This window comes from Shewanella sp. BJSY2023SW005, from assembly GCF_047314585.1.
GTDB lineage: Bacteria > Pseudomonadota > Gammaproteobacteria > Enterobacterales > Shewanellaceae > Shewanella > Shewanella algae.
Genome location: NZ_JBKORJ010000023.1, coordinates 1 through 101,986, shown reverse-complemented (window position 1 = coordinate 101,986; position 101,986 = coordinate 1). Strand labels below are relative to the sequence as shown.

Annotated in this window: 96 protein-coding genes and 1 pseudogene; 45 read left to right on the top strand and 52 right to left on the bottom strand. The window is 54.0% G+C overall.

All coding sequences use genetic code 11. The features are described from left to right. Positions 1–125: 125 nt before the first annotated feature. From ACMHXI_RS06630 to ACMHXI_RS06585, 10 genes are all read right to left on the bottom strand, one after another. On the bottom strand, positions 126–2,915 hold the full coding sequence (locus tag ACMHXI_RS06630; protein WP_208140861.1) for a M16 family metallopeptidase: 2,790 nt from the start codon (positions 2,913–2,915) through the stop codon (positions 126–128). A 68-nt stretch (positions 2,916–2,983) separates the two neighbouring features. Next, complete coding sequence (locus tag ACMHXI_RS06625) at positions 2,984–5,344, bottom strand: TonB-dependent receptor plug domain-containing protein (protein WP_413734444.1); 2,361 nt, start codon at positions 5,342–5,344, stop codon at positions 2,984–2,986. 352 nt (positions 5,345–5,696) lie between these two features. Further along, on the bottom strand, positions 5,697–6,554 hold the full coding sequence (locus ACMHXI_RS06620) for a pirin family protein (protein ID WP_028779480.1): 858 nt from the start codon (positions 6,552–6,554) through the stop codon (positions 5,697–5,699). Positions 6,555–6,653: 99 nt separating this feature from the next. After that, positions 6,654–7,577 (bottom strand): phosphatidate cytidylyltransferase, encoded by a 924-nt coding sequence (locus ACMHXI_RS06615; RefSeq protein ID WP_304714899.1) that lies wholly within the window; start codon positions 7,575–7,577, stop codon positions 6,654–6,656. Beyond that, on the bottom strand, positions 7,574–8,212 hold the full coding sequence (locus tag ACMHXI_RS06610) for a lysophospholipid acyltransferase family protein (protein ID WP_025889733.1): 639 nt from the start codon (positions 8,210–8,212) through the stop codon (positions 7,574–7,576). The genes ACMHXI_RS06615 and ACMHXI_RS06610 overlap by 4 nt, the downstream gene beginning before the upstream one ends. 19 nt (positions 8,213–8,231) lie before the next feature. Next, a complete protein-coding gene (locus ACMHXI_RS06605) occupies positions 8,232–8,660 on the bottom strand; it encodes a hypothetical protein (RefSeq protein WP_221052316.1) in 429 nt (142 codons plus the stop codon). After that, the gene (locus ACMHXI_RS06600) at positions 8,653–10,038 is read right to left on the bottom strand and encodes a phosphatase PAP2/dual specificity phosphatase family protein (RefSeq protein ID WP_115389781.1); all 1,386 of its coding nucleotides are present in this window, start codon (positions 10,036–10,038) and stop codon (positions 8,653–8,655) included. Before ACMHXI_RS06600 ends, ACMHXI_RS06605 begins: the two co-directional genes overlap by 8 nt. Beyond that, a complete protein-coding gene (locus ACMHXI_RS06595) occupies positions 10,038–11,807 on the bottom strand; it encodes a bifunctional alpha/beta hydrolase/class I SAM-dependent methyltransferase (protein WP_335899881.1) in 1,770 nt (589 codons plus the stop codon). The genes ACMHXI_RS06600 and ACMHXI_RS06595 overlap by 1 nt, the downstream gene beginning before the upstream one ends. Before the next feature lie 25 nt (positions 11,808–11,832). After that, positions 11,833–12,447 carry a CDP-alcohol phosphatidyltransferase family protein gene (locus ACMHXI_RS06590; RefSeq protein WP_071238429.1) on the bottom strand — a complete coding sequence of 205 codons (615 nt, stop codon included), beginning with the start codon at positions 12,445–12,447 and terminating at the stop codon, positions 11,833–11,835. Between the two features lie 195 nt (positions 12,448–12,642). Further along, positions 12,643–15,654 carry an ImpA family metalloprotease gene (locus ACMHXI_RS06585; protein WP_413734449.1) on the bottom strand — a complete coding sequence of 1,004 codons (3,012 nt, stop codon included), beginning with the start codon at positions 15,652–15,654 and terminating at the stop codon, positions 12,643–12,645. A gap of 247 nt (positions 15,655–15,901) precedes the next feature. Between ACMHXI_RS06585 and ACMHXI_RS06580 the strand changes: the two genes are divergently transcribed. Both ACMHXI_RS06580 and ACMHXI_RS06575 read left to right on the top strand, forming a co-directional pair. Then, positions 15,902–17,500 carry a TerC family protein gene (locus tag ACMHXI_RS06580; protein ID WP_208123760.1) on the top strand — a complete coding sequence of 533 codons (1,599 nt, stop codon included), beginning with the start codon at positions 15,902–15,904 and terminating at the stop codon, positions 17,498–17,500. A 370-nt stretch (positions 17,501–17,870) separates the two neighbouring features. Continuing rightward, a complete protein-coding gene (locus ACMHXI_RS06575; protein WP_107353069.1) occupies positions 17,871–19,850 on the top strand; it encodes a GGDEF domain-containing protein in 1,980 nt (659 codons plus the stop codon). Between the two features lie 2 nt (positions 19,851–19,852). On the opposite strand, the gene ACMHXI_RS06570 is transcribed toward ACMHXI_RS06575, so the two are convergent. Continuing rightward, on the bottom strand, positions 19,853–20,581 hold the full coding sequence (locus ACMHXI_RS06570) for a DUF3581 domain-containing protein (RefSeq protein WP_123116914.1): 729 nt from the start codon (positions 20,579–20,581) through the stop codon (positions 19,853–19,855). Between the two features lie 401 nt (positions 20,582–20,982). Here ACMHXI_RS06570 and ACMHXI_RS06565 point away from each other — a divergent pair, with 401 nt between their 5' ends. From ACMHXI_RS06565 to ACMHXI_RS06555, 3 genes are read left to right on the top strand one after another with little or no spacing between them, the layout of a single operon-like run. Then, entirely contained in the window at positions 20,983–22,182 is a 1,200-nt protein-coding gene (locus ACMHXI_RS06565; protein ID WP_208150009.1) for a porin, read from the top strand. Between the two features lie 42 nt (positions 22,183–22,224). Next, positions 22,225–22,782, top strand: a complete 558-nt coding sequence (locus ACMHXI_RS06560; RefSeq protein ID WP_261753014.1) for an FMN-binding protein — start codon at positions 22,225–22,227, stop codon at positions 22,780–22,782. Then, positions 22,779–23,528: a PepSY-associated TM helix domain-containing protein gene (locus ACMHXI_RS06555; RefSeq protein ID WP_129979169.1), complete on the top strand. Its 750-nt coding sequence runs from the start codon at positions 22,779–22,781 to the stop codon at positions 23,526–23,528. Before ACMHXI_RS06560 ends, ACMHXI_RS06555 begins: the two co-directional genes overlap by 4 nt. 2 nt (positions 23,529–23,530) lie before the next feature. On the opposite strand, the gene ACMHXI_RS06550 is transcribed toward ACMHXI_RS06555, so the two are convergent. The 4 genes from ACMHXI_RS06550 to ACMHXI_RS06535 all read right to left on the bottom strand — a co-directional run bounded on the left by ACMHXI_RS06550 (position 23,531) and on the right by ACMHXI_RS06535 (position 28,537). Next, positions 23,531–25,333, bottom strand: a complete 1,803-nt coding sequence (locus ACMHXI_RS06550) for an ABC transporter transmembrane domain-containing protein (protein ID WP_413734438.1) — start codon at positions 25,331–25,333, stop codon at positions 23,531–23,533. 62 nt (positions 25,334–25,395) lie between these two features. After that, positions 25,396–25,929, bottom strand: a complete 534-nt coding sequence (hutZ, locus tag ACMHXI_RS06545) for a heme utilization protein HutZ (protein ID WP_096141003.1) — start codon at positions 25,927–25,929, stop codon at positions 25,396–25,398. Next, positions 25,926–26,474 (bottom strand): heme utilization cystosolic carrier protein HutX, encoded by a 549-nt coding sequence (hutX, locus tag ACMHXI_RS06540; RefSeq protein ID WP_371873327.1) that lies wholly within the window; start codon positions 26,472–26,474, stop codon positions 25,926–25,928. Before hutX ends, hutZ begins: the two co-directional genes overlap by 4 nt. A gap of 11 nt (positions 26,475–26,485) precedes the next feature. Beyond that, entirely contained in the window at positions 26,486–28,537 is a 2,052-nt protein-coding gene (locus ACMHXI_RS06535; RefSeq protein ID WP_025008890.1) for a TonB-dependent hemoglobin/transferrin/lactoferrin family receptor, read from the bottom strand. A 427-nt stretch (positions 28,538–28,964) separates the two neighbouring features. On the opposite strand from ACMHXI_RS06535, the gene ACMHXI_RS06530 reads away from it, so the two are divergent. The 8 genes from ACMHXI_RS06530 (at position 28,965) to ACMHXI_RS06495 (ending at position 35,430) form a co-directional block, all read left to right on the top strand. Beyond that, positions 28,965–29,738, top strand: a complete 774-nt coding sequence (locus tag ACMHXI_RS06530; RefSeq protein WP_208181952.1) for an energy transducer TonB — start codon at positions 28,965–28,967, stop codon at positions 29,736–29,738. A gap of 14 nt (positions 29,739–29,752) precedes the next feature. Next, entirely contained in the window at positions 29,753–30,469 is a 717-nt protein-coding gene (locus ACMHXI_RS06525; protein WP_109248359.1) for a MotA/TolQ/ExbB proton channel family protein, read from the top strand. Further along, positions 30,466–30,873 (top strand): ExbD/TolR family protein, encoded by a 408-nt coding sequence (locus ACMHXI_RS06520; protein WP_025008886.1) that lies wholly within the window; start codon positions 30,466–30,468, stop codon positions 30,871–30,873. Before ACMHXI_RS06525 ends, ACMHXI_RS06520 begins: the two co-directional genes overlap by 4 nt. A 64-nt stretch (positions 30,874–30,937) precedes the next feature. Then, positions 30,938–31,777 carry a heme/hemin ABC transporter substrate-binding protein gene (locus ACMHXI_RS06515; protein ID WP_413734434.1) on the top strand — a complete coding sequence of 280 codons (840 nt, stop codon included), beginning with the start codon at positions 30,938–30,940 and terminating at the stop codon, positions 31,775–31,777. A 2-nt stretch (positions 31,778–31,779) separates the two neighbouring features. Then, positions 31,780–32,799: a FecCD family ABC transporter permease gene (locus ACMHXI_RS06510; RefSeq protein WP_037467582.1), complete on the top strand. Its 1,020-nt coding sequence runs from the start codon at positions 31,780–31,782 to the stop codon at positions 32,797–32,799. A gap of 8 nt (positions 32,800–32,807) precedes the next feature. Beyond that, positions 32,808–33,653 carry a heme ABC transporter ATP-binding protein gene (locus ACMHXI_RS06505; RefSeq protein WP_083390322.1) on the top strand — a complete coding sequence of 282 codons (846 nt, stop codon included), beginning with the start codon at positions 32,808–32,810 and terminating at the stop codon, positions 33,651–33,653. A gap of 170 nt (positions 33,654–33,823) precedes the next feature. Then, positions 33,824–34,165, top strand: coding sequence for a DUF2956 domain-containing protein (locus ACMHXI_RS06500; RefSeq protein ID WP_025888641.1), 342 nt, complete (start codon positions 33,824–33,826; stop codon positions 34,163–34,165). Between the two features lie 206 nt (positions 34,166–34,371). Then, a complete protein-coding gene (locus ACMHXI_RS06495; RefSeq protein WP_071238415.1) occupies positions 34,372–35,430 on the top strand; it encodes a hypothetical protein in 1,059 nt (352 codons plus the stop codon). Here ACMHXI_RS06495 and ACMHXI_RS06490 read toward each other — a convergent pair. Next, positions 35,332–35,637: a winged helix-turn-helix domain-containing protein gene (locus ACMHXI_RS06490; protein WP_025008880.1), complete on the bottom strand. Its 306-nt coding sequence runs from the start codon at positions 35,635–35,637 to the stop codon at positions 35,332–35,334. The genes ACMHXI_RS06495 and ACMHXI_RS06490 overlap by 99 nt on opposite strands. Before the next feature lie 225 nt (positions 35,638–35,862). On the opposite strand from ACMHXI_RS06490, the gene ACMHXI_RS06485 reads away from it, so the two are divergent. From ACMHXI_RS06485 to ACMHXI_RS06475, 3 genes are read left to right on the top strand one after another with little or no spacing between them, the layout of a single operon-like run. Further along, a complete protein-coding gene (locus tag ACMHXI_RS06485) occupies positions 35,863–36,411 on the top strand; it encodes a PH domain-containing protein (protein ID WP_071238414.1) in 549 nt (182 codons plus the stop codon). A 5-nt stretch (positions 36,412–36,416) separates the two neighbouring features. Further along, the gene (locus tag ACMHXI_RS06480; RefSeq protein WP_071238502.1) at positions 36,417–37,895 is read left to right on the top strand and encodes a PH domain-containing protein; all 1,479 of its coding nucleotides are present in this window, start codon (positions 36,417–36,419) and stop codon (positions 37,893–37,895) included. 25 nt (positions 37,896–37,920) lie between these two features. Beyond that, positions 37,921–38,484, top strand: a complete 564-nt coding sequence (locus tag ACMHXI_RS06475) for a DUF924 family protein (RefSeq protein WP_071238413.1) — start codon at positions 37,921–37,923, stop codon at positions 38,482–38,484. A 25-nt stretch (positions 38,485–38,509) separates the two neighbouring features. On the opposite strand, the gene ACMHXI_RS06470 is transcribed toward ACMHXI_RS06475, so the two are convergent. After that, positions 38,510–38,941 carry a universal stress protein gene (locus ACMHXI_RS06470; protein WP_025008878.1) on the bottom strand — a complete coding sequence of 144 codons (432 nt, stop codon included), beginning with the start codon at positions 38,939–38,941 and terminating at the stop codon, positions 38,510–38,512. An 89-nt stretch (positions 38,942–39,030) separates the two neighbouring features. Between ACMHXI_RS06470 and ACMHXI_RS06465 the strand changes: the two genes are divergently transcribed. Then, positions 39,031–40,275 carry a lysozyme inhibitor LprI family protein gene (locus ACMHXI_RS06465; protein WP_413734430.1) on the top strand — a complete coding sequence of 415 codons (1,245 nt, stop codon included), beginning with the start codon at positions 39,031–39,033 and terminating at the stop codon, positions 40,273–40,275. A 51-nt stretch (positions 40,276–40,326) separates the two neighbouring features. On the opposite strand, the gene ACMHXI_RS06460 is transcribed toward ACMHXI_RS06465, so the two are convergent. After that, a complete protein-coding gene (locus ACMHXI_RS06460) occupies positions 40,327–40,710 on the bottom strand; it encodes an STAS/SEC14 domain-containing protein (protein WP_028779496.1) in 384 nt (127 codons plus the stop codon). Positions 40,711–40,909: 199 nt separating this feature from the next. On the opposite strand from ACMHXI_RS06460, the gene ACMHXI_RS06455 reads away from it, so the two are divergent. Further along, a complete protein-coding gene (locus ACMHXI_RS06455) occupies positions 40,910–42,358 on the top strand; it encodes a coniferyl aldehyde dehydrogenase (RefSeq protein WP_413734427.1) in 1,449 nt (482 codons plus the stop codon). After that, a complete protein-coding gene (locus ACMHXI_RS06450; protein WP_413734425.1) occupies positions 42,355–42,969 on the top strand; it encodes a TetR/AcrR family transcriptional regulator in 615 nt (204 codons plus the stop codon). The genes ACMHXI_RS06455 and ACMHXI_RS06450 overlap by 4 nt, the downstream gene beginning before the upstream one ends. Positions 42,970–43,174: 205 nt before the next feature. On the opposite strand, the gene ACMHXI_RS06445 is transcribed toward ACMHXI_RS06450, so the two are convergent. The 11 genes from ACMHXI_RS06445 to ACMHXI_RS06395 all read right to left on the bottom strand — a co-directional run bounded on the left by ACMHXI_RS06445 (position 43,175) and on the right by ACMHXI_RS06395 (position 53,675). Continuing rightward, the gene (locus ACMHXI_RS06445) at positions 43,175–43,960 is read right to left on the bottom strand and encodes a CsgG/HfaB family protein (protein WP_025008874.1); all 786 of its coding nucleotides are present in this window, start codon (positions 43,958–43,960) and stop codon (positions 43,175–43,177) included. Further along, the gene (locus tag ACMHXI_RS06440) at positions 43,957–44,349 is read right to left on the bottom strand and encodes a curli assembly protein CsgF (protein WP_025888631.1); all 393 of its coding nucleotides are present in this window, start codon (positions 44,347–44,349) and stop codon (positions 43,957–43,959) included. Before ACMHXI_RS06440 ends, ACMHXI_RS06445 begins: the two co-directional genes overlap by 4 nt. Before the next feature lie 12 nt (positions 44,350–44,361). Then, positions 44,362–44,784 carry a curli production assembly/transport protein CsgE gene (locus tag ACMHXI_RS06435; protein ID WP_037474129.1) on the bottom strand — a complete coding sequence of 141 codons (423 nt, stop codon included), beginning with the start codon at positions 44,782–44,784 and terminating at the stop codon, positions 44,362–44,364. A 164-nt stretch (positions 44,785–44,948) separates the two neighbouring features. Continuing rightward, positions 44,949–46,283 carry a sensor histidine kinase gene (locus tag ACMHXI_RS06430; RefSeq protein ID WP_093983682.1) on the bottom strand — a complete coding sequence of 445 codons (1,335 nt, stop codon included), beginning with the start codon at positions 46,281–46,283 and terminating at the stop codon, positions 44,949–44,951. Further along, positions 46,280–47,704, bottom strand: coding sequence for a sigma-54-dependent transcriptional regulator (locus tag ACMHXI_RS06425; RefSeq protein ID WP_208143101.1), 1,425 nt, complete (start codon positions 47,702–47,704; stop codon positions 46,280–46,282). Before ACMHXI_RS06425 ends, ACMHXI_RS06430 begins: the two co-directional genes overlap by 4 nt. Before the next feature lie 126 nt (positions 47,705–47,830). Continuing rightward, the gene (locus ACMHXI_RS06420; RefSeq protein WP_208143102.1) at positions 47,831–49,030 is read right to left on the bottom strand and encodes an ABC transporter permease; all 1,200 of its coding nucleotides are present in this window, start codon (positions 49,028–49,030) and stop codon (positions 47,831–47,833) included. 10 nt (positions 49,031–49,040) lie between these two features. Continuing rightward, positions 49,041–50,351 (bottom strand): ABC transporter permease, encoded by a 1,311-nt coding sequence (locus ACMHXI_RS06415; RefSeq protein WP_096141017.1) that lies wholly within the window; start codon positions 50,349–50,351, stop codon positions 49,041–49,043. A gap of 11 nt (positions 50,352–50,362) precedes the next feature. After that, entirely contained in the window at positions 50,363–51,085 is a 723-nt protein-coding gene (locus ACMHXI_RS06410) for an ABC transporter ATP-binding protein (RefSeq protein ID WP_028779504.1), read from the bottom strand. Positions 51,086–51,120: 35 nt separating this feature from the next. After that, the gene (locus tag ACMHXI_RS06405) at positions 51,121–51,369 is read right to left on the bottom strand and encodes a hypothetical protein (protein ID WP_345881537.1); all 249 of its coding nucleotides are present in this window, start codon (positions 51,367–51,369) and stop codon (positions 51,121–51,123) included. Between the two features lie 10 nt (positions 51,370–51,379). After that, positions 51,380–52,642 (bottom strand): efflux RND transporter periplasmic adaptor subunit, encoded by a 1,263-nt coding sequence (locus tag ACMHXI_RS06400; protein ID WP_025008866.1) that lies wholly within the window; start codon positions 52,640–52,642, stop codon positions 51,380–51,382. A 268-nt stretch (positions 52,643–52,910) separates the two neighbouring features. After that, positions 52,911–53,675, bottom strand: a complete 765-nt coding sequence (locus ACMHXI_RS06395) for a cobalamin-binding protein (protein ID WP_208143116.1) — start codon at positions 53,673–53,675, stop codon at positions 52,911–52,913. 456 nt (positions 53,676–54,131) lie between these two features. On the opposite strand from ACMHXI_RS06395, the gene ACMHXI_RS06390 reads away from it, so the two are divergent. From ACMHXI_RS06390 to ACMHXI_RS06375, 4 genes are all read left to right on the top strand, one after another. After that, complete coding sequence (locus tag ACMHXI_RS06390; RefSeq protein ID WP_254774470.1) at positions 54,132–55,457, top strand: glycerophosphodiester phosphodiesterase; 1,326 nt, start codon at positions 54,132–54,134, stop codon at positions 55,455–55,457. 10 nt (positions 55,458–55,467) lie between these two features. Further along, entirely contained in the window at positions 55,468–57,819 is a 2,352-nt protein-coding gene (locus tag ACMHXI_RS06385; RefSeq protein WP_071237370.1) for a PEGA domain-containing protein, read from the top strand. Between the two features lie 12 nt (positions 57,820–57,831). Then, positions 57,832–59,505, top strand: coding sequence for a hypothetical protein (locus ACMHXI_RS06380; protein WP_071237371.1), 1,674 nt, complete (start codon positions 57,832–57,834; stop codon positions 59,503–59,505). A gap of 73 nt (positions 59,506–59,578) precedes the next feature. Beyond that, entirely contained in the window at positions 59,579–60,142 is a 564-nt protein-coding gene (locus ACMHXI_RS06375) for an imm11 family protein (RefSeq protein ID WP_139190674.1), read from the top strand. Between the two features lie 364 nt (positions 60,143–60,506). On the opposite strand, the gene murA is transcribed toward ACMHXI_RS06375, so the two are convergent. From murA to mlaF, 7 genes are read right to left on the bottom strand one after another with little or no spacing between them, the layout of a single operon-like run. After that, complete coding sequence (gene murA, locus ACMHXI_RS06370) at positions 60,507–61,766, bottom strand: UDP-N-acetylglucosamine 1-carboxyvinyltransferase (RefSeq protein ID WP_028779511.1); 1,260 nt, start codon at positions 61,764–61,766, stop codon at positions 60,507–60,509. 9 nt (positions 61,767–61,775) lie between these two features. Further along, complete coding sequence (locus tag ACMHXI_RS06365; protein ID WP_025012084.1) at positions 61,776–62,033, bottom strand: BolA family protein; 258 nt, start codon at positions 62,031–62,033, stop codon at positions 61,776–61,778. 7 nt (positions 62,034–62,040) lie between these two features. After that, positions 62,041–62,328, bottom strand: coding sequence for a lipid asymmetry maintenance protein MlaB (locus tag ACMHXI_RS06360; RefSeq protein ID WP_028779512.1), 288 nt, complete (start codon positions 62,326–62,328; stop codon positions 62,041–62,043). Next, complete coding sequence (locus ACMHXI_RS06355) at positions 62,325–62,981, bottom strand: phospholipid-binding protein MlaC (RefSeq protein ID WP_025888616.1); 657 nt, start codon at positions 62,979–62,981, stop codon at positions 62,325–62,327. The genes ACMHXI_RS06360 and ACMHXI_RS06355 overlap by 4 nt, the downstream gene beginning before the upstream one ends. A gap of 10 nt (positions 62,982–62,991) precedes the next feature. Then, a complete protein-coding gene (gene mlaD, locus ACMHXI_RS06350) occupies positions 62,992–63,465 on the bottom strand; it encodes an outer membrane lipid asymmetry maintenance protein MlaD (RefSeq protein WP_025011770.1) in 474 nt (157 codons plus the stop codon). A gap of 43 nt (positions 63,466–63,508) precedes the next feature. Next, entirely contained in the window at positions 63,509–64,294 is a 786-nt protein-coding gene (gene mlaE / locus ACMHXI_RS06345) for a lipid asymmetry maintenance ABC transporter permease subunit MlaE (RefSeq protein WP_028779514.1), read from the bottom strand. Further along, positions 64,281–65,108 (bottom strand): phospholipid ABC transporter ATP-binding protein MlaF, encoded by an 828-nt coding sequence (gene mlaF, locus ACMHXI_RS06340; RefSeq protein WP_413734417.1) that lies wholly within the window; start codon positions 65,106–65,108, stop codon positions 64,281–64,283. The genes mlaE and mlaF overlap by 14 nt, the downstream gene beginning before the upstream one ends. A gap of 284 nt (positions 65,109–65,392) precedes the next feature. On the opposite strand from mlaF, the gene ACMHXI_RS06335 reads away from it, so the two are divergent. The 12 genes from ACMHXI_RS06335 to mgtE all read left to right on the top strand — a co-directional run bounded on the left by ACMHXI_RS06335 (position 65,393) and on the right by mgtE (position 74,601). Further along, positions 65,393–66,355 carry a calcium/sodium antiporter gene (locus ACMHXI_RS06335; protein ID WP_413734446.1) on the top strand — a complete coding sequence of 321 codons (963 nt, stop codon included), beginning with the start codon at positions 65,393–65,395 and terminating at the stop codon, positions 66,353–66,355. A gap of 30 nt (positions 66,356–66,385) precedes the next feature. Then, positions 66,386–67,363 (top strand): KpsF/GutQ family sugar-phosphate isomerase, encoded by a 978-nt coding sequence (locus ACMHXI_RS06330; protein ID WP_028779517.1) that lies wholly within the window; start codon positions 66,386–66,388, stop codon positions 67,361–67,363. Next, positions 67,363–67,914, top strand: a complete 552-nt coding sequence (kdsC, locus tag ACMHXI_RS06325) for a 3-deoxy-manno-octulosonate-8-phosphatase KdsC (protein WP_144220442.1) — start codon at positions 67,363–67,365, stop codon at positions 67,912–67,914. The genes ACMHXI_RS06330 and kdsC overlap by 1 nt, the downstream gene beginning before the upstream one ends. Further along, the gene (gene lptC / locus ACMHXI_RS06320) at positions 67,911–68,471 is read left to right on the top strand and encodes an LPS export ABC transporter periplasmic protein LptC (protein WP_025011766.1); all 561 of its coding nucleotides are present in this window, start codon (positions 67,911–67,913) and stop codon (positions 68,469–68,471) included. Before kdsC ends, lptC begins: the two co-directional genes overlap by 4 nt. After that, entirely contained in the window at positions 68,458–68,991 is a 534-nt protein-coding gene (lptA, locus tag ACMHXI_RS06315) for a lipopolysaccharide transport periplasmic protein LptA (protein WP_028779518.1), read from the top strand. The genes lptC and lptA overlap by 14 nt, the downstream gene beginning before the upstream one ends. Further along, on the top strand, positions 68,988–69,716 hold the full coding sequence (lptB, locus tag ACMHXI_RS06310) for an LPS export ABC transporter ATP-binding protein (protein WP_025011764.1): 729 nt from the start codon (positions 68,988–68,990) through the stop codon (positions 69,714–69,716). Before lptA ends, lptB begins: the two co-directional genes overlap by 4 nt. Before the next feature lie 95 nt (positions 69,717–69,811). After that, positions 69,812–71,275, top strand: a complete 1,464-nt coding sequence (locus ACMHXI_RS06305; protein WP_186264980.1) for an RNA polymerase factor sigma-54 — start codon at positions 69,812–69,814, stop codon at positions 71,273–71,275. A 31-nt stretch (positions 71,276–71,306) separates the two neighbouring features. Continuing rightward, a complete protein-coding gene (gene hpf / locus ACMHXI_RS06300) occupies positions 71,307–71,594 on the top strand; it encodes a ribosome hibernation promoting factor (protein ID WP_025011763.1) in 288 nt (95 codons plus the stop codon). A 2-nt stretch (positions 71,595–71,596) separates the two neighbouring features. Then, complete coding sequence (gene ptsN, locus ACMHXI_RS06295) at positions 71,597–72,040, top strand: PTS IIA-like nitrogen regulatory protein PtsN (protein WP_025011762.1); 444 nt, start codon at positions 71,597–71,599, stop codon at positions 72,038–72,040. After that, a complete protein-coding gene (rapZ, locus tag ACMHXI_RS06290) occupies positions 72,037–72,891 on the top strand; it encodes an RNase adapter RapZ (protein ID WP_045283471.1) in 855 nt (284 codons plus the stop codon). Before ptsN ends, rapZ begins: the two co-directional genes overlap by 4 nt. Next, positions 72,878–73,153, top strand: coding sequence for an HPr family phosphocarrier protein (locus ACMHXI_RS06285; protein WP_025011760.1), 276 nt, complete (start codon positions 72,878–72,880; stop codon positions 73,151–73,153). The genes rapZ and ACMHXI_RS06285 overlap by 14 nt, the downstream gene beginning before the upstream one ends. A gap of 83 nt (positions 73,154–73,236) precedes the next feature. Further along, entirely contained in the window at positions 73,237–74,601 is a 1,365-nt protein-coding gene (gene mgtE, locus ACMHXI_RS06280) for a magnesium transporter (protein ID WP_025888608.1), read from the top strand. Between the two features lie 118 nt (positions 74,602–74,719). Here the strand turns inward: mgtE and ACMHXI_RS06275 are convergent, their stop codons facing one another. From ACMHXI_RS06275 to ACMHXI_RS06265, 3 genes are all read right to left on the bottom strand, one after another. Further along, the gene (locus ACMHXI_RS06275; protein WP_413734412.1) at positions 74,720–75,103 is read right to left on the bottom strand and encodes a hypothetical protein; all 384 of its coding nucleotides are present in this window, start codon (positions 75,101–75,103) and stop codon (positions 74,720–74,722) included. 167 nt (positions 75,104–75,270) lie between these two features. Then, positions 75,271–76,062: a molybdate ABC transporter substrate-binding protein gene (locus tag ACMHXI_RS06270; RefSeq protein WP_025011757.1), complete on the bottom strand. Its 792-nt coding sequence runs from the start codon at positions 76,060–76,062 to the stop codon at positions 75,271–75,273. Positions 76,063–76,251: 189 nt separating this feature from the next. Further along, a complete protein-coding gene (locus tag ACMHXI_RS06265; protein WP_335901149.1) occupies positions 76,252–76,923 on the bottom strand; it encodes an OmpA family protein in 672 nt (223 codons plus the stop codon). Positions 76,924–77,431: 508 nt separating this feature from the next. Between ACMHXI_RS06265 and ACMHXI_RS06260 the strand changes: the two genes are divergently transcribed. Further along, positions 77,432–77,665: a transposase gene (locus ACMHXI_RS06260; RefSeq protein ID WP_025011755.1), complete on the top strand. Its 234-nt coding sequence runs from the start codon at positions 77,432–77,434 to the stop codon at positions 77,663–77,665. A 115-nt stretch (positions 77,666–77,780) separates the two neighbouring features. Here ACMHXI_RS06260 and ACMHXI_RS06255 read toward each other — a convergent pair whose 3' ends face one another. Beyond that, on the bottom strand, positions 77,781–78,761 hold the full coding sequence (locus ACMHXI_RS06255; RefSeq protein ID WP_413734409.1) for a catalase family peroxidase: 981 nt from the start codon (positions 78,759–78,761) through the stop codon (positions 77,781–77,783). Between the two features lie 139 nt (positions 78,762–78,900). Between ACMHXI_RS06255 and fumC the strand changes: the two genes are divergently transcribed. The 4 genes from fumC to rarD all read left to right on the top strand — a co-directional run bounded on the left by fumC (position 78,901) and on the right by rarD (position 83,373). Then, entirely contained in the window at positions 78,901–80,292 is a 1,392-nt protein-coding gene (fumC, locus tag ACMHXI_RS06250; RefSeq protein WP_413734407.1) for a class II fumarate hydratase, read from the top strand. Positions 80,293–80,392: 100 nt separating this feature from the next. Then, complete coding sequence (locus ACMHXI_RS06245; RefSeq protein WP_025011753.1) at positions 80,393–80,941, top strand: DUF2799 domain-containing protein; 549 nt, start codon at positions 80,393–80,395, stop codon at positions 80,939–80,941. An 892-nt stretch (positions 80,942–81,833) separates the two neighbouring features. Next, positions 81,834–82,394 (top strand): GNAT family N-acetyltransferase, encoded by a 561-nt coding sequence (locus ACMHXI_RS06240; protein ID WP_413734405.1) that lies wholly within the window; start codon positions 81,834–81,836, stop codon positions 82,392–82,394. Positions 82,395–82,479: 85 nt separating this feature from the next. Further along, positions 82,480–83,373 carry an EamA family transporter RarD gene (gene rarD, locus ACMHXI_RS06235; RefSeq protein ID WP_413734403.1) on the top strand — a complete coding sequence of 298 codons (894 nt, stop codon included), beginning with the start codon at positions 82,480–82,482 and terminating at the stop codon, positions 83,371–83,373. Here rarD and mnmD read toward each other — a convergent pair. The 5 genes from mnmD to ACMHXI_RS06210 all read right to left on the bottom strand — a co-directional run bounded on the left by mnmD (position 83,359) and on the right by ACMHXI_RS06210 (position 87,989). Then, a complete protein-coding gene (gene mnmD / locus ACMHXI_RS06230) occupies positions 83,359–84,069 on the bottom strand; it encodes a tRNA (5-methylaminomethyl-2-thiouridine)(34)-methyltransferase MnmD (protein WP_413734401.1) in 711 nt (236 codons plus the stop codon). The genes rarD and mnmD overlap by 15 nt on opposite strands. Before the next feature lie 92 nt (positions 84,070–84,161). Continuing rightward, entirely contained in the window at positions 84,162–84,899 is a 738-nt protein-coding gene (locus tag ACMHXI_RS06225) for a DsbA family protein (RefSeq protein WP_413734399.1), read from the bottom strand. Between the two features lie 11 nt (positions 84,900–84,910). Further along, the gene (locus tag ACMHXI_RS06220) at positions 84,911–85,438 is read right to left on the bottom strand and encodes a protein disulfide oxidoreductase (protein WP_123116938.1); all 528 of its coding nucleotides are present in this window, start codon (positions 85,436–85,438) and stop codon (positions 84,911–84,913) included. Beyond that, complete coding sequence (locus ACMHXI_RS06215; RefSeq protein ID WP_413734396.1) at positions 85,435–87,480, bottom strand: protein-disulfide reductase DsbD family protein; 2,046 nt, start codon at positions 87,478–87,480, stop codon at positions 85,435–85,437. Before ACMHXI_RS06215 ends, ACMHXI_RS06220 begins: the two co-directional genes overlap by 4 nt. A 104-nt stretch (positions 87,481–87,584) precedes the next feature. Beyond that, positions 87,585–87,989 carry a hypothetical protein gene (locus tag ACMHXI_RS06210; protein ID WP_025890074.1) on the bottom strand — a complete coding sequence of 135 codons (405 nt, stop codon included), beginning with the start codon at positions 87,987–87,989 and terminating at the stop codon, positions 87,585–87,587. Positions 87,990–88,146: 157 nt separating this feature from the next. Here ACMHXI_RS06210 and ACMHXI_RS06205 point away from each other — a divergent pair, with 157 nt between their 5' ends. Beyond that, positions 88,147–88,830 (top strand): Crp/Fnr family transcriptional regulator, encoded by a 684-nt coding sequence (locus ACMHXI_RS06205; protein ID WP_345842120.1) that lies wholly within the window; start codon positions 88,147–88,149, stop codon positions 88,828–88,830. 29 nt (positions 88,831–88,859) lie between these two features. Here ACMHXI_RS06205 and tsgA read toward each other — a convergent pair whose 3' ends face one another. The 3 genes from tsgA to ACMHXI_RS06190 form a co-directional block, all read right to left on the bottom strand. After that, positions 88,860–90,032 (bottom strand): MFS transporter TsgA, encoded by a 1,173-nt coding sequence (gene tsgA / locus ACMHXI_RS06200; protein WP_413734394.1) that lies wholly within the window; start codon positions 90,030–90,032, stop codon positions 88,860–88,862. A 196-nt stretch (positions 90,033–90,228) separates the two neighbouring features. Continuing rightward, positions 90,229–90,927, bottom strand: coding sequence for a purine-nucleoside phosphorylase (gene deoD / locus ACMHXI_RS06195; RefSeq protein WP_100143135.1), 699 nt, complete (start codon positions 90,925–90,927; stop codon positions 90,229–90,231). 158 nt (positions 90,928–91,085) lie between these two features. Continuing rightward, on the bottom strand, positions 91,086–91,754 hold the full coding sequence (locus ACMHXI_RS06190; protein WP_413734392.1) for a DNA glycosylase AlkZ-like family protein: 669 nt from the start codon (positions 91,752–91,754) through the stop codon (positions 91,086–91,088). 354 nt (positions 91,755–92,108) lie between these two features. On the opposite strand from ACMHXI_RS06190, the gene ACMHXI_RS06185 reads away from it, so the two are divergent. The 3 genes from ACMHXI_RS06185 to ACMHXI_RS06175 all read left to right on the top strand — a co-directional run bounded on the left by ACMHXI_RS06185 (position 92,109) and on the right by ACMHXI_RS06175 (position 94,747). Next, entirely contained in the window at positions 92,109–92,324 is a 216-nt protein-coding gene (locus tag ACMHXI_RS06185) for a hypothetical protein (protein ID WP_413734390.1), read from the top strand. A 69-nt stretch (positions 92,325–92,393) separates the two neighbouring features. After that, positions 92,394–93,568, top strand: a protein-coding gene (locus tag ACMHXI_RS06180; RefSeq protein ID WP_413734388.1) for an IS3 family transposase whose coding sequence is annotated in 2 segments (ribosomal slippage) — positions 92,394–92,652 and positions 92,652–93,568 — 1,176 coding nt in all. Because the reading frame shifts where the segments join, the coding sequence is not laid out codon by codon here. A 75-nt stretch (positions 93,569–93,643) separates the two neighbouring features. Beyond that, positions 93,644–94,747 (top strand): hypothetical protein, encoded by a 1,104-nt coding sequence (locus ACMHXI_RS06175; RefSeq protein ID WP_413734386.1) that lies wholly within the window; start codon positions 93,644–93,646, stop codon positions 94,745–94,747. A gap of 34 nt (positions 94,748–94,781) precedes the next feature. On the opposite strand, the gene ACMHXI_RS06170 is transcribed toward ACMHXI_RS06175, so the two are convergent. The 4 genes and pseudogenes from ACMHXI_RS06170 to ACMHXI_RS06155 form a co-directional block, all read right to left on the bottom strand. Then, entirely contained in the window at positions 94,782–95,852 is a 1,071-nt protein-coding gene (locus ACMHXI_RS06170) for a DNA adenine methylase (protein ID WP_069507731.1), read from the bottom strand. Continuing rightward, the gene (locus ACMHXI_RS06165; RefSeq protein ID WP_413734384.1) at positions 95,852–97,693 is read right to left on the bottom strand and encodes an Eco57I restriction-modification methylase domain-containing protein; all 1,842 of its coding nucleotides are present in this window, start codon (positions 97,691–97,693) and stop codon (positions 95,852–95,854) included. Before ACMHXI_RS06165 ends, ACMHXI_RS06170 begins: the two co-directional genes overlap by 1 nt. Before the next feature lie 327 nt (positions 97,694–98,020). Further along, positions 98,021–98,305: a hypothetical protein gene (locus tag ACMHXI_RS06160; protein ID WP_413734382.1), complete on the bottom strand. Its 285-nt coding sequence runs from the start codon at positions 98,303–98,305 to the stop codon at positions 98,021–98,023. Between the two features lie 587 nt (positions 98,306–98,892). Further along, positions 98,893–99,405 (bottom strand): annotated as a pseudogene (locus ACMHXI_RS06155) (DNA glycosylase AlkZ-like family protein); the annotation flags it as partial. 237 nt (positions 99,406–99,642) lie between these two features. Here ACMHXI_RS06155 and ACMHXI_RS06150 point away from each other — a divergent pair. Then, positions 99,643–101,202: an oligopeptide:H+ symporter gene (locus ACMHXI_RS06150; RefSeq protein WP_093983215.1), complete on the top strand. Its 1,560-nt coding sequence runs from the start codon at positions 99,643–99,645 to the stop codon at positions 101,200–101,202. Positions 101,203–101,986 lie beyond the last annotated feature (784 nt).

Genomic DNA, 101,986 nt, shown 5'->3' with positions numbered 1-101,986 from the left:
ACGCCCTAAGCCAAATCGGCCTAGGGCGGTAAAAATATCAAAGACCCGATATCCTGTTAATCACAAGGCAGCTCCGCTTAAGTGAACTACGTTGCACCCGGGGGGGGCGCTTTTTTGCCTGAGTTTTACTCGCTTGCCGGCAGCATCACGGCCTCAAAGACCTGGCTTTGCAGGATAAACTGCTTAAGCAGGCTATTCAGCTCAGCGGCAGTGACCTCCTCATTGAAGCGAATGTTTTGTTCTATCTGCTGCGGCCCACCCACTGTCATATAGCTTTGGCTGACCGCCTCCAACCAACCGAGATTGGATTTAAGCTCCCGCTGCAGCCTGTCCTGACGCTGACGGCGCTTATTTTCCAGCGAATGGGGCGATACGCCCTCATCAGTCATCCGCTTGAGTACCAGATGCAGTTGCTGGATCAGTTCATCGACCCGCTCCGGATCGCTGCTGAAGCTGATACGGCCCGAGCTGAAATCTTCCCCCGGCTCCTGCCAGAACCAAGCGGTTACCCCATAAACGCCGCTGGCCTCCTCCCTGAGTTTGAGCCTCAGCTGCTCCTGAATAAGCTCCCCCATGAGCGACAACTGATAAGCTTGCTTTGCTGACCAAGGCTGCGGATAGGAGGTTAGATAGACCTCTGTTTCGGCTCTGGGCTCACCGGAGACAGGCATCTGCAGACGCTCCTTTGGGGTCGCCGGCCGAATTTGGTATTGCTTGCGCGCCTCCCTTTTTACCTCAATCCCGGCCAGATACTGCTCGGCCAAGTGAATGAGGCGCGCCTCGTCGATATCGCCGACAAAGAACAGAATAAAGTCGGTATTACCCAGCATGTGACGGCGATAATCGGCCAGCAGCTCATCCTCGCTCAGGGTCGTCAGCAACTCGGGATCCGGGTTGTAAACCGTCGGCACTCCGGGATAGCGCCTGGCATCTATGGTGCGGGCAAACTGCTCCCCAGGGTCATTGGCATATTGTGCCCGGGTCGCCTGATACTCTTCGCGCCAGTGCTTCAAGGCATTCGATGCAAACTGTACCTGCTGCAACTTGAAGCGAAACAGCTGCAACAACGCCGCCAGATCATCCCTGTGGGCCCAGCCGGAAAAGCCTTGCGTCTGGCCGTCCAGCAAACTGGAAAGCACCAGAGGATAATCGCTGTCATAGTTGATGATCGCCTGCTGCGGCACCTCGCCGGCGCCGAACTCATCTGCCAGGTTCACCGCCAAACGCAGCTTTTGCGCCTCCGAAGGCGTCAGACTGCCCATCCCCCCGACAGTCAAGGCCTTGAAGTGCACTTCACCCGGGTTGAGATCAGATTGGCTGAATACCAGACGCAACCCGTTGCTGAGTCGATACTCCTTCAGGCGGCCTTCGGCGGCTTCACCGATAAAGCGACTGCTGCCGGACTCGGCCTTGAACTCGGGCATCTCAGAGGTCTGTTGCCCGGCTTCAAAGTCGCCGTGCTGCATGCTCATGCTCTGCTGCCACAATGCATTGGCTTCAGCACTCGTCAGTACCGACATCTCCCCCGCCCCAAGAGTCTGCAGCAATAAGCGGGAACTTGGCGCCGTTAAACGCGCCAGCGCCTGATTGATATCCTCGGTCGTCAGCGAGCCAATCAGCTCCAGGTTGAGCCGGGCTCTGTCTTTATAGCTCAACCAGGGGTCGAGATTGGCAGCGGTAGTGACCAGGTCACCGGCAATATCTATGCTGAAAACCGCCTTGTCGGCGCGGCGCTGTTCCAATTTCAGTTGGCGTTTCAGCTGGGAAGCCACGGCCTTATCGCTGAAACCATGCTGCTTGAGGGTGGCCAGAAGATCAAACAGTGCACTGGCGGCGCTATGGTACTCACCCTTCTTGAGCTGCAAGGTGAAAATGCTCTGCCTAGTCTCGCGGCCGATGGCCGAGGAGAAGAAAGCGCCCGACAGCAGCCAGTCTTGATGTTGCTTCTCCCACTGCTGCAGACGCAGATTCAGCATGCGCCCGGCTATCTGCTCGGCCAGCTCGCGGCGATAACCGGCCCGCGAATAATCCGGCTCAAGCGGCGAGAAAAAGCTCAGCTCCAGCGCCGGCTCTTCGGCGCCGACTTCATGCACCTTGGCGGCTCTCAGACCGTCTTGCAGCGGTATGCCAAAGTCCACGGTTTCCAGTGGTGTTGTGGCCGCAGGCATGGCTCCCAGATATTGCTCGACCATGACCTTGAACTTGGCGACATCTAGATCACCACTCGCCACCAGCGCCATATTATCCGGCCGATACCAGCGGCGATAAAAGTCGGCCACCCGCTTGCCGGATACCTGGCGTATGGTTTCGGGATCGCCTATGGGATCGCGGGTCGCATAACGGGAACCGGCCATTTCGATGGCAGACTTTTTGTCCCCCAAACGCAACATAGGCCCAAGCCTTGCCCGCCACTCCTCCAACACTATGCCACGCTCGGCATCGAGATCGTCGCGGGCAATGCTCACCTCTGCCGCCCAGTCGGCAATAATTCTAAGCGCCAGCTCCAGAGTCTGCGGCCGGTTATCCGGCAGATTGAGCAGATAGACGGTATTTTCAAAGTCAGTGAAGGCATTGACATCTATGCCAAACTTCAGCCCGGCATCCTCCAGCGCGCTGATGACGCTGTTGCCCTTAAAGTGCTTGCTGCCGTTAAAGGCCATATGCTCGACCATATGGGCCACGCCCCTTTGGTCGTCATCTTCATGCATGGAACCGGCGTTGACCACCAAACGCAGATACACGCGTTTGGCCGGGGCATCGTTGGGGGCCAGATAATAGCGAAAGCCATTGTCCAACCGCCCCTGAACCAAGTCAGGATCGCTGTTCAGAGGCAGCATCTCGCTGGTTTGACAGGCCGCCAGCAGGCAAGCCATCGCCGCCATCATCAGGCGGCCGAATCGTGTTTTAACAATCATCTCAGGATTTCCAGAACTCAACAAAAAAGCAGCTTCCGGTGAAGCTGCCCATCACTACCACTCAGGGTTTAGAAGCGATAACCCACTTCCAGCCAGAACTGACGCCCTGGGGTATAGAGGCCGTATTCGCCGTTCTGGTTGGCCTTGAGGCTATACTGGCGTACCTGGTTGAGCACATTGTTGATATCCAGCTGCAGATAGACCTCACCGCCCAGCGCCTGCGGCTCCCAGCGAATACGGCTATCCCACTGGGTGTGACTGCCGAAGTCATAGCTGCGGTACATCTCCAGCGCCGCCTGGCTGTTTACCGACTCATATCCCCGTACCGGCGCCTTTACATAAAGCTTGTTGCCCCAGGTGATATTCCAGGCCGGTAACTCCATATCCAACCCAAGACGCACCATCCACTCTTCCTGGGATGAGTTGACCTTCTGCTCCATCTGGCGACGGCTCATCATGGCGCCATCGAGCATCACGGCCTCATCCGGGTTCATCGCCTTATCCAGATCGTTGCGATCTGTCTCCAGCCAATCGGCCGCCAGCGACCACTCCCATTGACTGGCACCTAAGGTCAGCGGCGCTATGTTATTCAGTTGCAGGGTGTAGACATGAACCTTGTAGTCTTCGCCATTGCGATAGTCGTCCACCTTGACGCTGCCTACCTGACTTCTATGGGTCACCAGCCGATCGCGATAGTCCCTCAGGGTATAGCGACCACTCAGGCTTAAATTGCCCAGATTCTGGTGCAGCGCCAGGGTCAATTCATCGGAGAAGGGGGTTTTCAGATCCTTGATGCTTTCGTATCTGCGGGTGTGATCCTGGCTGAGTTTAAGTATTTCATCCGCCAGCTTCATCGAAGCGAAAGAGCGGCCATAGTAACGGTTAAGCCCGATATCCACCCGGGTGCCCTCGACGACATCCCAGTTGAGTGCCAGCCGCGGCGCCAGGTTGAGATTATTCAGGTAGTCATCATGCTCAAGCCTCAACCCGGGGCGGAATTGCCAGGCGCCGAATTTGATGGTGTCCTGCAGATAAGCCGCCGAGTTGCGGTGGCGGGTGTCTATGCTGCCGGCCAATACGGTTTGTTCATCGAGCGGCATCTCCATGCCCGACATTATCAAGCGGATCTCCTGATTGACCTCCCTTGGGCGATAGAAATCATAGTCGGTCTGCTGGAAACTCAAGCCGGTTTCCAGGCTGTGACTGACATCGCCCCAATAGAGGCGTTTGAAGCTGACATCGGCCAGCAGTTGCAGATTTCGCTGCTTGAGACGACTGTCCCCATAGCCCCCCTTCTGGTAATCCAGCCCGGTATCGGCATCACTGATCACCAGCACGGTATCACTCTGGGAGTGACGCTCATCCTCAAAGCTGTCGTAGGCCGCCTTGAGGGACAAAGTTCCCAGGCTGAACTCCCGCTCCAGACTCAGGGTCGACCCCAGTGCCGAGTGGCTGTCTTCAAAGTCATTGTCTATGTTCTCGCCCATAAACAGGCCTTCACGGTAGGCCGAATAACGCCAGTCCCAGTCGATTCGGGTCAGGGGATCCGGCGTCCAGGCCAGATTCAACAACAGGTTGTCCGATCTGCGGCTCTGATCCTGAGAATCAACCGTACCTTCTGCATCCATGATCCGGCTCTGGCGAATGCTGGAGCGGCGTTGACCAAAGGCCAGCACCATGCCCAGCTCGTCGTTAATCCCCTGCTGCCACTGCCCCGAATAACTGTGTTTAACAAAATCGGGCTGATAGATGGCCTTGCCCCCGTCGGGCCTGGCCTGCTGCAAAAACTCGTTGATGTTGGGATCGACCTTCTGGCTGGTCCAACTGCTGCGGCTGGTACGGTAACGCAGCTGGCCGCCGTTGACGCCGTTGTAGCTTAGGGTATCGGCCACTACGGCACCGCCGGTAAAGCCCCCCAGGCTGGCCGGCACATTGTTGTCATAAACGGTGATCCCGGCCAGCATGGCGGCATCGAAAAAATAGGCCTGCTCTGAGCTCATCCCCGGCAAGACCCCGACACTGCCGTCAAACAGGCCTGAGCTGGGATCCAGATCGTTGTTGATATTGATGCCATCAATAAGAAACGCTGTCTGTTCAGACTCGGCGCCATAGATGGAGATCTTCGACGGTTTGATTTCACCGCCACTAAACCCTTCATCCAGACCCTCCAGGCGCACCGCAGGGTTGGATTTGACCAAGTCGCTCAAGTTGCCATCGGCCGAAGGGGTACGGCGGATCATCTGCTCATCCAGAGTGCTTTTGCCATCCAAACCGTTATCGGCTCTGTCTTTGACTGTCACAACCGCGCTGGTTTCGGGCGACTCATTCGAAGAGGGCGCTTGTTTATTTAGCGTTTCGGCGCCGGATGCGGCGCAAAAGAGTACGGCTGCCACAGCCAAAGCCACGGCAGAAGGTGCGGGGTATTGCATATAAAACCTGACCAATGAGAATGATTCTCATAATTGTTACAGGCAAAATATTTCCCGACAAGATAGCCAAAATTCAGCCAAGGTAATAAGAATGTTTTGTAAAAAGCGCCACAAGTTTAACTTTTGGTAACTTTTTGAGAAAGGAGCAAACAATCAGGCCCAGGCTAACCTTTAAAATCAATCAAAGGTGGGGTTGGGCAAAACCTATCACAGGTTAACCGCACCGTATTCCAGATGACTTTTTAACGAAAAAATCTTAAAAATTTACATTTGTGTCAGCACTGATGTGCTGTTTAGGCGGAAAAAAGCAAGAGGCGGCCACAGCAAAGCAACCGTCTGTTGCCTATGTCAGTTAAACGGAACCGGATGGGATCTCACCAAAATCACCGTTTTGGTAGTCACGAATGGCCTGCAGGATCTCCGCCTGGGTATTCATCACAAAAGGCCCCATCTGCACCACGGCCTCACCAATGGGGTTACCGGCCAGAATGAGCAGGCCCGCGCCCTTGAAACCGGCTTGCAGCTCGAGAGGATAACGACTGTCGAGCAGCAACATATTACCGGCGGCCAGTTGCTTTCCATCCGGCAGTTGCAATTCACCACTGTGCAGATAGAGCGCCAGTCGCCCCAGATGACTGAGATCCAACTCGGCTTGGGCATCAGGCGCCAGCGTCAAATCGGCAATCGCCGCATCGCCGGCCAACCCGGTCAAGGGAGCACTGGCTTCAATACCGGCGAAACGCCAGTCACCGGCCAGCAGTCTCAGGCTGGCGCCGTCAGTTTCAAGCTGTTGGTGTTCATCGGCAGCGCTATCCTGATACCTGGGCGGCCGCATCTTGTCCTTGGCCGGCATATTGAGCCAGATCTGAAAGCCATGCAGCCCCTCTTTGGCATCGGCCAGCGGCATTTCGGAGTGGACCACACCGCGGCCGGTACTCATCCACTGCACCTTGCCTTCGCGGATGGCGCGGACATTGCCCAGTTGATCCCTGTGCTCAAAGCCGCCCTTGCGGATATAAGTAAAAGTTTCCATACCGCGGTGGGGATGCGGCGGAAAACCGCCGAGATAATCGCGTTCATCGTCGGAGCGGATCTCATCCAGCATCAGATAGGGATCCAACGCCAGAGCCTGAAAATCGGCGACCCGGCTGATATTGACCCCATCGCCGTCAGAGGTGGGTTGCGCCGGCAGTATTTGCAATATTTTCATCATTGGGCTCCTTCACTTTGGAATAACCCCAGCTTACTGCCGACAAATAACAACAAAAAGCGCATTTATCCGCTATGAGTCTTCGACTTTATAGAAAGGTCACACCCACCAATAGCGCACCACATGGAAGAAAACCGGCGCGGCAAAACAGACAGAATCCATGCGATCCAGCATGCCGCCGTGGCCCTCTATCATATGGCCCCAATCCTTGACGCCGCGGTCACGCTTGATGGCCGACATCACCAGTCCCCCGGCAAAGCCGAGCAGGTTCACCAGTAAAGCTATGATTGCCGCCTGCCAGGGGGTGAATGGGGTGATCCAGAACAGCGAGGTACCCACCAGCGTCGCCAGCAATACCCCACCTACCAGGCCTTCCAGGGTCTTGGAGGGCGACAGCTTGGGTGCCACCTTGCGTCTGCCAAACAGCTTGCCACAGCAATACTGCAGCACGTCGGAGAGTTGCACCACCAAAATAAGCCAGGCGATCAGCAGCAAGTTACGCCCTTCATAGCCCTCTATCTTCAAGGTCATCAGCGCCGGCACCGACGAGACACAATAAACGGCTATCATCAGCCCCCACTGCACCTTGGCGGTACGCTCAAGGTAACGTGTAGTATCGCCGCCAAGTGCTGCCAGAATCGGCATCAGCAGGAACAGATACACGGGAATAAAGATACTGAACATGCCGTACCAATGGATGGCAATAAGCAGATACTGCACCGGCAAGGCAAAATAGAAGGCGGCGACCAGGGCAGGATAATCGCTGGCCCGGGTCGGTGTCAGGGTTAAAAACTCCCTGAGCGCATAGAAAGATACCAGGGCAAACAGCAATATCACCCCATAGAGCCCGAACAGGAAAGCTATGCCTATGGCCAACACCATCATCCACCAAGCATCGATTCTGGCATTGAGATTGGCAATAACGGCGTTATTGCCCTTACGCCAGGCCAGCAAACGACCTATCAGGGTCGCTACCACCAGCAGTAGGCCTATGCCGGCAAACAACCACAGAGTCTGGTTCATACTTCCTCCCGTGACATCGCCAATAGTGCCAAACGCAAACGCTCGAGAAAGGCCACCTTGGTTTCCTGCGGCTGCAGCTTGATAGGCGTGCCGAAACTCAAAGTGCAGAGCAGCGGCAACGGCAGATAACGCCCCTTGGGCATGGCGCGATTGAGGTTGGCAATCCACACGGGGATCAGTTCCAGATCCGGGCGCGAGTGCGCCAGATGATAGATTCCACTCTTGAACGGCAACAATGGCGCCTCGCTCAGATTACGGGTCCCTTCCGGGAAGAAGATCAGCGAGTCACCCTCTGCCAGCGCCTTTTCCACCGGCGCCAGGGGATTGCCCTCACCATGGCTCTCTCTTGGAATAAGCACGGCATTGAATACCCGCTGAATAATAAAGCGCCTCAGCGCCGTCTTTTGCCAATACTCGGCGCCGGCAACCGGACGTGTCTTGCGTCTCAGCAAGGCAGGCAGTGATGCCCACAGCAACACAAAGTCACCGTGACTGCTGTGATTGGCAAAGTAGAGCCGCTGATTGTGATTGGCGCGGCAACCAAGCCACAGGGCGCGGGCACCGGTGACCAACCTGGCCGCCGAGGTGATCCCAAAGGCAGTCAATCCCGCGAGCCAGCCGATTAGGGTATCCATAGATAAGGGTAAACTCCTCTTACAGGAAAAAGCGCCAGACGAGTAACAACACCAGCGCCGCGGCCTGCCCGGCAAAGCAAAGGAACAGACGCTTTAGCAGCGCCTGCGCCCCTTGGGCGCGCTGCAGCATACTGCGACCGGCCTGTTCTTCTTTAAGCCAGCCGAGCTGCTGCATGCTGTGATCCAGACGTTCGCAGGAATGCTCCCCTGCCAGGGCGGCAAACAGCTTGGCATCCAGCGCCACTCTGAGGCCAAAATACTGTCCGGCCAGTCCGAAAAGCACCATCAACAGGGCACTGAGCAGTTCCGGCCATCCCTGAAGCTTGCCGCCCCAGATAAGCAGCAAAGGTGCCAACATCAAAACCGCACTGAACCAGCGCAGCGGCGCGGCATTGCCCAATAAAGTGGCCACCAATTTTGCCAGATCCCGCTGCTGCGACTCAGGCATGTTGCACCTCTGGCGGGCAAAAACCTGACTTGAGCCGCTCCAGGTAAGCCAGAGTCTCTGGCTTGAAAACCACCTTGGGCCTAACGGCGGCAATCATCTTTGCGGCATCCAGGGCACTGCCGGCCCGACCGCTCAGCAGCAACCAGGCTGCCAATACCAAGGCGCTACGGCCATAACCCAAGGCGCAACATACCAGTAGAGTACCTGAGGTGCGCAAACACTCGAGCCGCCTGACCGCTTCCAGGCAGTCCTGTTCATCCGGCAAGCATAAATCCAGCATGGGCATGGGCTGATACCATTTGAGCTTGCCTTCGGTCATCCCCCGAGCGGGTGTCAGCAAGGCCTTGCCCGAATAGGGAAAGGGCAACTCGGCGCAGAGATCCAATATGGCATCATATTGCTGCGCTTCACTCATGGTGGGCATGCGCCCGAGCCAAACCCCGGGCAGCACCTCTTGCGCCGCCACCTGGCCACCGGTCCAGAAACGGATATTGAGCCAGGCAAACAAACGATAAGGTAACAACAGCCAGCGACTGGCGAAGCTGGGATGGCCCAGCTCACTCTTTTGAAAACCCGCGGCGGCAAACAGGAGATAATTGAGCGCCACCATGGCCAGTGCCAAGGCCAGCCAAAACAGCAGCATGCCAAGCAGACTCATGGGCCAGAGCATGGCCGCGAGCAGCAGCAAGACGGCGCCCACGCCATAAGCCGCTGCCAGCTTGAGCCTGCGGGGTTCTCTCGCCAAACTCAAGCGGCTGAACGAATTTCGTGGCCACAGCCAGAGGCAGAACAGACCGGCCGCCAGCCCTGTGGGCAGGTCGATAAAATGATGTTGCCAGGTCGTCAGCACAGACAGGCCAATCAAGGCAAACCAGCCGTGGAGCAGATAACGCCAGGCGCCCTTGGCCCGCTGACTGTATTCACTCCAGAGCACCACCAAGAGGGCGATGTGCAAAGAGGGCGCCTGATTGAAAGGCTTATCAAACCCCATCAGGAGATCGAACAAACCACCAAAAACGCCGTCGAGCGGCGGGCGCTCAAAACTGAATTTAAGTGGCCAGATGAGAAAACAGCCGATACACAGAAGCTGTACGCTCAGCAGCCTGAGCCCCAGTCTGTCTATCCCTTTGCGGCTGAGGGGGAGCAGAAACGCCAGGCCGTAGAGAAGATCTATCGACCAGTAAGGCACTATGGTCCAGGGCCAGAGCGGAATGGCATGCTCCCAGGAAAACACCAGACTGGGAACCTCACTTTGCTGCGAGGCATACCAATTGGCAAAACCATAGCTGGCAAAGAAAAACGGCGCCAACAAGGCCAGCCAAAGCAGGCCACGGCGAATGGTGCCGACCTCGCGTCGACGGGCGGGCAGCTCAGGCATCAGTCGGCCTTACGCGCCATGGACACGGTAAATATGCCCCACTCATCCACTCTTTGAGTCAACTTGTGAAAACCGTTGGCTTTGGTCAGTTGATCCATCTCCTGCTGACTGCGGCGACGCATCACCCAAGGCTGACCGTCTCTGTGGCTGGTCAGGGCCCGGCCGATGAATTCCAGCTGCGGATGCCAGGGCTGACCCGTGTAGATAAGCAGGCCTCCGGGCGCCAGCGCCGCGGCAATACCCGCCAGGGAGCGGGACACCATCTCATTGTCACCAAACAGCTCGTAGAGGCCGGAGACAATCGCCAGGGTAGGCTTGGGCTCGACCGCCGCCAGCGAATCAAAGTCGAAGGCATCGCCCTTTTCAAAGCGTACTATGTCACTGAGGCCAAGCTCATCAATGAGGGCGCGGCCGTCGCGGATATTGATATCACTGTAATCACGCAGCAGCACAGAATCGGGCTTGATATCGCTATTTGCCAGGCTCTCCAGCAGATAGCGGCCATGTCCGGCGGCCACATCCATCAAATGCAGCGGCTTTTCTTCCTTTCTCAGCGTCGACAGCGCCTGCGCCAGCAACTCTTCGATATGGCGTTTACGCTGGCGTATGCCGCGCCAGCCAATGGCATTGAGATATTGTTTGTCGACAAAGCGGCCAAACTCCCCCTTGCCGGAGGGTGTGTTGCGATAGACATAGTCCAAGGTACTGCCCGAATCGAAGCCGCGCTCGAAACCCAGGGCAATGCCCTCTGAGTATTTCTCCCCCAGCTTCATCACTGCGCGGGTGGCTTGCCAGTATTTGGCCTGCCAGGAAGCCTCGGGCAGAGGGGCGGCGAGCGATTCGCTCTCGGCGCAGCTCGGGCCAAATTTATCTTGCTGCAACAAATTCACTTCCGCCTGCGGCGAGGCGATATTGGCCCGCAGGAAGCGTCTGATCCTGGCTATCGGGTCGGCCCGGTCCAGCTCTCCCAGGGTGTCATGGTAAAAACCGGGCAGCAGGTGCAATTCTTTACGCTGGGAACCCAAACGCTCAAAAAACTGCTGCTGCGGCTTGCGCCGAACCACATAGTCGGCGCCCGAGATCAGTACCTGAGTCGGTACAGTAATCGCCTGGGCATTGGCCACCACCCTTTCAGCGGCATCATAAAGTCCCAACAACACATTGACCGAGATCGGTCTGGCGATCAGTGGATCTGTCTCAAAGCTGTATTGTCTGGCTGGGTCATGGGTCAACAGCTTGGCCTTAACATAGCTGTTGACGAAAAAGTTGCCCTTGAGGCTCCTCAGCAGCTTTAGCCCAGGGATAGCAAAAGGCACATAGAGTTTGACGCTGAAGGCCGGCGACGCCAGCACCAGCGCACGAATAGAAGGCGCATAGTCATGCACCCAGGTGCTGGCCAGCACGGCGCCGACACTTTGGGCCACCACACACAGCTGCTCTTGGCTGAAACCATGTTTGCCCTCTATGTGTTCCACAAAGGTCTGAATGTCGCGGACACTGGTACCGAAGGAGGGACTGTCGCCTCTGGCGCCCGGTGATTGCCCATGACCACGGGCATCCCAGGCGAAAAAAGCCTGCTCAGGCAGCGCCAGTTCATCCACCAGGTGCGCCATTCGGCCACCGTGTTCATGGCCACGGTGAAACAGCAACACGGCCCCGGGATCCTCTTGTTCATTGGTTTCCAGCGCCGGCCAGAAACGATAAAACAGCTGGAATCCATCATGGGTAGTAAAAAAGTGTTCCTCGGGTACCCTTGCGGCATTATCCATATATTTCATTCCTTTGATAAACAACTTAACTTGCGCTCTCGCCCTGCTTCAAACCGGATTTTACCCGGTTGAATATGGTCAGGCAGAGTAACAGGAGAACCAATGACAGGATCAAATTGAGCCAGAATGGCGTCAACCAACCCAAGGCGACGGCCAGCCCCAGAATACCGAAGACAAACGCGCGATCGCTCTTGCCCATGGGGCCATCATAGCGGCGCTCTGCCCCCACCATCAGGCCTAGCACCCCGGCATATTCACTGGCTATGGCCAGTAAGGTCAGGGCGATCACCAGTGCAGGTTCCACACCACCTAGCAAGGCAAAAGGCAGATAGAGTATCGCATCCGAAACAATATCGGCGAGCTCATTGAGATAGGCGCCGAGACGGGATTGCTGCCCAAACTCGCGGGCCAACATGCCATCTATGGCATTGAGCGCCATTCTTTTCAGCATCCAAATCGGGATGAGGGCAAAGAGCCAAGGATGAGGCCAGATAAGCAACAGGGTTCCCAGCAGTATAGAACCCAGCGCCGCCAATACCGTGACTTGATTGGCGCTGACGCCGCGCCGATACAGACGGGTAACCAGTGGCCTCAGTAGGCCCTGAAAGCGGGATTTCAACTGATAAACAGACAAACTCATTGGCTACAACATCCTAATCGAGAAAGGAAAGTTCTCACAGTCATCCTTGAGTATCGAGCAAATGACCAGAGTGCACTATGCCTGATTTTTAGTGTGCTTCAAAGTGCTTGAGGGAAAAAGCCGCGGCTGAATCACGCCTCAATTACAGTGCTGTCGGCAATGGGGAAAGAGCGCCGAAGCGCCCTTTCCTCTCAGTTACCAGTTGGCATCCAGAGTGAGCTTGGGCACCGCCAGCTCAGCACATTGGCTCGAAAGACGATAGAACACTGCTTCAGCGGCCGGGTAACCATAGGCAGCTACCTGGTTGGCGGCCTGGGCCTGATAGCGCACACCCCAGAGATCGAACCAGGGACGCATATCCAGTTGCAGCAACTTCGACAGGCTGAGCAGCATGAAGTCGTTGCCATCCAGGTTCGGGGCATCGATATAACTGCTCATGCCCAATGCATCCCTCATCTCGCCCCAGCGAGCAGCGTCGGCAATCGCATGGCTGAACAGACGCTCATGCAGATAGAGCAAGGTGAAAATCTGCCAGCCGTTGTCCAAACCTGCATGCTCTTCGGCCAATGCCGCCAGCTGCAGATAGAAATCCAGTCTGGGCCCGGCGTTGTCATAGGTGCCGGTCTGACTCCAGAGCTTGTCGTAGACAGAGGTCACAGGATCGCTGCTGCTTTGCGCCTGTTTCAGCCACTCGAAAGTGGTTTGAGGCGACTGGCGATCGCAGCTGGCGATCCGCTCACCACTATCTTTAAAGCGTTGCCAGCCCTTGTACAGAGGGAAAATATTATTGGAGACTTCACCGGAGCGGCCACCATAGATTTTCAGCCGGTTACGCTGCAGATTGTGACCTATCTCGTGACTCTCGCCCCAGCCGAAGGGGCTCAATACCCAGGCTTGATCATAGGGGTTACCCGAGCAGCCGCCACCGCAGTGTGCCGCCTCATCGACATTGATGTGCTGCACCTTGGGTTTGGCATGGATCTGTTCATTTTGGCAATCCCACCCCAGCAGGGCGCAGCGGGCGGCCACGCTGGGAGCCAGCGCCAGTCCTTCGCCACTGAAGCCGGCCAGATCATAGGTCCCCTTGATCATATAGCGCCAAACATCATTCAGGGCCTGCTCCACATCGCCGCGGTAAGGCTCGGCATAAATGAACTGTTTCATCATATGCTTGCGGGAGTTAATTTCGACAAAGTCGGTGCGCAGCCCGGCCCAGCTCAGCGGGCTGGTTTCAAGCGCCGTAAAATAGCCACTCGCTTGGTGGAAATCCTTGAGGTAGGGATAGGCCAGTACATTTTGTGCTTCAACACTCACCACGCCCTCACCGGCCGGCAGTTGCAGCATCAAAGTCCCACCATAAGGGCTGCTCAGGGTCAGAGGTTGCCCGGGTTTCAGGGTCAACTCGACCGAGCGCAAAAATTTGGGGCGCTGGTATCCCTGGTTATTGAATTCCCGGGTTGAGCCGGTTCTCTGGGTATTGATAAAGGCCTTGACCGTCAGCGGCAGTGTGTCTTTACGCTCGAGACGCACACTCTGGCCGGGCAACAAGTAAAAACCGCTGCCGCGATAACCACTCTCTTTGCCCAGTGCCATTTCCAGGCTGACGTTCTCAAGAGTCAGCGTTTGCGGCAAAGGATCGCTGAAATTGCCCAAATCCGGCTGCGCTGGATTATTCCCCCTCAAATACAGCGCCAAATGGTCGGCCAGGTAGGCCGCCAGAAAACGCCCTTGCGGCGTGGTGTCCTTATCCATGGGATATGCTATGTCGGCACGGTAAAGATCGCCAAGCAACACAAAGAGTTTCAGCAGCCTGCGCCCCTCGTTGCCGAACAACACCTGACCACGACTATCCAGTTGATTGAGTGAGTTTTTAAGCGCTCTGGCACCGGCAAGGAACTCAGACTCAAAGCCGTTGACCTTGTCACAGCTCACTTTACCCACATAGGTTTCACAGCCGGACCAGTCAAAGTTGAAGTCATCATCAATAAGGTGCTGTGTCAGGCGCTGCTCACCGCCAAGCAGCGGGAAAGCGGCCGCCATGGCCGTGGCCGAGGACCAATCGGCAGCGGCGTTGGCCCAAAAGTTACCGCCATAGGGCAAACTGACCCCCATGGTTCCGGCAATGGCGTCGGCCACAGCATTGGTCGCTTCATACCAGTTGTGCTGATAATAGAGTGCCTTGCCCGATGCCAGCGCCCGGGAATAGACGCCGGCTATCTGCCCGGCATCGGTATCGGCCGCGCGCCAGCCACTGATTAACAACTGGGCATCGGTGATACAGGCTTCCAAAGTAGCAACCTGATTACAACTCTTGATGGTCCAATTGGGAAACCGCCCTTGCAACCAACTGCGACTGGCACTCTCCTGGCCACCAAGAAAGCTCAAGGACACGGTCAATGGTTGCTGCAGTTCTGCCGCTTGCGCTCTGTTCAGCAACCAAGCCAGCAGATTGTCATTGGCTGGCTCCATGGCGGTGAGTTCACCGGCATGGAAACGGGCAAACAGATGGGTACCAAAGGCCGCAAAGCGCCCGGTATGCTGCTCGCCGGCGACGGCCAATACCTGACCCGTGTTGGCACGCAGCAGAGGTATGGCCATTTCCGGCTCGATGATATTGAACAATTGAGTTCGGTTGCCTGGTGCATAGGCCAGCGCCGTATCGGCAAATACCCTTTGCCGCAGGGCTTGCTCATTCGAGCGCAGCTGCGTTATCTGCGCAGCAATCGCCTCAAGCAGAGTATCCGGGTCCAGCCCCCTTGCATCACCGCTTGCCAGCGCCCGCTCCAGAGGGCTTTGACCGTCCACGCCAAAAACTGCCAACTTGAGGCTGACGCTGCCACCACGGCCATCACTAACCTGCAATAGCCCTTGATCGCTGCCCTTGGCATCTTTATCTGCTTTGTAGCTCAGCATATCACCATCGAGACTGAACTGCCCCAGCTTGCCCTGCTCGGCAATGATGGCCTGCAAGGGATCGCCATCGGGATCTGACACATAACCTTGCCAGTTGACCGCAATACTCTGCAGCGAGCTGTCATAAGCCAGCTGAATATCGTCACCCTTAGGCGCTTGGTTGACGCCGGCAGGCGGCTGCAGATTATCGTCGCTTGACCCGGCACCACTTTCATCATCACCACCGCCGCAAGCGCCAAGCAGTAAACTACCCAGTAATATCGAGTGCAGCAACAGGGGCTTTTTTCTTGCCATCACAGATGTTTCCCATTTGTTATTTTGGGTTAATTCTAAAGTCTGATATGGAAAGATAAAACCTTTATAATCAAGTTTTTAAATAATACACAATACGTAAATTTTATGACTCCAAGGCAGTTTTTTGACACTCGTTCAAGCACTGCTGCGCCAGCAAAGGATTAACCATAATTAATTCAGCATTCCGCCCAAGTTATGCTGCAATAGGCCCAAGTTAAACCCACTTTGAGGCCCTTGGTTCACCACTATGGAACTTTTGCTCGACCCACACATATGGATCGGACTCTTTACTCTTATCATCCTCGAGATAGTTCTCGGCATAGACAACCTGGTATTTATTGCCATTCTGGTCAAAAAACTCCCTCAACATCAAAGAGACAAAGCCCGGGTCATAGGCCTGTCGCTGGCCCTGTTGATGCGCCTTGGCCTGTTGGCCGTGGTGTCCTGGCTGGTCACCCTCAACCAACCTCTGTTCAGCCTTGCCAATTTCAGTTTTTCCGGACGGGATCTGATCCTGATATCCGGTGGTCTGTTCCTGCTGTTCAAGGCCACCAGTGAACTGCATGAACGGCTGGAGTCCAAAGAGCCGGAAATTGGCCAGAAAGTCGCCTACGCAAGTTTTGGCATAGTTGTTACCCAAATACTGGTGCTGGATGCGGTATTCTCCATCGACTCCATTATTACCGCGGTCGGCATGGTGGATGAACTCTGGGTGATGATGACAGCAGTAGTGGTGGCCATGACAGTGATGTTACTGGCCTCCAAACCGCTGACCCGCTTTGTCAACGCGCACCCAACCGTGGTGGTGCTCTGTCTCAGTTTCCTGCTGATGATAGGTTTCAGCCTGGTAGCCGAAGGCTTTGGTTTCCATATTCCCAAAGGTTATCTATATGCCGCCATAGGTTTCTCCATCATGATCGAGTTCTTCAACCAGTTGGGGCAACGCAGGTTCGAACAACGTGAGGCCCGTAAACCCTTGAGGGACAGGACGGCCAACGCCATCTTCAAGCTGATGGGCGGCAAGAAACAGTTTGAGGAAATTGAAGAAGATGAAGAGGTGCCCGAAACTGAGCGCGCCTTGAGCAAGTGCTTTGCCGAAGATGAACGCAACATGGTCGGCGAGGTGCTGACTCTGGCCGAGCGCAGCATCAAGAGCATTATGACGCCGCGGGCCGAAATAAGCTGGATTAACCTCAGCCACAGCCCCGAGCAGATAAAACAGCAATTGCATGGCGACAGTTTCAGCCAGTATCCCCTGTGTGACGGCGACATAGACAAGGTCGTGGCACTGGTCAGTGCCAAGGAGTTGCTGGCAGCCATAGAACAACAACAGCCGCTGCAGAGTCTGCGCCCCGGCCACAAGCCGGTAATAGTGCCGAAAAGCATTAGCGTATTCCGTTTGTTGGAAGAGCTGAAACGCGCCAAGGCCGACATGGCACTGGTGACAGACGAATTCGGTGCCCTATTGGGACTGGTCACCGGCCACGACATTCTCGAAGCCATAGTCGGCGAACTGCCCCAGGAAGACGAGGTCGAAGAGATCCGCATCAATGGCGATGGTTGGTGCGCTCGCGGCAGCATAAATCTGCATCAGTTGGAGAAGCTACTGGGCTGCGACGAACTCGAGAGCCATAATCACGAGTACGTCACCCTGGCGGGCATGCTGCTGGCACGCTTTGGCCGGATCCCGGAAGCAGGTAGCGTACTGACTCTGATGCCCTGGCGCTTTGAGGTAACGGCGATGAATCAGCATCAGATAGCCGAAGTCAAAATAAGCCGTCTTGATCAGCAAACTGACAACAGCCCAGCCAGCGACGGCCCCTATCAAACGCTGGCAGAAAACTGATCAACAAGCGCCGATAGCAGCCAGCATTGCTTGGCTATCGGCGCAGCTTTTGCTTTACCCGGATTTCATTTCAACCATCATCCTACTGAAGTTTCAGCTTCTTTCTCTTGATTAACGTCTTTCTTTACTCACTTCTTTTTCGAAGCACTTTCAAGGCAACTCACAATGAACTCCTCACCTTGGATTTCAACCAGGGTTAGCTTCAGGCTCGGCCATGATGTAGCTTTTTTGACCACTCCACCTCTATCAGACAATTCCCAAATCCGGGTAGTTAGTAGCGAATAATTAGACAAACCCCGGCAGCGAACGCGATAATCTCTCCAAAATATGACTTTTATCAGACATTTTCGGTTCAAAGAGCACTAAGAGTATGAAGAAACGCTTCTGCCCCCCCTTGATCGCAATCTTTATGGTTCTGGCGAGCCCGACCTTGTTGGCGGCCAATGCAGAGCAATTCTCCCGCTTGCTTAAAGGGGCCGAAAGCCAACTCTATTCCCTGCCGCAACGGGCACAGGCGCAGCTGTACGAGATGGAAGGCGATCAGCTCAAGGACCTGCCCAAGCCCTTAGTGACCCGTTTTTATCTGACCAAGGCGACAGTGTCTCTGCTGCTGCATGAGGTCCCCGCCGCCGAGCAAGCCGCCAAAGAGGGCCTTAAGCTGGCGGATGCCGGAACCAGCGAACATACCCTGCTGGAGCTGAGACTGGTACAGGTAATGCTGCAAACCGGCAAGGTCAAACAGGCCATCAGCGAACTGCAAAAAATAATAGATCGCAACCAGAACTCTGCCGATAAGGCGGTTCAGGCCGAAGCCCTGCTACTGAAGAGCAAAGCATTTGAGCAGCAAGGTAAACTGGATGCATCCTACGCCAGCCTGATGCTGTCATTGGACGCTGCCGATCAGAGCCAGGACAAGGAGTTGCTTGAACGGATCTCCTTTGGTATGGGCCACCTCCTGGTGCGCCTCAACGGCTTTGAGCGCTCTGAAAAACTGCTCAAGAAGGCGTTTAATTTCTTCAAGGACAGAAGGATGTCCTACAACCAGATGCTGGTGCAATTGGATCTGGCGCAGTTGGCTGAACGTCAAGGCAAGGCTGAAGTCGCCGTTGACAGATATCAAGCGGCGCTGGAGCTGGCCAGAGTGCTGGGTTACGGCCTGTATCGCTTTCGCATCAATGTGGAATTGGCGCTGAAGTACCGGGAGCTGGAAGATGTGTCATCCATGTCCAGGCACCTGCAACTGGCCGACAACCTGCAGTATCGCGAGACTTCAACCCTCTACACCAGTCGCTTTCAACTGCTCAAGGCCCAGGACTTGCTCAATAAGCATCAGTATGCCGAGATGGCTGTCTATGTCGACCCTCTGCTTATCGGCTTTGCCAAGGAAAAAACCTTGTTGCGCTCTCAGATAGAGCTGTTAAAGGTCAGCGCCGAAGGCTTTGCCGGGTTAGGCAATTTCAAGCGCGCCTACGAGGTGCTGGAGCAGTATCAGCAGCGCTTCGCCGCATACAGCTCCAAAGAGTTGGTCAGTAACCTGGATCGCCAACAGTTGCTGTTTAACTTAGAGCGCCTCGAGTTTGAGAACCAGGATCTCAACTGGAACAACGTACTGCAAAAGCTGGAGCTGGAAACCAACCGCACTACCCTGAATCAGCTCAATATCATCAGCAGCATAATCCTGTTGCTGCTGTTGCTGGCCACCGCTGTTATTCTCTGGCTCAATCGCTCACGCTTGAAGTGGGGCCTGCTGGCCAAGACTGACAGCCTCACTGGCCTCTATAACCGTCGCTATCTGGCTGGCTGGTTGCTGTACCATCAAGCCACAGAGGAGCAAAACCTGGAAGCGCAGCCCAAGTGGCGCATGTGGCTTGACCGGCTGAAAGAAGTGTTACTGCCGACCAAGGCCCAGAGCAGCCATGGCCCGTTGGCACTGATTACTCTCGACATTGACCATTTTAAAAAGGTCAATGACACCCATGGTCACAATAACGGCGACAGAGTGTTGACCGAACTGGCCAAGGTCATGAAAACCTCGCTGCGGGAAGATGATCTGCTGGCTCGGGTTGGCGGTGAAGAGTTTATGTTATTGCTGCCCAATACCGGCTTGAATGACGCTGTGGCTGTCGCCGAAACCCTGAGGCAGAGTGTGGCCGAACACATATTCACCCTGGAAAGTGGTGAGCCGCTTAGGCTCACCGTCAGTCAGGGGGTAGCTTTGGACGCCGACGGCAGCCAGAGCTTCAGCCAACTCACTGATACTGCGGATAAACTCCTGTATCAGGCTAAGCAGCTGGGGCGTAACCGGGTCGAAAGCAGGCTGGCGCCGGGCTCAGAAGCCGCCGCAGTTTGAATTCAGGCGTTTGTCTGTGAGCCGCTATTCCAGCTGCCATCGCGGCGCGCCTGATACTCGCTGACCATAGCCTCGACAGCCGCCTCATCGAAGGGGCGCAAGCCGCTGAGTACCAAGGTCTTGCGCCCGGTCCCCACCTGCTTGTCATCGCTGATAAGCGCGAAATCCAGCGTCACATCACCGCGCTTGCCATCGACTTTGAGACTGCTGTTAACCAGTTCCAGTTTAACCTGCTCAAACTCCAGGGTGTCCAGCTCAAAGCCCATACTTTCATAGATAACCAATGGCCGCGCCGGATTGATGGTTACCTGATGCTCACGCATCAAAGGCACCAAAACATGGATAAAGTTGAGGCCGGAAAAAGCCACATAACTACGGATAAAGGACTCCAACTGCCGTTCGCAGTGGCGCATTTCACCATCGCGATGGACATTCAGGTAGCGTTTGCCGCGCTCATCTTCTATCGCCAGCTCGGCCCCCTGGTCACTGGGAAAATGCAGACATACGCCGTCTCCTACCATGCCTTCAAACTTGAACTGCATCCGGCGGCTGAGGCCATAATCGTTCAACACCAGGGCAAAAAGGAGATCGCCGGGAACACAAAAACGTTTGGCATCCTCATCATGGATGGGATTGAAATCCCCTGCTACACCCTTGGCAAAATCACTGGCCTGTTTGCGGCCTATGGTTATTTGGTTATTTTCTCTTTTAAAATAATCAACTAGAAACATCTTGTTTGAACACTCACAAAGCCAAGGCTAACCGGAATAAAAAGGCCGATCAGTTTAACCGCCTTTTGACAAATAACTCACCCGATCTGTTGGCCCAGGTCTCCGGCCAAGGTTGAAAGTTCAAAAATTCAGCAATCGCACTTCAGCGGGTTTATCCGGGAATGGCGTCAGGCTCTCCCCTTGCGACTAAAACATAGTCTTAATACTTTAATAAAAAGATCAAAAACTTACATTGTAAGCATCCGTTTTCAGACAAAACATTAACAATAACAAGTAAGTTTACAGATACTGACATTTGTTAATTTTTATCACATTAATAAATGCAAATCGTTTGCATTTATTAAATCAATTGCTAGAATTCGCCCGATTTCAACAACAGTAACATCACAACGGGAAGCAAGATGATCAAGAAAACTCTCATTGCCAGTGCGCTACTGACAGCCCTGTGCGGCCCGCAGGCATTCGCCTCGGACGAGACTCAGGAGCTGCGCAAAATCATCGAACAGCAGCAAAAGGTCCTCAAGGATCTGGAGCGCCGTCTGGCAGAAACCGAAAAGCGTCAGCAACAAACTGCCGAGCGGGTTGAACAGACCGCCGAGGTGGTAGATGCCACGCCGCAAAAAACCGCCACCACTATCGGCGGCTATGGTGAGCTGCACTACAACAACATAGACAACAAGCTGGGCGAGGATAAGAAAGAGTTCGACTTCCACCGTTTCGTGCTCTTCTTCGGCCATGAGTTTACCGAAAACACCCGTTTCTTCTCCGAGCTGGAAGTGGAACACTCCATCTCAGGCGATGGCCAAAATGGCGAAGTCGAGCTGGAGCAGGCCTACATAGAGCACGACTTCAACCAAGCCCTGACTGCCAAGGCGGGTCTGTTCCTGATGCCGGTTGGCATCATCAATGAAACCCACGAGCCACCGGCATTTTATGGTGTCGAGCGCAACCCGGTTGAGAAAGACATACTCCCGGCTACCTGGTGGGAAGCGGGTCTGGCAATGAATATCCAGGCGGCTCCCGGACTGGCCTTCGATGCGGCCGTGACCTCGGGCCTGAATGTACCTACCACAGGAAAAAATGCCTATAAGCCAAGAAGCGGTCGCCAAAAGGTTTCCGAGGCCAAGGCTGACGATCTGGCCTATACCGGCCGGGTGAAATACACAGCCGTTCCCGGTCTGGAGCTGGCCGCCACGGTGCAGTACCAATCGGATCTGACTCAAGGCGAAGCCACTGTAGACACAGCCTCGGCTCTGATGTGGTCGGCGCACGCCATCTACCACATAGAAAACTTCAGCATCAGAGCCCTCTATGCCGAGTGGGACATAGATGGATTTGAAGCCGAAGCCCTGGGCCGCGACAAACAAAATGGCTGGTATATAGAGCCGTCCTACCGCTTTAACGAGCAGTTCGGCATCTTCGCCCGCTACAACGAATGGGACAACAATGCCGGTGACAATCAAGACACCAAAGAAACTCAAACCAATGTGGGTATCAACTACTGGTTGCACGAGAATGTGGTGTTCAAGGCCGACTACGAAAAACGTGGCGGAAAGTCTGACTCAGATGGTTTCAATCTGGGTGTAGGTTATCAGTTCTGATGATCTTTGGGTGCCCTCTGGGGCGCCCTCATTGAGGCACTTATGAAGACCCTTATTGCACTACTCTCACTGTTTTTGCTGCCACTCACTCAAACCCAGGCGGCGCAAAGCGTTTATCAAAGCCCGGCGGACTTTGTCACCCAGGCCTTGGGAGACCAAAGTAAAAGTCAAGCAAAAGCCAAAGTCTTTTGGTTCAACGCCGAGCAACGCCAGGTCATAGAAGAGATACTGGCCCACGATTTTCGGCCGCTGCGTACCCGCTATTGGCAGCAGGGAGACGACACAGTCTGGATCCTGGAGGAAATTGGCAAAGAAGCGCCAATCACGGTTGGCATTCAGGTGCGCCATGGGCAGATTTATCGCACCAAGGTGCTTATCTACCGCGAGAGCCGCGGCGATGAGGTCAGGCACGACTTCTTTACCGACCAATTTAAATCGGCGACACTCACAAAAGATAAACAGCTGGACAAACATATAGATGGTATTACCGGAGCGACACTTTCCGTCAGAGCCCTGACCAAACTGGCCCGCATCGCCCTCTATCTTGACCGGCAACTCAGCCTGCAACACGGTCTGCAACAACACAGCGAGCCCAGATGACACGTAAACATCCGGACTTTCGAGTCCGTCTCTTGCGCACCCTGCGCCCCTGGCACAGACGTATTGGCATCATCAGCAGTGTGCTTGTGTTGCTGCTGACACTGACCGGCCTGGCCTTGAATCACAGCCGTGAGCTGAGTCTATCCCAAGGCGTGCACTGGCAATGGTTGCAAGACTATTACGGCATTGGCGCCCCGGAAGATGTCAAAGTATGGCAAGCCCAGCCGCTGGTGGGCAGCAGTCAGGGGCAGGCCTGGATAGCCGGCACGCCGCTAGCCGAGCAAACAGATGAAATACTGGCCATGGCCCCCTTTGAAGACAAGTGGCTGCTGCTGACCCGAAACAGTTTGACGATTTTGAGCCAGGATTTTGCTGTGCTGGAAACCCAAACCGAGCTGACAGGTTTGCCGCCGCAGATAAACGCCATGGCGGTCGAGCCCGGCAGTGTCTGGCTGAAAACACCCCGGGGCCAGTATCGCAGCGACAGCGAACTGTTGGACTGGCAAGCGGCCACCAGCCTGGTCGCCCTCCCCTGGATAAAACCACTCGAAGGGGCAAAGATACAAACGCAGCAGTTGATCGGAGATATTCGCGCCAGTCGCCTGTCCTGGCACAGGGTTCTTCAGGATCTGCACAGCGGCCGAATCTTCGGCGCTGCCGGCAGTTATCTGATGGATCTGGCGGCGATCGCCTTATTATTGCTGGCCGTGACTGGACTGATTATATATTTAAAACAGAAGCGCTAAGATCAAGCCAGCGATGATGCCTGCCCGGGCTCGTGTGAGCTCCCGGCCAGACTATCGGGCGCGAGCAACTGCAGACTGGCAAACTCACGGTACAGCGGGCTGGTTTGCATCAACTCGCTGTGGCTGCCACTGGCCAATAATCGCCCCCGCTCCAGCACCAGAATACGGTCGGCATTGAGCACTGTCGCCAACCTGTGGGCTATGATGAGCGTGGTTCGTCCCGCCATCAACTCATCCAAAGCCTGCTTGACCTTGACTTCACTGACCGCATCCAGGGCACTGGTGGCTTCATCGAGCAGCAGTAAAGGCCTGCGGGCCAAGATGGCGCGGGCAATGGCAATTCGCTGCTTTTGACCTCCGGAAAGGCGCACGCCACGCTCACCTAAATAGGTATCATACCCCTGGGCAAACTCACTGATAAATTCATGAGCTCTGGCGCCCTTACAGGCGGCAACCACCTCTTCCAGGCTGGCCTCCGGGCGGCCATAACGCACATTTTCCAGCACACTGGTGGCGAAGATCACCGACTCCTGGGGCACCAGGGCAAACTGTGCCCTCAGGCTCGCCAATGATACAGAAGCGATATCGACGCCGTCGAGCAGAATGCGGCCGAAACTCGGCTGATAGAAACGCTGCAGCAGCTGAAACAACGTACTCTTGCCGGCGCCGCTGGGCCCAACCAGAGCCACCCGTTCACCGGGTTGAATATGGATATTGAGATCCTCAAGCACTGCTGCGCCCTCATCATAGGCAAAACTCAGCTGCTCTATCCTGAGTTCTCCCTTGAGCGGACTGGGCAGCGCCAGCGGCTTGGCCGGCTCGGCAATATTTGCCTTGGACTCGGCCAGCTCCATCAAGCGTTCACTGGCACCGGCAGCCCGCTGAATATCCCCTATCACTTCGCTTATGGTGGCCACGGCGCCGGCCACCATCATGGCGTAAAACATGAATGCCGACAGCTCACCGGCGCTGACTACACCGGCCATTACGTCTCTGGCCCCCACCCAGGTCACAGCCACTATGGCACCGATAGTCAGCAACATGACAGAGGAGATCAACGCCGAGCGATAGCGGATGCGGCCACTGGCAGCACGCATCACCGCCGCCAGGTAGCCGTCAAAATTGTCGCGATCGCGAGCCTCGTGACCATAGGATTGTACCGTGTGGATCTCATGCAAGGTTTCATCCACATAGGCACCGAGATCGGCGACACTGTCCTGACTGGTGCGCGCAAGCTTGCGTACCCGCCGCCCGAGCAAACCTACAGGCACCAACACCAGCGGTACGGCCAGCAGCACCAAGGCCGTGAGCTTGATGCTGGTAAAAGCCATCATCACCAAGCCACCTATAGTGGTCACTGAAGATCGCAGTGCCATCGACAGGCTAGAACCGATAACTGTCTGCAACAGAGTGCTGTCGGCGGTAAAACGGGAGATGATTTCCCCGGTGCGCAAGCGGGCGAAAAACACCGGGCTTTGTTCCAGTAACCTGTGATACACCAAGCGGCGAATATCGTTGCTGACTTTCTCACCGAGCCAGGTCATCAGATAAAAGCGGCAGAACACGGCCACGGCACTGACCAGCGTAATCCCCAGAATAAACAACACAATTTCGTTGAGGCGGCCCGAGTTGTCGGCCATAAAGCCCTCATCCACTATCAAGCGAACCCCTTGCCCCAGGGCCAGCCAGGCCAGAGACCCCAGCAGCAGAAACAGCAGCGCCAGGGCGACCCGTAGACGATAAGGTTTAAGAAAGCTCAGGATCCAGGGCAGGATCCGAGCCGAAGCGATTTGAGGAGCAGACAAGCGAAAATCCAGACAGTGACTATTAATCAGGATTGTGGCGCCAAAGCGCCGATGAGTCCAGCTCAGGCAGGCACGGCCTTGGGCGTTCCATGGTGGCCATCACGCATCCAGTTGACATCCAACAACTCGGTACCACTGAGACTGAACGCCTGGCCAAAGCCTTTGACATAGAGACCGCGCTCGGGCACCAGCTTAAACAGGTTAAAATCGGTCAATGTCGCCAGGTTATCTATCATCTCACCGAAGCGTCCGGACAGCACCTGTACCCCTTTGGCAAAGCCCTGGCTGTCTCTTGCTATCAGTTCGGCGGCGGCATCAAAGGTCAGGCGGCGGCGGGCAAACACACTGCGCGCCTCGGCTTCGTCTTCCACCAGCATCACAGATACCCGCGGTGACTGTTTGAGGTTAATACCGTGACGCGCCAGATCGCTTACCAGAATATAGAAGCCATCATCGGCCAGCGCGAACGGCGCATAACTGGCGTTGGGGATCCCGTTGGCATCCTGGGTCGCCAACTGCAAGGTGGTACGCCCCTGTTTGAAATCTTCGATTTCCGGCAGCAGTTTTTCCTGCAGGCGTTGGTTTTCACTGGTCATATTTCCCCCTTTTTGGCAGCCACTTCACCACGGTGACGCCAGTCGGCAAACAGTGCCAACTGTGGCGGCAGCAGCTTGCGTTGTTGATCCCGGCCCAGATAGACCTTAAAAACGATGGCGCCATCAGGGCCAAAGAAGTTAATCGAATGGCTTTCAGTGCCCCGAAATGGACGACTGATCAAGGCGATGGCACTGAAATTCTCCAATTTCAGATGGCCATGCAGGCCATCTCCCTTGCTGTAGAGGTTAAAGTAGCCATGAGCCGTCTTTCCCTTGGGGAAATCACCTTTGAATTCAAATATCTGCCCGGCAACTGTGACTATGGTGGTCAATTTGCCCCACTCAGGCAGTGCCTGCAGCAGGGCTTCCAGCCATTCCGGCGGCAAGAATTGCTGCTGCTCGGCCGGTAATGCCTGCACCACCTCAAGCTCAGAAATCCCCAGATTGGCGGCGGCATCGGCTGGCAACCACTCGGGGTGTTCCAGCATGGCGGCAGCTATCTGCAGGCGGCCAGCGGCCGCCCTTGTTGTATCGCTTATCTGCATCTGTTGCTCCATCAGAAACGGTAACGGGCCGAGAGCTTGAAGTTGCGCCCTTGATCCATCAGGGTTTGCCAGGCTTGGATGTATTCTTCATCGCCAATGTTTTCAATGGCAAAGTCGACCCGCAGCCCTTCGAAGGTTCCCATGGCAGGCTCCCAGGCCAGATACACATCCCATAGTGTGTAGTCCTGGTAGCGGTTAACCGGGTTATCCTCGGGCACCCTGTCTTGACTGGCGTTATAGCTGACCCGGGTTCCCAGCTTCATATCGCCCGCCATGATCCCCTGCGACAAGTCGAGCACCAGCTTGTTGGCCGGAATATTGGCCAGATAGCCCCCATCATGTCTGTCTTTGCCTTCAGTCTGGCCGTAGCTGAGCGATAAGCGGGTCTGATTGATGCGATACTTTCCTGTCAGCTCGAAGCCGGTCAGTCTGGCCTTGTCGACGTTATCCCAGCGGGTGTTCTGCTCGAGCCCGGGGATGCCGTGCAGTGGATTGGTCACCCGCTGCTCGATAAAGTCGTCGACATCGTTTCTGAATACACTCAGGCTCAGCGCCAGTTCATCGTTGCCCGCCAGCTCGGCAAAGCGCATATCGGCCTTCAGTTCCTTGTTCTTGGCCTTTTCAGCCTTGAGGTTTTCATTGACCTCAAAGGTATTGCACAGGCCGTTGGGCAAGAAATTGGGGATGGGAGGAATACAGTAGTGAGTGCCACTGGAGTACATCTCCTCCACTGATGGCGCGCGGAAGGCTTCATCGTAACGGGCGCTGAGTGTCAGCCATGGCGCTGTCTTCCACACCAGTGCCAACGAGGGAGACAAGGCATCGTCATCACTGGAATGGCCCAGGTTATTGCTTTCGTTTTCAAAGCTGTCGTAACGCAGCGCCGGATCCAATGACCAGTTTTCCCCCAGAGCGATATTGGCGGCCACGAAAGCGCCCCACACCCGAGACTCACCATCTATGTTGCCGGGACGCTGACCGCTCTGGCCGCTGTCATCACGGAAGGTTTCTATCTGGTCGCGGTAGCCGTCCAGACCATAGGTTAATTTGAGCCCCTGCCATTGACTGCGATTGGCAATACTAAACCCCAGGGTTTCATATTCTGTGGTGTCGAACTGGCCCTTGGTCAGGCGATTCTCATCATAATCTGTCTTGTTCCAGTAGAACTTGGCATCCAGATCCAGCAGGGCGTTGCTGCTTGGTGCCAGGCTGTAGTCCAGGGTCAGGTTGGAATCTTTGCTGTCACGGCGCACCAGAGGCACACTGTTGCTGACATCTGTGGCCGGGTTGCTGGGCACGGCTTCGGAGATCTCGTTGATCCTGCCGGAAAGTTGCAGCCTTTGCGCTTCATCCAACTGCCAACCGAACTTGGCCAAGCCACTGCGACTGCGGCTGGCACTGTTTTCCAGGGTATTGTCATTACCTGCCTTGATGTTGTCGCCGTCGCTGTAGCTGCCGTTCAACAACCAGTCGATACTGCCCTTGGCGCCATAAATGGCACCACTGCTCTTGCTGCGCTGGCCATTGGTTTCATAGCCCTGCTTTAGATAACCACCAAAGCTCTGGCCTTCGTCGAGCATCTCCCTGGCCGACTTGGTGTTTTGTGATACCACACCGCCTATGGCGCCACTGCCCCAAAGGCTGGAAGCCGGGCCGCGTACCACCTCAACAGAACTGAGCAGCTCAGGGTCCATAAAGAAGGTACCTCTGTGGCCGGCGCTGGTGTTTTGCCTGGCGCCATCTATGGTCTGCAATACCCTCTGGCCACTGAGACCACGAATTTCCACCTGCTGGGCAGACGCCCTGGGGCCATTGGCGATATTGATGTTGGCTTCAGTCTTGAGCACTTCGGCCACCGAGTCGCCCTGCTTCTCGGCCAACTGCTCTTCGCCGACAACCGCAGCACTGCGGCTGGACTCAGAGACTTTCTCCTGAATGCGGGTAGCACTTACCAGCACCTCATCAAATTCTGCTGTTTTCACCTGCTCGGCAACAGCGGCCAGACTCAGGAAGGGGGTTCCCAATGCCAGAGTAATAGCCATAACCAGCGGCTTTCTATTCATCATCTTGATCCTCAAACAGATTATCAGGCTGTATCTCCAGCCTTTCTCATGGGAGTGGTGTTTCTGAAAAACAAGTTGAGACAGAGGGCCGCAGGCCCGGGATAACACCACTTAAGCTGGCACTCTAGCTTAGCTTTAGAAAAGGATCAAATAATAATTATTATCATTTGCGATCTTATTTCTACTAGTATATCTTAACCCAAAGGAAGGGTAAGTTCCGGGAGTGGTGCCGTCTGTAGCGGCAGAATAGCGGCGCTATCCAAACGGTAAAGGCTGGCCGGACAGTAAAGGCAGGAACCATGGAATGGTGGCGGCTCAGGGACAGAGCCGACCCAAGACAGAACAGCATTGAGCCTTACGGGTCCTTGCTTAGTTGAATTTGAACATTCACCCGCCGCAACAAGCGGTTGTAAACAGGAGTAACGGCGTGACCCCCAAGCGTTATTGTGGTTTTGCGCTCATGGCATTGTCACTTCAGAGTGCCGTATTGGCCTCTCAGACAGCCACCCCAGATCCTTTGGTAATGCCCACCAAGGGCGGTTTGCAGCTGAGTTTCAGCGCAGCCCCTGCTGCAGCGCCCCAAACTGCCTCTGTCCAGACTCAAAACCAGACTGCTACCGCCGAAAGCCACCCTGCGGCAAAAGCCCCATCCGCTAAGCATAAAGAAGCTGAACATAAAGCCCCTCAACATAAAGCCCCTCAACATCAAGAACCGCTGAAACAGAATGTGGCAAAACCTGAGCCGCCAAAGTCTGAGCAGCTCAAAACCAAGCCGGTCAAAGCGAGTCAGAAACAAACTTCAAAGATAAGCAAGCCACAACCGACTCAGGAAAAGCCGCGAGAAGAACCTGTGCCCCATGAGGAGAAGCCGGGCATTCCTTCGTCGCCGGTTCAAACAGCCGGCACCTCAGGACTGAATCACACCATAGAGCTGGCTGAGCCTGTATTTGCCAGCCCGCCAACGCCGCCGAGCTACCCCAGACTCGCCCGCAAGCGGGGCTTTGAGGGCACGGCTCTGGTGGACATCTTCTTTGATCATCAAGGCAAAACCCAAAACGCCCTGCTCGTCAGCAGCTCAGGCTATTCCATTCTGGATGAAGCGGCATTGGCCGCCGTACGCCACTGGCAGTTCAGCATTCCTTCCCAAGCCTCAGCCGCCCGTTTCAAAGTCAGGGTGCCGGTTCGCTTCGCCCTTAATTAACAGTTGGAGACACGATGGAATTAAGTTTGTACCAAAGCCTGCACCAGCAACTTGGCGATCTCACCTGGCCTTTGCTCATCTGCGCCTTTCTGACCCTGATGATACTACTGGAGCGCTTTGCCATCTTGTTGCCGAGCCTGTTCAGGCGCCAATCCTGGCTCAGCGAATTGCGCAGCGGCACACTGGATGAAAGTTGTGACAGCCTGCTTGAACGCCTGAAAGATAACCGGGGACTGATTTCCTGCGGTGCCCGCCATTTGCTGAGACAGGCCGCACAACCCAAGGCGCTGCGGGAAGAGTTGTTGTCACTTTGGCTGGCAAAGGAGAAACGCAAACTCCACGCCGGGCTCAAGTTGCTGCAATACATAGGTGCCATCAGCCCGCTTCTGGGTTTGCTCGGCACTGTGCTGGGGCTACTGGAGATGTTCAACGATATTGGCGCCAATCAGAGTGACAGTATCACTCCGGCCTTGTTGGCCTCGGGCTTGGGATTGGCCATGTACACCACAGCCGCCGGCTTGTTGATCGCCGTACCCGCGCTGTTGGGAGCACAGCTGTTCGGACTCTGGGCCGAGCGCTCAGTGGCCTCCTGCGCCCATGTACTGAATCAACTCAACCTTTGGCTGGAAGGAGTTCCACTGCAGGGCGAAGACAATGATTACGCTGCTTTTAACCTGACCAAACTCAGTCAAATCAATGGCAAGCGTCGCCATCCGGAGCCGCTGTCATGATTGAAATTAAGGAAGAGCATGGCCTGGATAGCGGCCTGGATCTAACCCCCTTGATAGACATCATCTTCATTGTGCTGGTGTTTTTGCTGCTCACAGCCAATCCCAAGTTATTGAGCCTGCCAATTGAAGTGCCGGATAACAGCGCCACGACTTTGAGCCCACAAGCACAGACTCAATTGACGGTAAGCGTGTTACCCCAGGCGCCGTTCTGGGCGCTCAACGAACAAAAATTTGCCCGGTTCGACGCGTTCGAGCAGGCACTGACTCAGGCGCTGGCCGACAATCCCGAACTGACTTTGGTGGTAGCCGCCGACAAGGAGGCAAGAGTCCAGCCGCTGATGCAACTGCTGAGTCTGCTGCAACGGCTGGAGATCAGCCAGACCAGGGTCCTGATGGAACCCTAAACAACTGATGAAACCTCAGACACAAGTCTGTGGCGATGAGTCCCTGAATTATTTTGGAGCTAGAATGAAAAACTCTCTTATCTTCCTCTGTGGCCTGCTCGCCATGCCGCTTTTTGCCGCTGAAGAGCCCCCCAAGCGAGTGATCAGTGCCGGTGCCGGTGTCACTGAATTGGTGCTGGCATTGGATGCCGCCCCACAACTGGTGGCTGTCGACGCCAGCAGCGCCCTGCCAAAGAAGCTGAAACTGCCAAGACTCGGCTACCACAGAATGCTGTCAGCCGAGGGCATATTGGCGCAAAAACCGGATCTCCTGATTGGCACCTCTGTGATGGGACCGGCCAGCAGCATAGATCTGGTAAAACAGGCCAGTGTGCCGGTTATCACCCTGAAGGCAGCCGATACCGCCGAGCAACTACAGCAAAATATCCTCACTCTGGGAAAGGCCCTGAATAAGGAAAAAGCCGCCACCGAACTGGCCGACACCCTGGGTGGCAGGTTACAGCAGCTGGCGCAATCTGCGGCCAAATTCGAACATCCGCCCAGAGTCATGTTTATGTTGCTGCAGTCAGAGCGTCCCGCCAGAGTCGGCGGCGCCGATACGGCCGCCGATATCATTATCCAGCTGGCCGGTGCCACCAACGCCGCCGACTTCAGCGGCTACCGTAGCCTGTCTCAGGAAGGCATTCTGGCGCTCAAGCCAGAGCTGATTTTACTCTCAAGCGCCAGCGAGCAACCCGAGCCTCAAGCCGATAAGCTACTGAAGAGCATGCCGCTACTGGCCCATACTCCGGCCGGAAAAGCCGGTTTGATCCGGGATCTTCAACCTCAGGCATTACTCGGGGGATTGGGTATCTCCGCCATTGAAGCGGCCGAGTCCCTGAATCAGGAACTGCTGGAGCAATAATCATGGCTGCCGTGCTGCCCATCCACCGCCATCCCTGGCTCTGGCCTGGACTCGCCAGCCTGCTGGTGTTTTCCGCATTGCTCTCGATAGCAACCGGACCTGTGACCATAGGCTTGAGCGATATAATCGACTCCCTGTTTGGCTCAGTCGCCGCCGGGCAGGAAGCCAATGCCCTGATAGTGCAAAATGTCCGTCTGCCGAGAACCTTGCTGGCACTGATTGTCGGCGCCCTGTTGGCACAGTGCGGCGCCGTAATGCAAGGCCTGTTTCGTAACCCTCTGGCTGACCCCGGCATCATAGGCGTGTCCTCGGGCGCGGCGCTGGGAGCCGCCATCTGCATAGTGCTGCTGCCGCATCTTGGCAGCTATGCCGTCCCCCTTGGTGCTTTTCTCTGCGGTCTGGCAACCAGTTTACTGGTTTACCGGCTCGCCACTTCAGGTGGCAGCACCTCAGTGGTGTTACTCTTGCTGGCCGGGGTGGCTATTACCGCCCTGGCCGGTGCCGGGATCGGCATGCTGACTTTCCTTGCCAACGACATGGCGCTGCGGGATCTCAGCCTGTGGCAACTGGGGGCCATCGCCGGTGCCAGTTGGCAATCCGTATTTATCTGTCTGCCGGTACTGGCCTTGGTGAGTTGGCAGTTCAACAAACAGGCATTGGCGCTCAACGCCCTGTTGCTGGGCGAATCCGAGGCGCGTCATCTGGGCATAGAGGTAGACAGGCTCAAGCTGAAGTTGATCTTGCTCTGCTCTTTGGGTGTCGGTGTTGCCGTGGCGGCCACCGGCATCATAGGTTTTATCGGACTGGTGGTACCGCATCTGGTGCGGCTGCTTAAGGGGCCGGATCATCGGCAACTGCTGCCGCTGAGTGCCATTCTCGGCGCTGTGCTGCTGGCCTTGGCCGACTCAGGGGCCCGCACCTTGATGTCACCGGCCGAGATCCCTGTCGGCCTGATGACGGCTCTGCTCGGCGCTCCCTTCTTCCTCTATCTGCTGCTGAGTCAGCGACGTAAGCTTTATTGAGGTACTCCATGCCTTCACTCGAATCCGTGACCGCGACAGCTGCCGCACAAACACCGGCTATATCATTTGAGTCCACCGCAGTTACTGAGCAAGTACTGGAGCTCAAACATCTACATGCCAGAGTCGACAACAAGCCCTTGCTGACCGATGTCAGTTGCCGACTGCAAAGCGGCCAATTTTATGCTCTACTGGGGCCCAATGGCGCCGGCAAGTCCAGTCTGCTGCGGTTGTTGACTCAGGAGCTCAAGGCCGATGCCGGGCGGATAAACTTTCACGGCTCGCCTCTTGGGCAGTGGCCGAAGCAAGCCTTGGCCAGGCATCTGGCCATGTTGCCGCAACACTCGAGTCTCAGCTTTCCCTTCAGCGTTCGTGAAGTGGTAGCCATGGGCCTGTATCCTCTCAGTCTCAGTGCCAGAGATGCCGCCCGACTGGTTGAGCAGCAACTGTGGCGTCTGGATCTGGCTCACCTGAGTGAGCGCAGCTATCCGGCACTGTCCGGCGGTGAACGCCAGCGGGTTCAGTTGGCCAGGGTTTTGACTCAATTGGCCCAGGCCGAGCACTCGCCTGTACTCTTGCTGGATGAACCCACTTCGGCGCTGGATTTGGCCCAGCAACACAGAGTACTGCGACTCGCCAGAGAGCTGGCTCATGAGCAGGACTACACTGTATTGGCCGTGCTGCACGACCTCAACCAGGCCAGTCACTATGCCGATCAGTTGCTGGTTATGGACAAAGGAAAACTCCTGGTTCAGGGCGAGCCCCAACAGGCTTTGACGCCTGAACTGATTTCCAGGGTCTGGCACTATGAACCGGGAACCTTCGCCGACGCGCAGGGGCAGAGACTCTATTTTTGAAGCGATCAAAATCTTGCCAATAAAGGCCCTTGCAATATGACCCCTGCCATAAGAGCATTTGACCCCGAACAAGTTCAGCACCGGCAAGCGCCTTTGATGTGAGGCCGTCTGTGGTCAGAACTTCAAGCCGGCAGGTATAATCCTTGGGTCAGTCATCAACCCCATCAGAGATGAATAAGAAGCCAGCGATTTCCAACGAAACCCAAACCGAAGCCATGCGCATGGCCAAAGCCACTCAAAAGGCGGGGCAAACCAAGGAGCAAACCCGCCTCATTGCCCAGGGCATAGAGAAAGGCATTGCCGAATACAAGAAGCAACAAAAGGCCAAGGCCAGAGCAAGAGACAAGGCGCGCAAGCAAGAGCTGAGACAGAAAAACAGGCTCCAGCACGACTCGGATGACAGCGCGGATGCGGCAGAAATAACGCCATCCCATGCCCCCAAGTGGCTGCTGTGGTTTCCCTGGATACTGCTTGGCCTTAGCTGGCTTGGGTTTGCTCTCTACCTAGCTTGAAAAACCTGGTCTTAGAAACCAGACTTGAAAAAGCCGGGCTTGGCCATAAAAATGTAAACAGTGCCAACTCGCGACAGGGCTACTCTGTCGCTGCGCATAGAAGCGGATTTATTTAGCGAAAATGAGTGGCGAAAGCTATTAAATAAGCCTTCGCAACACCCGCGATTTTGCGACTCACCCTTTAGGAAGCCTGTCAGGAAGACTCGATGAAAACCACTACTCTCTCGGCCGGCGTAGCTTTGTTGTGTAGCTTACTGCTTTGCAACTCAGCAATGGCCTATGATCCCAAACCCGGACACCTGCGCCTCACCGAACTCAGCTATCAGAAACTGGCGCAATGCCGCGGTGAAGTAGTCAACCCTGCCAGATTACAGCGACTGCAGGACGGCAACCTGGCCATGGATGAAGGCGCCGCCAAACTGCCCTCTTCCCTGTATGATAATCCCTGGAGTGATCAACTGTTTCCGGCCTATCGCCGCGTTGGCAACTGGCACTTTTATCATCCGGATAAAACCGACAAAGAGACAGTGCAGCCCGGCCTTGTCAATATGTCACAGCAACGCCTGTGGGCCAGGGCCCAACTTGGGTTAACCATGGCCAATGACTCGGCCCAGCGGGATTACTTTGTCGGTGCCCTGCTGCATCTGTTGCAGGATGTCAGCGTGCCCGCCCATGTCACCCCCGTCTATCACGGGCCGTCCCTTGTTGGCCTGTTTCCGCTGTTCACAACCAAGCTTACCCACTATCTCAAGGGGGAGCGCAGAGCCAAGTTCTATGGCATCAAGGATCCGATAGATTCATCGCCGGTTACTATAGAGCTGGAGGATTTACCATGCCCGACAACCGACTCAAAGCTGAATTATGATGCCATTCGTGAGCTACTGGCACGGCAAACCCTGGCGGCCATGGCCGAGCCCATTCCCAACTGCGGGAACAATCATTGGCAACTGTTTTGGAACAAAGAACTACCCCACAACTATTTCAAAGGCTATAATCTGGAGTTACCGCCATTTGGCAGCAATGGTGATCTAGTAGTGGGAATGCAGACGCAGTGCGAGTTTAAGGCTAAAGGCAATCAACTGCAGGATCAGCGTTACTATGAATTTATCCAGCAGCGCCACATCCAGGCGGTTCTGGCCGGTATGCTGCTGTTACAACAGGCGGATTCAACTGTCGGCGAACAGCAGGGCGCGGATCTGCTCCAGGTGAGTGCCGACCCAGGCGCTGTTAATCGGGCCCCAGGTGCGAATGTGGTAGTGCCCTGAGTTATTCCGGCGGCCATCCTGGATAAAGTCCACCTGAATACCTATATCGCCGAAGGCGGCAATGGCGTCCTGTAAGGTGCGGCGCGGCATACCGGTTTCCTTCTGTAAGGACAACAGGTTATGTTGGGTATCGTCTATCAGATGGGCCAGATAGAGCTTACGCAGAAAGGCGGTTTGCTGTTTGGATACCTTATCGGCTTGGAACATACTCATCGTCCTGATGGTTTACAGCCAGTAACGGCGCGTTTGGGAGGCAAGCGCCACACGGGCAACAAAGTCTTGCTACCAAACTACTTGATATCCAGTTGTTAACACAAGTGCAATCGCTCAGGATCCGGAACTGCATCAAGTCTCTGCCATCCAAGCTAGCGGCTTGAAGCGACAAACTCTCTATTGCTATAGTCAGGTCAATGCCTCAAGGACTCAAAGCACATGGATACCCGCTCGCCCCACTCGCACCTGCCTCAGCAGCAGTGGTTGGGCTTTGACAGCCAACCCTTGACCCCCTTATCTCCCCGCTACCGCCAACAATTGCTGTGGCAAAACCTGCTGCTGATGGCGCTGGTCATACTGCTGTTAGTGCCTGCGTTACTGCTCAGCGCCAAGCTGAGTGGTCTTGGAGTCATCATCTCGGTCACGCTGGCACTGCTGCTTTTGGGATTCAAGACCTGGCTCAATCAAAAACAAGCCGAAGCCATGGCTTATGGCGTTTGTGAATATGGCATTTTGCTGCGTGAAGGGCTTTGGTGGCAGAGCCATACCGCCATGCCGGCCAGCAGGCTGCAACATGTGAGCCTGTCTCAGGGGCCATTGCAGCGCCATTTCGGGCTGACAAGTTTGCGCTGCTACAGTGCCGGCAGTTCGGCGGCCGAGGTCAGCCTGCCCGGGCTGGATATTGAAGTAGCCGAAGCGCTGCGCCAACATCTGCTGTCTTTGGCGGGGAAGGATGGCGGTGAAACCTCGACGGAGACGCCGAATTGAGCCAGGTGCAGCAAGCCAACTGGCACTCGCTCTCACCCTGGGCGATCATCAGTTTCAGCCTCACCAGCCTGAAGCACTTCCTCAGCAACGGCTATGCCCTGGTGCCTATCCTCTATACCGGCTGGCAGCAGGGATTTGACTCCGTCTGGTTGCCACTGGCACTGGCATTGACCCTGGTAGTGATTTTTGCCCATGGGCTGTTGAGCTGGCGCAAATTCCGTTATCGCTTGACTCGAGGACAACTCGAGGTCCACAGTGGCGCCCTGTTCAAGCGCAAAGTCGAGCTGCCGATAGACAGAATTCAGAATGTGCGTCTGGAACAGCCTTTTTACTTCAAGCCGTTGCGACTGGGTAACTTGATAGTGGAAACTGCGGGTTCGGCCAAGGATGAAGCCTGCTTAAGTGCAGTCACCCAAGCTCAGGCCGAATCACTGAGGCGGCAATTGATGAAACGGGCCGACACAGACGAAAACGCCCCCACCTCAGCACCGCCAAACTCCCGCTTACTGGTGAAAAAGTCTCTGGCAGAGCTGGCAATCTTTGGCCTGTATCAGAATAATTTTGTCTGGTTTGCCGTCATTGCAGGTCCGGTACTCAGCCAGCTCGAAGGCAGTCAACTGATGGAGCTGGGGCTGACACAAGTCTTCGACTGGCATCAGCAGCAGCTCAGTGGCAACCTGCTGCTGGAGCTGGGGTTCCTTGTCGGCCTTCTGCTCCTTGGCTATCTGCTGTTTTCCTTGATCTCAATAGTCGCGGCGCTGCTGAAATATGCCCCCTACCGCCTGACCCAGGAACTGGAAACATTACAGCGTAGCGGCGGCCTGCTGTCCCACCAGCAAGACATACTCAAGCAGCACAGAATTCAACTCATCAGTTTGCAGCAGCCGTTGCTGGCCCGCTGGCTGAAACGCTGGACTCTGAGCTTCAAGCAGGTAAAAGGCAATGAGGTGGAAGGCGGCAGCAACAATCACATGTTGGTGCCATCGCTCGGTAGAGGCGAAGTGCATCGCCTGCTAAAAAGGCTCAACCAAAGAAGCAGCAAGGCCGACCGTATTCCGAATCGTTGGCACCCCATTCACCCGAGCTGGTTTTACTATAGGGCGCTGTGGTACTTAACGCCGGCGCCGCTGACATGGGCATTTACCGGCCCTACAACAGAGACCTGGTTGCTGTTGCTGGCCGGAGTGTTGGCTGTCCTGGCGCTTTATCTACGCTATCGTCAATGGGGTTTTTGGCGGGTTGAAAACGATCTCTGGATCCACAAGGGGCTCCTAGGCCACAGTTGGCAGTTGGTGTCGCTGAGCAAGGTGCAACATCTGCAGCTAATCCAAAGCCGGGGGCAAAAACGCCGAGGCCTCGCGAGTCTCAAACTGGGGCTGGCCAGCGGCGAACTGACACTGCCTGCCATCCCGCTGGCCAAGGCGCAGGATATCGCGGCGCAAACCCTTGGGCTTATCGCCCATGATCACAGCAACTGGATTTAATCCCATTCAAATAGAAGGAATTGCCATGTCAGTTCAAATCGCTTCCGAGTACACCCCACAACAGATAATCCATTTTTGGTTTGAAGAGATAAGCCCCAAGGCTTGGTGGGTCAAAGATCCTGAGTTTGACAACACAATTGAGCGTCGTTTCGGTGCCTTGCTACATGCTGCCCGTCAGGGCGAGTTATGGCATTGGCGACAAACGCCACAAGGGCGCCTGGCGGAAATTTTGCTGCTGGATCAGTTCTCGCGCAACATTCACCGCGACACTCCCGATGCCTTCAGTGCCGATCCCATGGCATTGGCTCTGGCGCAGGAGGCGATCAGCATAGGCGCCGACAAACAGCTGCAAGCCCCTATGCTGGCATTTCTTTATATGCCCTTTATGCACAGCGAGTCGGCGATTATTCATCAGCAGGCACAGAAGCTGTTCGCCTCGGAACAAACCAGGGACAACTATGACTTTGAGTTGAGGCACAAGGCGATTATTGACAGGTTTGGCCGTTATCCCCATCGCAATGCCATATTGGGACGGCAGTCGAGCGCCGAGGAGCTGGCCTTTCTCGAGCAGCCCGGCTCCTCGTTCTAGTACTCATTTAAGCCGCATCGACTTGTTACTTCACCACCAACACGGGGCAGCGAGCCTTGTTGGCCACGGCCTCGGCCACATTGGTACTGAGAAAATGGGCCAGGCCACTGCGACCGTGGCTGGCAATCACTATCATACCGACATCGGCAGACTCGGCTTCGGCCAGGATCTCCTCAACTGCGTCACCGCGGCGAATGACAGTTTCAATTTTCAGCGGACTGTTCAGCTTGGCCAGCAACTCATGCATCTTCTCGGCGGCGGCCTTCTCCATGGTTTGCGCCAACTCTTCCGGAGTGATGATCAACAACTGATAGTTTTCATCACCTATGGGCTGATCCACTACGTGCAAAATACGCAGCCCAACATGGTAAAGGTTGGCCATTTCAATGGCATATCTCAATGCATTGGCAGCTGTATCACTGAAATCAGTGGGCCAGAGGATATCTTTGTTACGCATAGTGACCTCCTTGACACGACAGGCATCGACTGATGAGATACCTGTCGAATAATATCAACAAGTTATATTGCAATATTTTGAAGCACCCTATGAACACTTTACTCCATTTACCCGCAGCAGTAAGCCTATTGGTGATTATTTTTACCCCGGTTTACGCCGAGGATGCCGCCAGCCTGGTAGAGCGTGCCAAGGCGCTGCAACAAGCCGGACAGAGCCAGCAGGCCAAGCCGCTCTATGAGCAGGCTGCGGCCCTTGGCAGCAGCGAAGCCCACTTCATGCTGAGCTACAGTTATTCCTTACCTTTGGCCGAAGACATAGCGCATTTAAGCCAGGCAGCAAGTGCAGGTCACCCCAAGGCATTCTATTACCTGACAGATCGCCTGTTGACTCGCGGCGGCACAGAAAACAGTGCCGATCCTGTCAGGCTGGGCGAGGTGTTAAAACAGTATCAAAGTCACCATCCGGACTTTAACTTCGACTATCAAACCACACTGGATGCCTGCATCTATGCCGGCAAGCCCGATTTCAACCGGCTTAATGCTCTGAGCGCTCCCTTAGAGGAAGGCTATAGCTATCGTTTGTGGCAACAGGCTGAAAACCTCTCCAAACTGCAAGATGGCAACAATTATGATCGCCAGGTGCTGCAGCTCATCTGTTATGGCGCCGAGGTACCGGCCGAGCTGGATATAGCCGTAAAAGACAGGCTCAAACTCGACCCTGGTGCCAAACAGACCACTGAATTTGATCTCTGCAACGCTATTACCAGTGGTATGGGAATGGGCTTTTGCGCCTCCCGGGAAGAGAAACGACTGGAGCAACAGCGCCTCGCCAAACAAGAAGGGATCAACCAAAGCATCAAGCAACGCCTGGGGCAAGCGCCGCTTAAATTACTCGAGCCTGCCAACAGCGCATTCGAGCTGTGGCTGCAAGCGAAAACCTCAAGGGAAGAAGGCCATGGCGGCAGTGGGCGCAGCGCCTTTATTATCGGCTCCCAGAGCGAGCAGCGGCAAAACTATCTGGCGCGTTTGGAAATGCTCAGTAAGGGAGAGCAAGTGGTGAGCACTTTCCCTGACTTTGCCGGCGCCGACAAAGAGCTCAACCAGGTGTACCGCGCCTTGATGAAGAAACTGCGTCCGGCGGATGACCCCGAGCTTTATATGTTTGAAGTGACCAAAGAAGACCTTCGCGCGGTGCAGAGGTTGTGGCTTAAATACCGCGACAGCAATGCACGCCTATTTGCCGCGCTCCAGGAATCCACCACTGAGCAAGAGTGGCAGGCACTCTTGACTCAGGAGCGTAGCGAGCAGCTCAAAACCCTGTTGGAATGGCAATAAAAAAACGCCCGCACCTCCTCACAGGTCGCGGGCGTTTCATGGCAAGGCGATTTAGTCTTTCAGCCAGTCGATGGCATCGAGGCGATCAACAAAGAACTTCATGTCCCCTGGCGTAAACCAGTCGGCCATCTTGGTCATCCATTCCTGCAAACTGGTATTGCCTATGATGGCAATCTTCTCGAAATGGCGCCCATGCTTGATCCCCAACTTGAGATCGTCCCACATGGCTCTGGCTTCCCAACCATCCATTTCGGTGACATCCAGCAGAGCGTAAATATCCGGATCCTTCACACCGGCTATCGCCGACTCCAGCATAGGCACCATGTATTCATAGTCTTCGTGGGTCAGTTTTCCCACGGCTTTCATGGTGACAAAGAAATCGTCATCACCATAACGCTCAATTCCGATTGAAATACCATGCATGTTCAAGCTCATCATCAATTCCTTATGTCAACGATTTCAAAAACAAGGCCCCATCTATTCGATTTCAGTCTAGTTGGCGGCCGTGATGCATTCTGTGATCCATATCAAATATAGCTCTGCTATTGCCAACCGGCGCAGACTGAACTAACATCAGACCGACTAATCAGTCGGTTATTTTAAAGGCAGCTTAATGGCTGCCGAAGGAGGCAAAATGTCGCTTGTTAACCCAGAGCCGCTCACAGTGGAGAATCAGCAATTACTGCAAAAATTCACCGTGCAGCGCCAGGCTTTCAGTGCCGCCCCCATGCCAAGTCTTGGCGAGCGCAAGGCCAAGCTCAAGGCGCTGAAACAAGCCTTGCTGAAACACCAACAGGCCCTCACGGATGCACTCAGTCGCGACTATGGCCACAGGTCGACCGACGATAGCCTGATCTCCGACATACTGCCGGTCGTTACCCAGATCAACTACAGCCTCAGGCATCTCAAACGCTGGATGAAACCCAGTCGCCGCCATGCCGGATTATTACTGGCCCCGGCCAGCGTCAGGGTGGAGTATCAGCCCAAAGGCGTGGTGGGCATCATAGTGCCGTGGAACTTCCCTATCATGTTGTCCTTGAGTCCGCTGGCCACAGTGATTGCCGCCGGTAACCGCGCCATGTTGAAGCTGTCTGAATTTACTCCCCACACCAATGCCGCCCTGCGTACCCTGCTGGCCGAAGTCTTCAATGGCTCCGAGGTCTGTGTGATTGAAGGGGAAGCCGAGATTGCCGCCAGTTTCTCCGCCCTGCCCTTCGATCATCTGCTGTTTACCGGCTCGACTCAGGTAGGACGCCATGTGATGCGTGCGGCGGCCGATAATCTCACTCCTGTCACCCTGGAGCTGGGAGGCAAGTCTCCTGTGTTAATCGCTCGGGACATGCCCATGGAGACAGCGGTAGAGCGCCTCATCTACGGCAAGTGCCTCAACGCCGGGCAAATTTGTGTCGCCCCCGACTATATTCTCTGCCCCAGTGGTAAAGAGGCCGAGTTTATTAGCGCCTATCGGCGCCGCTTCCAGCAGTTCTACCCCGACTTTGCCAACACCCCGGACTATGGCCAGATACTCAACGAGCGTCAGGCCGCCAGGCTGGTCGCCCTCCTGGAAGATGCCACCGCCAAAGGGGCACAGTTATTTGCCGCCGACCGCGAGCAACCGCTCAGCAAACTGCCAAGCGCCGAACAGCGCAAATGGCCCACCTTGCTGCTGACCAAGGTCAGCGACGATATGAAACTGATGCAGGAAGAGATCTTCGGCCCTTTGCTGCCCTTGGTCAGTTATCAAGAGCTGGGGCAGGCACTCGACTATATCAAGGCGCGCCCCAGACCTTTGGCCCTGTATCTGATGAGTTTCGATAAAGAAGTGCAGCAGCAGGTATTGTCCCAAACCCACTCTGGCGGTGTCTGTATCAATGAAACCGTGTTTCATGTGGCCGCCGACGATGCCCCCTTCGGTGGCATAGGCCCGTCCGGCATGGGACACTACCACGGCCAGGAAGGTTTTCGCACCTTCAGCCACGCCCGCACTGTGCTGTCCCGGGGGCGACTCAATACCGGCAAACTGGTGCATCCTCCCTATGGCAAGGGGATCCAGAAGCTGTTGCTGAAGGTGTTTCTCAGATGAAGCGCAGCAACGAAGCAACCCGGGCATTGAGCGGCAAACAGGACAAGAAGCAGCAGATCCTGGGCAGCGCATTGCAACTGTTTGTCGAGCAAGGTTTCTATGCCACCTCGACCGCCAGCATAGCCCGCCACGCCGGCGTGGCCACGGGCACCTTGTTCCATCACTTTAGCAGTAAAGAAATCCTGATGGACCAGCTGTTTCTGGCCATAAAGACAGAGTTTGCCGACACCATTTCAGCAAGCTTGCCAAAGGCGCCAGCAACCACCACTGAATTGCCGCAGCGGGCAGAAATGCTGTGGCAGGCCGGGCTAGATTGGGCGCTGGCACAGCCTCTGAAGCTGAGCTTCTTTGTGCAATACGCCATGTCACCCAGTGTCAGTGAAGCGGTCAGGCAGCAGGCGATGCATGGCATTCTCGGCTTTATCGCTGAACTGTTGGAGCAGGGCATCAACCAAGGGGTATTGGCTGACCTACCCAGAGAGCTGTTGCTGGAAGCTTGCCACAGCCAGTTCCTGGCGGCGGCGCGATTCTTCTGCAACCAGCCTCAGAAGGCTACCAGAGAGGCCAGAGAGGCCAGCTTTCGCCTGTTCTGGCGCGGTGTGGCAGCCTAGCCATTTGGAGTCAAAATCCAATGGCAGCCGGAAACCTGCCGCTTGAAATCGGCCTTCTGAAATCGGCCTTCTGAAATGAGCCAGCTGAAATGAACGCCCTGGAGTTAGTCAAACAAAGGGCCCGCAATTGCGGGCCCTTCTTTTTGAAAATCAACAAACTGCGGTTTATCTATCGCTCAAGCTGTTGCTCTCTCGCTCAAGCTGTTTATCCCTGACTCAGGCTGTTGTCGTCGCCCGAAGCCTCGGCGCTCCAGTACCCCATGCGGCTCCCCTTATCGATAAGCTCGGAGACCGCCAGTTCTATCGCCTGCAACACACAAAACTGTACCGGCTCATTGGTGGTAAAGCCCACTTCGGCCTCGGCCAGGCGGTTCAAACTGGTGTATCGAAACAGACCGGCACGCATCTCCTGAGAGAACACCCGCTTGGTGGTATTGACCGACATCAGCACCTTACCTGTGTGTACATCCACTGCCCTGAGATAAATGGTCACCTGATCTTCCCGGTACAGCTCGGAGGCGCCTATGCCGTAGTATTCCACGCCGCTGCCGCCGGTTTCCACGTTGGTTTCATAGCTGATGATCCCGCCTTCCAGAAGCAGCCTGGCATTGGTCAGGGTCGGCACTTCATTATTGCGTCCCTGCTGCTTACCTGAGATCTTGCGCTCGGTCAGCAGGTTCTGCAACCCTTCCCGCTCCACAGGGGTAAACCACCTGGAATCCAGCAGAGTCTGCACCAGCATGGAAGTGGCCCCTTGGGTCACTGCGGTCGAGAAGGAACTGACATTGGCCTGGGGCTTATATTGCCCGGTCTGATCCCGGAAAGAGTAAACCGCAACCGGGATAGGAAAACGCGGCCCGGGACGCGACTGCAGCGCCTTCATGGTTTCACTCAAGGGATTTACCTGGGCCTCATTGATATTCAAATCAGGCTTGGGAACCAGGCTGCAGCCCCCCAGCAGTAACAGTGGAACCAGTGCCAGCCACCTCATGGATTACCTCCATAGATAGGCATCTCTATCACAGTGACTTCTCCGGAAAGCAGGTTGGTAATGGTCAACATCACGCCGTTACCTGTGGAGGCGACTTCGACCCGGTAGTCCCCAGTGTCATACACACCGTCGGTTATCTCGCCGTCGGCCACACCGCGGGTGATTGAGTTGATAATGTTACGCTCCAGCGACTCCTTGAAGCGGGTAACAAAGTCCTTTTCATTGCCGGCGGCCTGATTGTCATTTTGAGCCTGGGCCTTGCTCAGCAGAAACGAACCGTTGAGAGGGTTACCGCCAAAACTGGGGTTGATTGGGGTATAGACCAGTTCGGTGGCCTGCCCCGCAAAAGCCAGCAAGGCGCCGGCCGCGATTAACATCCTGAGTGTCATTGTGCTTGCTTCCTAAATTCCATCCCAATTGGATCCCAATTCCCCTGTCATGGATTGGGCTCTGACCGAGGCGATATAATCTATGGTCAAGAGAATCGCCTGTTCGGCCCGTTCCTTGATGGGACTGGCTCTGCGGCCAAAATGGGTTTGGTAAATACGGGTACCGTTAACCTCCAGTGTCAGCAAGGTGCCGGCCTGAGGGAAAACCGTTTCGTAAAGGGTGACATTGAATCCCTGGGTAAAGGGCAAATCTCGCCAATACCCCGAGTAGTAAAAACCAAAATCCTTGCCAAAGCGGGTCAGGGTTCTGTCTATGACCAGGCCACTGATCTCTATGTCATCCGCCTCGGCTGCGGCCAACGCCGGAGCAGACGGAAGTGTCAGCATCAGTAAGCACAAGATACAGCGCATGGATAACAAGACAGAGTGCGGCATTGTCCCCGAAAATTCCCTTTGTTGCCTGAAAAGGCCATTCCTTTAACAAGAGCATTACATTAACAGCAGCGCCGGAACCGAGTCACCCGCCACCGACATATTTACCTGAAAAATAGCTATTTCGGCTGAGTCGAGATCCGTTGAAAATCACCCGAAAGTATGACTCACTGTTGCGGTAACCACAGTTGAACCAGCAAGCCACCATCCTGACGGTTTTGCAGGCTGAGACGACCGTCGTGAGCCTCGGCAATCTCTCGGCACAACGCCAGTCCCAAGCCACTGCCCTGAGGCTTGGTGGAATAGAAGGGTAACAGCGCCTGCGACAACACCTCCGCTGACATGCCACTGCCGCGATCCATCACGCAGATACTGACGCCGGCAACCGGGTCGGCAGCATCGCTACGCCAACCGGAGCGGCTGGCTATCTGCAGCTCAATCTCCTCAGGCGCCGAGCCGGACTCATGGGCATTTTTGAGCAGATTCAGCAACACCTGTTCCAGCTGCACCTCATCGGCCAGCAAAGTCAGCGTAGGGGTCTCCCGGCAGACAAAGGCGTAATGCTCAGCCAACTCAGGCAGCAAGCGGGCCCATGGAATAACGTGTTTCCTGGGGCTGGGCAGCTTGGCAAAACGGGCATAACCCTCGATAAACTGCCCCAGATGATTGGTGCGATTTTCTATGGTATCGAAGATCAGGCTCAGCTTGGGATCGCGGTTCTCTGTGGTCAAGCGCCGACCCGAGTTGACCATGGAGGCAATAGGCGCCAGCGAGTTATTGAGTTCATGACTGATTACCCGGATCACCTTCTTCCACACCGCCACCTCCTGGCGGTTGAGCTCACGAGTCATCTGCTTGAGCAGCAGCAACTGATGCTGCTGGCCATTGAGGTTGAACTGGCCGCGACTCAGGTGCCAGCTCTGGTTTTCGCCTTCCGGCAAGCCGAGATTGAACAGGCCATCGCGCTCACTCTCCAGCATTTGGCGCATCTCTTCGCTCACCTTGGCTTTGAGCTCAGAGAGGCTGCTTCCTTCCAGGCCTTTCCTGGCATTGAACAGATGTTTGGCGGCGTCGTTGGCATAAATGATATGACCCACGCTATCGCACAGCAGCATGATATTGGGCGAGTTTTGAATGACCTTATCCAGCAGCAATTCCCGCTGATAGATATGCTGCCGCTCCTGCCTGAGTCGGGCCGACGCCTCATTGAACAGTTGAGCCAGTCTATCCAGCTCACTGATGCCGCTGTCCGGCAACGAGACACTAAAATCTCGATCAATCAGGTTAAGCATGCCGATTTCCAGCCCCGCCAGACTGTCACCCAGGGTTCGGGTTAACCTGAGCCCTATGCCCAGAGCTGCCAGCAACCCTGCCACCGCCGCCAGCCATAACCATTCAGGCCCCAACCACAACAGACAACCCCACCCGAGCAGCAAACCCAGCAAGGTGCTCAGCAGCATGCCCAGCAGCAGCCTGTGTCTTAGACTGAGTCCTCCTGTCATGCCTGCCTCTTGCCGTCGATACCAAACTTCTCCATCCGCCGATAGAGCGCCTGACGGCTGATGCCAAATGACTTGGCAACTCTGGCGATAACGCCGCCGTGCTCGGCCAGCGCCGCTTCTATTTCCGCCTTGCCCGGCTCCTCTGCCCCGGCTGGTTGGCCTTGGCTCTCTGGAGCTTGGCCGACACTTGAATCCAAGATAGTTTTCGAGGCGGTTCCCGCTGCCAAACCGAAATCACTGCAGCTCAAAGACTCGCCGCGACTCAGCAAAACAGCGCGTTTACAGGCGTTTTCCAGTTCGCGCACATTGCCGGGCCAGTCGTGGGCCAGCAGTGCCTCTTTGGCACTCTTGTCCAACGTAAGGCTCTTGCTCAGCGCCGCACTCTTGTTCAAGGCCGCGGCGGCACAAAAGTGCTCCACCAGCGGCAAGATGTCGTCTTTGCGCTGCGCCAATGGCGGCAATACCAGTTCCACCACATTGAGGCGATAGAAAAGATCCTCGCGAAAACGGCCTTCGATAATGTCCTGGCGCAGATCGGCGTTGGTGGCACTCAGCAGCCTGACCTTGACCTTACGGGTCTGGTGGCTGCCCAGGCGTTCAAACTCGCCGGTCTGCAATACCCGCAGCAGTTTTATCTGCCCGGACAGCGGCAGGTTGCCTATCTCATCCAGAAACAGGGTACCGCCATCTGCCGCTTCGAAACGGCCGATACGGGCCTTGGTGGCGCCGGTAAATGCACCGGCCTCGGCGCCAAACAGCTCGGCCTCCATCAGCTCCATCGGCAAGGCGCCGACATTGACCTTGATGAGTGGCTTGTGTTTCAGCGGCGAATTGGCATGCAGTATGTCCGCCAGTTTATCCTTGCCTGCGCCGTTGGGACCTGTGATCAGCACAGAGACATCCGAGCGTGCCAGTTGCAACGCCAGATCAATACAGCGCTCCATGGCAGCGCTGGCAAATACCAAACCACAGAGATCGGCACCATCGAAAGCCGCCTGCCGTTGCTGCTCACGCTGCTGCAACTGCTGGTTATCCTGTTGCAGCTTGTAGAGGGAAATCAGGTTGGCGACACTGTTGAGCAACTTGTTGTCATCCCAGGGCTTAGCCAGATAATCGGCGGCCCCGGCCTTCATCAATTCCACTGCCATTTCCAGCTCGGTCCAGGCGGTGAGCAAGATGATTGGCAGTTGCGGCTGACGACTGCGCAAGGCGTGAAACAGCTCCCGCCCTTCCTCCCCCGAGGTGGTGTCGCGGCTGAAATTCATGTCCTGGATCACCAGGCTGACCTCTTCTTGCTCAATAAAGTACAGCGCCTCCTGAGGGCTCTGACAACTGAGCGGCCGGTAACCGGCAATTTCCAACATCAGCGACAACGCCTGACATACGGCCTGATTGTCATCGACAACGAGTACAGTATCCATCATGTCTGCTTGTTACATCCTGTTATATCTATTGTAAAAATTATGGGTAAAACTACCCTAAAGCTGCCGCCAACGCGAGCCAAACTGCATGAGCCATGCCGTCGACTCGAATGGGCGGCAGGCAGATCAGACGCTGCGGGTCGCCATTGCCGGTGAGATATTCGCCGCCCTGCGGGCAGGCAAGACCACAGCCACTGTAGTCACCAGCAACATACCCACCACTGTCAGCAGCGGATAGATGAGGTCGAGCTGTGGCAGGTCATAGTGCTGCATCAGTTGTTGCCCCAACACCACGGCAAGACAAGCCCCCAACAGCCCTCCGGCGATACAGATAAGGTAGTTTTCCGTCAGAAACAGACTCAGGATATCGGCCTTGGTGGCCCCCAAGGCCCGCCGGGTGCCAATCTGTTTGGTGCGGCGCTGAATGTTGAACATCACCATACCTGTCAGGCCTAAACTGGTGATCAGCAGCAGCAAAATCACCATCATGGACAGCACGCTGACCATGAGCTCGTGGTCACGATAGGAGCTTTGCTTTACTTCCTGGATAGATTGGAAATCATCGATCACCCGATTGGGGTTTTCCTTCATCAAGGCCTCGAGGATCTGCTCTTTCAACGCCTTGTGATGCTCGCTCGGCGCCCGCACCATGTAGAAATGCCCGGTGTAATCGACGTTCTGGATCAGGCTGTACTCGAGATCTTTGCTGTCCACCCAGGCACCCTGCAGTTTGTCGACCACACCTATCACAGTGACATTCTCGTCCCTATCGGCCCAGAGGGTCTTGCCCACGGCGGACTCGCTGCGCCAAACCTCATCGGCCAGCGCCTTGCTGATGATCACCAGCTTATTGCTGCCGTTAACATCATCATTGATCTCGTTGGCGTAGAAGTTACGCCCATCCACCAACTTGACCCCCAAGGTTTCCAGGGTGTGCTCTGTCCCCAGGTACATGGCAAGCTGGGGCGTCGTCTTGGACGTTTCCGGATCCGGCCCCAGATTCAGCGTGGTGGACCAGCCACTGCCACTGAGCGGCAACATATTGGTGGACGTCGCCGCGACGACATTGGGCAGGCGGCGGAGGATCTGCTGGTCGACCTTGTTCTGCAGCTTGGTATCTATATTGGGGTCGAAGTTGTAGACGGTAAAGGCCAGGATCTCCTGCTCGGCAATCCCGGAATCACGCTGCATCATGGTCAAACGTTCATGGATAATAAAGCTGGCATTGGCGACTATGGCCACCGACAAGATGATCTGCATCAGCAGTAGTATCGGGCCGCTCTTGCTGCGCATCAGGCTGCTGAAAACCGGTTTAATATTTAGCATAGTCAATCCCTTACTGGCTCTTGAGGTAAACGCTTGGTTTAGTGCGGCACACAACCCAAGCCGGATAAAGACCCGCCAACATGGCGGTACCTACCGCTATCCCGGGGGTGATAAACCACATACTCAAAGACAGGTGCGTCAGCCCTTCGGCAACCCCGAAGCGCGCCGACAGGCTATAGAGTGCTCCCCAGGCCCAGGCGAGGCCGAGAAAGCCACCCAACAGCCCGATCACGCCCACCTCTACCATGTATTGAGAGAAAATCTGCCCGCGGCTGGCCCCAATGGCGCGGCGCACGCCAACCTCGGGGGCTCGCTTAAGGAACTTGGTCAGCATCAACCCCAGAATATTGACCAGGCAAACACTGAGAAACAGTATGCTCAGCCCCACCAGAATTTTATTGTCCTCGGGCACTACGTGATTTTTCTCCAGCCAGGCGTCTACATCGGACAGCTGCGCCGACTCAGAGGGAGACTTGCCATCGGTAAAGCGCCCCAGTTCTTTTTGCTGCTCGACATACTGAGCGAGGAAGTTCTTATAGGCGGCTCTGTCTTCTGCGCTTGGCAGATCGACCCAGTACTCGAGCCAGACTTTCTCTGAAACCAGTCTGTCCTGATAGTTGTCCAGACGCTCATACTTCCAACCTGAGACATTTCCCCAAACCGGAAACTCTTCATGGGCGGCCAGCGAAAACGGAATATACACTTGCTCGGCACTGGCAAAGGCGCCGCTGGTAGGATCGTAATACTTGGGCTGAGGGTTCCAGTCGGCTATCACGCCCACCACCTGAAAGGGTTTGCGGTTGAGATAGACAGTCTTGCCGACGCTGTTCTCGCCGCCAAACAGCTTCTGGTTCAGCTTTCTGCCGATAACCACTTGATAGGCCGCTTGCTCGTCCACTGATTTGTCCCAAACGTTGCCATAGAGAAAAGGCACTTCGAACAGCGGGAAGAAGCCGCGATCTGTCACCCTGACGCCCTGCAACATGGGTAGAACTTCAGGGTCATCCGTTTGCACCGCCATACCACTGCGGAACATGGCGGCCTGCGATTTGGGAAGATCCCCCTTACGCAGATTCATGGCATCCTGAAAAGTGATCAGCGAGTGAAACTCATCCCAGGAATCGGGTCCCTGGCTCCACAGCTGCACTGTGTTGAGTTGCTCGGCGCGATCCCCGGCCGGGTTGAAGGACATCATGCTGTACACGTTCAGCGTGGTGATGGTGATCCCTATCCCCACTGAGATGGCCAACACCATCAACAGCGACAATATCGGCGTCTTTTTGATGCTGCGCCAGGCCAGGTCAACATAGTAAATAAACATGTTCGCGCTCCTTAGCTGGCCACTTGTTCGGCCACATCCAGCTGCGGCGCCTGTTCGGTTTGATAACGGCTGAAGTCACACACCTGACCATCCACTATCTGGATATTGCGCTGGGCGCGGCGGGCCAGCTCCGGGTCATGGGTCACCATGATGATGGTCGTGCCGGCCTTGTTGATCTCCTCCAGCAGTTCCATCACCTGGCGGGCCATCAGGCTGTCCAGGTTACCCGTAGGTTCGTCGGCGAGCAGGAATCTCGGCTCCCCGGCCAAAGCGCGGGCGATGGCCACCCGCTGCTGCTGACCACCCGAGAGTTGTGAGGGCAGATGCTTCATCCTCGCCCCCAGGCCCACCTGCTCCAGCGCCTGCTTCACCCGCTTCTGGCGCTCCTTGGCACCAAAGCCGCGATAACGCAGTGGTACTTCAACATTCTCCGCCAGATTCAAGTCAGGGATAAGATTAAAACCCTGAAAAATAAAGCCAATTTTCTCATTACGAATGGCCGCGGCCTTGTTGTCGCTCAGGTTGGAGATATTGACATCATCGAGAAAATACTCGCCATGGGTAAAGCCTTCGAGCAGACCTGCGATATTGAGAAAGGTGGTTTTACCCGAGCCCGACGGTCCGGTCACGGCAACAAATTCCCCCTCTTGCACCGACAGATTGAAATCCCGTAACGCATGGGTTTCCACTAAATCCGTTTTGAACACCTTGTTGATATTTTTCATGGTTAACATGGTTTTAGTTCCTTATTTTTGCGTTATTCGGTGAGTTATTTTAGTTTCGTCAGGGCAGACAGGTATTGTCCAAGCCACTGGCCCGGCGCCATCGCGGTATGGCTGACATCGGCAACTTGCCCCGGCTCGGCCGACACAGAGTTGACTGTGGTGGCTTCGATAAGATTGAGTCCCAGCAGGAACCAGTCCGAGGTATCTCGGGTATAGATCAGAGTCGCCACCAGCAACAGCATAAGAGCCAGGGCCGCCACCAGACGTTCGGTGTTGAAGTTTTCGGTTTTCATTCTTCTCTCCTCAGCGAACCAGCACTTGCTCGGCGTCATTGAACAGATCGATATTGGAAATCACCCATTGATCTCCCACCTCGCCGCCTTCCAGCACCTCGATATGGCTCATGCTGCGGGCGCCGAGTTTGATCTCGGTGCGCTCGGCAATATCCCCCTGGAGACGGTACACCAGGCGGCCACCGCCACTGTTCACGAAGGCGCCGCGCTTGACCATCAGTACATCGGCACGGTTTTCCAACAAGACCCTGGCCGACAGGCGCTGATTCTGCCTCAGGTGCAAAGCGGTATCCTGCTGGAACCGGACCCGGGTAGAGACTTCGCGGTTACGTACTTCGGGGGAGATGGAGGCCAACTTGCCCATCACCATCACGCCGCCGAAGTTGAGTTCCACATCCATCCCCAGCCCCAGTTCATCGGCGTAGGTTTCCGGCACTGCCAACTCAGCCTCGAAGGCACTCAAGTCCACTACGGTCAGGATCGGCTGGCTCTGGGCGATACGGGCTTTTTGTTCCGTCAGCCAGTTACCTATGATGCCGCCAACAGGGGCTGTGATGTTCAGTGCTGCCACCTGACGTTCCAACTCGGCTACCACCAGTGCCTGACGATTGACCTCGGCCGCCTTGTTTTGCAGCTCAAAGGTCAAGGTGTCTTTCATCAGTGCGGCTTCCTGCTGGGCATGGGCATACTGCAGCTTGGCCTTGTGCAACTCATCCTTGCTCTTCTCGTAATCTATCTTGGAGATCAGGCTGGTTTCGATCAGTTGATCGCCGCGGCGGCTCTCCCTGTCTGCGGCCTCCAGATCCACCTTGGCCATATCCAGTGTCTGATTCGCCTTGAGTTGATTACGTCTGGCGTCCAACTTGGCCCGTTCCAGGGCACTCTTCATCCCGTCGAGCAGGGCCTGCTGCTGCTTGAGGCTGTTGGTCAGGCTGTGGCTTTCAATGGTCGCGACCACCTGGCCCTGCTCGACCCTGTCCCCCGGATTGGCTATCAGAGTCACAGTACCGCCTTCCGGGCTGTAGAGGATTGGTGCGTTGGCGGCGACTATCTTGCCTGTAGTGGCGATATCCCGAGTCAGAGTGCCGCGCTCCAGAGTGGCGAAGCGCAGCTCACTGCGATCTATGGATTCACTGACACCGCTGCCACTGACACTGGCCCACACCAGGCCCGACAGCAACAATACTGCCGCGCCCAGGGTAGCCGGCCACTTGAGGCGACGCGCTAAACTCGGCGCCACTTGCTTGTCTTGTCCGCTGGTATCCTTAATCATCCCGTTTGTTCCTCAATTGAGCTTGTGACCATCTTGTTGCAACTAGGTTTACAAAGCTTGTGCCAAGTTTAGATAGTCATAGTTATCAATTGGTTGGAAAGCAGTGGAGATTTTATTTGTGTCCGCGGACAAGCGGATACAGTCCGCTTTTTGCAAAAGTGTCCGCCAGGCGGACACTTAGTAACAGATGAATAAATAGAGGACGGGCTTAAAACGCCTAGCCTGCAGCAGGATTACCAGACTGGCGCCGAAGCCGGGATGATGATTGTCATAGCCGCTGCCCTTCGCGGGCCTTGTCGAGCACCTTGCAGATGGCCTCAACACCTTCCAGCGCCCTTGGAGTTGCCCGGTGCAGAATATCGGCGTTAAGTGTGTAGATTTGTTCCATTTTCACCGCAGGGATCTCCTGCCATTGGCTCCAGTCCAACCGCTTGCCATCGCCCTTTTCATCTGTCTTGATGATCACCTCGGGTTGACTGAGAAGCACATTTTCCATGCTTACCTGCGGATAGGGAGAGCTGCTGTCCTTGAAGACGTTGTTGCCATGGCAGACTTCCAACAACTGCTGGATCCAGCTGTCCTGGGCCACTGTCATCAAAGGCTCGGACCAGAGTTGATAGAACACCTTGATCTCCGGCTTGGCGGCATTCTCCCGGCGCAAAGTTGCCAATTGCTGCCGGTAGTCGGCAGCCACTTCCCCGGCCTGCTGTCTGTGACCGGTGAGACGCCCTAGCTGTTCCAGCTCTTCGGCAATGCCTTCCAGGGTCTTGGGGTCACTGCCGTAAATGCGATACCCAAGCTTGGTCAACTGTTCTATATCTTCGCTGCGGTTGCCCGTGTCCCAGACCACCACCAGATCCGGATTCAGCTCTATCACTCTTTCTATCTGTATGCCGTAGTAACCGCCTATACGGGGAATGGCCTTGGCGGCCTCGGGGAAATCAGCATAGTCTGTGGTGGCCACTATCTGTTCACCCGCGCCTATGGCAAACAGCATCTCCACCGCATGGGGAGAAAGCGCCACTATGCGCATAGCCGGCCTGGCACTGACGCTTTTGTTGCCCCCCTTGTTGACTGCTTTGTCGGGCGACTTGGCCTGGGCGACAGGGCTCAGAGCCAAACTGCAAAGCAGGCAGAGTATCAGTCGGTTCACCTGGTTTCCTTGGTTATTCACAATTGTGCTTCAAGCATACCTCAAGCAAGTTGTGAGTAAAACGCGCATCCCAGGTTCTGCGTCCGCAAAAAAGCGGATGATTTGACCAATTAAAAGTCAGCCAATGTTCAGTTTTGAGACAGCACAAGTAAAACTTGTTAAACATTGGCATTACAGGTTGACCGAGAGTAAATAATTAATTTTAATACCCTTAATTTATAAATACTTATAGAGCACCAAGGAACCCCTGTGCGTCTCTTTTTCGTCCTGATATTTTGCTGTTTCGGCCTGCTTGGCGGCTGTAAAAGCACTCCATCCGCCCCAGAACCTCAACCCGTGGATCCGCAGAAACTGGCATTGGAACAAGCCTTCAACGCCAGAGGCTTTACTTTGTCACCACTGGATAACATCAATTATCTGGGGGCCAGGCAGTGCAGCAACCTGGAGCTTCAGGCCCACAGAGGCTCGATACGTTTTCCGGAAAACTCGCTGGAAGCCGTCATAGATGCCCTGGATAACCAGTTCGATGTGATTGAAATCGATGTGCGCCTGACCCGGGATGATGTCTGGGTCATTCATCACGATGGCCGTACCGGACGTGAAACCGGCACCATAGACAATAAGCGCCGCAAGATAGAGTCGATTCGCTATGAGAAAGAGTGGGGCTATCTGCGCCAGCGGGACATGCAAACCGGCGCACTCACAGATACGGTACCGCCCAACTTTCGCCAACTGGCGCAGGTGTTCAGTCGCTATGCCCATAGCGGACAGAAGCTGAATATTGAGATCAAGAGTCGTGCCGGCAGCCGGGATCTGGAGATGCTCGACTATCTGGCCTTCAGTATCATAGGCCAGGGTCGCTACTTCTACAGCAGTCTGGAGCTGGAAAACCTCAAAAAAATGAGGCAGATAAACGACGCTGTATTCCTGTCCTTTATCCAGAGCCCGGCCAAGGCCTCGATGAACAAACTGGCGGCCGATATGAAACGCGGCGCAGGTCAAGACCCCATCTTTTTGCGTAATCAATCCATGCTCGAGGATATTCAGGGTTACGCCAACCGCCGCTACCGGGAAAAGCGTTATGACTCCTCGGCCGGACTCAATAAGCTGAAAAAGGCGCTCAAGTCCAACTTCGGTATCGCCCTGGACATACGCCACTATCGGCAAAACGCCTCTGGGTTCAAATCGGTGGCCCATAACCGCGGCATTCCTGTGGCCAGCTATACCATCAATGGTCATGATTACCACGAACAGAGCCTGCTGGGACTCAAGCGCAGTCAACTGCCCGACTCTGTGATTATCGACGACAGTCTCTATGGCTTTTGCAGCCGCTTCGCCCTGCCGCCCATGCTGCCTTATCAAGGCAGCACTGAGCTGACCCGCAAGCTGGCCACGCTGCCCAAGGACCTGGATCTCTCCAAGCTCTCTTTGCTGGAAACCTACTGGCCCAACGGCCTGTATCCGGCGGTGGATGGCAAACTGAAGTCCTTCAAGACAGGCGCTGTGGCCAATAAAGGCAAGGCGTCCCAGTCCGAGTCTGGCGACGGCTTTGTTCCTGTGATCATGAAAACCCAGGCCGGCCCCAGAGAAAACCAGACCCAAGTAGACCTCACCGCAGATGACGCAGTGAAAATAGAGCTGCGCCGCAGCGAGCAGCAGTGAGGAACCAAGGATGAAAAAACTGTCCTGGCGGGTCTTTTTCCTGCTGCTGAGCGCCGCCTATCTGATCCCAGAGGCCATCTTCAACGCCCAACTGGTTTCTTTGGTGGGCTTGGGCACACCCAAGCCCGAGCAACTCGAACACCTGGAGATTTACGGCCGCACCATTTCCGGGATAGGTGTGACCCTGCTGCTGGCCGATCTCTTGCCGGCGCGGCTGTTCAAAACCGGCCTGAGAGGCAGCCTGACCTTGTTGCTGCTCACCTTGTGCGTCTGGCCCAGCGTGTTTTTCGGTCAAAAATACCTGATAGAACAATGGCTGATTGAACCCTCTACCCCGGAGCAGCGTCAATACGCGGCCTACAGCGCGGCGCTGCGTGATGCCCTGGCGGTTAACGCGGTCGAAGTCGAAGGTCTCAACTACGACCCCAAAGAGCTGCACAGCTCTGAAAACCTGACCTTTCTGGCCCTGTTCGGCGGCCTGGCCTATGCCGACCACAACCTCACCGACAACCTGGATGATTACAAGCAGAAGATCATTCACAACTTCGTGCAAAAGCGGGCCTATCGCGACTTTGACCAGCACTATCACGACTTTGGTCAACTCTATGATGAACTGTCGGCCAGCTATCGCAGTTATGCCGAAGGCTCCAACCGCTACAACCAGACCCTGGCCGGGATCCCGGAGCGGGAGATGGGTTACTGGCAGAACATAGAGCAGGAGGTCAATCAGGGATGGGGCAAGTATCGACAGGCGCAAAAGGCCCATGTGGCCAAGGCCGGTGCCAGGGCCCAGGAATATGGCCCCAAGATCTTCGCCTACCATGAAGATACCAACCGCTGCCAGGAACGCTACAAGAAGTCGTCCCAGAAAGAACGTCGCTATCAATGTATAGAACGGGAAAACGCCCGCTACAAGACAATGATCTCCAAGGCAGGGCTCGGCTACATAGATCCCAACTACTGGTTGATAGTCGAAGACATCAGCGCAGGCGAAAACCTGTTGTCCAGCGCCCTGTTCGGAGTGATGACCGCCGGTGTCGGCACCGCCATGCAGGCGCTGAGCCTGGCTACAGGTGGCGATGGCGGTCTTAAGGACAAGCGCTACAAGTACACAGACGATCCGGATCATTACCAGCGCCTGTTCTTGGCCCATCCCAAGTTCCAGGCGATGTTTGAAAAGGAAACCGGCTATCCGTTCAACATAGCGTCACTGGCCGACTTCAGGGTGCATCCTGTGACTCAGGTGAAACTGCGCCGGGCCCTCAAGGCCAAGGGGCTGAAACTGCCGGACAGCTGGCATATCAGCAATCGTCCGCTGTTTAGTCAAAGCGTGGCCAAGACGGTTAAGGCCGAAGCCGATGCCCGCTGGCAGAGCGAGATGCGTAAACGCGGTTTGGACTTGCCCATCAATTTAAGTTGGAACGCCTTCCAGTTGCATCCGCAGATCCAACGCAAGATAGCCGCTCGCATGGGCGATCTCTATGTGCCGAACGTCCGCGCCGACTGGAACCAGGCCAACTTCAAACGCCATGTGCTGGATCCCAACATCCAGAAGCGTACCCAGAGTTACCTGCAGATGCTGGCCGAGTCGGAACGTGAATTTGCCGATGGCGGACGCTATGCCGAGCAAGGCAAGCAGGCGCTGCGATCTGTGATTATTCCGCCCATCTCCATGTCACTCAGCCTGTTTTTGATCTGTATGACCTTTATCAAACTGCCGCTGAAGACGCTGCAGCTGTTCCGGCCCGGCACGAGTCAAGCAAATGCCAGCGAAGACAGTATCGGCATAGATGAGAATGCCAATGAAAGTGCCAAGTCCGGCAAACGCCGCTGGCTGGCATTGACCGCTAAGCTGTTGCCACCCCTGTTGCTGCTGACCTTGCCGGTGCTTTTGGTGCAAAACCGCTACACCCAGGATGATACCAGCCCGGTGAACTACTTCCTCACCAAGGTGGAACAGTCCGGCAATATCGGCTTTGCCTACGCCCTGCGCTGGACACTGCACGCCCAGCCGCTGCTGCATCCTTTGGGGCTGAGCTTTGAGCAACACACGGGTATCTATCAGGCCTTCTCGCCACTGGCGCATTCACTGGCCAAGATAGACTTGCTGCACAAGAGCACTCCAACGCCACTCAAGGCCAGCGAGCTGGCACCGACCGAGACACGCCTCAAGGTCGAAACCAATGTGAACAACGCAAATATCAGGATCATGAACATCGGCCCCAAGTATCACCCGGGGATCCGGCTTAAACCGGGCAACTACGATGTGCAGGTAAGCGCCCCCGGTTATCAGACCTACCGCAAATGGCACAGCCTGAATGGCGGCGAACAAACACTGACAATCCGTCTTTTACCCAATTGACAAGGAAACTGAATGCACCATTGCAATCAACCCATTTATGCCAAGGAAAACTTCTGCGGTCACTGCGGAGAGTCCCTGCCTGAGCAGCCCAAACTGAAGAATATTAAGGATGTCGCCCCTGAGATCCTAAAAGATCTCAAACCCCACTATTCCGGCGCCAGGACCTTCACCGGCCGGGTCAACTCCAGTTTCCTCTACAAGCGGCGCCGGGTAGACAGTGGCAATAACCTCACCTACAGCTACTGGTGGCTTGAGCTGGAAGACAAGGACGGCAACATAGAGCGGGTCAGTGTCAACGCTGAGAACAAGTTCTACGACCAGCTTCGCCGCGGCGATGTGCTGACCTTGTTTTATCCGACAGACTACACCCTGAATTACCGCATCGAAGGTAAAGACGCCAAACGCCTGGTCAGCCATAACCATATGGCTCCGGCCGCTATCAGTCATGAAGCCGACGGTCAACGCTCCACCATAGTGCCCGACTATGAGCCGGGTAGCCAATCCAGCGCCTTCTGGTGGCTGCTGCTGGGGATTGCCAGCGCCTTGTTGCTGTACTTTGGTGCCAAGCAACCCACAGAAATCGCTATCGGGGTGGCCGTGGTTCTGTCTGTGGTATGTTTCATTCTGGAGCGTCAGCGCAACCAGAAGAAACACACCAGGGAACTGCGCCGCTACGAGGCGCTGCAACTGGCGATGAAACGCCTGTTGTCTGTCACCCAAGAAGTGCTGGGCTACCATATCGCCCAGCGGCCGAGAAAAGACTCGGATATTTTCTGCTTCAAATGCCAGAGTCGCATCGACGGCGAGCACGGCTACTGTGTTCAGTGCGGCAGCTCGCAGCAGCAGGCACCGGCAACGGCCGCCAACAGCCTCAGCGTCCGCGATGAGGAAGAGGCCATGATGCGGCAATACAGCCTGAGTTACCGTGAGCCCTATCTGCACAAGCATGTCTTGGCTGGCGATGAAAAGGGTGAAGTCAGCGTCTCCTGTATCATGGGCAAAGTGCTCGACAGAAGTGCCAGCGCCAGTGTCGATGACTTCACGGTCACCACCACTAAAACCACCACCACAGACCATTATGTGGGTAACAGATTCTCCCACAGCACCACAGACACTGAAACCAGCAGCCATCGCAGCCGCAGCTCCAACGTTGATGGCGAAGTCTTGCTGCAACTGGCCGATGGTGAAGTGCGGGAGATGCGCTTCGGCGAAGATCTGTTGGGGGATCTGGATGTGGGCGATTGGATGATTTACGCCAGCTCAAGGGCCAAATTGGGCGTTGATGACTATAACCGTGAGTACGCCTATAACCTGACCAAGAGCAAACGTTATAACAACACATCTTTCCAGCAATACGGCAAGCTCAACGGCGCAGGCACCTGGATCTTGTTGGCGATTGCCGCCTTGGTCTTCAACTTCTGGGGCCCGGATCATATCTGGTATCCGCTGTTCGATATGCTCTACTTCCCGCTGCTGGATCCCATCTACAGTACCTCCTTCTTTAGACACAACCTGACCCTGGTGGTGTTTATCATGGTCAGTGCAGTACTGCTGGTTTGGACCCTACTTTATGGTCGGCGTAACCAAGAGCGTAAGCGTAAACTGCTGTCACGCCTGACCGACCATATCGACGGTTTTACCCGCGCCATCCCAGAGTTGAAGGAAAAGCTTAAACGTATGGGCTAACGCCGGTTTATACTCCCCAAGCCACCTCACGAGGTGGCTTTTTTGCCCCAGAGAAAAATGTAGAGAATTGAGAATGCAAGTAGCCTATATAAACGAAGACATGAATGAAGGGGAATCATTATTTAGTGCGGTCGATATTCGCTCGTCACTTTATGATGACAATGATTTTATCCCAACAAGTTGTCTGAATGAGATTGTATGGCAGGACACTGATATCCTCGATATTGAAGCGTTGGACTTAATCAGAGGGGGCGCTTTTAATGTTACCAAGGAGATAGCCGAATTAATAATGAGCTTTGACCCTTACGGGGTCGAAGTCTATCCCTCCAAGTTAACCTGCGCCGGCACAGGGGTTTTATCCGATCGTTATATACTGGCAGTAGACAACTTGGTGGATGCCGTCGATACCGAAAACAGCATCAAAATAACCAACGCTACCACCCGGTTTTTCTTATCGGCTGAAAAAATCAACAAACTTCCCGAAAGTACAAGACATGTATTCAAACCGATAGGAATGACGAAAACATTCTTCTCTATTGAACTACTGGAAGCCCTCATACGCCTGGACGAGGAAGGGAGGATAAACACCAGCATTGTGGCATTCTCATTTGATACATCTGAAGAGGCACCTAAATAACTTAGTTCCAAATAATAGATCACGGGAAGGGAACTCAGTCCCGTTTGAGCGATCAACTCTATCGCCACACGATACCATCGCCCCATAGAAGTTGAGTCCACGCCAATATGAGTGCTCTACTCTCTCATGAAGTCTCGGCACTTCGCTTCCACATACTGAACAACATCAGAGCCCAGCCGCTTGCGTGACAGCACTAGGTAAGACGATTGATATGAGTACGCGCCAAAGTTTCTGAAAGTTGCATAAAAAAATCCGATGACATGGAGTCATCGGATTTTGATCCTTTCAGTTAAATCCTCAAGCTATCTGTCTTAACTGATCGGCATTACCCTCATGGTGGTTTTTTACTGACCGAGCAATCGGGTTAGGAGATACGCTCTACCGAACCGCCTAGGCCCTTGAACTTATCTTCGATATGCTCATAGCCCCGATCCAGATGATAGATACGGTCCACCACTGTGGTGCCTTCGGCCATCAGTCCGGCAATCACCAAACTGGCCGACGCCCGCAGATCAGTCGCCATCACCTGAGCACCATTGAGCTGCTCAATACCGTGAATGATACAGGTATTGCCTTCCAGCTCCATATTGGCGCCCATACGGTTCAACTCAGGCACATGCATAAAGCGGTTCTCAAAGATGGTTTCCGTGATAGTGCCTGTGCCTTCTGCCAGAGCATTGAGCACACAGAACTGCGCCTGCATATCGGTCGGGAAACCGGGATAAGGCAGAGTCTTGATATTGACTGACTTGGGACGCTTGCCCTTCATGTCCAGGGCTATCCAGTCGCTGCCGGTAAGGATTTCGGCGCCGGCATCTTCCAGCTTGGCCAGCACAGCCTCCAGCGAGCCGGGATCGGCATCCAGACAACGGATCCGGCCACGGGTCACGGCTGCAGCCACCAGGAACGAGCCCGTCTCAATTCTGTCCGGCATCACACGATAACGGCAACCATTGAGCTTCTCCACTCCCTGAATCCGTATGGTGGCGGTTCCGGCGCCCTCAATCTTGGCCCCCATGGCGATAAGGCACTTGGCCAGGTCCACTACTTCGGGTTCGCGGGCGGCGTTTTCAATCACGGTTTCACCGTCGGCCAAGGCCGCGGCCATCAGCAGATTCTCTGTGGCACCAACACTGACCATATCCATGAAGATATGCGCGCCCTTGAGGCGACCATCGACCCGTGCCTTGATATAGCCTTCATCGACTTCTATCTTGGCGCCCATCAGCTCGAGGCCATGCAGGTGCAGGTTCACCGGCCGGGCTCCTATGGCGCAGCCCCCCGGCAGAGACACATCCGCCTTACCGAAACGTGCCAGCAAAGGCCCCAGGATCAGAATTGAGGCGCGCATGGTTTTCACCAGATCATAAGGGGCGCAAAACTCATTGATACCGCTGGCATCGATACGTATCTGGCCCTGCCCCAGTTCGGTGACGTCGGCGCCGAGACAGCGTAGCAGCTTACAGCTGGTGCTGACGTCCCTCAGGTTGGGCACATTGGAAACCAGAAACTCCGATTCGGCCAGCACCCCGGCCATCAGGATAGGCAGGGCAGCATTCTTGGCGCCGGAGATCACCACATTACCGGCAAGCGCACCGCTTGCCTGAATTTTCAGTTTATCCACATTGATACTCTAGGCTGGCATGTTGAAGATTTTTTCACGCTGCCACTGGGTAGGCGTAAAAGTCTTGATACTGAGCGCGTGCATCTCACCACTGGTGATCTTGTCCATCAGGGGCGCATAGATGGCCTGCTGCTGCTTGATACGGCTCATGCCATCGAAACATTCACCCACGGCCACTATCTTGAAATGGCTGCCTTCGGCGCTGACATAAACTTCCGTCAACGAGAGTGAATCCTTTAATATTTGTTCTATCTCTTTGGTATCCATTGGAAACTTACCTAGTTTGGCCCTCTGTGGTAAAGAAGGCATCCAAATCATACAGGGCGATCAACTTACGCACCTGTGGCGAGGGAGAAGCCAGGGTCAGCTCCCCCTTTCTGAGACTGACAAGCTCCATTAGAAACGCCATGCCGGCACTGTCCGAGTATGTCAGCTCGCTGAGTTCCAACCGGCGCACATCATCCGGCAGCAGTGTCTTGCGCGTCTTCCACAAGCGGGCGACCTCTTCTTGAGTCAAACGCCCGCTCAATTTGCAGCTATCGCCCTGTGGCTCCAGCTTCATAGCGCATCCTTGCCTTTAGGGCCATTGGGATCCACGTGAGCCTGAGTACGCTCTTTAAGCATCTCAATCACGGCATCTATGCCCTTTTGACGAATGAGTGTAGTGACTTCCGATTGCTTGGAGGCCAGCAGGCTGACACCTTCGGCAACCAGGTCGAAGGCCTTCCAGCTGTCGTCCTTCAAACGACGCGCCTTGAACTGCAATTTGATGGGCGGACGACCCGCTTCAATGATCTGTACATTCACCTCGACTATCTTTTCCTGGCTGAAGTCGATGGCGCGGCCAAATTCCACTTTCTGATTGGTGTACTCGGTAAAAGCCTGGGCATAGGTGGAAACCAGGTAGCCCTCAAAAGCATCAACAAAGGCATCACGCTGCTCTTTGGTGGTTTGCTGCAGGTATTGGCCCATCACCTTGTAAGCCGCGTACTTGTAATCCACATAAGGCATCAGCTCCTCTTGAACAATCACCTTGAGGTGATCCGGATTGCTGTCGATGATGCTCTTGTCCTGATGGAAGCGATCGAATGTCTTGTCGGCAACCTGCTCCACCATGATATAAGGGTTGCTGGTATCGATATCGGCCGCCTGTGCCACAGTTGCAGACGCCAGACAGGCGACGGCCAACAGATTACGGATTATCCCTTTAAACATCTCAGTGCTCCTAGTTGTCCTTTGAACCCATGCTATATAAAAACTGTCCGATCAGATCCTCCAGCACCAGCGCCGAACGGGTATCATCGATGCGATCACCATCTTGCAAAATCGCGATATCGTCATCCATAAACCCTGGTGTCAGGCCGAGGAACTGCTCACCCAGCAAGCCCGAGGTCAAGATAGCCAGGCTGCTGGTTTCGGGAAACTGGTCGTAACGCTTGTCCATGGTCAAAGTCACCACTGGCACCATCTGCTTGGGATCCAGGGTGATCTTACTGACCCGACCGACAACCACGCCGCCAACTTTTACCGGTGAGCGTACTTTAAGGCCGCCAATATTACTGAACTTGGCCGTCAGAGTGTAAGTATTGCTAGAGGACTGCACCTCCACATTGGCCACCTTGTATACCAGCAGCAGAAAAGCTGCCAGACCCGCCAATAGGAAGAGTCCCACCATAAATTCAATTTTTCGTGTCAACATAGAGTCACCAGAGTTAATCATCCATTATGCGCCGGCGCCAAAATCAGCGGGCAAACATCAGCGCCGTCAATAAGAAGTCCAGCGCCAATACTGCCAGGCTGGACTGCACCACAGTCTGGGTGGTCGCGCGGCTAATCCCTTCCGGATTAGGCACCACCTGATAACCACGATAGAGAGCTATCCAGGTCACCACTATGGCAAAAACAAAACTTTTAATCAGGCAGTTGACTATGTCCTGCCGCCATTCCACCGCGGCCTGCAGAATCGACCAGAAGGCGCCATTGTCTATGCCTTTCCATTCGACCCCGACCAGATAACCGCCATAGATACCCACAGTGGTAAACATCAAGGCCAACAACGGCATGCTGATCACCCCGGCCCAGAAGCGCGGCGCAATCACCTGCCGCAGCGGATCTATCGCCATCATCTCCAAACTGGAGAGCTGCTCTGTGGATTTCATCAACCCCAGTTCAGCGGTCAGGGCCGAACCGGCGCGGCCGGCAAACAGCAAGGCGGTGACCACAGGGCCAAGCTCCCTGAGCAAGCTCAACGCTACCATGGGGCCCAGGCTCTCTTCGGTGCCAAAGTCCACCAGGATGTTGTAGCCCTGCAGCGCCAGCACCATGCCGATAAACAGTCCGGAAACCAAAATGATCACCATGGACTGCACGCCGACGACGTAAACCTGTTTTATCAGCAGTGGCAAGCCTTTACGTGGCCGTGGCAGCTGCATCAGGGCGCCCCAAAGCATCACCCCCGCCTTGCCGAGCCCTGTCACCAGACTCAGCGCATTGCGGCCAAGATTGGCTATCGAATCAGTCAAGCTCACCGAGCAACTCCTTCTGATAATCCTGCGCCGGATAGTGGAAAGGCACGGGGCCGTCCGGCATACCGTCGATAAACTGCCTTAGCTGTGGATTGTCGGCCTGCTTAAGCTCGGCCGGTGAACCTTGGGCTATGATGCGCTTATCGGCGATCACATACACATAGTCGGCAATACTCAGCACTTCACTGACATCGTGGGAAACCACCACAGAGGTGAGATTCAAAGCATCGGACAGCTCTTTAATCAGCTTCACCAGCACTCCCATGGAGATGGGATCCTGACCGGCAAAGGGCTCGTCATACAGCACCATTTCCGGCTCGAGTGCTATGGCGCGGGCCAAGGCTGCCCGGCGCTGCATACCGCCGGAAAGTTCGCTTGGCATCAACTGCGCCGCGCCGCGAAGTCCTACGGCTTCAAGCTTCATTAACACTATGCGGCGGATGATAGCTTCCGGCAGCCCTGAGTGCTCCCTGAGTGCAAAAGCCACGTTATCGAACACATTCATATCGGTGAACAGGGCACCGCTCTGGAACAACATGCTCATCCGCTTACGGGCTTCAAACAGCTCGTGGCGGCTCAGCTTATGAATGTCCTGACCATCGAACAGCACCTGGCCGTGATCCGGAGTCAACTGCCCACCAATGAGCTTCAGCAGCGTGGTCTTGCCTATGCCGCTGGGCCCCATGATGGCAGTAACTTTACCTCTGGGAATCGTGAGGCTTATCTGCTCATAAATCACCCTCGAGCCACGACTGAAGCCGAGATTGTTGACCTCGACCAGGGGAGAAGGATTTTGCTGCTTGCTGGATTCCGGCATCAAAATGAAATGGAGACCTTGTCTAGTGGAATTCAAGTTACGGCGCAGCTGTAGCACCATGGCACATAAGGCCCGCCGTTATAAGGCTTGATACTGCCGCAGACTTACTGAATTGACGCTGAATGGCGCCCGGTAACCCGTATGGCCAAGCCAAAGATAAGCGATAAATTGTACGCAATTGAGGATAAGCACACAACTGAATCAATAGTATCGCGCCGTGATACTTTCAATTTGTAGCAAATACGGCGAAAATGCACGCCAGAATCCGTAGCTTTGTTTACTGCATGTTATTCAATATTTTCTTGCTGCTCGCCGGCTTGTCCGTCCTGGTCTGGAGTGCCGATAAATTCGTTTATGGTGCCGGGGCTTTTGCCCGTAACCTGGGGTTACCCCCCATGTTGATAGGACTGACCATAGTGGCCATGGGCAGTTCGGCCCCTGAGATGTTCGTCGCCGCCAGCGCCTCCATGGCCGGCATGCCGGACACGGCCGTGGGTAATGTGCTGGGCTCCAATGTCGCCAATGTCAGCTTGATCCTGGGGTTGACCGCTCTGCTTGGGGCTATTGCCGTCAGCTCCAGGACCCTGAAGCGGGAGATCCCCATGATGCTGGGTGCCACAGTGCTGGCGGGTTACTTCCTGCACGATGAGTATCTTAGCCGCAGCGAAGGGGTTATTTTACTGGCGCTGTTCTTCGGCCTGATGGGCTATCTTATCTGGCATGCGCTGACCAATAAGACCAAGGATCCACTCGCCGACGAAGCTGATGCCGAGATCCCCAAAGATGTGCCCACTGCCAAGGCGGTACTATGGTTGATAATAGGCTTGGTACTCTTGCCGCTGTCGGCGGATTGGATGGTGGACGGTGCCGTAGGCATCGCCAAGTCTTTTGGACTGTCTGATCTGGTTATCGGTCTAACCATCATTGCCGTAGGCACCAGCCTGCCGGAACTGGCGGCCTGTGTGGCCGGTGTGCTCAAGAAAGAGGACGACCTGGCCATAGGCAATATTGTCGGCTCCAATCTGTTTAACATACTGGCGGTACTGGCAATACCCGGCCTTATCGCCCCGGGCGTAATCGATGCCGCGGCGACCGGACGCGACTTTTATATGGTTTTGGGCACCAGTTGTGCCCTGGCACTTCTGGTGCTGAGCACAGGCAAACAACGTGAACTCAAACGCTGGCACGGTGCCTTACTACTGATAAGCTTCATCGGCTATCAATACAGCCTGTTTCAATCCCACTAGCGATGAAGGGCAAAAAGACGAGAGACAACTATGGCAGAAGCTAAGCAACTGCGCCAATGGGGCCGCAGAGTAATAGATATCGAGAAACAAGCACTGGACAACCTGTACCAGTTTGTTGATTCCCCCGAATTCGCCCAAGCCTGCGAACTGATCCTCAACTGCAGCGGCAAGGTGATAGTGATGGGGATGGGGAAATCGGGCCATATAGGCAACAAGATTTCTGCCACCCTCGCCAGCACGGGCACCCCGGCATTCTTCGTTCACCCGGGCGAAGCCAGCCACGGCGACCTTGGGGTGTTGAGTGAAAACGATATCGTATTGGCTATCTCCAACTCGGGAGAGTCCAGCGAAATTCTGACCCTGATGCCCGTCATCAAGCGCCAGGGGATCCCTATGATCTCCATGACAGGCAAGCCCGAATCCACCATGGCCAAGCTGGCACAACTGCATCTGTGCATCAAGGTGCCAGAAGAAGCCTGCCCCTTGGGGCTGGCGCCGACCTCCAGTACCACGGCCACCCTGGTGATGGGTGATGCCCTGGCGGTCGCGCTACTGCAAGCCAAGGGCTTTACCAAAGATGACTTTGCCCTGTCGCATCCCGGCGGCGCTTTAGGACGCAAGCTGCTGCTCAAGGTCAGTGATGTAATGCACAAAGGCGAAGAACTGCCGCTGGTCACAGAAGATATCTGTATAACCGACGCCCTCTATGAGATCTCCAAGAAGGGCCTGGGTATGACCGCCGTGGTCAATCAGCAGAAGCAACTCGTGGGTATCTTCACCGATGGTGATTTGAGACGTGTCATAGACGCCGGAGTCAACCTGCGTACTACAAAAATCAGCGACGTCATGACCCGTGATTGCATCACCAGTGGTGACAATATCCTCGCGGCGCAGGCGCTGAAGGTGATGGACGAGAATGACATCAACGGTCTTATTGTCATCAATGGCGCCAATGAGCCGATTGGAGCACTCAATATGCTGGATATGGTCAAGGCGGGGGTTATCTGATGAGTCATCAAGGTTTTTACGGGCCCATAAGCGAAGATAACTGGCAAAGAGCCGCCAAAATCAAACTGCTTATCTGTGATGTCGACGGTGTCTTCTCCGATGGCCGCATCTATATGAGCAACAGCGGCGAAGAGCTGAAGGCCTTCCATACCCGCGATGGCTATGGGGTGCGCTCGCTGCTGTCCTGCGGCATTCAGGTGGCGGTGATCACCGGCCGCAAGTCCCAGATAGTCGAAAACCGCATGACGGCCCTGGGGGTAGACAAGATTTATCAAGGCATAGACAACAAGCTGGAGCCCTATGAGGCGCTGCTTAATCACTATGACCTCGAGCCTGAACAAGTGGCCTATATAGGTGACGACATTGTCGACTTGCCGGTGATGAAGCAAGTTGGGCTGGCGGTTTGCGTAGCCGATGGCCATCCTTGGGTAAGGCAGCACTGCCACATGGTCACTCAGATTGCCGGCGGCCATGGTGCACTCCGGGAGCTGGCGGATCTTATCCTGCTCAGTCAGGACAAATTTGAAAATGCCCACGGAATGAGTATATGAATAGGGTCACCCTGGCCATTATTTTGTTTTTCTCCACTGCACTTATCCTTTACTGGCAGGTGCAGAACAAGCGTAACGCTCAACAGAGTGAGGCGCCTGTGGATGTGGTGCGGCCTGACTTTGTCGCCGATGACCTGCGCTCGGTCAACTTTGATGAGCAGGGCAATGTCGCCAGTAGGGTCGCCGCAGCGCACATGGAACATTATGAAGCCAGTGAAAAGACCTTCTTCAACCAACCGGTTTATCTGGTCTATCCGGACAAGGGCGAGGCACAGTGGCGTCTGTCTGCCAACGAGGGCAGGCTCAATCGCAAGAGTAACCGAGTTGTACTTGAAAATAATGTTATCATCGACGCCATTAGCCCCAATGAACCGATCCAGAGCCTGAAAACCAGTTATGTGGAGCTGGATCTGGACACCATGATCATGACCTCAGATCGCGAGATCCTGATCGAAGGCAAAGACTTTAATATCAAGGGATCCGGCCTGTACGCCGATCTCAATGCTCAGCAAGTGAAGCTGACCAGTCAGGTGAAAGGAACCTATGAAACCAAGTAAGCTTTTTATCGGTGCCCTCTTGTGCATCACAAGCCTGTCGGCAGTGGCCATTGAAGAAGATCTGCTGCAAAAAGTGGAGATCAGCGCCGCCAATCAGTTTGCCGATATCAAAAACAAGCGTGTGGTATACGGCGGGCCTGTCACAGTCACCCAGGGCAGTTTGAAACTGCTGGCCGATGAACTCACGGCTTACACAGAAGACAAGAGTGGCGAGCGGATCCTGGTGGCCAAGGGCTCACCCGCTACCTATACCCAGAAACTGGAAGACGGCCGTCTGGCCAGTGCCAAGGCCAAAGAGATCCACTACAACATAGACAGTCGTATCATGACCCTGCTGGGCCAGGCCAAAGTAGAACAAGACGGCAGCGAAGTAACCGCCGAGAAGATAGTCTACGACATCAACAAGCAGCAGCTGGAAGCGGAAAGCAGCGGCAAAGGCCAAGACAGGGTAACCACTGTTATCCAGCCGGAAAACTATCAGGATCTCAACAAGAAAGAACAGCAGCAGGAGCCGCAATGACCAGCACCCTGACGGCACAGAATCTGGCAAAGAGTTACAAGAAACGCAACGTCGTCAAAGACGTCAGCCTGTCGGTCAATACCGGCCAAATCGTGGGGCTGCTGGGCCCCAACGGGGCTGGCAAGACCACCACCTTCTACATGGTGGTTGGGCTGGTACAGAGTGACAAGGGCCGTATCTTCATTGACGACGACGAGCTGACCCTGGATCCCATGCACCTGCGAGCCCGTAAAGGCATAGGCTACCTGCCACAGGAAGCCAGTATTTTCCGCAAGCTGTCGGTGCATGACAACATCATGGCCGTGCTGCAAACCCGCAAAGAACTCAACAGCGACGAGCGCGAGGAACAACTCGAACAGTTGCTGGAAGAATTCCATATTACCCACATACGTGACAGCCTGGGGATGTCCCTCTCCGGCGGCGAACGCCGCCGGGTGGAAATCGCCCGGGCATTGGCCGCCAATCCACAGTTCATTTTGCTGGATGAGCCGTTCGCCGGTGTGGATCCCATCTCAGTTATCGATATCAAGAAAATCATCGAACAGCTTAAGTCCCGCGGTTTGGGGGTGCTGATCACAGACCACAATGTTCGCGAAACACTCGACGTTTGTGAGCGAGCCTACATAGTCAGCCATGGGCAGTTGATCGCCGAGGGCACACCCGCTGAAATCTTGGACAACCAGCAAGTGCGTGCTGTGTACTTAGGCGAACAATTCAGGCTATAGTTAGGATCATGTCATCCGGTGGCAATTCCGGGTATTATAGTTTGTTATTATTGAATTTTTTCCTTGAAAAATAACGAGTAGGGATTAGCGGTATAATGAAAGCGTCACTCCAGCTCAAACTGGGTCAACAGTTGACCATGACACCTCAGTTGCAACAGGCTATTCGCCTGCTGCAACTGTCGTCCCTTGAGCTGCAGCAGGAAATCCAGGAAGCCTTGGAAGCCAACCCTCTGTTGGAAATGGCCGAGGACAACCAGGATGACGCTATCGACGACAACCACAAGGAAAACGACGCCGGCGAGTTGAGCGCCAAGCAGGAAGATGGTTCCACGGTAGAAACCTCAGAGGCATTGAACAATGAGTCTATGCCGGATGAGCTGCCTATGGATACCACCTGGGACGAAGTCTTTACCGCCGCCAGCGCCTCAGGGCCGGCCATGGGCCGTGAAGATGATATGCCCTTCCAGGGTGAAACCAGCGAAGGTCTCTATGAACATCTGGAATGGCAGAAGAACCTGACCCCGTTTTCCGATACCGACGACGCCATTGCCACCGCCATTATTGATGCCATCGACGAGCAGGGCTATCTGACCCAGAGCACAGAGGAGATCCTCGAAGCCATGGGCAACCCTGAGATTGAGCTCGATGAAGTCGAGGCAGTACTCAAGCGGATCCAGCACTTTGACCCTGTCGGCATCGCCTCCAGAGATCTGCGCGAATGCCTGCTGATCCAGTTGCAACAGTTCAACACCGACACCCCACATCTGGCCGACGCCCGCTTGTTGATTGACGAACATCTGGATCTCATTGCCGCCCGTGACTTCCGCACCCTGATGCGCAAGACCAAGCTCAAGGAAGATCAACTGCGTGACGCCATCAACCTTATCCAGAGTCTCAATCCCCGCCCCGGCTTGCTGGTGCAGCCGATGGACGAGGAATATGTGATCCCTGATGTCAGTGTCTGGAAGAAAAACGGCCGCTGGGTAGTAGAACTCAACCCGGACTGTATGCCCAAACTCGGGATCAATCAGCAGTATGCTGCCATGGCCCGTAGCGCCCGCAGTCAATCAGACAGCCAGTTTATTCGTGGTCATCTTCAGGAAGCCAAATGGTTTATCAAGAGCCTGGAGAGCCGCAACGACACCCTGCTCAAGGTGGCCAACTGTATAGTGCAGTTCCAGCAGGGATTTTTTGAATATGGTGAAGAGGCCATGAAACCCATGGTGCTCAACGATATTGCCGAGGCGGTCGAGATGCATGAATCGACCATCTCCAGGGTCACCACTCAAAAGTATATGCATACCCCTAGGGGAATATTTGAATTGAAGTACTTCTTCTCCAGCCATGTCGGCACCGAAGATGGCGGAGAATGCTCTTCCACGGCGATCAGGGCTTTTATCAAGAAGCTCGTGGCAGCGGAAAACCAGAAGAAGCCTTTGAGCGACAGCAAGATGGCGCAACTTCTGGCAGAACAGGGAATCAACGTTGCAAGACGCACCATAGCCAAGTATCGCGAGGCTATGATGATACCACCGTCGAACCAGCGTAAGAGTTTATAAATCCACAGTTGGAAATTGGAGGAATCTTTCTATGCAAATCAACCTGACAGGACATCATATCGAGATCACCGACTCACTGCGTGACTACGTGGAAAGTAAGTTTTCTAAACTTGAACGCCATTTCGAACAGATCAATAATGTGCACGTTGTGCTCAATGTACAAAAACTGCAACAGATAGCCGAAGCCAAGATCCACCTCACAGGCGGCGAAGTCTATGCAACTTCTGAACATGCCGACATGTATGCCGCCATCGACGTTCTGATTGATAAATTGGATCGTCAGGTCATTAAACACAAAGAAAAGCTGACAAAACACTAACGATGGAACTGAGTACCATCCTGCGGCCGGAGTGCACTACCTGTGCCACTCCGGGCAGTAAGAAAAAGGTACTGGAGCTGATTAGCGATCTCGCTAGCGCCCAGTACCCCACCCTTTCCTCTCAAGCGATTTTTGAAAGCCTTTTGGCCCGCGAAAAGATGGGGAGCACAGGTATAGGTAATGGTATTGCGATTCCGCATGGCAGACTACCGGACATTACAGAGCCGATTGCCGTGCTGGTCAAATGCGAAGAGCCTATCGCCTTCGATGCCATAGACAACCAGCCGGTGGACATACTGTTCGCCCTCCTGGTGCCCGCAGATCAATGTCAGCAACACCTGAGTACCCTATCCGCCATGGCTGAAAAGCTCAGCGATAAGGCGATACTCAAGCAGTTGCGAAAATCCAGCGACGAAACAGAACTCTATCAGGTGATCACAGGATGAAACTCGCCATAGTCTCAGGCCGCTCCGGTTCCGGAAAATCCGTTGCCCTCAGGGTACTCGAAGACCTGGGTTACTACTGTGTGGATAATCTCCCCCTGCCCATGATTGGCAGCCTGTTGGAAAACCTCCGTGGCAGCAATGATCTGGTCGCCATCAGCATAGATGTGCGCAATATGCCGGATCAGGAAAAGGTGCTGGAACAACAGTTGGCGGCCTTGCCGGAAAACACCCAACTGACCAGCTTCTTCCTCAACGCCTCCGATAAAGTGCTGCTGAAGCGCTACAGCGAAACCCGCAGACTGCACCCCCTGTCCAAGAGCAAAGTCTCACTACAGGATGCCATCAAGCTCGAAGGCAAGCTGCTGGAACCCATGTCGAAACTGGTGGATCACTACATAGACACCTCGGCGCTGAACATCTATGAACTCAGTGACACAGTGCGGGAAATTCTGCTTGGCAGTGTCGATAAAGAGCTGGTGATCAACTTCGAGTCGTTCGGCTTTAAGCATGGTATGCCTCAGGAAGCCGACTTCATGTTTGATGTGCGCTTTCTGCCCAACCCTCACTGGGAGCCGGCGCTCAGGCCACTGACCGGGCTGGATGAAGCTGTGCAGGAGTTTCTCAGCCGCCAGCCACTGGTGAACAAGTTTATCTGGCAGATAGAAAATCTATTGGAAACTTGGCTGCCGCACCTGGAACGCAACAACCGCAGTTACCTCACCATAGCCATAGGCTGCACCGGCGGCCAGCATAGATCTGTCTATGTCGCTGAGCAGCTCGCCAAGCGTTTTGGCAACAGCAAACACAAGGTACAGGCCCGTCACCGGGAGCTGAGTAATGGCAAAGGTTGAACGGGAAGTCACCATAGTCAATAAGCTGGGCCTGCATGCCCGCGCCGCCACTAAGCTGGCGGTGCTGGCCAGCGAGTTCGAAGCCGATATCACCCTGATCCAAGGCGAGAAAAAAGCCTCGGCCGCCAGTGTGCTTGGGCTCTTGATGCTGGAAACAGGTCAAGGCAAGAGTATTCGCCTCATCGCCGAAGGCCCGGATGCCGAACCCGCGATGGACGCTATCTGCGCCCTGATCAACGCCCGTTTCGACGAAGCCAGCTAAAGCCTTAGCGCTGCACTCTTTGTTTCTATAACACCCCAGTCTTGAGGTAACATATCCTCGCTTTGCATCACAGGGGGAACTGCATGCCAATAGAAGCGCTCGACCAAGAGCTGACAGAACAACGTCTTACTCAACTAAACCAAGCTCTTAGCAGTGGTATGTTCGTGCATGTGCGCGACATGCTACAGCGAATGACGGCTTCGGATATCGCCTTTATTCTCGAATCTTCACCGCCGCGTACCCGTCAGGTACTCTGGCAACTGGTGGATCAGGAGCAGAGCGGCGAGATCCTCGAAGAGCTGGGTGAGGATATGAAAGACCAGCTGATCAGCCTTATGAGTCCTGAGCGTTTGGCGCGAGCGACCGCGGGTATGGATACCGATGACCTGGCCTATGTGCTGCGAAGCCTTCCCGATACCCTCTACAAGCAGGTACTGCACTCCATGAGTGCCCAGGACAGGGCCAGGGTCGAACAGGCGCTCTCTTATCCGGAAGACAGCGCCGGTAGTCTGATGAACACAGATACCGTGACCCTGAGGCCTGACGTCAATGTCGATGTGGTGCTGCGTTATCTGCGCCAAAGAGGCGAATTGCCTGAAGCCACTGATACCCTCTATGTGGTGGACAGGCGCGACATATTACTCGGCGGCGTCAAGCTCTCCAGCCTGCTAACCTGTAATCCCACCGCCGGGATCCGCAGCATAATGGATCCCGAACTTGAGAGCATTCCCGTCACCATGCCGGACAATGAAGTGGCCCAACTGTTTGAACGCCACGACTGGGTCTCGGCGCCAGTGGTCGACAGCGAAGGCCATCTGCTTGGGCGGATCACCATTGATGACGTGGTGGACGTTATCCGTGAAGACGCCGAACACTCCATGATGGGTATGGCGGGGATGGACGATGATGAAGACACCTTCGGCCCCGTGTTCAAGAGTGCCTTTCGCCGCTCCCTATGGCTGACCTTCAACCTGTTTGCCGCCCTGCTGGCCGCCTCGGTCAGCAATATGTTTGAAGGCACGCTGGAAAAATTCGCCACTATAGCAATTCTGATGACCATAGTGCCCAGCATGGGCGGCGTTGCCGGCAACCAGACACTGGCGCTGGTGATCCGCGGTATCGCCCTCGGCCACATAGGCCAGAGCAACTCCCGCTGGCTTATCGGCAAGGAATTAGCCATCGGCTTTCTCAATGGCCTGTTGTGGTCGGCGCTGGTATTCACTGCCGTGTGGATCTGGAAAGGCGATCTGGCACTCGGCGCCCTTATTGGCGGCGCCATGTTGATCAATATGACGGTAGCCGGTCTCGCAGGTGCCAGTATTCCGCTGATCCTGAAAAAGCTCAATGTAGACCCTGCGCTGGCCGGCGGCATGGTGCTGACGACTGTGACGGATGTAATAGGCCTGTTCGCCTTCCTGGGATTGGCGACTCTCGTTTTAATGAGCTGAGGCTCAGGTTCTAATGGGCTGAAGGCTTGGTGTTGATAGCCTGAAGCTCTGGCCTTGATGAATTGCAGAAATAGCAGAGGGCGACCAGGTTCGTCCTCTGACTGTGGAAAATAGCGGGTCAGTCTTTAAGCCAGTGCACCTTGGGTTCATCCTGTTCACAGAAGACAGAGACACACTCATTGCGGCTCACCAGTAGATATTCCTGCAACTTGAGATTGGCGCTGGCCATAAAGCCGCTGCGTTCGGCCTCCTGGCGATACCAGCCACCGTTGGAGATACGGAACAACCAGCCATTGGAGAGGCTGCACTCGGTCCAAAACTCCATCAGATCGCCTTCATCCAGCATCCGACAGCCAACCACAGAGTCAAAGTGCACCAATGCCCGGCAGCCCTCAACACTCAGTTCAATATCCAAGCCCTGACTGTCATAACAAAGGCGGATAAATCTCACCTCGTCGCCGAGATAATCTGTCGCTATCGGTAAGCCTTTGGTTTCGAGCATGCTCCCCCCTGACAAGGACATAATGCCCTACTTTAGAAGGATAATAATTGCCCGTGCAAGCTGATTTGGCCAAAAAACGTGAAATACCTATAAAGAGAGTGCGAGTCAGTTCAGAGCAACTGACTCGCATATCTCCAGAGTAAAACCCGCTTCCGCCGGATAGAGATTTAGGGCTTAAGCGGTGCTTCAAAGCCATAAGAGGCCAGAATGGATTGTCCCTTGGGAGACAGAATATACATGGCCAGTGGCCAGGCGGCAGAGTCGGCCTTATCCAGCACCAGCATGCCATAGTTGGCACCCACTGCCAGCGACTCGGGCAACGCCACTATCTTGAGATCAGGCACTTCTTTCTTGGCCAATACGGCATTGGTGCAGTAGGTTAAAAATACATCCGCCTGTTTGTTGGCCATCACCCAGCCATAGGGATTTTTGCCTTTCGGCGCCTTGGCACTGTCGGCGCCACCGGTCAGCTTGAGAGCCTTGGCCGCCAGTTTGGCCTGACTACCGGGCTTGATAGCTTCGGCGCGGTCAAACACCTTGAAAGCATAGTCACCGGCAGGGTCGGCCTTGGGAGTGGAGGTGCCCAGCTTGATCTTGCTGTCCAGCAGAGTATCCAGCATATTCTCTGTCGTCAGAGGAACATTATCTTGCGCCAGGGCGCACAGGCGGTTACGGGCAAACATCACCACAGGCGCGCCCTTGCCTTCCTGCATCAATTTCTGTGGGTGTTTCATATTGGCCGAAGCAAACAGGTCGACCTTTTCGCCCTCTTCAATTCGGCCTCTGAGCAAGCCTGAAGGGGCAAACTGGGCATTGACCTTAACGCCGCCATCGGCCTGATAACTGGCGATAACATCCGTCATGGCGGTCTTCAAACTTCCCGCGGCCCTGAACTCCAGATCCGCCGCCTGAGAGAAGGCGGGCAGTAACAGGGCGAGTAAGCAGACGCTCTTTTTCATTTATTTTTCTCCGGTGTATAAGATACAGATGCCGCTAAACTCAACCAAACCGCATCACAAATCAACGCACCACGGCAAAACTTGTCATAAATTCCCCTCAAGATCACGCCACCTGACAGGGAAAACCGAAGAAAGGGACAATTTGACCCAATAAAAAGGGCCGCCTAAGCGACCCTTAAACTTAAAATCTTAGCCGAGAGGACTAAGAATAATCTCTACCCGACGGTTCTGTGCCCGTCCCTGAGGGGTGGCATTGGAAGCGATTGGGCTGGCCTCACCTCGGCCTTGGGTCAATACCCGCTGTCCGGATACACCTTTACGGATCAAGTAATTACCAACCTCACTGGCGCGAACCTGTGACAATCTCAGGTTGTAGGACTCAGAGCCACTGCTGTCGGTATAACCCACTACATTCAGTTGAGTCTTGTCATATTCCTTGGCCACCAGCACTACGCTGTCCAATACCCGCATGGCGCCGCTACTGAGATCTGTCTTATCGACCTGGAAAGTCACTTCATTGGGCATGTTGAGCACTATGGTATCGCCCACCCGGGTCACACTGACACCGGTAGACGCCAGTTGCTGACGCAGCTTGGTTTCCTGCACATCCATGTAATAGCCGATACCACCGCCTACGGCAGCGCCGGATGCTGCCCCGATCAGGGCACCCTTGCCCCTGTCGCTCTTGCTGGAGGAGGCCACACCTATGGCCGCGCCGGCTACGGCACCTATCAATGCTCCGTTGGTCGCCTTGGCAGTCTGTTGCTCATTGGTATAAGGATTCACAGTGGTACAGCCAGTTGCCAGCATTGCCAGCATTGCCAGCAACAGAGGGGCGGTCAGAAAAGCGCGCTTTTTCATGTTATTTTTCCTTCGTCTGCTTGTTCCAAGCTAAGCGGAACCTACCTGGCGCCAAAGTATATAGCAGCGCCTCAAGCAGACAATCCCCCGGAGGCCATAGAGGCGGCAAATCCGCACGGCGTTCAGCATAGATTCAGTCAAATCCGACATTTCCTAACCAGGATTGTCAGCCAAGTGTCACGGCGCTGACATCAAATGAAGTCCCAAAATAGAGCAGACTGCACTCTATTGGGTGGCACCAGGCAGATACACCCGATAATGAAATGAATCAATTTTCTTTTATATCAACATATTAAAAGAAGATTAAAAACTGGCATGTTTCTTACATACCTATAAAGCAGTATTCCACTGTTCAGGAGTCATGATGAAAACACTGATGAAAATGCGCAGCAGTTGGCATTCACTCTGGCATTGCCTCAAGCACTTGGGCTACAGCCAATGGGATGTGGAATAGCAGAGGTGGAATCACAGCTCTGGAAAACCATTCTTGAACCATCAAGGAGGCAGCATGGAAATTAACGAGCAGAAGCTGCGACAGCAAGCCATTAAGGAAGTGACCCAAAACGGCAGGCTTATGTTTGACGTTGCCCGTCAGCATGGGATCTCCACCAAACAGGTTTATCAATGGCTGGCACAGAATGAAACAACAAGCAGGCCCAGGCAATCCCGGCTGATGGGAGAACTGCTGCAACTGCAGCAGCGCATTCGTCAGTTGAGCCAGGAGTTCACCCTAATCCGTTAAAGTTTCGACAGGAGCGAACCTGACACACTGTTATCGCCCCCAACGATAAAAAATGTACATATAACAACTATAAAGCGCTACATTTTTAAGGTTCGTTCCTGTCATTTTATTGCCGTTACTGGCCGCTTAGACGCTTGCCGAAAGAGATAGCATAAGCCGCGGATCTCAGCCGCAGCACAGGGTCATCACTGGCGGCAATCCCTTTACTGAGCACATTGGGATCAAAATTCAGCTTGTCACAGGCCGAAGCCGCAACCGAGTCTATGGTCAGGCGCCCGAGAGTGACCCTGGGTCGGTCCTCCGGCCACTGCTGTGAAGGGTCCAGCAAGGGATCCCCCTCCTCGGCCAGGGTCAGCTTAAGCTCAAACTGAGCCGACCCTGTTTTCAGCCTCTGCATCAACCTCTCCTGCAGAAAATCATCCGGCAATTGTGCCAGCTCGGCATCCGTCAGAGGCTGCTCTCCGTCCACAGGCCAAAGCTCCCAGCGACCAAAGCGCTTTTGCTGGTCTTCATTACCAAAGATAAAGCTGTGAATGCCAAAGTAGTTGACCGATGTATAGGCCGCCGGCGGATTGTTCTGCTTGAGCCACTGCCCCTGGCGGGCGGCATCCGGATGCTGCAGCAGATAGCGTGCAACCGCGCCGGTTTCCCCCTCACGCTGAGCCAGAGAAGCGCGCAGCAAACCAAGAAAACTGTCCGGATCTTTCCCCGGAAACACTGGCGTACTCAGCCCGGCCAACTGATGCACCTGCCCGTCTGGCAGTTCGATGCGTACGCCTATCCCCCTTGGGCTGCGACTGGTATCGGCCACAAAAGGATCGCCGCCCGCCATGGAAAAACGTACCTGAGCGGGCAGTGCTTGCTCTGTGGCAAACAGAGGTAACTCCTTGAGCCAGGGCTCCCCTGCACTTGGCTGGAAACTGCCAATGGTACAAATTCCCTTGGCATGCCCCTTACGTTCTCCCGGATGTTTACCGGAAAGTGCTTCAAATACTTGAATAAAATTATTTGCCTGAGCCGCCATTACCGAACTGGAGCCCAAAGCCCCCAGCTGAGTCCCCAAGAGTAATAACGCAGACCAAACCGATACTCTCATGCTTACTCCTTTTGTAAAAATCAGAATCCAGGCCTGAAACAGGCCGCCCAATCCAGACCGGGACACCCGGCGGATTATTTCAGGAGAGACCCAAAGGCCATGCTATGCTGAGGACGGCAACAGACGACAGGAGGCGGCAATGCAATATCGGATTGAGCAAGACACTCTGGGCGAGGTCAAGGTAGAGGCAGACAAATACTGGGGCGCCCAGACCCAGCGCAGTCTGGAAAACTTCCCCATAGGTCCGCAAGCGAGTATGCCAAAGGCCATCATCCACGCCTTCGCCCTGTTGAAAAAAGCCGCAGCCCAGACCAATGCCGAGCTTGGGCAACTGCCCAAGGACAAGGCTGCACTCATCGCCAGAGTTTGCGATGAAATCTTGGCGGGCCAACTGGAGCAGCACTTTCCACTGGTCATTTGGCAGACCGGCAGCGGCACCCAAACCAATATGAACCTCAACGAGGTGATAGCCAATCGAGGTATGGCTCTGGCAAATAAGGCCATCAGCCTGAGCCCGAACGATGATGTCAATCGCAGCCAGAGCAGCAATGATACTTTCCCCAGCGCCATGCATATCGCTGTAGTGCTCAAGACCTGCAGACACACACTGCCGGCCATAGGTGCACTGCGCGATACCCTTAAACGCAAGTCACAACAGTTCGCCGATATTACCAAGACCGGCCGCACCCACTTTATGGATGCCACCCCACTGACACTGGGACAGGAGATCAGTGCCTGGGTGACTCAGTTGGATAAAGGCATAGGCACCATAGAGCAGGCGTTGGCAAACTGCCGTGAATTGGCTCTTGGCGGCACAGCCGTGGGGACTGGGCTCAATTCTCCCGCAGGTTATGCCGAGCGCGCCGCCGAACTGATATCGTCATTCAGTGGTGAGCAGTTTGTCAGCGCGGCCAACAAGTTCGAGGCACTGAGTGCCAGCGATGCCATGGTGGAACTCAGCGGCGCCTTCAAGCGCCTGGCGGTCAGCCTGATGAAGATAGGCAATGATGTTCGCATGCTCGCCAGCGGCCCCCGTTGCGGTATAGGGGAACTGCAGTTGCCTGCCAACGAACCCGGCTCCAGCATAATGCCCGGCAAGGTTAACCCGACTCAGTGCGAGGCGCTGACCATGGTGGCGGCTCAGGTGATGGGCAACGATCTTGCCGTCAGCATAGGTGCCAGCAACGGCCAATTTCAGCTCAATGTCTTTCGGCCGCTCATCGCCGCCAATTTGCTGCAAAGCGCCGAATTGCTGGGTGATGCCTGTCTGAGCTTCGATGAACGCTGCGCTTCGGGGCTGGAACCCAACCGCCAGATGATCGCCAAGCAGCTGCAGCGCTCCTTGATGCTGGTCACCAGCCTCAATCCTCACATAGGCTATGCCAAGGCTGCCCAAATCGCCAAGGACGCCCACCAAAGAGGCATTAGTCTGAGGCAAGCTGCGTTGGAGTCAGGACTGGTGACAGAGGCCGAGTTTGATACTTGGGTCAATCCGGCAAACATGTTGGGCCCTTTCGAGGTTAAATTGTAAATTTGTATTAAAACGTATCAGTATTAGAGCTAATCGCTGTATTATGCCGATTCACCGCCATATGGTCGGCATTTTCAACTGATACGCAGTAATTTACAGAATGAAATACCAAAATATCTTGTTGGCACTGAGCGCGCTCATGCTGACCCAATGCAGTTCACTCGACCTCAATCAATGCCAAAACTCAGATTGGTTTTCCCTGGGGCTTCAGGATGGCAACAATGGAGCTCATGCCAGCAGAATCAATGATTATGCCGAGGATTGTGCCGAGTTCGGTATCCGGGTCAATCATAGCGATTGGCGCGAAGGCTATCTAAAGGGGCTGCAAAATTACTGTCAGCCGGAAAATGGTTACCGTGTCGGTCTGGCGGGTGAAGGCTATGCCGGGGTCTGCTCCAGCAACGCCTTTGTCGAACAGTACAATGCCGGCTACCGCCAATACCAGCTCAATAAACGCGCCGATGAGATCCGCAACCGCCTGCGTCAGATCGACTATGAGATCCGCGATCTGGATAAGAAGCTGGTGTCCATGACAGACAAGGCCAGCACTCTGGAGAAGAAAAAACAGCTGCTGAATGAAAAAGATAACCTGGTGAATGAGCTCAGGTATCTTCATGTACCGGATGTGCAGTTCAGATGGCAATTCTGAGGCTTGCCTTCGATATCAAGCTATCCAGCGCCAAAACTCATGAGTTTAATCTGTGCGCCTGTTTTCAGCCCCAGATAAAATTGTGACCGTCGAAATAGGTCCTAATTTCGTTCCTGCACCTGCGGTGGGCTTTCTGCCTATCTGCACCGCAGGTGATGGCCAGCAGCTTAGCTAGCAGCTAAAACCAAGTTCATTGGTGGTTTGGGCTCAAAGCCATGATAGCCACTGTGCCAGCGGCCTAAAGTCGTGGAGCTTCGCCCCACACCCGAGGAAAGGGGGCTGTATCGACTCGCCCCCTTTCCAAACCCCCAGCGACCCGCGACGCAGCGGAAAACCCCTTGTGCTTATGATGCCAATTCGCTATCGCGCCAGACGCTCAGAGTCACATCCATGTGACTCTGGCCCAGCTCAACATCCTGTTTCGCGCTCGTTAGCTCGTCGCTAGGCGACACTCGCCCCTGATTCGACTGTCGCTGCTTCGGCATCCATGCCTCAGCCACGTTATTTGCGCCAACGGCTTTCGGCGACACCGAGGGGGAATTGGTGCAATTCTATTAACACTGAGTAGCTGGAAGCATTTCAGAGTTCTGCAGATATACACCTAATTCCAGGCACAGGCGAAACTGTGACCTTCCGAGCCAAGGATGGCGAGGCAGAGCTTACACGGACGTACTCGCAGCGTGTCACAGGATCGCCTGTGCATAAGCCTGCGGCAGGCAATTAGCAACATCCGTCGCCGGAAGCTCGGGCAATACTGGCTTAGATACTTTTAGCTCAAAGCCCTGATAACCGCAGCGCCAGCTGCACAACCCCTTTCTGGTGCCAACAGCTCTGGCACTTCCCCTATCCCAGGGTTAACTTGGCAAGTTGAATTCAAAGGAGGAAACACGCAATGTCCGACTGCATATTGCAACCCTTTCAGCCGCAATGGGCCGGTTTGTTGCTCTCCTGGATAGCGTCGGCAGAGGCTTGTCTGCGCTGGGCAGGCCCAGGGCTGGGTTGGCCGCTGTCTCCATCAAAGCTGCAGCAGCATCAAGCCCAGGCAAACCTCACCCCTTTGGCGCTGACAAGAGTCGAAGACAGTGACCAAGCTAGCCTGGATAGCGACTCACTACTGGGCTATCTGGAACTGCTGGCCAGAAAACCCGATGAGATCCGGCTATGCCGGGTGATCTGCTCACCCAAGCATAGAGGCAAGGGGCTGGGGCGGGAGTTAATGCGTCAGGGTATAGAGCGCGCCTTTGCCGATCCCAAGGTTACGCATCTAAGCCTAGCTGTGTTCCATGACAATCTCGCGGCCCGCCGCTGCTATCAGGCTCTGGGGTTTGAGATAGTGGCCCGAGGCCAGCTGGCGACAACGGAAACGAATGATTTTCCCGCTTCTGATGCTGAGTTACTGGAAATGCAGCTCCAGCGCCGTCACTGGTTTAAACAGAATGAAAAGATTTTTTAAACAGTGAGTTAATTCACTTCCCTTTTATAAGGGCCATGCCAGAATAGCCGCCATATCCGAGTATTGTGTTGTTTCGGTGAAAATCATGTCCAGCTCTCTCAAGGGAAACGCTCTGGCGGCCTTCTCTTTCGTGCTTTGGGGAATACTACCCCTCTACTATCAATTGCTGCCGGATGCGGCCATCTTCGAATTGCTGGCCTTCAGGGTCATCTGGTCAGTGCCCTTTATGCTGCTGGCCTTTGTCCTGCTGAGACGGCCGTTACCTGCCTTTGGCGCGCTGTGGCGTGATAAACGCTCCTTGCTGCTGTGCTTTGCCGCCGGGCTTATCATGTGTATCTCCTGGGTCAGCTTCACCTGGGCCCTGACCCATGGTCAGGTACTGGCGGCCAGCCTGGGATTCTTTATTAACCCTCTGTTTGCCATCGCTCTGGGGGTGCTGTTCCTCGGCGACAAGCTGAGCAAGGCGCAACTGGCCGCCGTGGTGCTGGCCATTGCCGGTATTGGCTGGCAGGTATATCAATATGGCAGCCTGCCCTGGTTGTCTTTGGTGATGGGCAGCTTTTTTGCCCTCTACGGGCTGCTGAAAAAGTTTATCCGCTTTGACTCCTTCACCTCGGTTACTCTGGAAGCACTGTTGCTGACTCCCTTTGCTTTGGGCTACCTCTGTTATCTGCTGGCCACAGAGCAAAGCGCCGCACTGGTTGGCGGCAGCGAAGGCATTATGCTCTATATCGGTTCGGCGCCCGTGACGCTGGCGCCGCTGATCCTATTCAGCCTGGCGCTGAGATACACGAGTCTGTCCATGGTGGGTTTGCTGCAATACATTGAGCCCAGCCTGCAATTTTTGCTGGCGGTGGTCATCTTTGGAGAGGTGTTTGATGAGGTGAAACTGGTGAGTTTCTCCCTCATCTGGGCCGGGCTGCTGCTGTGCTCGCTGGAGGCCTTGCCCGGCCTGCGTCGCAGCTTAAAGCGGGTCTAACTTCCAGGCGCGGGTCATCTCGCGCTTGCCAAGGGCGCCGGGGTAAGCTTTGACCTGAAAACCGGCGGCCTTGAGATCTCGCTTGAACTGGCCATTGGCGCAGTAAGACACCAACAAGCCGCCCTGCTCCAGCAACCCATAACACTTTTTGAAGTTATCCAGCGCCCATACATCCGGCTGCTTACTGGGGGCGAAGGCATCGTAATACACCAAGTTGAAGGGTTCGCCCTGCCACTCGAGCTGCTCAAGCTTGCCCTTGACCTTACGCAGCACAAAACCCGGCATGACTTCCACATCCTGATCCCAGGGAGCGGCGTGCAAGGCATCGAACAGCGGCGCATACCAGTCGGGCAGCATGCCCTTGTAGTTCAGCCCTTCAATCAGCTCGGCGGACAAGGGATAAGGCTCTATGGTGACATAGCGCACCTGCAGCGGCGCCAAGCCACTCTGCTGACGCGCCTTTGTCAGTTCCAGTACCTTACCCAGGGTCATGAGGGCATTGAGCCCGGTACCAAAGCCCACTTCCAGAATCGCCAGATGGTCAAAGTCCTGCAACACCTGCTCGAGCCCGGCGTGGATAAACACATAACGGGATTCGGCCAACGCCCCCTTGTGGGAGTGATAGGTCTCATTGAGTTCGGCATTAAATAGAGTGTGTGACCCGTCTTCGGTCAACTGCAGGCTTACGTGTTTCATCTCGACTCTTAATCATCTGTGCAGGGAAAGCCGGGGCGCTCGCCCCGGCGACGGGCAATTATCCCAGAAAGGCGATAACTGCCGCAAGCCAATTACCCTTGGCGCTCCAGCACCTGCTGCACCACGGCCTTGAGGGTGGCATAGTCGATATAGCCGGGGATCACTTCATCACCTATGAGCAGTGTCGGCGTGCCGCCAAAGCCCAGTTCAGAGAAAACTCTCACATTGGTATGCATCAACTCGTCGGCGCTCGAGCTGGGCTTGAGGTATTGTTCAGTGCCCGTGGCCTTGGCGACCTGCTGCAGTGAGTTCCCTGTGTGCATGCCATTCTTGGCCATTAAGAGTTCATGTACCCGGGGGAAATCCTTGCGATCCTGCTGCCAAACCTCGAGGGCAAAGGCGCCGGAAGAAAGCTCAGTGCCCTGGGCCTTTATCTGCCTCAATGGTACAAACACATTGACCACCTGTAAGTTTGGGAACTCCTTTAAAAGCTTGGCAAATTCCAGTTCCATCCGCTTACAGTAGGGGCAGTTGTAGTCGGTAAACACCACCAGTTGCAACTCAGGCTTGCTGCTGCCCATGATCGGCATCTGCGGGTTGTTGAACAACCAGTCCTTGTGCTTGGCCAGCGCTTGCTGCTGCAACTGCCGCTGCTCCACATAAGACTCTATGCTGCCGAGCACACCGGGAATGATCTCCGGATGCTTGACCAAAATGCTGCGGATCTGCCCCAATTGCTGTTCCTCTTGTTGGCTCAGCTTCTGCTCTGCCGCCTGTAAACTGCCGCTGGCCGCCAGCAGCCAGGCACTCAATACTATCCAATATTTCATCTTGTTATTCCTCAAATTAAATTCATTTTTGTCAGCCAGAGTCGCAGCCAGATCCCCGGCCAACTTGTGACTCCTGTGGTGCTGCTGCGGATTTCGCCCTGATAGATAAACAATAGAGTCGGAGTCGCCGACACTCCAAGGGAGCGCGCCAAGGCGCCGCTGGGGTCATTGACCACCTCAAAGCCGTAGCCCTTGTTTTGCAGGTACTGCTTGACCTGGGTGTTATTGCCCGACTGCAGCGCCACGGTCACCACCTGCTCACTGTCACTGAAACCATCTACAGTGCCGGACACCAAGGGACAGACGCCACACCAGCTGGCCCAGTAGTACAGGATGACCGGGCGCTCCATACTCATGGCGGCAATATCCAACTGGCTGCCGGCCAGGCTCTGAACCGCTAATGGCGGCAGGGTTTCCGGCATCTCGCGGCTGCGAAAGGCATCGAGGGCAACACTCACCACCAGAATGAATAACCCATAGCCGAGCAGGGTCTTGAGCCATTGAAGCCCCTTGTGGGCCGGTTTATTTTTCTGGGTCATTGTCTGCTCTCCGCTTCGGCCAAGGCCGCCAATACTCCATCACTGCTGAGGATTACCGGTAATGGGTTACCGGTGGGGGTTCCCGGGCCATAGACCTGATTGAAAGGCACCCCAAAGCGGCCATTGGCCTTGAGATAGGCGGTAATTTCTTCGCTGGGCTTGGTCCAGTCACCGCGCATTAGCAGCACTCGGTCATCGCCGAGGGCATCATAGACAGGGTTTTGCAGCAGCACCCCCACCTTGTTGGCCTGACAGGTAATGCACCAGTCGGCCGTGACATCGACAAACACTGTCTTGCCCTCATCGACTGCCTGTTTGAGCTGCACCAAATTCAGCGGTTGCCAATGGTGATCCGAAGGCAAAGGGCTAACCCAGGCATCCCGGGTCAGATAACCTACCCCGAGCGCCAGGCTGGCAAACAGAAAACTGCCGCCAATGGCATACACCATTACCTGAGTGCCATAACGCTTGCCCAGCAGTCCCAGTGTCAGCAACAACATCAAGGCGCCCAGCCCCAAGATAGCCGCAACAGAGAAGAAGCTTTGCAGCAGGCTCAGCAGCCAGAGACAGGTTGCCAGCATCATCAGCGCGAACACAGGCTTGACCCAATTCATCCAGCGCCCGGGCTTGGGTAAACGCTGCGCCAACGCCGGCCACAACGCCAACATCAGCCAGGGCAAGGCCATTCCCAGCCCCATGGCGCTGAAGAGGGCAAACAGCATGGGATAGTCGGCGCCGAGAGCGAAGGCCACCGCAGTACCGAGAAACGGCGCGGTACACGGCGTAGCCAGCAGCGTAGCCAGCATCCCCTGCAACAGGTGGCCGAGGCGCGAATCATCACCGGCACCGGCCAGACGGGTTTGCCACTTGGAAGGCAGGTTGATTTCAAACACCCCCAGCAGGTTGAGGCCGAAGCCCCAGGTCAGCAGCACCATAAAGCCGATAAACCAGGGCTGCTGGAACTGTATCCCCCAGCCCAGCGACTGACCGGACAACTTCAGCAAGCTAAGACCGGCGGCAATCAACCAGAAAGACAGCAAAATACCCAGTGCCGAAGCCATAAAATGGCCGCGAACCTGACTGCGACTGCCCTGGCTGCTCATCATGACCCCGTGCACCTTCATGCCCAGCACAGGCAATACGCAAGGCATGATGTTGAGAATAAGGCCACCGGCCAGCGCCATCAAAAACAGGCTCCACAGCGGCAGGCTTGGCTGCGGCTTGGCAACATGGCCTGTGGCGATGGCACCGCTCAGTTCTGCCGAAAGGTGTGTGTCGGCCAGATGGATCAGCAGCGGCTTGCTCTCCAGCTCTGGCGTTCCCAGCCAATGTTTGACCCCGAAAGTGGCGGTCAGCCGTTTGCCATCTATCTGGATCTGCGGCCGGGAGAAGATCAGCTCACTGACTGTCTCATCCTCGCCGAACAGAAACAGATCTGCCTGTTGCCAGGGGCTTGCGGCTTCTATAGCCAGTTGCAGCAACTGCTGTTTTTCATCCCAGACAATCGACTGCAATACCGCGCCGCCATCGCCCTGTGGCACCTTGGCCATCGCCTCGCCCCACTGGTGCAAAAAGCCATCATCGGCCTTAAGCCCGGCGGCCTGACCGCTCAGCTCCACAGGGTAATCGGTCAACACACAGACATTGGTGCAAGAAGACAGGGTCAGGGTGCCCTTGAGCCGAAACGGCTGCCCGGGATCCTTGAGGCGAATAGTCAGTGGAAACAGGGTATAGCCCTTGTAACCCAGGGTTTCTATGCCCTGCAACACATAGCGCTGCGGCAACGGCCAGTGCCAGTCGACCGTGGCAATATTCTCCGAGGCGGACCAGTCCAGGGTCGGCGGGATCCCGCCTTCCCCCGGCGCGCGCCAGTAGGTTTTCCAGTCGCCGCTCAGGGCCACATCCAACAGGGCGTTGAGCTCACCGACTTGGCCGGCATCGACATCGGCCAGCGTCAGTTGCACCTTAACCGGAGGATGATCCGGGTGCTTGAGCCAGCCACTGCTCCGCGGCTCTGCCAATGCAACTTGGCTGAGCAGCATCAGACATACCGCGAAGGCATGCCATATTCTTTTTAAATACATGAAATTAGCTCCAAAATAAAACATCAGAACCCGGTGTTAACCGGCAAAAGTTCAGGATGTTTTCATTCCAGATACACGCACAACACTGAGTGTCGCCTTCGTTTGGAGACTATGGGATGGGAGAGATAAACACTGAAAGGCCGGGTACTGCCGAGCCAGTTGAGCAACAGCAGAAACAGCAACAGGGCCGTGAGTCCCAGTTGCAGTACCACAGGTTGCAGGTTCAGCATATGGGAAGACAGATGACAGGGCTCTTCATTGAGCTGCGCCTTGCCCGCATCATTGGCGTGAGTCGGCGCAGTATCAACACCAAGTTGCGTCAGCTGATGCTGGGCCTTGAGCGGGCAGGAACCAAACAGCGAAAGCTGCTGACCAAAACAGAGCAGGATCACCAGCAGACTGATGATCAATGACACCAGCGCCCTGTCTTTGAGGGAGAAGCGGTTAACACCGAGTGAAAACCCCATGCTGCACTTTGCTCTGTATGGCCCAAGAATGCCGATAGGGTTCCATGATTGGTGACAAAGGTCAATCCTGAAACCGCTACCGTAACCAATCCTTGCTTGCCATCTACGCCATTGGCAGGATAATCAAACCTACCAAGCCAAAGTTTGCGACCCCAAGATGCAGCTTAAACCTCTTACCCAAGGCAGATACTCCCAGGAATGGCAATCAGACTACCCTCTGGTGGAGCGGGTATTGCTCAGCTGCGTCAGCGAGCAGCGCCGCTTTGCGCCGGGAGAGGCCTTGATGCAGCAGGGACAGAAGCTGAATCAACTGGTACTGGTGCCCAGTGGCAAAATCGCCATGAGCTACAGCGCCCGCAACGGCCGCAACTTTCAACTCGGCACCCTGAAATGTGACTCGCAGCTATTCGGTGAAATGGAGTTTTTCACCCAGTATCCCTGTCAGTTGGATATTCTGGCAGAAACCACCCTGACCTGCGGCATTATTCCCGCCGACAAGCTGCAACAAGCCCTGGGTGAGCACCCCAGGCTGGCGCTGTTTTTCGCCAGTGCCATCGCCATAGATTATCAGGACACAGTGGACATCTTCACCCGGCGTATGCTCTACCCCATCAGCTACAACATTGCCTACGACCTCTACCACCAGCAGCTGGACGATCTGCCGGTATCTGGGTTCAACAAGGGCTATCTGGAGGCTGAGCGTTTCGGCACTACCGCCAGAGTCTACCGCCGGGCGATACAATCTCTGGAAAATGCCGGGTTGGTTCGGCGCAGCAAGGGCAAGCTGGAGATAATGGATCTCAAGGCGCTGCAGAATTTTGTCGAGCAAGGGGAGCTTTAGCTCCCTATTCGCTGAGAAGATCTTCAGGCTTAGGCCACAGCCGCCTCGGCCTGACGCTTAAAGCCAAAATTGGACACCAACAGCATCAGCAAGATCACCCCGTAGAGTACAGGGATGGCATACATGACGGTCTGCAAGCCCACTATCTTTTCCGCCATCGAGCTGATCGCCGGGCTGAACATGGCACCGGCACTGCCGCTGATCAGAATGAAGGACACATTGCGGCTACTGGCTTGTTTCACAAAGGAAACCCCATAGGCGATAAAGGCGTTATACAGCGCGGCGCAGACAAAGCCGTAGCCATAGGTCAGGTATCCCAGGGTTTCGAGATCGCCACAGCTGACAATCCAGCTGGTGAGCAGCAATGCCAACGAGATGATCATCAACAGGAAGTGGCGGATCTGCATCCGAGTCACTATCAGGGTTGAGATCATGGCGCCCACCAACGCCGCCGACCAGTACTGGGTGATGATACTGCCCGCCTCTTCAAACGGGATCTCAAACTTCTGCTTCACAAACATAGGCGCCCAGGTGAGGAAGGTATAGAGCGCCAGCATACCCAGAAACAGCCCCAGACCGCCACTGATAATGCCGAAGTTCCACTCGGAACGCTGAGCGGACTGCGCCTGTTCACCCTGGCCCTGCACCCGGCTGAATGAGGTGAAGGCCGCCAGTGCCAAGGTCAGCAAGGCCACCAGGCCTACCGCCAGATAGCTGTAACTCCAGGCCAGTGAGTGTGTCAGTGCATAAGTGGTGATCAGCGGAAACACCACCCCGGCCACGTTAAAGGTGGCATCCTGCACCACCAGCATGGTGGACTGGATTCGCTCCTGCCACAGGGACACCACCAGAGTACCTGCGATACACAAGCCGATGCCGCCGCACAAACCCACCAGCGTCATGGCCACCATAACCACTGTCAATGAGGAACCAAAATGCAGCGCCAGCGCCGACAGGAAGATGACGGCATAGCTCAGCAGTGTCATCGGCTTGATACCGACCTTTTCAATCAACAAAAAGGCCACAACAGTACCCGCCAGGGCGCCGCCGTTCAGCAGTGAGAAGATAGAGGCCACATCGTTGACATCGGCTCCGAAGCGGGTGGCAATCGGCTCTATCAACATACCGAACTGAGAGGCGAAACCCGCCATGATAAAGTTGGCCAGAAAACTGATGGCCGTCAGTGTGATTTTATTATTCATTTTTTATCATCCATCAACGTATTAGGGAAGGTGCGAATAAGTCCTCGTGGCCTTCTCTTTTGTAGAGAGTGGCTTGCAAGCCTGCCTGCTGTGTTGTGCTTCTTGCAAAGGACTAGGGCCATTTGCTGCGAACCACGTCTTGCATCCAGGCCCGTAAGCCGACGCAGAGCACACATGGGACTTGTTTGCACCTTCCTTAGGCCACGGCCAGCGCCAGCGAGATCATCTGGTTAAATGACAGCTGGCGCTCTTCGGCACTGGTTTCTTCACCTGTGAGGCAGTGATCCGATACGGTCAGAATCGCCAAGGCCTCGATGCCGAACTGCTGCGCCAGGCCGTAGAGACCGGCCACTTCCATATCTATCCCCAGAATGCCGAAGCGCTCCAGCGCCGGGATCAGATCTTCATCCGGGTCATAGTAGAGATCGCCGCTGAACACATTGCCCACCCTGACATTCAGCCCCTGGGCCTTGGCCTGTTCCCAGGCCTTGAGCAGCAGCGGGAAGCTGGCCGAAGTCGGCATATGATAACCTGCGCTGCGCTTGGCGTTGGTGACTGAATCTGTCCCCGCCGCCTGAGCCAGGATCACATCACGCATCTGCACCTGACGCTGGGTCGCCCCCAAGCTGCCCACCCGAATGATGCGCTCAACCCCGAAGTCGTTGATCAGCTCATGACCATAAAGCACCATGGAGGGGATCCCCATGCCGTGGCCCATTACGGAAACCGGCTTACCCTGCCAGCTGCCAGTATAACCCAGCATATTGCGCACCGAGGTCACCTCGCGGGCATCATCGAGAAAGTGCTCGGCAATGTATTTGGCCCGCAAAGGATCGCCGGGCATGATAACTGTCTTGGCAAAATCGCCTTTGGCGGCGTTGATATGTGCTGTCATAAGCTGTTCCTCGAATAAAAACTGGTCCGAGTCTACCGGCGAAGCCAAAAAAGCCTTGAGGACAAAAGTCCGCTTGCGGGGATTTGTTTACCAAAATGCCACACTCCTCTCAGCCAACTAAACGGCTATTTTAAGGCAGGCACAGAGCCGAGCCGGCACTATAAACTTTGCAAACGGCGCCAGCGCTGCTTTAGCTCCTTGTGATTACTGCGCACCAACTTCCAACGCTCGCAGGCATTGAAACGGGCATAGTCGGCAATGGCCCTGGTAAGTTCGGCCAGCAATCGATCATCCAAAGGCCGATTGGCATACTCGGGCTCCAACACCAGGTTTTGCAACAGCAGGCATTGGCGCGGCCGGTCGGCCTTGACATCGACCCGGCCGATAAACTGCTGGCACCAGAGGATGGCCAGGCTGAAATAGCCGTAAACTCGCTTTTCCTGCGGCAGGTACACTTCCAGTTGATAGTCAAAGCCAAACCATTGCTTTAAGCGGTTACGTTGAATAACCAGGTTATCGAAGGGATTGAGCAGCCAGACCCGCTCCGGGATCATGGGCGCCGCACTCAGTTCTGCCGGGCAGAAATACTGCTGACCATCGACCTTAAATTGCTGCAGTTCACCGGCCTCCAGCCCCTGGGCCAACACCCGCTTGATAACCGGCCGCATGCCTTTACGCAGATAGGCAAACTGGACCTCTGAGCCAAAACCGTTGGCATTGAGAAAGCGGTTCACCAGATACCGGCCAAACTCCTCATCGTCGGGCACCCGGGTATCTATGCCCGGCGGGAGCACCCGCTCGGCCAAATCATAAACCTTTTGAATCACTCCCTAACACTTTGAAATAGCTATCAATACTTGTATTTTGTTGGATCTTTTTAGTGTTATATATGGATTAATTTAGATCTAGTTTGCAGGTATAGAGCACAGAAACTGAATATTACATACAACCAGAGTTTTCCCTTGATTGACTACCAGAACGTACCTGCCAACTAATCATAGGTTCAGTATAGATAACGTTACTAGTTTTATAATATAACCAACCACCTAATTCTAATGAGAGTGAGTGACATACACAATCGATTGAACTACAAGCACCTTATGTCTATATTGGTTCCTTTCAATCAGTATGAATCAATGCTCATTGAAGTTAAGTTGATTCATAAACAAAAGGAAAAATTTATGGATTACGAATCAGATATCATTCCACTACTAAAAGAGTACGAAGGAACAACGCTTCGTAGTATATCAGGGAAGGCTGATTTAACCGTTGAATACGTTTCAGAAGAGGAGTATACAGTTCGATGCTCTGATGGAAAGGCGTTTACTGAGACACACAAAAGAGCGAAAGCAGTTTTCGAACAACTCCAAAAAGACAACGTCGTACATGCCGTGTAGTGGCATAGTGAATTTGGCCATCTAAATAGACGAAGTGATAGACTCACTTTTCGCAAATGGGTGGCAGATATGAAGAACACAAGACCGACATTCAGCGCTGAGTTTAAGCTAGAGGCTGCTCAGCTAGTAACAAAGCAAGGCTACAGTGTGGCAGAGGCTGCAATCGCAATGGGAGTCAGCAATTCAGCCATGCGAAAGTGGGTAAAACAGCTCCAACAGGAACTGCAAGGCGATTCTCCCAAAGGCTCACCACTTACGCCTGAGCAACAGCGGATCCGTGAGTTAGAAAAGAAACTTCGCCGCATCGAAGAAGAGAACATTATTTTGAAAAAGGCTACGGCTCTCTTGATGTCAGACTCACTGAACAGTTCTCGCTAGTCGAGAAACTCAGGCAGAGCCATAGTGTAAAACTTATTTGTTCAGTATTTGGTATTCATCGCAGCAGCTATAAGTATTGGCGAGGTAGACCCAGCATTATTAGCTCAGAGCAGGTGAAACTGCATAGCTTGGTGCGAGGGGCCCATAAAGCCAGCAACGGCTCTGCAGGTGCAAGAACCATCGCCAATATGGTGACAACTGCGGGTATACCATTGACGCGTTATCGCGCGACAGGGTTGATGAGAAAACTCGGATTAGTGAGCTGCCAGATACCCCAACACCGCTACAAAAAGGCGGATAAAGAACATGTCGCTATCCCTAACCATCTTGCTCGTCAGTTTGCAGTGACGGCGCCAAATCAAGTGTGGTGTGGCGATGTCACGTATGTGTGGACTTGCAAAGGTTGGGCTTATCTGGCGGTCGTGCTGGATCTATTTGCCCGTAAACCGATAGGTTGGGCCATATCCTATTCGCCTGATAGTACTCTAACGAGTAAAGCCTTAGTGATGGCTTTTGAAGCGCGAGGCAAACCGAAACACCTTATGTTCCATAGCGATCAAGGTAGTCACTATACGAGTCGTGGCTTCCGACAGCAGCTTTGGCGTTATCAGATAAAGCAAAGCATGAGCAGACGAGGAAACTGCTGGGACAATAGTCCGATGGAGCGTTTCTTCAGAAGCTTAAAAACAAAATGGATACCGATGACCGGCTACCGAAGTATCAGTGAGGCTCGGGTTGAAATATCACGATACGTGACGGGGTATTACAGTCAGCTTAGACCGCATCAATATAACGGTGGGCTGACACCGAACGAGTCAGAGCGAAGATACTGGCTTGAATACAAAACCGTGGCCAATTTAACTTGACCACTACATATTAAGCACATAAGTCCATATATAAAGTATGTAAAATCATTCATGAAAGTGAACTAGGAAAGTATTATGGAATGCGTCAGCAAAATCGTATATAGGCAACTAACAGATGCCGATTTTTTTAACATCAACAAACCCAGAGATATGGAACAAGGAGGGGGAGGTCAGACTTATATAGACTTCCCAACAAGAAACGTTAGTGTAAATAATTGGGAAAACTTTTTTAGTGGTATTGTTAACGTAAATAGAACAATCGCAGCGCAAGGACCTAGCTGGCAATTCCCGATCTTTAGCCTTGGACTTGACGGCCCCTCAACTGCACCGATTCAAAATCTCAAAGTCTATCAACGTCGCGGAGCGTCTATATGCATTTCTAGTCAAAAGCTAGACTCTTCACGCACTAATCGAGTTAGAGCCTGGCATCCAGATGCAGGTTTTCCATACCCAGCTGATAACACACAACGAGCTCTCTGCCCAAGCGGATTAATGGTTTATTTAGCAGCAACGACTTCAGGAAAAGTATGGGCTGGCTGGTATTTAAACGATGGAACGACACCACTCCCTTTTTCAGGCTATCAATTACCCGAACTCAATGAAATGTTTGAAACACATCATGATCAAGAAGGTTACAGTGGTCTTATTGAACTACCTACAAACACTCTATTTCTCGATCCTCTGGATTCAAACACCCCATTGAAAACTAATTATCCAGCAACGCCCCCAGTTGTATCTAACCCTCCAGTCCAAATCAATGAAGAACAACATATTGACGATCTGTTTTTAGAAGATACGTCACCCAACACGCCAGTTACGCAACAAGAACGTGTTGTGCAAATAAGACGCAGAAATAGAGGTTTGGTCTCTACGCTAAAATCACTATACAATCATACATGCCAAGTTACTGGAACTGAGTTCTTGTTCCAAAAGAAAGATGGCACGTATTATACAGAAGCCCATCACTTAATTCCTTTGGGTGAAGGAGGATCTGACCGAGTTGAAAATCTCATTGTTATATCACCGCAAATTCATAGCATGCTACATCACGCTAATGTCACAGGGCTTGATTTAAACAATATTACTTTTGATGCTGCTGGCTATGGACACTTAAACTTCTATATTAATGATAAACTATTCACAATCACATGGCACCCTAGCCATGCATCATTACTTTAATCTAAATACAGGCAGAAAAACTGCCTGTAATATTTTATCTCTTATTCAATAAAATTAGATATTCTGTTAGATTATTTTTCAGCTTGCTATTATTACTTTTAAATCTTTTATGGTTAAACTCATCAATATAAACATCTCCAAATGGCTTCAACAAGCTTTGAAAATCATCAACAGTTAACAAACCATCTTCACTATAACTGATTAAAAACCTATCACAATTCATATCTTGAAATATTTTTCTAAACGAATCTCTGATTTTGGTTTTAGTACAAAAATTAGAGTACTGGTCACGCCAAGGCCTTAAGCCACTAACACCTATAGCTTCGGGCTCATCACCTCTGGCTATAGTTTCTAATATATGATAATTAGCAGCGTACTGCCTTTTCATATAAGGAGGATCAATATAACACAAATCAGCAGTGATCAATTTAGCGTTATCTTCCGCATATCCCTGCAAAACCGTATGATTATCCACGTCATCTTTTAAAAGCAGCTCCGTTTTATACAGCTTTAACTCATCTTTTGCTCGTCCAGAGAGCTTTGCCATATAATGGCCATAAGTACCAGCAATATTTGCAATATCATTAGTACACATGATTAAGTCATGATTTAAAAGACTATATTCATATGGTTCTAAACAACCTTCACTTTTTAGAGTTTCCAATTCCCTTCTAATCCCATCAATTTTCTTTGCATTTTCAGGACTATAGTAATTTCTAGGTCTATCTGTATTTTTAGGTTTCCCCTCACTAGAAAACTCTGTCCAAAAATATCCTTTTTTAGGCTCAGCCATACTAAGAGCTTTAAGCATTAAATCATAACTTGTTTGTTCAACACTCAAACCTAGTTGGTTCTTTATATACTTACTAGCTTTAGAAAAACTTGGCTCCTGGGAAAATTTTAAGTTTGTTACCGCATGATGATAAGAGTAAGTCATTAAATCATTGGATATAACATTATACCCACGACATCTTAATTCTTTAGATACAGTTGCAGTACCACACATTAAGTCAACGATAGTATCACCAGTTTCACACAGGTCATTCACTTTATTCAAAACAACATCAAGTATTTTTGACTTTGAACCAATATAACGATAACCCATTAATCTAAACCTTTCTTAAAAATATCATCTATATCTATCATTTTTAGAGCTTTCACTGACTTTAACTCTTGTGATTTTGCAATTGCCATAAAAATACACTTGTAATCTTCATAGCCTAAACCATATATATCAGCGACCAACCTTTCAACTTTTGCATCTAACTCATTTGGAATTGCTTTACCACTTCTCATTATTTCTCTTAGTTCATTAGCATATTTTTTAGCACGAGTTAAATTATCTTCTGAAAGTTTTTCCAATTTAGGTGCAGGGATACTTAATATCTGTTTTTGAGTTAAATAAGGGTGGCTTTTCCACTCAATCTCACCATTAGACATAGCTACAAAAAAGAATGCCATTCTAGAGTTAAGAATCATGATAAATAGCTCAATGAAAGTTTTATTATCGACACTTTCTTTCAACTTGAACATATATACAACTTGGTTTGTTAGACAAGAACCATAATCTATTGTGGCTGATATACCTACTCCTGTTTTTCTTACAACAATTTTATTGCCACTATACACCTCTAAGTTCTTATAATTTATTCCTTTCTTATCTAGCTCAATCCAAAGATCATTATTTAAGCCATACCTAGATATAGCCTCACCAACAATTAATTTTCTACTAACACCATAATCATACTTATGTATGATTACACCTTTATTTTCTTCAGAAACCACATTCAAATAATTGCATTTTTTACATGCATATTTTTCTTTCTTAGGCAAAGGAGACCAATCACCACAACTAGAGCATTTAGTAACGTTTCCCTTTTTTGATAATTCAACGCCTCTACTTCCTCGCAAGTAATTACCACAAGTCATAGGCATGTTTAATACTTTTGAGTAAACTTGATTTAGTGATTCATCAATATCAATATTGAAAATATAATCCTTGTTATTTAAAAATCTTTCCTGTGGAACTAAATGTGATAGTTTTACTTCTGCCTCAGTGAAAGTAATTACATTGCTTAATAGCTTTTTCCTATTTTCGCCTGATATTCTAACACACTCGACCATGTGTTTTTTGCTTGCATTTTTTTTCTTACATATTACAACTGCACAAGCTCGATTGACACCAGGAAAAACACCTTCACCAAACCTGCCGATAAAACGGATCTCCGTGTTTTTAACCAAAAACTCTCTCAGCTTACATCTTTCTTGATAGAATAACGAGTCTGGTATTATAAATGCAAAGACGCCACTTACTTTTAATTGCTTATATGCCATTTCAATAAACAAGTCAGATGTATCATATTGACCATAGCGTAACGAAAAGTCACTTTTTTCAATTAGTGCTTGGTAACTACTCACATCCGCTCCCCATGGCGGATTAGCTATAATTAAATCAAAACCATCTGAATTAACACCAAGCTCTTTTCCTAATACATCCCACCCCTCGTCACAAGGAAGTGAGTGAGGACATAAGCCATTATTAGATACACCAGTAAAAGTGTCTGGAAGTCTTTGAGTTGCTACATCTACTGATTTGGGGTCTATATCAATTCCATACAACATTGGAGGAAACTGCTCAATATTACTACATGCAAATGACACAGCACTCAGTAACTCACCATCCCCACAAGCGGGATCTAAGACCAATAGCGTATCATTAGCTCTTGTATCCAAATAACTAATAGCTTTACTCGCGACATACTCTGCTAGCTCCGAAGGAGTGTAAACAACACCATTACTCTTTTTTAGTTCTTGTTCAGAGAGTTTATTTCTTAATACATCAAGAATTACTTCAGATGGGTTCTTCCCCCCTCCAACTACTTCTAGCTCATTGAGTAGCTTTTCTGGGATTGTTACAGACACTTCCAGACCTTGTTCGCTTTTCATACGGATAAAATTCCAATCCTGTCATTAATGACAAGCTGAGAATTTTCACACACTGAGAGGATTGTAACAAGGTAGATTTTAATAGTTCAACACACCCAAAGCCCAATGCCTTTAATTTCATAAACTTAAGAAAAGCCACCACTTTAACCCCGTTTCCTAACATATGGTCAAGTTCACCACTAATTGACTGTCACTGGCCCCCTCTGATATCTAAGAAAACCCGAAACTATAGAGGTTAAGCAAGAAGGCAGCCAGCACTAATAACAAGACACAAAAAAGCCGCAGTCACCTTACGCAACTGCGGCCTTCAAAAAAGTATGTTATCTACTACTTCAGCTCATAGAACAGCTCGGTCAAAACCGCTTCACCAACTTGTTCCACTAACTGAGCAACAAAACCATCAAACTCATCAGTAAACCAAATTTTCGCCAAGTCATACTCAGCGGCAACTTGATCCAGTGATAGATTGAGAACCTTACCCTGATTCTTAGCTCGACGAGCCTTGTCATTCAGCGAGGTAACGGCTTTATCCAAATCACCACCAGCAAGCAACGTGGGATTAGCAAGCAACAAATGGCGCGCAGACGGATAGAGCTTGTTACCGTAGAACATAGGTTTGGACTGACCCTTTAACTTCTCACGCTCGGTGTGCGCAGCAGACAGCGCTTCCTCTACAGATATGCCAGCCTTTATGCGGTGGTTTCATATTTTGATGTACATCGATAAATCACTAATTCCCCAACGCCCTTACTACACACACCGCAAAACCGCCTATCTCAAACCGACTTTTCGACTATCCATCAAAACGATCAGTTCCCCCATACCATACAAACCAAAACATCATAGCACCGTAAAGTCACCATGGTCGTACCATGGTTCTGGTAACTCAAAGCCCTTGGCAATACTGGCTTGTGCGACGGCTGCTTTTTTGCATTTGTTGGATTTACTGGGATTCCCTTGCGCACAGAATCGTCATGCGACGAACCATATATGGACCATGGGCGAAATTTTAAGGAGGATAAAGAGAGCCTATTGGAGCGAGAAAAGCGTTGATAACAAGAAAAGAAAACTGAGGTAAGCGCCTGAAAAGTCGAACATTTTCAAACACCTAAAACGACGAAAGGCCGCTATAAAAGCGACCTTTCTATGTATGGTACCGATGGGCGGACTTGAACCGCCACGCCCGAAGGCAACGGATTTTGAAACCGTTCACGCCGCAGCACCATTAACTCGCCGCGCATAAATAGCTGTTCCAGCGCCTTCTTGGCCGGTTTCCAGTCCCACCAACTGCCACGCTGATCACTTGGGTGTTCAAAATCACTCGCCTTGAGCGGCCCCTCGGCGCGCACTCTGGCAAGCACTTCCCGCATCAGGGGCTCGTCCGGTTCAAACCAGTGTTTATCCCCCTGGCGCAGTTGCTGTTTGCGCTGCAGGCTGTATCTGTAGTCACTCATAGGCAGATAGGCCGCGGCGTGAGCCCAGTACTCGAACACCTCTTTAGCGGCCATAGCCTGTTGCAGCTGCTCGGGGTGATAACCGGGCAACCGATTGTGCAGCACATGGTGATGGGCCCGCTCGACCACATTGATGGAATCTATCTGCACATAACCCAGCTGACGGATCACGGCCGCCGCCGAGTTCGCCTGTTGCAACAAGCCCTGGCGCTGCAGGTTAAGCCTGAGCCATTCATCGATGGTCAATGGTCCATACAAGGGTGTATCCATGGTGCCTGGCTCCCGATAGCCTTGGTTTAGCGTGGCGCTATGATGACAGCTCAATGCCGCTGCCAATACGAGTAATCAGTTTGCCCTTTTCATGGCTTTCGACGCAAATTTGCACTTCAGTTCACAAAAAAAACGGTTTTGTTCATGGCCGGAGTTGAATGGAAAGCCGGATTATGCGCATATAGCTGCAACCTTTATTAGAATCGACAATAACCAAGGTACATTATGAGCTCACCTTCCTCTGCACGCTGGCCGCGGCAGATCCCCTTTATCATTGCCAGTGAAGCCTGCGAGCGCTTCAGTTTTTACGGCATGCGCAATATTCTGACTCCCTTCCTGATGACCGCTCTGCTGCTGTCTGTGCCGGAAGAACTGCGTCAGGGCGAAGCCAAAGATGTGTTCCACTCCTTTGTGATCGGGGTGTATTTCTTCCCTCTCCTGGGGGGCTGGCTGGCCGACCGTTTCTTCGGTAAATACCACACCATTTTGTGGCTCAGCATAGTCTATGTGATTGGCCATGCCTTCCTGGCGATTTTCGAAACCAGCAAAACCGGCTTCTACTCGGGCCTGTTTCTGATAGCCCTGGGGTCGGGCGGCATCAAGCCGCTGGTATCCTCTTTCATGGGCGATCAGTTCGATCAAAGCAATAAGTCGTTGGCGCAAAAAGCCTTCGACATGTTCTATTTCACCATCAACTTCGGCTCCTTCTTCGCCTCGCTGTCGATGCCGCTGCTGCTGAAATTCTTTGGCCCTTCAGTGGCCTTCGGTATCCCGGGGGTATTGATGTTTATCGCCACGGTATTTTTCTGGGGCGGCCGTAAACGTTATGTCCACCAGCAACCCGAACCCAAAGATCCACACGGCTTCCTGCCGGTGCTCAAGAGCGCCATCTTCACTCCGGTGCCCGGCAAGGCCAATACAGGTTTACTGCTGAGTGCCATAGGCATACTGCTGGCGCTGTTTTCCCTCACCCAGTACAACAGCCTGGGAGTGGTGACCGCCTTGTGTCTGGCAATGGTGCTCTTGATGGGTTTTGTCGGCATAGGCGCCTCCATGCAGCTTGAGCGGGCCCGCAATCAACACCCGCTCGAGGCAGTGGACGGAGTGCGCGCCGTATTCCGCATCTTAATCCTGTTTGCCTTGGTCACTCCCTTCTGGTCGCTGTTCGATCAAAAGGCTTCTACCTGGATTTTACAGGCCAACGACATGGTCAAGCCGGACTGGTTTGAGCCGGCCATGATGCAAGCGCTTAACCCACTGCTGGTTATGCTGCTGATCCCCTTCAATAACTTTGTGCTCTACCCCATGCTGGAGCGCAGCGGCGTACGCCTCAATGCCCTGCGTAAAATGGGCGCCGGTATCGCCTTCTCCGGCCTTTCCTGGATAGTGATAGGCAGCATTCAGCTGATGATGGATGGAGGCACCCCCATGTCCATCACCTGGCAAGTACTGCCTTATGCACTGCTGACTTTCGGTGAAGTACTGGTTTCTGCCACCGGATTGGAATTTGCCTACAGCCAGGCACCCAAGTCGATGAAAGGCAGCATCATGAGCTTCTGGACACTGTCGGTCACTGTGGGCAACCTCTGGGTGCTATTGGCCAACGCCAGCGTCAAGAGCGATGCCGTGACCAATCAGATTGCCGAAACCGGCCTGAGTGTCACCGCCTTCCAGATGTTCTTCTTCGCCGGCTTCGCCCTGCTGGCCGCCTTGGTGTTTGCGCTCTACGCCCGCTCTTACACCATGCAGGATCATTATCGGGCAGTGGAGCCGCAACAGGCTTAAGGCGTTTGCCGCCAACCTGAGCGACAAAATCTCCTTGATTTAAAAACCCCAAAGACCCAACGTGAGTTGGGTCTTTTCATTAATGATAATAACCGCCGGAAACAAAGTTATTCCCTCCCCCGATAGCGGCGCCGCCAAGTACAACCTTTTACACAGACAATCCTGTGCCTGGGAAATAGGCGTACATCTGCAGCTAAATACGACACCGTTGGAGGAAGAATTGCACCGACTTCCCCCTCGGTGTCGCCGAAAGCCGTTGGCGCAAATAACGTGGCTGAGGGCGAATGCTCGCCGGTGGCGAGTGTGCTTATGAGCGCGAGCCAAGGAAGGCGAGCTGGCCTTTATCCATGGAAGGATTTGGATGCCGAAGCAGCCACAGTCGAATCAGGGATGAGCGTCTGAAGCGGTAGTGATTTGCGCCATTAGGCCGAGGGGCTTTCGACACCGTGCGGGGCGGCAGGGGAGATCCAAGAGGGGATTGCTGTTGATCCCCGCTTGGTCGGGTGTGGGGCGGCGAGAGTTGCATAGCAACGTGCTTTCGAGCGAGAGCCAGGGATGGCGAACTGGCCTTTGTGCATGGATGCACTTGCTCCACGACTTTAGGCCGCTGGCACAGCGGCTATCATGGCTTTAAGCCAAAACTCACCAATGAACTTGGTCTTAGCTGCCAACTAAGTTGCAGCCCATCACCTGCGGTGCGCTCTCGCACAGGCGATCCTGTGACACGCTGCGAGTACATCCTTGTAAGCTCTGCCTCGCCATCCCTGGCTCGGAAGGTCACAGT

Coding starts and splice junctions, on each gene's coding strand:
- ACMHXI_RS06585 (WP_413734449.1), bottom strand. CDS start 15,654: ATGGCAAGAAAAAAGCCCCTGTTGCTGCACTCGATATTACTGGGTAGT.
- lptC (WP_025011766.1), top strand. CDS start 67,911: ATGAATAGGGTCACCCTGGCCATTATTTTGTTTTTCTCCACTGCACTT.
- ACMHXI_RS06165 (WP_413734384.1), bottom strand. CDS start 97,693: ATGAAAAGCGAACAAGGTCTGGAAGTGTCTGTAACAATCCCAGAAAAG.
- ACMHXI_RS06595 (WP_335899881.1), bottom strand. CDS start 11,807: ATGGATAATGCCGCAAGGGTACCCGAGGAACACTTTTTTACTACCCAT.
- ACMHXI_RS06255 (WP_413734409.1), bottom strand. CDS start 78,761: ATGAGAGTATCGGTTTGGTCTGCGTTATTACTCTTGGGGACTCAGCTG.
- ACMHXI_RS06495 (WP_071238415.1), top strand. CDS start 34,372: ATGAAAACCACTACTCTCTCGGCCGGCGTAGCTTTGTTGTGTAGCTTA.
- ACMHXI_RS06430 (WP_093983682.1), bottom strand. CDS start 46,283: ATGACAGGAGGACTCAGTCTAAGACACAGGCTGCTGCTGGGCATGCTG.
- ACMHXI_RS06490 (WP_025008880.1), bottom strand. CDS start 35,637: ATGTTCCAAGCCGATAAGGTATCCAAACAGCAAACCGCCTTTCTGCGT.
- mlaF (WP_413734417.1), bottom strand. CDS start 65,108: ATGCCGGAATCCAGCAAGCAGCAAAATCCTTCTCCCCTGGTCGAGGTC.
- ACMHXI_RS06400 (WP_025008866.1), bottom strand. CDS start 52,642: ATGATTAAGGATACCAGCGGACAAGACAAGCAAGTGGCGCCGAGTTTA.
- deoD (WP_100143135.1), bottom strand. CDS start 90,927: ATGACAGCACATATCAACGCCGCCAAAGGCGATTTTGCCAAGACAGTT.
- ACMHXI_RS06590 (WP_071238429.1), bottom strand. CDS start 12,447: ATGAGTTTGTCTGTTTATCAGTTGAAATCCCGCTTTCAGGGCCTACTG.
- mlaD (WP_025011770.1), bottom strand. CDS start 63,465: ATGTTGACACGAAAAATTGAATTTATGGTGGGACTCTTCCTATTGGCG.
- ACMHXI_RS06220 (WP_123116938.1), bottom strand. CDS start 85,438: ATGACCCAGAAAAATAAACCGGCCCACAAGGGGCTTCAATGGCTCAAG.
- ACMHXI_RS06375 (WP_139190674.1), top strand. CDS start 59,579: ATGCAAGTAGCCTATATAAACGAAGACATGAATGAAGGGGAATCATTA.
- ACMHXI_RS06565 (WP_208150009.1), top strand. CDS start 20,983: ATGATCAAGAAAACTCTCATTGCCAGTGCGCTACTGACAGCCCTGTGC.
- ACMHXI_RS06410 (WP_028779504.1), bottom strand. CDS start 51,085: ATGTTAACCATGAAAAATATCAACAAGGTGTTCAAAACGGATTTAGTG.
- mnmD (WP_413734401.1), bottom strand. CDS start 84,069: ATGAAACACGTAAGCCTGCAGTTGACCGAAGACGGGTCACACACTCTA.
- kdsC (WP_144220442.1), top strand. CDS start 67,363: ATGAGTCATCAAGGTTTTTACGGGCCCATAAGCGAAGATAACTGGCAA.
- ACMHXI_RS06330 (WP_028779517.1), top strand. CDS start 66,386: ATGGCAGAAGCTAAGCAACTGCGCCAATGGGGCCGCAGAGTAATAGAT.
- ACMHXI_RS06465 (WP_413734430.1), top strand. CDS start 39,031: ATGAACACTTTACTCCATTTACCCGCAGCAGTAAGCCTATTGGTGATT.
- ACMHXI_RS06435 (WP_037474129.1), bottom strand. CDS start 44,784: ATGCCGCACTCTGTCTTGTTATCCATGCGCTGTATCTTGTGCTTACTG.
- ACMHXI_RS06500 (WP_025888641.1), top strand. CDS start 33,824: ATGAATAAGAAGCCAGCGATTTCCAACGAAACCCAAACCGAAGCCATG.
- ACMHXI_RS06620 (WP_028779480.1), bottom strand. CDS start 6,554: ATGAAAATATTGCAAATACTGCCGGCGCAACCCACCTCTGACGGCGAT.
- ACMHXI_RS06535 (WP_025008890.1), bottom strand. CDS start 28,537: ATGAATAGAAAGCCGCTGGTTATGGCTATTACTCTGGCATTGGGAACC.
- ACMHXI_RS06305 (WP_186264980.1), top strand. CDS start 69,812: ATGAAAGCGTCACTCCAGCTCAAACTGGGTCAACAGTTGACCATGACA.
- ACMHXI_RS06240 (WP_413734405.1), top strand. CDS start 81,834: ATGTCCGACTGCATATTGCAACCCTTTCAGCCGCAATGGGCCGGTTTG.
- ACMHXI_RS06365 (WP_025012084.1), bottom strand. CDS start 62,033: ATGGATACCAAAGAGATAGAACAAATATTAAAGGATTCACTCTCGTTG.
- ACMHXI_RS06170 (WP_069507731.1), bottom strand. CDS start 95,852: ATGGGTTATCGTTATATTGGTTCAAAGTCAAAAATACTTGATGTTGTT.
- ACMHXI_RS06470 (WP_025008878.1), bottom strand. CDS start 38,941: ATGCGTAACAAAGATATCCTCTGGCCCACTGATTTCAGTGATACAGCT.
- tsgA (WP_413734394.1), bottom strand. CDS start 90,032: ATGAATAATAAAATCACACTGACGGCCATCAGTTTTCTGGCCAACTTT.
- ACMHXI_RS06275 (WP_413734412.1), bottom strand. CDS start 75,103: ATGCTCGAAACCAAAGGCTTACCGATAGCGACAGATTATCTCGGCGAC.
- ACMHXI_RS06580 (WP_208123760.1), top strand. CDS start 15,902: ATGGAACTTTTGCTCGACCCACACATATGGATCGGACTCTTTACTCTT.
- ACMHXI_RS06415 (WP_096141017.1), bottom strand. CDS start 50,351: ATGTTTATTTACTATGTTGACCTGGCCTGGCGCAGCATCAAAAAGACG.
- ACMHXI_RS06265 (WP_335901149.1), bottom strand. CDS start 76,923: ATGAAAAAGCGCGCTTTTCTGACCGCCCCTCTGTTGCTGGCAATGCTG.
- ACMHXI_RS06475 (WP_071238413.1), top strand. CDS start 37,921: ATGTCAGTTCAAATCGCTTCCGAGTACACCCCACAACAGATAATCCAT.
- ACMHXI_RS06610 (WP_025889733.1), bottom strand. CDS start 8,212: ATGGATACCCTAATCGGCTGGCTCGCGGGATTGACTGCCTTTGGGATC.
- ACMHXI_RS06245 (WP_025011753.1), top strand. CDS start 80,393: ATGAAATACCAAAATATCTTGTTGGCACTGAGCGCGCTCATGCTGACC.
- ACMHXI_RS06515 (WP_413734434.1), top strand. CDS start 30,938: ATGAAAAACTCTCTTATCTTCCTCTGTGGCCTGCTCGCCATGCCGCTT.
- ACMHXI_RS06510 (WP_037467582.1), top strand. CDS start 31,780: ATGGCTGCCGTGCTGCCCATCCACCGCCATCCCTGGCTCTGGCCTGGA.
- ACMHXI_RS06380 (WP_071237371.1), top strand. CDS start 57,832: ATGCACCATTGCAATCAACCCATTTATGCCAAGGAAAACTTCTGCGGT.
- ACMHXI_RS06270 (WP_025011757.1), bottom strand. CDS start 76,062: ATGAAAAAGAGCGTCTGCTTACTCGCCCTGTTACTGCCCGCCTTCTCT.
- hpf (WP_025011763.1), top strand. CDS start 71,307: ATGCAAATCAACCTGACAGGACATCATATCGAGATCACCGACTCACTG.
- ACMHXI_RS06405 (WP_345881537.1), bottom strand. CDS start 51,369: ATGAAAACCGAAAACTTCAACACCGAACGTCTGGTGGCGGCCCTGGCT.
- rapZ (WP_045283471.1), top strand. CDS start 72,037: ATGAAACTCGCCATAGTCTCAGGCCGCTCCGGTTCCGGAAAATCCGTT.
- ACMHXI_RS06210 (WP_025890074.1), bottom strand. CDS start 87,989: ATGGGGTTTTCACTCGGTGTTAACCGCTTCTCCCTCAAAGACAGGGCG.
- ACMHXI_RS06225 (WP_413734399.1), bottom strand. CDS start 84,899: ATGAAATATTGGATAGTATTGAGTGCCTGGCTGCTGGCGGCCAGCGGC.
- fumC (WP_413734407.1), top strand. CDS start 78,901: ATGCAATATCGGATTGAGCAAGACACTCTGGGCGAGGTCAAGGTAGAG.
- ACMHXI_RS06215 (WP_413734396.1), bottom strand. CDS start 87,480: ATGCTGCTCAGCCAAGTTGCATTGGCAGAGCCGCGGAGCAGTGGCTGG.
- ACMHXI_RS06205 (WP_345842120.1), top strand. CDS start 88,147: ATGCAGCTTAAACCTCTTACCCAAGGCAGATACTCCCAGGAATGGCAA.
- hutX (WP_371873327.1), bottom strand. CDS start 26,474: ATGCAGATAAGCGATACAACAAGGGCGGCCGCTGGCCGCCTGCAGATA.
- ACMHXI_RS06150 (WP_093983215.1), top strand. CDS start 99,643: ATGAGCTCACCTTCCTCTGCACGCTGGCCGCGGCAGATCCCCTTTATC.
- lptB (WP_025011764.1), top strand. CDS start 68,988: ATGACCAGCACCCTGACGGCACAGAATCTGGCAAAGAGTTACAAGAAA.
- ACMHXI_RS06160 (WP_413734382.1), bottom strand. CDS start 98,305: ATGTTCTACGGTAACAAGCTCTATCCGTCTGCGCGCCATTTGTTGCTT.
- ACMHXI_RS06505 (WP_083390322.1), top strand. CDS start 32,808: ATGCCTTCACTCGAATCCGTGACCGCGACAGCTGCCGCACAAACACCG.
- ACMHXI_RS06575 (WP_107353069.1), top strand. CDS start 17,871: ATGAAGAAACGCTTCTGCCCCCCCTTGATCGCAATCTTTATGGTTCTG.
- ACMHXI_RS06525 (WP_109248359.1), top strand. CDS start 29,753: ATGGAATTAAGTTTGTACCAAAGCCTGCACCAGCAACTTGGCGATCTC.
- ACMHXI_RS06520 (WP_025008886.1), top strand. CDS start 30,466: ATGATTGAAATTAAGGAAGAGCATGGCCTGGATAGCGGCCTGGATCTA.
- ACMHXI_RS06600 (WP_115389781.1), bottom strand. CDS start 10,038: ATGCCTGAGCTGCCCGCCCGTCGACGCGAGGTCGGCACCATTCGCCGT.
- ACMHXI_RS06455 (WP_413734427.1), top strand. CDS start 40,910: ATGTCGCTTGTTAACCCAGAGCCGCTCACAGTGGAGAATCAGCAATTA.
- ACMHXI_RS06420 (WP_208143102.1), bottom strand. CDS start 49,030: ATGCTAAATATTAAACCGGTTTTCAGCAGCCTGATGCGCAGCAAGAGC.
- rarD (WP_413734403.1), top strand. CDS start 82,480: ATGTCCAGCTCTCTCAAGGGAAACGCTCTGGCGGCCTTCTCTTTCGTG.
- ACMHXI_RS06570 (WP_123116914.1), bottom strand. CDS start 20,581: ATGTTTCTAGTTGATTATTTTAAAAGAGAAAATAACCAAATAACCATA.
- lptA (WP_028779518.1), top strand. CDS start 68,458: ATGAAACCAAGTAAGCTTTTTATCGGTGCCCTCTTGTGCATCACAAGC.
- ACMHXI_RS06385 (WP_071237370.1), top strand. CDS start 55,468: ATGAAAAAACTGTCCTGGCGGGTCTTTTTCCTGCTGCTGAGCGCCGCC.
- ACMHXI_RS06285 (WP_025011760.1), top strand. CDS start 72,878: ATGGCAAAGGTTGAACGGGAAGTCACCATAGTCAATAAGCTGGGCCTG.
- ACMHXI_RS06260 (WP_025011755.1), top strand. CDS start 77,432: ATGGAAATTAACGAGCAGAAGCTGCGACAGCAAGCCATTAAGGAAGTG.
- ACMHXI_RS06560 (WP_261753014.1), top strand. CDS start 22,225: ATGAAGACCCTTATTGCACTACTCTCACTGTTTTTGCTGCCACTCACT.
- ACMHXI_RS06485 (WP_071238414.1), top strand. CDS start 35,863: ATGGATACCCGCTCGCCCCACTCGCACCTGCCTCAGCAGCAGTGGTTG.
- ACMHXI_RS06360 (WP_028779512.1), bottom strand. CDS start 62,328: ATGAAGCTGGAGCCACAGGGCGATAGCTGCAAATTGAGCGGGCGTTTG.
- ACMHXI_RS06460 (WP_028779496.1), bottom strand. CDS start 40,710: ATGAGCTTGAACATGCATGGTATTTCAATCGGAATTGAGCGTTATGGT.
- ACMHXI_RS06615 (WP_304714899.1), bottom strand. CDS start 7,577: ATGAACCAGACTCTGTGGTTGTTTGCCGGCATAGGCCTACTGCTGGTG.
- ACMHXI_RS06335 (WP_413734446.1), top strand. CDS start 65,393: ATGTTATTCAATATTTTCTTGCTGCTCGCCGGCTTGTCCGTCCTGGTC.
- ACMHXI_RS06440 (WP_025888631.1), bottom strand. CDS start 44,349: ATGACACTCAGGATGTTAATCGCGGCCGGCGCCTTGCTGGCTTTTGCG.
- ACMHXI_RS06185 (WP_413734390.1), top strand. CDS start 92,109: ATGGATTACGAATCAGATATCATTCCACTACTAAAAGAGTACGAAGGA.
- ACMHXI_RS06425 (WP_208143101.1), bottom strand. CDS start 47,704: ATGGATACTGTACTCGTTGTCGATGACAATCAGGCCGTATGTCAGGCG.
- ACMHXI_RS06630 (WP_208140861.1), bottom strand. CDS start 2,915: ATGATTGTTAAAACACGATTCGGCCGCCTGATGATGGCGGCGATGGCT.
- ptsN (WP_025011762.1), top strand. CDS start 71,597: ATGGAACTGAGTACCATCCTGCGGCCGGAGTGCACTACCTGTGCCACT.
- ACMHXI_RS06625 (WP_413734444.1), bottom strand. CDS start 5,344: ATGCAATACCCCGCACCTTCTGCCGTGGCTTTGGCTGTGGCAGCCGTA.
- ACMHXI_RS06555 (WP_129979169.1), top strand. CDS start 22,779: ATGACACGTAAACATCCGGACTTTCGAGTCCGTCTCTTGCGCACCCTG.
- ACMHXI_RS06175 (WP_413734386.1), top strand. CDS start 93,644: ATGGAATGCGTCAGCAAAATCGTATATAGGCAACTAACAGATGCCGAT.
- ACMHXI_RS06605 (WP_221052316.1), bottom strand. CDS start 8,660: ATGCCTGAGTCGCAGCAGCGGGATCTGGCAAAATTGGTGGCCACTTTA.
- ACMHXI_RS06355 (WP_025888616.1), bottom strand. CDS start 62,981: ATGTTTAAAGGGATAATCCGTAATCTGTTGGCCGTCGCCTGTCTGGCG.
- ACMHXI_RS06395 (WP_208143116.1), bottom strand. CDS start 53,675: ATGCGCATAGTGGCGCTTTCTCCCCATGCGGTGGAGATGCTGTTTGCC.
- ACMHXI_RS06445 (WP_025008874.1), bottom strand. CDS start 43,960: ATGAGGTGGCTGGCACTGGTTCCACTGTTACTGCTGGGGGGCTGCAGC.
- mgtE (WP_025888608.1), top strand. CDS start 73,237: ATGCCAATAGAAGCGCTCGACCAAGAGCTGACAGAACAACGTCTTACT.
- ACMHXI_RS06450 (WP_413734425.1), top strand. CDS start 42,355: ATGAAGCGCAGCAACGAAGCAACCCGGGCATTGAGCGGCAAACAGGAC.
- hutZ (WP_096141003.1), bottom strand. CDS start 25,929: ATGACCAGTGAAAACCAACGCCTGCAGGAAAAACTGCTGCCGGAAATC.